A 113,586-nucleotide genomic window follows, 5' to 3' on the forward strand; every position below is an offset into this window, starting at 1 on the left:
GTTCTTCAAAGGCGAAGGCGTGCCGGCCAACAACATTCAGGCGTACATCGTGCTGAAAATGGCCGCGGTCAATGGCGCCGAAGACGCGCTGGACACCGCCGACGAAGTCGCCGAGCACATGCAGCGCGATGAACTGGAAGTGGCGACCCAGGTGCTGGGGCAGATTTTCCGCAACTACCTGCAGGAGTTGCAGAGCGCCGATGGGCGTTCGCCTTTCTCTCCCCTGCCTTGATCACGGCGATAACAGGTAGCCCTGTCGATACGCCGTGGCCCCTGCGACGTGGGCAATCGCCATACCGGCGCTTGCCATTCGGCGTATTGATCGTACATACAAAAGCCCTGCACGCTCACACGCTACCTCGGTCACACGGTCTGTAATCGGATCGATGACGTGCGCCACGATTTGTCCTGCTTCCAGGTAATCCCCCACCTGCGCGCAAAACACAATCAAGCCTCCCACCGCACTCACCACCGGCTCGACCCCCGCCAAGGGTGTTGGCGGACTCAATAACGCCGGTAGTGGAGGCGCTTGCCCCTCAACGCCTCCCTGCAAAGTCAGATAGTTGATCAACGCCTGACAATCCTGTCGCGCCAGCCCGTGGCTCACATCAGCCACGCCGCGCAACTCCACGGTCACGGCAAAACCCGGCGCCGCAAAGACCCCAGGGAAACGCGCCTGCATCCGTGCCCAGAACAAGGTGTAGCAATCGTCGAACGAATGCCCGCCCGCGTCCGGGCTCATAAAGCAGGCCCGGGCGCCCAGGTACCGCGCCAGCGGTTCCACCTGGGGCCAGGCGTCCGGTGCCAGGTACAGGTGCTGCACCGCCTCGAAATCACAATGCAGGTCCAGCACTCTGTCGGCGTCACAGGCCAGCGTTTGCAGGGCCAGGCGCAGGGAATGCAGCTGGGTCGCCGGCACCTGGCTGACAAGGGTTTGCCGCAAGGTCGCGCGGATCAGGTGCAGGTTATGCGCAGGATCATCAGTCAGAACATCCTGGACCTGATCCCCGACCTGCTGGCTGACGTCGACGAAGAAGCGATTGAAGTTCTCTCGACTGTCGTTATCGAAGCGTCCCTGCGGCACGTCCATCAGCACCTGCTCCAACCCCAGCGGATTGGCCACCGGCACCAGCACCACCTGCCAACGCAGCGCACCTTTGGCCTCCAGATCTGCCAGCCGTTGTTTGAGATGCCACAACACCAACATCCCCGGCAGCTCATCGGCGTGCAGGGACGCCTGGATGTAAACCTTGCTCGGCGCATCGGCTGGGCCGTAATGAAAACTATGAATATGCCGCGTGGTACCTGGCACAGCCGTCAACAGTTCATGTCTGCAAGTCTGCATATCGCCTCCTATCGATTCGAATCAAGAAAGCTCAGCCAGCGTCGTTCTGCCAGACGGAACAGGCAGATCAACGCGAACGTAATGCACAAGTAGAGCGCCGCGGCCAGGCCAAAGGATTGGAAGGTGAGGAAGGTTGCAGCGTTGGCATCCCGTGCGACTTTCAGGATATCCGGCACCGTTGCCGTGAACGCCAGGGTGGTGGAATGCAACATGAAGATCACTTCATTGCTGTAGTAGGGCAACGACCGGCGCAGGGCCGAGGGCATGATCAAGTGCACGTACAGCTTCCAACCGTCGAAACCCAACGACCGTGCAGCCTCGATTTCACCGCGCGGCATCGCCCGGATCGCGCCCGCGAGTATTTCCGTGGTGTAGGCCGCGGTATTGAGGGCAAACGCCAGAAGGGTGCAATTGAGCGCTTCGCGAAAAAAAGCATCCAGCAACGGTTGCTCGCGAACGGCGCCAATGCTGTAGATGCCGGTGTAGAAGATCAGCAACTGGATATACAGCGGTGTGCCGCGAAACACGTAGGTAAAGCTTTGCACCGGCCAACGCAGCCAGCGTCGGCTGGACGTCCTGGCAATGGACAGTGGCAACGCCAACAGCAGGCCCAGGCACGAAGAGACGCTAGTCAGCCACAAGGTCATGGCCAGGCCGGTGATTTGTTGGCCGTCAGAATAGATAAACGGCCGCCAATACTCCTGGATAAGCTCGATCATGATGATGATTCCTGCACACCGTCACCATACCGACGCTCCAGCCAGCGCAACGCCGCGTTTGAAACACTGCTGAGCAACAGGTAAACCAGCGCCGCCAGCAGCAGAAAAGCCAGTAATTGCTGACTGCTCTTGCCCGCCATCTGCGCCACTTTCACCAAGTCTGCCAAGCCGATGATCGACACCAACGCCGTGGCCTTGAGCAAGACCATCCAGTTATTGCCCAGCCCCGGCAGGGCAAACCGCATCATTTGCGGGAATATCACATGCACAAAACTCTGCCTGAAGGTCAGGCCAAGGGCTTTGGCAGCCTGGAACTGGCCCCGGGGCACAGCCAGCAACGCGCCGCGAAAGGTTTCGGTGAAATAGGCGCCGTAGATAAACCCCAGAGTGATCACGCCGGCGCTGAAAGGGTCGACATCGATGTAGGCCCAGCCCAATTCGCTGGTCAGACGACTCAGGCCTGTCTGCAACCCGTAGAAAATCAACAGCATCAACAACAGGTCCGGAACCCCGCGAATCAAGGTGGTATACACCTGCGCGCACAGGCGCCATGCCCTGACCCTGGACAGCTTGGCGCCTGCCCCCAGCAGGCCCAGGATCAGCCCCAGCAGCAATGACAACAGTGCCAGTTGCAGGGTGACCCAGACCCCGTGCAGTAACATCGGCAAAAAACCGCCCAGGGACGCGGCGAATTGAGTGAAGGCAGGTAGCATGATTGTGTCCTCGCTGGCCGTTGAGGGCGGTTATTGGCCGCTGAACATGTTCACTCCGGGGAAGTACTGCTCTTGCAGGCGAGCGTAGGTGCCATCGGCGTGCAGGGCAGCCAGCCCCTTATCCAACAGCGCTTTCAACGTGTGGTTGCCCTTGGCAATGCCAATGCCGCTTTTGGACGGCATCAACTCGCTGTCAATCAACGGGCCCAGCACGAACCCGACGCCTTGGGGTGAACGTAAAAATCCGCTCTGTGCTTGCTGAGCATCCTGCAGCGATGCCTGCAAACGCCCTGTCAGCAGGTCCGCGTACACTTGCTCCTGATCGGCATAAGCCACCACCTTCATACCCTGCCCGGCGAGCACTTGCCGGGCATACACTTCTTGAGTACTGCCCTGCAAATAGCCGACGGCCATGCCTGTGGAAAGCTCAGTGCCAGGGCGCATCACCATGGCGGTGGGACTGGAAAACACCTCCGAGGAAAAGTCGATGACCTTTTGCCGAGCGGCAGTGATGGTCATTGAAGCAAGGATGGCGTCGATCTTGCCGGCGTTGAGGCTGGGAATCATGCCGTCAAAGTCACTCTCGACCCATTGGCAGCGAACATTCAAATGTGCACAAATTGCATTGCCAATATCTATTTCAAAACCGGTCAAAGTGCCCGTACTGTCTTTATAAGCAAAGGGCGCATAGTTGGGATCGGCAGCGAAACGGATCACTTTATAATCGCTGGCAAACAACGATGAATTAATAAGGAGTGTGGTGAATAACATCAGGAGTATTTTTTTCATTATTGTATTCCTCGTTATTGCTTGAACAGTCGGACTGACTACACCTCGATAAATGGAATTTCCCGCCGCACTATCAGCGAGCCTTCGGGCGCATCGAACTCACGTGCGATGCGATGACCTGAATACACCGCCGCCGCAATGGTGCCCGGCGCCACACAGTCGCCGATCAGCGTCAGCGTTCGGATGCCTGCCGCCTGTAACTGTTCGGGTGAGTTGTTCAAGGCCTGATACAGCGCCTGCTCAGGCTCCCGGGAAGTGACCAGCAGCAAGGCTGCAGCTGGGATCAACCGCGTACGTTCGGTGTAGATGCAACCCGCTACCACACCCTCTGGCTTAACGCTGACCAGCGTATGGGACGGTATGATCGTGACATTCAACTGCATCAGACGACGCTGAATGCGGTGCTGCTCGAGAGTGTTATGGGTCCAGGCCGCCACGTCCGCCGCAGGGGTGACGAATATCACCTCCACACCCCGCGCCACCAGGTGTTCGGCCAGCACGCTGCCCATGTAATAGTGATCGTCATCGAACAGCAGCACCGGCGAAGTGGGCAACACCCCCGCCATCAGGTCATCAGGCGTCAGCACGGGCAGGCTCTCCAGGCCCGTTAAGGGGCAGCGCAAGGCGCGTCCCAAGCCATCCCGCCGCCAATGGGAACCCGTAGCGATGAACACATGCTCGGCGGCGAAATCCAGCACATCCTGGGCCTGCAAGGGGCTTTCCCGATAGATCTCGACTGACGGCATGCGGCTCAACGCATCCAGTCGATAGTCAATCACCCGTGCCCAACTCGCCAGCCCCGGCAGCCGGGCTTCCAACGCTACACGCCCGCCTAGGGTGCGCAGGCTGTCGACCAGGGCCACTTCCATCCCTCGCGCACCTAGGATCCGTGCACACTCAAGCCCGGATGGCCCGGCGCCGACCACCAGCGCCCGGCCGGGTTGCTGCGTACGCTTGACCGACTCGGGGTGCCAGCCACGCCGCCACTCCTCGCCCATGGTCGGGTTCTGTGTACAGCGCAGGGGCGTGCTGGTGTGGTCGCCACTGACACATACATTGCAGCCGATGCATTCGCGAATTTCCTCGGCGCGCCCCTCTTCAATCTTCTTGGGCAAGAACGGATCGGCAATCGAAGGGCGGGCCGCCCCGATCAGGTCCAGTACGCCACGGCGAACCAAAGACACCATGGTGTCCGGCGAAGTGAAGCGGCCGACGCCCACCACGGGCTTGCTGGTCAGCGCCTTGAGCCCCAGCAGGAAGGCCTCTTGGTAACCCTCCCCGGCAAAGCGCGCCGTCACGCTGTCATTGGACCAATCGGCGACATTGACGTCCCACATGTCCGGCAGGTCCGCCAGCATCGAGAAGATTTCGGCACCTTCGCCCTCGCGGCTGAGGCCGTCGGCCATTTGCTCATCCACCGCCAGGCGGACCGCTACGGCACACCGATCACCCACTGCGTCGCGAGTGTCTTCAATCAACTCGCGCAACAGGCGCACACGGTTTTTCAGCGTACCGCCGTATTCGTCGGTACGCCGGTTATTGCGTGGCGTGAGGAAATGGAACGGCACGCTCAGGTCGTGGCCGGCGTACACATAGATGATGTCGAAACCCGCCTCCCGGGCGCGCAATGCGGCGGCTCGATGCAGGGCGCGCAATTGCCGGATATCGGCATGGCTCATGGCCCGAGCCTGCACCGGGTCGTAACTGCGCACCGGGGTATTGGAAGGCGCCCAGGGAATTTCGCGACTGTAGCGGTTGGGCGCCGAGTAACCATTGAATGCCAGCTCTACCCCGGCCAACGCCCCGTGACGGTGTACCCCCTCACACATGCGCGCCAGTGCAGGAATATCGCGTTCATCCCAAAGACGCGCTTCTATATAAGGGGAGAACTCGCTCAGCGGGCTGATTTCGCATTCTTCCGTGCACACCACGCCCCAGCCGCCCTCGGCTTTCACTGCGCGCATGCGCGCCATCGCCGAGGGGTGCACGTGGCCCATGCCATTACAGTGCGGAACTTGATAAAAGCGATTGCGGGTACGCACCGGGCCAATTTGCACCGGTTCAAACAGAATGTCATAGCGAGGATCGCGCACAGGGCTACTCCCGAACAGGTCAGTTCGTTAATGACGACGTGATGGAACTTGGCGCTAATGAGTGGCGTGATTAAACGCAGTCGAACGGGGGAAACTTCGAGGTTTTCTTATTATTGGTATATTCATGATGCCCTCTCTGAATAAACAAAATTTGCTATCTTTCAAACAAAATGTCTATCCATTGAGAGGCAGTTTCGGAAACGCCCTACAAATTAATTGCAGATCACTTCTCAGGCATCGGCATCGGAAACGGCATCACATTGCTCATGCCCCGAGCCTCACTGATCTTCGGCGTCCCCAGGCGCTCGACTTCATCGATGCGCACAATCGAATGCATCGGCACAAAGCTGCGCACCACACCTTCGAACTGGGCCTTGAGCTTTTCTTCGCCCGGATCGACCACCAACTGGGTGCGCTCGCCAAAGACGAACTCTTCCACCTCCAGGAAGCCCCACAGATCACTTTGATAGATCTGCTTGGCGTACATTTCGAACACCTGGCCCTGGTTGAGGAAAATCACCTTATAGATTGGAGCTTCACGTTTGGTCATGGTGGGCGAACAACACATGGGGATATAAAAGAGGGCGCGAACTATAGCATGGCACCCGATGCACAGCGCTAGGAACCAATGGGCATGCCCCCTATAATGCGCGGTTCTTTACCACCAGTTGACGATTCCCATGGCCAAGAAGCTTTACATCGAAACCCACGGTTGCCAGATGAACGAGTACGACAGCTCGCGCATGGTCGACTTGCTGGGCGAACACCAGGCCCTGGAAGTCACTGCCCGCGCCGAAGATGCCGACGTGATCCTGCTCAATACCTGCTCGATCCGCGAGCGGGCCCAGGACCGTGTGTATTCGCAGCTGGGCCGCTGGCGCGAATTGAAACTGGCCAACCCGGACATGGTGATCGCCGTCGGCGGGTGCGTGGCCAGCCAGGAAGGCGCTGCGATCCGCGACCGCGCGCCCTATGTCGATGTGGTGTTCGGCCCGCAAACCCTGCACCGCTTGCCCGAGATGATCGACGCCGCACGCATCACCAAGCTGCCGCAGGTTGACGTGTCGTTCCCCGAAATCGAAAAATTTGATCATCTGCCCGAACCGCGCATCGATGGGCCGAGCGCCTATGTGTCGGTGATGGAAGGCTGCAGCAAGTACTGCACCTTCTGCGTGGTGCCTTACACCCGCGGCGAAGAAGTCAGCCGGCCGTTTGACGATGTGCTATCGGAAATCATCCACCTGGCTGAAAACGGCGTGCGCGAAGTGACCCTGCTGGGCCAGAACGTCAACGGCTACCGTGGCCAGACCGATGATGGCCGCCTGGCCGACCTGGCGGAATTGATCCGCGTGGTCGCCGCTGTCGATGGCATCGAGCGTATCCGCTACACCACCTCCCACCCGCTGGAGTTCTCCGACAGCCTGATCCAGGCCCACGCCGAAGTGCCAGAGCTGGTCAAGCACCTGCACTTGCCGGTGCAATCGGGTTCGGACCGCATTCTGTCGGCGATGAAGCGCAACCACACCGCGCTGGAATACAAATCCAAATTGCGCAAACTGCGCGCTGCCGTGCCGGGCATCTGCATCAGTTCGGACTTTATCGTCGGCTTCCCGGGCGAAACCGAGAAAGACTTCCAGCAGACCATGAAGCTGATCGAGGACGTCGGTTTCGACTTCTCCTACTCGTTCGTCTACAGCCAGCGCCCGGGCACCCCGGCTGCCGACCTGCTGGATGAAACCCCGGAAGCGTTGAAAAAAGAGCGTTTGAACGCGCTGCAACATCGCCTCAATCAGCAGGGCTTTGAAATCAGCCGACAAATGGTCGGTTCGATCCAGCGCATTCTGGTCACCGATTATTCGAAGAAAGACCCGGGTGAATTGCAGGGGCGTACCGAGAACAACCGAATCGTCAACTTCCGCTGCGACAATCCCACGCTGATCGGCCAGTTTGCCGATGTGCACATTGATGCGGCGCAGCCACACTCGTTGCGTGGCTCGTTGATCAACTGATCTCGCTGACCGGATGAAGATCAAAATGTGGAAGCTGGCTTGCCTGCGATAGCGATGTATCAGTGCCCTATGTGCCAACTGACCCACCGCTATCGCAGGCAAGCCAGCTCCCACAGGGGTTCTTCAGGGTTATCGAGAGTGGGGCCAAGCTATTTAAGTGCTTTCGCACACCGGCGCCTGGCGTTATTCTCTCTCTCACCTCATCAGCCAAAGGGCGGCTAAAAGCAACCTTGAACGCACCCATAGCAGAACCCCATCGCTTTATCCTCGAGCCGTTTGAGGCTCGCCGTTTCGCCAACCTGTGCGGACAGTTCGACGAGCACCTGCGCCTGATCGAACAACGCCTGAGCATCGAGATCCGCAACCGCGGCAATCAGTTCGAGCTCATTGGTGAACCTCAACACACCACGTCTGCAGAAAACCTGTTGCGCCGCCTCTACCGCGAAACCAAGGGTAGCGAGCTGTCGCCGGAGACCGTGCACCTGTACCTGCAGGAATCGGCTGTGGAAGACCTGGCCAATAACCCGGTGGCCGAAGCCAGCGTGGCCTTGCGTACCAAAAAAGGCATGATTCGCCCCCGCGGCTTGAATCAGCAGAAGTACGTCAAGGAAATCCTCGGCAACGACATCAACTTCGGCATCGGCCCGGCCGGTACCGGCAAGACCTACCTGGCGGTGGCCTGCGCTGTCGATGCCCTGGAGCGCGAGCAAGTGCGGCGCATCCTGCTGGTGCGCCCAGCGGTCGAGGCCGGCGAAAAGCTCGGTTTCCTGCCCGGCGACCTGGCCCAGAAGATCGACCCGTACCTGCGCCCGCTCTACGACGCGCTGTACGAAATGCTCGGCTTTGAATACGTGGCCAAGCTGATCGAGCGCCAGGTGATCGAGATCGCACCACTGGCCTACATGCGTGGCCGCACCTTGAACAACAGCTTCATCATCCTCGACGAAAGCCAGAACACCACCGTCGAGCAGATGAAGATGTTCCTCACCCGTATCGGTTTCGGCTCCACTGCCGTGATCACGGGCGACATCACCCAGGTCGACCTGCCCAAGGGCACCAAGTCGGGCCTGGGCCAGGTGATCGAGGTGCTCAAGGACGTGCCGGGTATCAGCTTCACGCACTTCATGCCCAAGGACGTGGTGCGCCATCCGCTGGTGCAGCGCATTGTCGAAGCCTATGAGCGTTTCGAACACCGCGACGACGCGCCCGCCAAGGACGCTCGCCACGATGCTTGAGCTCGACCTGCAGCTGGCCACCGACGCGCCCGCCCCCAGCGAAGCCCAGTTCCGCCAATGGTGTGAACTGGCTTTGCGCCAGCGCACCGCTGACTCGGAGCTGACCATTCGTCTGGTGGACGAGGCCGAAGGCCGTGAGCTGAACCGCACCTGGCGCCAGAAAGACTACGCGACCAACGTGCTGTCCTTCCCCGCCGACGTGCCCGACGAATTGCTGGATATCCCGCTGCTGGGCGACCTGGTGATCTGCGTCGCGGTGGTCGAACGCGAAGCGGCCGAACAAGGCAAGGAACTTGAGGCCCATTGGGCCCATCTAGTCATCCACGGCTGCTTGCATCTCTTGGGTTACGACCATATAGACGATGACGAAGCCGAGGAAATGGAAGCGCTGGAACGAACGTTGCTTGCAGAGCTGGGTCACCGCGACCCGTACGCAGACGACGAAAACTGATCAACACTCAACTGTCATATCAAAGGATTTAGAGTAATCGCTATGAGCGAAGACCGATCGAGCAACGGGCAGAAGTCATGGCTGGGTAAACTGACCCAGGCTTTTGCCCACGAGCCGAAAAACCGCCAGGAGCTCTTGGAGCTGCTGCGCGATGCACACCAAAACAAATTGCTGGACAGCGAAGCGCTGGCCATCGTCGAGGGCGCCATCCAGGTGGCTGACCTGCAAGTACGCGACATCATGGTCCCGCGCTCGCAGATGATCAGCATCAAGGCGACCCAGACCCCACGGGAATTCCTCCCGGCCGTGATCGACTCGGCGCATTCGCGCTACCCGGTGATCGGTGAAAGCCATGACGACGTCATGGGCGTCCTGCTGGCCAAGGACTTGCTGCCGTTGATCCTCAAGGAGAACGGCGACAGCTTCAACATCAAGGACCTGCTGCGCCCGGCCACCTTCGTGCCCGAGTCCAAGCGCCTGAATGTGCTGCTGCGCGAGTTCCGCGCCAACCACAATCACATGGCCATTGTGATTGACGAATACGGCGGCGTGGCCGGCCTGGTCACCATCGAAGACGTGCTGGAGCAGATCGTCGGCGACATCGAAGACGAGCACGACGTCGAAGAAGACAGCTACATCAAGCCGCTGCCCAGCGGTGATTTCCTGATCAAGGCGCTGACGCCGATCGAGAACTTCAACGAGTTTTTCGACAGCGAGTTCTCGGACGATGAGTTCGACACCGTCGGCGGCCTGGTGATGAGTGCGTTCGGGCATTTGCCCAAGCGTAATGAAACCACCGAGATCGGTGCGTATCGCTTCCGCATCCTCAATGCCGATAGCCGTCGTATCCATCTGATCCGTTTGACACCTATCGCCCGCTAAGGACTGACATGCGCCGTATGATCGCACCCGGCTGGCCCGGTAACTTGCTGGCCGTGGTGGCCGGCGCCATCACAACCCTGGCGCTGGCGCCGTTCGATATCTGGCCGTTGGCGCTGGTAGCGGTCGGCCTGTTCTATATCGGCCTGCGGGAGCTGACACCCCGCCAAGCCCTGGCCCGTGGCTGGTGTTTCGGCTTCGGCCTGTTTGGCGCCGGCACCAGTTGGATCTACTACAGCATCCACCACTTCGGCGGCGCTTCGGTGCTGCTGGCGGGGTTCCTGATGCTGCTGTTCACCGCCGCCATCGCCTGGTTCTTTGCCCTGCCCGCCTGGTTATGGGCACGCTGGTTGCGCCGTAACGAAGCACCACTGGCGGATGCATTGACGTTCGCCGCGTTGTGGGTCGGCCAGGAAGCCTTTCGTGGCTGGTTCCTTACCGGTTTCCCGTGGTTGTACTCCGGTTACAGTCAACTCGATGGGCCTTTGACCGGCCTCGCGCCATTGGGTGGGATGTGGCTGATTTCCTTCGCCCTCGCACTCACCGCCGCATTGCTGTGCAACCTGCCGCGTCTGCTGGCCAGCAAGCGCAATGCCTTCATCGGCGCGGGCCTGTTATTGCTGGTTGCACCTTGGGCCATTGGCCTGGCGCTCAAGCATCACGCCTGGACGTCGCCGTCTGGCGCGCCCCTGAGCGTGGCCGCGATTCAGGGCAACGTCGAGCAAAGCATGAAGTGGGACCCCGACCAGCTCAATGCACAGTTGGCGCTGTACCGCGACATGAGCCTGAGTTCCCAGCGCGTCGACCTGCTGGTCTGGCCGGAAACTGCCGTGCCGGTGCTCAAGGAGTCCGTGGAGGGCTACCTGGGCATGATGGGCAAGTTTGCCGCCGACCGGGACAGTGCGTTGATCACCGGGGTACCGATTCGCCAGGAAGTGCACCACCAGAAGCGCTATTTCAACGGCATCACCGTGGTGGGTGAAGGTGACGGCACCTACCTCAAGCAGAAACTGGTGCCGTTTGGCGAGTACGTGCCGTTGCAGGACTTGTTGCGCGGGCTGATCGCCTTTTTCGACCTGCCCATGTCCGACTTCGCCCGCGGCCCTTCTGACCAGGCCATGCTGCAGGCCAAGGGTTATCAGATTGCGCCGTTCATTTGCTATGAAGTGGTGTACCCCGAATTCGCCGCCGGCCTGTCGGCCCAGAGCGACCTGCTGCTGACCATCAGCAACGACACCTGGTTTGGCCGCTCCATCGGCCCGCTGCAGCACCTGCAAATGGCGCAGATGCGTGCCCTGGAAGCTGGCCGCTGGATGATCCGCGCCACCAACAACGGCGTGACCGGGCTGATCAATCCGTTTGGGCAGATCACCGCGCAGATCCCGCAATTCGAGCGTGGCATTCTCTATGGAGAGGTGGTGCCGATGCATAACCTCACGCCGTACCTGCAATGGCGTTCGTGGCCGTTGATCATTGTGTGCCTGGCATTGTTTGGCTGGGCTCTGCTGGCTGCACGAATGTCCAAAACGCTCTGACCTGTGGGAGCTGGCTTGCCTGCGATGGCGGTGTATCAGTGCCCTAAGTGCTCACTGACCCACCGCCATCGCAGGCAAGCCAGCTCCCACATTTTGATCTCCTGTGTTGCGCCTACCGGTAAAACAACCGATACCCCACCTGCCCCACCGCTTCATTGATCAACTGCCCGCTTTGCCACACCGCCTTGACCTCCGGCATCCAGCCACCCAGCGGTCGGCCATGGTCCACACCCAAAAAGCCCACCGGCCCCGGCACCACGGTGAAGCCGGCCTTTTCAAAACTCCACACCGAACGCGGCATGTGCCAGGCCTGGGTCACCACTACCACACGCTTGATGCCTTGAGGCAAGAGTATCTCGGCGCTCATCTGGGCGTTTTCCCAGGTAGTGCGGCTTCGCTCTTCTTTCCAGCGTACGGTGACACCGAAGTCATCCTGCATCGACACGGCCATCAGCTCGGCCTCACTGGGCGGCGTGCCGTAGTGCAAGCCACCGCTGGTCAGCACTGGCAAACCGGATGCCTTGGCCAGCCGCGCGGCAAAACGCTCACGCTCCAGGCCAATACCGGTGGGCTGGTCGCTGCCCCAGGCAATGTCACCGCGCTCGCGCCCCGAGCCCAGCACCACAATCGCGTCGGCACGCTGGGCCAAGGTGGCCCAGTCTTCCCGGGCCAAAGGTGGTTCTGTCTCCAGGACACGGGCGCCCCACTGCACCATCACTGGCAGGCTGATCAACCACATCCCGCCCAGCCCGAGGGCAAAGCACAAGCCCGCCAGGCGTGGACGGCTGCGGCGAAACCACCAGGCACACGCCAGCAACAGCAGAAAAATACCGGGCGGCAACAACAGTTGTTTAATGAAATAACGAAAAGGCATCGGGCATCTCCAAAGATGCCCGCAGCCTAGATGCATCGGGGTTTTGCAACAATCCTTACCGACAACATTTTGATAACGCTAACGGATAACGCGTGGCTCACTTGCACCGCACGGACCGGAAGTTCTCTGGCCCGCGGCCGGTCGCCAGGTCTTTGAGCCAGATGACCTTGGCCGAATGAGCGGGCGGGGAAGCCTGCCCATGGGAGGCGCGGTCGTGATTCAACGCCAGGTAGTTCTTGATCAATTCAAGTTCCGCCTGGCTCAAGCCTCGCAACTCCAGCTCCAGAGGCCGCTCATCACGCAATCGGCCTGCGGTTCTTGCGGCATCCAATGCCCGACCCAAACGGTCGATCAATCCTTCATACAACTGCGGTTTCGTTAAAGTTCGCTGCGATTCAACCATCCCCTCACCTCATTGAAGAAATACTTGCTCCCCACTAAACAGCGTAGCCCCCGTGGCTGCGCCTGCCCGGTGCCGCGACAGACGGCCCTTGCCGCGCAATCAGGGTTTCCCTCGATAGAGTGGGGTCATGTATGCTACGGCGCTTCCTGTAACTCCACTTCCCGCAGGGTTTGGGCACGGACGCGCCGCTTCTTGGTGTCGAACAACCCGGACAGTGCACCGAAGAGGATTAGGCCACCCCTATCCAGTTCAAAAGTAGCCATGCACGAACAATATCAGCCCCGTGAAATAGAAAATGCCGCCCAAACCTTCTGGGACGAGCAAAAGTCCTTTGAAGTCAGTGAACAGCCAGGCAAGGAGACTTACTACTGCCTATCGATGTTCCCTTACCCCAGCGGCAAGCTACACATGGGGCACGTGCGCAACTACACCATCGGCGACGTGATTTCGCGCTACCAGCGCATGCTCGGCAAGAACGTGTTGCAACCTATGGGTTGGGACGCCTTCGGCATGCCGGCAGAAAACGCCGCGATGAAAAACAACGTGGCGCCCGCCAAGTGGACCTACGAAAACATCGCCTACATGAAGACCCAGCTGCGCAGCCTGGGCCTGGCGGTGGACTGGTCCCGCGAGGTCACCACCTGCAAGCCGGATTACTACCGTTGGGAACAATGGCTGTTCACGCGCCTGTTCGAAAAAGGTGTGATCTACAAAAAAAGCGGCACCGTGAACTGGGACCCGATCGACCAGACCGTACTGGCCAACGAACAGGTTATCGACGGTCGCGGCTGGCGTTCCGGCGCGCTGATCGAAAAGCGCGAAATCCCGATGTACTACTTCAAGATCACCGCCTACGCGGATGAACTGTTGTCGAGCCTCGACGATCTGCCGGGCTGGCCTGAACAGGTCAAGACCATGCAGCGCAACTGGATCGGCAAATCCAAGGGCATGGAAGTGCAGTTCCCATACAACGTCGACTCCATCGGCGAAGCGGGCGCACTCAAGGTCTTCACCACCCGCCCAGACACCCTGATGGGCGCGACCTACGTCGCCGTGGCCGCCGAACACCCGCTGGCCACCCAGGCCGCACAGAACAACCCTGAGCTGCAGGCGTTCATCGCTGAATGCAAAGGCGGCAGCGTGGCCGAAGCCGACGTCGCCACCCAGGAGAAAAAAGGCCTGCCAACCGGCCTGTTCGTCGAGCACCCGCTGACCGGCGAGAAACTGCCGGTTTGGGTCGCCAACTACGTATTGATGCACTACGGCGATGGCGCCGTCATGGCCGTGCCGGCCCACGACGAGCGCGATTTCGAATTCGCTACCAAGTATAGCCTGCCGATCAAGTCGGTCGTGCGCACCAGCTCGGGCGACACCAACCCCGCTCCGTGGCAAGACGCCTACGGCGAGCACGGCACGCTGATCAACTCCGGCGAATTCGACGGCCTGGACTTCCAGGGCGCCTTCGATGCCATGGAAGTTGCCCTGATCCAGAAAAACCTCGGTGCCTCGCGCACCCAGTTCCGCCTGCGCGACTGGGGCATCAGCCGCCAGCGCTACTGGGGCTGCCCGATCCCGATCATCCACTGCCAAACCTGCGGCGACGTGCCGGTACCGGAAGACCAACTGCCGGTCGTGTTGCCAGAAGACGTGGTGCCGGATGGCGCTGGCTCGCCGTTGGCACGCATGCCTGAGTTCTACGAGTGCAGTTGCCCTAAGTGCGGCGCACCGGCCAAGCGTGAAACCGACACCATGGACACCTTCGTGGAGTCCTCGTGGTACTACGCTCGTTATGCCTCGCCGCATTATGAAGGTGGCCTGGTGGAGAAATCCGCAGCCGACCATTGGTTGCCGGTGGATCAGTACATCGGTGGCATCGAACACGCCATCCTCCACCTGCTGTATGCGCGCTTCTTCCATAAGCTGATGCGTGACGAAGGCCTGGTGAGCTCCGATGAGCCGTTCAAGAACCTGCTGACCCAGGGCATGGTGATCGCCGACACTTACTATCGTCGCGAAGCCAATGGCGCCTACACCTGGTTCAACCCGGCGGATGTCGAGCTTGAGCGTGACAGCAAGGCCAAGGTCATCAGCGCCAAATTGAAGGCCGACGGCCTGCCGGTGGAAATCGGCGGCACCGAGAAGATGGCCAAGTCCAAGAACAACGGCGTCGACCCACAATCGATGATCGATCAGTTCGGCGCCGACACCTGCCGCCTGTTCATGATGTTCGCCTCGCCGCCTGACATGAGCGCCGAATGGTCCGACTCTGGCGTTGAAGGTTCGCACCGTTTCCTCAAGCGCGTCTGGCGCCTGGCCCACGCCCATGTCAGCCAGGGCCTGCCGGGCAAGCTGGACATCGGCGCCTTGAACGACGAGCAGAAAGCCGTGCGCCGCAGCATCCACCTGGCTATCCGCCAGGCCAGCCAGGACGTCGGGCAGAACCACAAGTTCAACACCGCCATCGCCCAGGTGATGACGCTGATGAACGTGCTGGAAAAAGCCTCGCAGGCGACCGAACAAGACCGTGCGCTGATCCAGGAAGGCCTGGAAACAGTTACCCTGTTGCTCGCGCCGATCACGCCGCACATCAGCCATGAACTGTGGAGCCGCCTGGGCCACAGCGGTGCCGTCATCGATGCCGCCTGGCCGGTGCAGGATGACAGCGCCCTGGTACAGGACACGCTGCAACTGGTCATCCAGGTTAACGGTAAACTGCGTGGCCAGATCGACATGCCGGCCAGCGCCAGCCGTGAAGAGGTTGAAGCAGCTGCACGTATCAATGAGAACGTGCTGCGCTTTACCGAAGGCCTGACCATCCGCAAGGTGATCGTGGTGCCTGGCAAACTGGTCAATATCGTCGCCAGCTAAATCGGATCAGGCGCGGGGCTTGGGCCCCACGCCGAACTAAACCTTTAGGGCCCGAGAAGGCCCACCTGGTTTCAAGGGGAGCAACAAAATGATCAAACGCAATCTGCTGGTTATGGGCCTTGCCGTGCTGTTGAGCGCTTGCGGCTTCCAGCTGCGCGGCACCGGCACCAATGAGCTGTCGCTCAAGGAACTCGACGTCAGCGCCCGCAACGCCTACGGCGAAACCGTCACCCAGCTGCGCCAGACCCTGGAAAACAGCGGTGTGCACGTGTACAACGGCGCGACCTACAAACTGATCCTGACGGATGAGCGCGAAACCCAGCGCAATATCAGCTACGCGAGTGCTGGCCGTGCGTCCGACGTCGAGTTGAACACGGCGCTGATGTTCGAAATACAAGGCCGTGATCAGTTGCCGTTGATGGGTGACAAGATCCAGGTGCAGAAAGTGGTGAGCCACGATGGCAACAACCTGGTGGGTTCGGACTCCGAGACCATCCAGGTGCGCAAGGAAATGCGTCGTGAGCTGATCCAGCGCATGATGACTCGCCTGCAAATGCTCACTCCGGAAAAACTGGCTGAGCTGCAGCAAGTGGCCGACAACAAGGCCAAGGCTGATGCCGACGCCCTGAAAGCCGCGCAGGAATATGAAGACAACACGCCGAAACAGTCGCCTGTTGAAGTCCCTGTCGAGTAAGCCAGACGGGGCGCCCCTGGCGCCCCGTTCGCCCTGCCTATGAAACTTGCCCCCGCCCAACTCGCCAAACACCTGCAAGGTGGCCTTGCGCCTGTGTACATCGTCAGCGGCGACGACCCGCTACTGTGCCAGGAAGCGGCCGACGCTATCCGCACCGCCGCACGCCAGCAAGGTTTCGATGAACGCCAGGTGTTCAGTGCTGACGCCAGTTTCGACTGGGGCACGCTGCTGCAAGCTGGCGCGAGCATGTCGTTGTTTGCCGAAAAACGCCTGCTCGAACTGCGCCTGCCCTCGGGCAAGCCGGGCGATAAAGGCGCGGCGGCCCTGATGGAATACTGCTCGCGCCCCGCCGAAGACACTGTGCTGCTGGTCAGCCTGCCCAAGCTCGACGGCAGCGCGCAGAAAACCAAGTGGGGCAAGGCCCTGGTTGAAGGTCCACAGACTCAGTTCATCCAGATCTGGCCGGTGGACAGCAACCAGTTGCCGCAGTGGATTCGTCAGCGCCTGTCGCAATCAGGGCTGGCGGCGACACAGGATGCCGTGGAACTGATCGCCGCTCGGGTCGAGGGCAACCTGCTTGCCGCCGCCCAGGAGATCGAAAAGCTCAAGTTGATGGCTGAAGACGGGCAGATCACCGTCGAAACCGTGCAAGGCGCAGTGGCCGATAGCGCACGCTTTGATGTGTTCGGCCTGGTGGACGCCATCCTCAACGGCGAGCCCGCCCACGCCCTGCGCATGCTCGAAGGCCTGCGTGGCGAAGGAGTGGAACCGCCGGTGATTCTGTGGGCACTGGCCCGTGAGCTGCGGGTGCTGGCGAACATTGCCCTGCAATACAGCCAAGGCACACCGCTGGACAAATGCTTCAGCCAGGCCAGGCCGCCGGTGTGGGACAAACGCAAACCCCTGATGAGCAAAGCCCTGCAACGGCACTCGGCGCAACGCTGGGCGCAACTGTTACTGGAAGCGCAGCGCATCGACGCACAGATCAAAGGCCAGGCGGCCGGCTCGCCGTGGATGAGCCTGAGCCGCTTGTCGCTGTTGATGGCTGGCCAGCGCCTGGCGTTGCCTGCCGAATAACCACCTCTGTACAACGGCACAAAACCCTGTGGGAGCTGGCTTGCCTGCTCCCACATTGACTCTGCCCACTGCCTATTTGCGACATTTCCCACCTATCGACGGGCTTTACAGCCGGCCCACTTCGGCAGATGATTTGCACCGCTGCATTCCACCCTCAAGCGAGAGAATCCACCATGAGCAAAAAACCATCCAAGCATGGCCCCAACAAGGCCAAATCCATCATCGCCCAGCCCTTGTTCCGCAGCCGCCAGGAACGCGCCGGCAAAGGCAAAGGCAGCTACCGCCGCGAAGCCTTCCAGTCTAATAGCTGGGAGGCTTCTTACTTTCTGGCTGCCTGAAGGCAAGCGCCCCTCTGGCATGATAAGGTCTGTACCTGATTTGTAACCCCTGGACCTGTGCATGCCCTCTCGTCTTTCTCGTCATTGGCACCTGCGCCAATTGATCGCTGCCTCCAGCCTCATTCTGCTTGTCGCCTGCGCCGAAAAACCTACCGCTGCGGACGCTCAACCCCTGCCCAAGCTCCAGACGGCCCCGGCTATCGCGCCTGCCGTGGTGGCCCCGTTGGCGGTGGACAATCTCGATATCCAGCCGACCCAGACCTTTGCCGAATGGCAAGCTGGCTTCCGTGCGCAAGCGCTGCAGGCCGGGATCACTGCGGCCGTGTTCGATAACGCTTTTGCCGGCGTCACACCTGATATGGCGGTGATTCGCGCCGACCGCAGCCAACCGGAATTTTCCCGCCCAGTGTGGGAATACCTCGACGGAGCACTGTCGCCGGTGCGCGTGCGCAATGGCCAGGCACTGCTGGTCAAGTACGCCGATATTCTGCAAAGCATCGAGCAACGCTATGGCGTCGACCGCCAGGCGCTGGTCTCGGTGTGGGGCATGGAGAGCAACTTCGGCGCTTTCCAGGGCAATAACTCGGTGATCCGCTCCTTGGCCACCCTCGCCTATGAAGGACGTCGTCCGGCCTTTGCGCAAGCGCAGTTGCTGGCCGCGCTGCAGATCATCCAGCATGGCGATATTCAGGCCGACCAGATGAAAGGTTCCTGGGCCGGGGCGATGGGCCAGACCCAGTTCATCCCGACCACCTACAACACCCATGCCGTGGACTTCGACGGTGACGGTCGCCGCGATATCTGGAACAGCCCGTCCGACGCCCTCGCCTCCACCGCGCATTACCTGCAAAGCTCCGGTTGGCAGAAAGGCCAGCCGTGGGGCGTTGAAGTACAGCCGCTGCCGTCGGGCTTCGACTACAGCCTGGCCGATGGCGGCGTGCGCAAGACCGTGGCGCAATGGCTGCAACTGGGCATCCAACTGCCGCCTGGCGTGAGCCTGCCGGCCAATGTCGACCAGCTGTCCGCCGCCCTGCTGCTGCCGGCCGGCTACCGTGGCCCGGCGTTCCTGGTGCTGGATAACTTCCGCGCGATCCTCAAGTACAACAATTCGTCGTCCTATGCACTGGCGGTTGGCTTGCTGTCGGAGCGGTTTGGCGGTGGCGGTGTGATTCGGGGCAGTTGGCCAAAGGATGAGCTGCCGCTGAGCCGTTCGCAACGCATAGACCTGCAGACGGCGCTCAGCGCCAAAGGCTATGACGCGGGTAATGCCGACGGGATTATTGGCGCCAACACGCGCAAGGCGATTCGGGCTGCGCAGCAGGCACTGGGCTGGCCGGCGGATGGGTATCCGACGGTGAAGTTGCTGGAGTCGCTGCAGAACCGCTGAAGTGATCGCTCCCACGCTCTGCGTGGGAGCGCTGCCTTGGACGCTCCGCGTCCGCGGCTGAAGAGGGTGACGCAGAGCGTCACTGAAGGAATTCCCACGCAGAGCGTGGGAACGATCAGGCCTTGAACACTACATCCTGCTCCAACACCACACGCTGCTCCCCCGCATCCAGGCGCACCAAGGCGCCCATCGGCAATGTCAGGTTCGGGTCGCAATGCCCACTGCGCCAGCCTGCCAGCACTGGAATGCACAGCGGCTCAAAGGACTGCTTCAGCAGACGTGCCAACGCCCCGCTATCCACACCAGCCACATCCCCTACCAGCACACCGGCGACCTGGGCCAGCTTGCCAGCCAGGCGCAGGTGGGTCAGCAGACGGTCAATGCGATAGAGCGGTTCGTTGACGTCTTCGATAAACAGGATGATGCCGTCAGCGTCTATTTCGTAAGGCGTGCCCATGACCGCGGCGATCATCGACAAGTTACCCCCCAGCAAGCGCCCACAGGCCACACCTGGCTCGATTGTGGTCAACGGGTAGGGCATCGGGTGCGGCAGCACACTGCCGGCGCCCCGCTGGCCACGCAGCAGGCTGAACAAGGAGGATTCGGTGGGTGGCTGTTTGCCGCCGAGCAGGTCGGCGTTGAGCATCGGGCCATGGAACGTCACAAAGCCCGCATAGCGGTTGATGGCCAGATGCAAGGCGGTGATATCGCTGTAGCCCACGAACGGCTTCGGGTTGGCGCGCAGCAGGTCGAAGTCTAGGGCGTCGAGCAAACGGGGCGTGCCGTAACCGCCACGCAGGCAAAGGATGGCATCGATATCGGGGTTGGCGAAGGCGGCATGCAAATCACGCACGCGCACTTCATCGCTGCCGGCCAGGTAGCCGTCGTGCTCGTACACCCCGGGGAAAATGTGCAATTGGTAGCCACGGGCACGCATCCATTGCCCGGCTTTTTCAACATCCAGCGCGGCGGGGCCGGCGGGGGCGATCAGGCCGAAGGTGCCTTCGGGGCGCAGTGCAGGTACGGCGGCGGTCATCCATGGTTCTCCCTATATGACGCAGAACGAAATGTGGGAGCTGGCTTGCCTGCGATGCAAGCGCCTCGGTGTATCAGTGACACCGAGGTGATGCTATCGCAGGCAAGCCAGCTCCCACACAAGCCAGCATTTCACATTGATTCTGGGGGCGGCTTACGAAACCAGGCTCGCCTTGACCAGCTTGGCCTGCTCGTCGGCGTGGTACGAAGACCGCACCAACGGGCCCGAGGCCACGTTCTTGAAGCCCATCTTGTAGCCTTCCTCGGCGAACCAGGCGAAGGTGTCCGGGTGCACGAAGCGCTGCACCGGCAAGTGGCTGCGGGACGGTTGCAGGTACTGGCCCAGGGTCAGCATGTCGATGTCGTGTTCGCGCATGCGCTTCATGACTTCGATGACTTCTTCGTCGGTTTCACCCAGGCCCAGCATCAAGCCGGACTTGGTCGGGATGTGCGGCATCATCTGCTTGAATTTCTGCAGCAGGGTCAGCGACCACTGGTAGTCCGAACCCGGGCGTGCAGCCTTGTACAGGCGCGGCACGGTTTCCAGGTTGTGGTTGAACACATCCGGCGGCTCGGCAGCGGTGATGTCCAGGGCGACGTCCATCCGGCCACGGTAGTCCGGCACCAGGGTTTCGAGCATCACGTTCGGCGACAGCTTGCGGATCTCGCGGATGCAGTCGGCAAAATGCTGGGCACCACCGTCACGCAGGTCGTCGCGGTCTACCGAGGTGATCACCACATACTTGAGCTTCAGGTCGGCGATGGCGATGGCCAGGCTTTCTGGCTCGTTGACGTCCAACGGCTTCGGACGGCCGTGGCCGACGTCGCAGAACGGGCAGCGACGGGTGCAGATGTCACCCATGATCATGAACGTGGCGGTGCCGCCAGAGAAGCACTCGCCCAGGTTCGGGCAGGAGGCTTCTTCGCATACGCTGTGCAACTTGTGTTTGCGCAGCAGCGACTTGATACGGTCGACTTCCGGCGAAACCGGGATGCGCACGCGAATCCAGTCAGGTTTCTTCGGCAGTTCGGTGGTCGGGATGATCTTGACCGGGATGCGTGCAACCTTCTCGGCGCCGCGCAGCTTGACGCCGGCTTCCACCTTGGCACGCGGGGCCGGGGCTGGACGCTCAGTGATGTCCAGCGTCGGGATCATGGTTTGCACAACATCAGTAGTCATATCAATCGATTCCGCCCGTCAGGGTCGTCTGCTCTGCATAGTCGAGGTGTTTGACGAGCTGCGCGCGCAGCCGGGCACTTACCTCGGCAAATTCTATGGATGTTGCATGCTCACTCAACTGGGTCATCGCAAGCCCGGCGTAACCGCACGGGTTGATGCGCCGGAACGGCGCCAGGTCCATGTCCACATTCAAGGCCAGGCCATGAAAGGAACAACCGTGGCGAATGCGCAGCCCCAGGGAGGCGATTTTCGCGCCATCCACGTACACACCCGGTGCATCGGGCTTGGCCACGGCGGTCACGCCGTAACTGGCCAATAGCTCGATCAGGCACGTTTCCATGCGGCTGACCAGGTCGCGCACGCCAAACCCCAGCTTGCGCACGTCCAGTAGCAGGTAAGCCACCAGTTGACCGGGCCCATGGTAAGTCACTTGCCCCCCTCGGTCGACCTGCACCACCGGAATATCACCCGGCAGCAGCAAGTGCTCGGCCTTGCCGGCCTGACCCTGGGTGAAGACCGGCGGGTGTTCCACCAGCCAGATTTCATCCGGGGCCGAGGTGCCGCGCTCATTGGTAAAGCGCTGCATGGCATGCCAGACCGGCTCGTATGCCATCCGGCCGAGCTCGCGAAAGCCCAGGACTTGCGACATCACAGCACCATATGCACGAAGCCGGTGGCTCGCAGTTCGCTGTTGATGTTGTAGAGTTGGTCTTGATCGGTCGCAACGATGTGCAACTGGATCGTGGTGTACTTGCCGGTGGAGCTTTGGCGCTCGTCCACGCGGTTGTCGTTGATCGTCGCGTGCTTGCGCACGATTTCGAGAATCTTGTCCTTGCGGCCGACACCGGTATCGCTGATCACCTTGACGGGATAATCCGTCACAGGAAATTCGATCTTTGGCGCCTTTACTTCTACGTCTTTATCGGTCATGGCAGAACAGCCTCGTAAGCGCTAAGCCGTGGCGACGGGCAAAGCCCCGCGTTGGATCAACGCGGGGCTTTGCAGGTGCACACAATCAGTTGAACAAGCCGTAGAAGAATAGACGGATGCTATCCCATACGCGGCGGAAGATACCACCTTCCTCGACAGCGTCCAGCGCGATCAGGTCGGCGCTGTGCACCACCTTGTCGTCCAGCTTCACTTCGACCTTACCGATCACATCACCCTTGGCGATTGGCGCAACCAATTGCGGGTTCAGGGTCATGCTGGCGGCGAGCTTTTTCAGCTGGCCTTTAGGCATGGTCAGGGTCAGGTCGTCGGCCAGGCCGGCCTTGACTTGCGAAGTCGAGCCCTTCCACACCGGCGCGGTCGCCAGTTCAGCACCCTTCTGGTAGAAGGTCTGGGTTTCGAAGAAGCGGAAGCCGTAAGTCAGCAGTTTTTGCGTCTCGGCCGCACGGGCCTGCTCGCTGTTGGTGCCGAATACTACGGCGATCAGGCGCTGGCCATCACGTACGGCGGACGACACCATGCAGTAGCCGGCTTCGTCGGTGTGGCCGGTCTTCAGGCCATCGACGGTCTTGTCGCGCCACAGCAACAGGTTGCGGTTAGGCTGCTTGATGTTGTTCCAGAAGAATTCCTTCTGGGAGTAGATCGCGTAGTGCACCGGGTCAACGCGGATGATGGCGCGCGCCAGGATCGCCATGTCATGAGCCGACGAGTAGTGCTCCGGGTTCGGCAGGCCGGTCGGGTTCATGAAGTGGCTGTTGGTCATGCCCAACTCACCGGCGGTTTTGTTCATCATGTCGGCGAAGGCGTCTTCGCTGCCGGCGATGTGCTCGGCCAGGGCGACGCTGGCGTCGTTACCGGACTGGATGATGATGCCGTGCAGCAGGTCGCTCACGGTCACTTGCGAACCCACCTTGATGAACATCCGCGAACCACCGGTACGCCAGGCGTTTTCGCTGACAGTAACCGGGTCGTTTTCGCCGATCTGGCCGCGACGGATTTCCAGGGTCGCGATGTAGGCGGTCATCAGCTTGGTCAGGCTGGCAGGCGGCAGGCGTACATCACCGCCGTTTTCGACCAGCACGTTGCCACTGGCGGCGTCCATGAGGACCCACGACTTGGCGGCCAGTTGCGGGGAGGCCGGCACCATTTCAACCGCCCAGGCGGCCGGGGTGATGATCAGCGAGATAAGCAGGCACGTGCGTTTGGCTAAGGTGGTGATGTTCATCCGTCTCTCGAAATTGCTTATGGAAACTTGCCCTCGCGGGCAAAACTATTCAGACAGCCCGCTTCCAGACTGTCACGTGTTCGGTTGCCCGCTCACCCCTTGCCCCTGGGTTTTTATTGTTCAACGAGCCAACAACCAGGGCTCGGGCACGCAGACGCCCCCGAGCCATCAATGCGTTACTTATTCTGCGGTGACCACGCTAGGTTGCCCCAGGTTGGCCAGGCGTACGCTGTTCTGCACTTGCGCCACTTCGCTCGGCGAGCCGATCGGGCCCATGCGCACACGGTGCAACGTTTGCTGGTTACGCACGATGGAGCTGATGAAGACTGGCGCACTGACCATACCGCTGAGCTTGGACCTTAACAGTTCTGCCGCATCCGGGTTGGCGAAAGCGCCGACCTGCAGGTATTGCCCGCCCGCCATCGAGGCGCCCGGTGCCGCGTGAGGGACGACGACGGTATCCGGAGCATGTTGCGCCGGCGGCGGCGTCCACTGCTCGATCTTGCCGGTCGAGGCCGTCACTTGCGGTTGCGGGGTAGCCGGTTCGTTGAGCATCAACGGCGCCGGCTTGCCGCGCTGGGCCCAGTACTGCGCCGGGTCGATGCCTTCGACTTTCACCCGGGCGGTGCCGGTTTCGGCGTAGCCAAGCTTCTTGGCGGCGGCGTAGGACAGGTCGATGATCCGGTCCGAATAGAACGGCCCGCGGTCATTGACCCGCAGGATCACCGTGCGGTTGTTGTCCAGGTTGGTGACGCGAACATAGCTGGGCAGCGGCAGGGTCTTGTGGGCCGCGCTCATGCCATACAGGTCATACACTTCGCCGTTGGCGGTGTTCTGGCCATGGAACTTGGTGCCGTACCAGGACGCGGTGCCCGACTGCACGTAAGTCTTGGATTCCTGCAGCGGGAAGTAATTCTTGCCCAGCACGGTATAGGGGTTGGCCTTGTAGGGGCCGGTGTGCAGGGTCGGCGTGGCGTCCGGGATTTTCGACACATCCACATCCCACCACGGCGCGCCGTCTTTGTGCGCGCGGTTGATGTCCAGGCCCGGCTGGGCGCGCACGACCGCGCCGCCGGCCTTCTTGGCCGGCGCACGGTTAGGCGTGGTGGAGCAACTGGCTACCAACAAGGACAACGCGGCGAACGCCACCAGCTTGAGCGGTTTTTTGAACGGCGATACCCGCATTACTTGTTGCCCCGTGCTTGAACCAGCTCATCTGACAGCTGATGCACGGCCATGGCGTACATCACACTGCGGTTATAACGCGTGATTGCGTAGAAATTCTTCAGGCCCATCCAGTATTCAGGGCCATTTGCGCCTTCCAGGCGGAATGCCGTCACCGGCATGTCGTCGCGTGGCGCATTCTGACTCGACCAGCCCAGCGCTCGCAACTCCCCGACGGTCTTGACCGGTTCGATACCTTGGGTCAGGCCCTCGTCGGCGTGCTCGCCCGCGACATCGGCGCGGATAACCACCGGCTCGCCGCCCACCCAGCCGTGGCGCTTGAAGTAGCTGGCCACGCTGCCGATGGCATCGTCGGGGTTGCTCCAGATATTGATGTGCCCGTCACCGTCGAAATCCACCGCGTAGGCCCGAAAGCTGCTCGGCATGAACTGCGGCAAGCCCATCGCCCCGGCGTAGGAGCCCTTGAGGCTCAGCGGGTCGACCTGCTCTTCGCGGGCCAGCAACAGGAATTCGCGCAGTTCCTTGCGGAAGAATTCGGCACGGGGCGGGTAATCGAAGCCCAGGGTCGACAAGGCGTCGATCACCCGGTAGCTGCCGGTATTGCGCCCGTAAAAGGTTTCGATGCCGATGATCGAGACGATCACCTGCGCCGGCACGCCGTACTCTTGCTCGGCGCGGGCCAGTACCGCCTCGTGCTGGCGCCAGAAATCCACGCCGCGGGCGATGCGTGCATCAGTGAGGAACATCGGGCGATAGTCCTTCCACTGCTTGACGCGTTCGGCGGGCCGGGAAATGGCGTCGAGGATCGCCTGCTTTTTCTGGGCTTCGCGGAACACGCCCATCAGTTGCTCACCGGCAAAACCGTAGTCGCGGGTCAGCTCACCGACAAATTCGGCAACCTGGGGAGAGCCATCGTAGTCACCGGCCTGCGCCTCTTGCGTTGCCCCCAGCAGCCCGATCAGGCCCATCCAGGTCGCATGCCGAGTCGCCCAGCCGCGCATTACTTGCATTGACATCTTCACCTTATTCAAACCTGTGCGATCCACTTGCGATGCGTATGAATCGACATCAAAACCCCAAACGCTGACAGCAATGTCACCAGCGAAGTTCCGCCGTAGCTAATGAATGGCAACGGCACCCCAACCACCGGCAGCAGGCCACTGACCATACCGATGTTGACGAAAACGTAAACAAAAAAAGTCATGGTCAGGCTGCCGGCGAGCAATTTGCCGAACAGCGTCTGCGCCTGGGCCGTGATCACCAGGCCGCGACCAATCAACAGCAGATAGATCAGCAACAATGCGCAAATGCCCACCAGGCCGAACTCTTCGCCCATCACCGCGATGATGAAGTCGGTATGGCTCTCGGGCAAGAAGTCCAGGTGAGACTGGGTGCCCAGCAACCACCCCTTGCCAAATACCCCGCCGGAACCGATGGCCGCCTTGGATTGGATGATGTTCCAGCCGGTGCCCAGCGGGTCGCTCTCCGGGTCGAGGAACGTCAGGATCCGTTGCTTCTGGTAGTCGTGCATAAAGAAGAACCACATGGCCACCGCCACGGGCACGGCGGCGGCCAGCACGCTGAGGATCCAGCGCCAGCGCAATCCGCCCATGAACAGTACGAACGCGCCACCGGCGAGGATCAGCAACGAGGTGCCAAGGTCCGGCTGGCGCACGATCAGCACAAAGGGTACGCCAATCAGGATCAGGCTGATCGCCACGTGCTTGAGCTGCGGCGGCAAGGTGCGCTTGGACAGGTACCAGGCAATAGTGGCCGGCATCAGGATCTTCATGAATTCCGACGGCTGGAAGCGAATCACCCCGGGGATGTTGATCCAGCGTGTGGCCCCCATGGCGTTGTGGCCCATGACGTCCACCACCACCAGCAGCAACACGCCGGCGACATACCCCAAGGGCACCCAGCGTGCCATGAAGCGCGGCTCCAACTGGGCGATCACCACCATCGACAGCAGGCCCAGGCCAAACGAGGACGCCTGCTTGATCAGCAAGTCCCAGTTCTTGCCGCTGGCCGAATACAGTACAAAAAGGCTGCCGGCCGCCAGGGTCAGCAGCAGGATCAGCAAGGGGCCATCAATGTGCATGCGTTGCAGCAACGTCGCACGGCGACGCATCACATCTTCGCTGGAGAGGATGCGGTCAAAATTACTCTTCACGGGCCGTAACCTCGGGGCTTGAAGGGGGGCCGCCATACTCGGGCTTGAGCCGGCCATCGTCGGCCAGCAGCCAGGCGTCCATCACCTGGCGTACCACTGGGGCCGCGACGCCGGAGCCGGACTCGCCGTTCTCGACCATCACTGCCACCACGATTTTCGGGTCTTCCGCCGGCGCAAAGCCGACAAACAAGGCGTGGTCGCGGTGGCGCTCCTGCACCTTGGAGCGGTCATACTTTTCGCCCTGCTTGATTGCGACCACCTGGGCCGTACCACTCTTGCCGGCAATGCGGTACTGCGCGCCGACCGCCGCCTTGCGCGCGGTGCCGCGAGCGCCGTGCATCACCTGCTGCATGCCGTGGTTGACCTTGGTCCAGTCGGACGGGTCACGCAGCACGATGTCCGGAATCGGGTTGTCGTCCACCGGCTTTTCGCCTTCGATGGTCCTGGCCAGATGCGGTCGGTTCCACACGCCTTTGTTCGCCACCAGCGCCGTGGCCTGGGCCAGTTGCAGCGGAGTGGCTTGCATATAGCCCTGGCCGATACCGAGGATCAGGGTTTCGCCAGGGAACCACGCCTGGCGGCGGGTCGCACGCTTCCACTCCCGCGATGGCATCAGGCCAGGGGATTCTTCGAACATGTCCAAGGAGACTTTCTGACCGAGGCCGAACTTGCCCATGTAGGCAGATAGCCGATCAATCCCCAGCTTGTGGGCCAGGTCGTAAAAATAGGTGTCGTTGGAGCGCATAATCGCGGTGTCCAAATCGACATAGCCGTCACCGGAGCGGTTCCAGTTACGATACTTGTGGTCGTAGTTGGGCAGCATGTAGTAGCCAGGGTCGTACACCCGGCTTGAGGCCGTGACCACGCCAGCATCCAGGCCGGCAATCGCCACCGCCGGCTTGATGGTCGAGCCCGGTGGGTACAGGCCGCGCAACACACGGTTGAACAGTGGCCGGTCGATGGAGTCACGCAGCTCGGCGTAGGCCTTGAAGCTGATGCCCGTCACAAACGGGTTGGGGTCGAAGCTGGGCTGGCTGACCATCGCCAGCACTTCGCCAGTCTTCGGGTCCAGCGCCACTACGGCACCTCGCCGACCGCCCAAGGCCATCTCGGCAGCTTCCTGCAACTTGATGTCCAGGCTCAGGACAATATCCTTGCCCGGTACCGGATCGGTGCGCTTGAGCACGCGCAATACGCGGCCACGCGCATTGGTCTCGACTTCCTCGTTACCTACCTGGCCATGCAACTCGGCCTCGTAGAAACGCTCGATGCCGGTTTTGCCGATATGGTGGGTGCCGCTGTAGTTGATCGGGTCGAGGGTTTTCAGCTCTTTCTCGTTGATCCGCCCCATGTAGCCAACGGAGTGGGCAAAGTGCGGCCCTTGCGGGTAATGCCGCACCAACTGCGCCACCACTTCCACACCCGGCAGGCGGAACTGGTTCACCGCAATCCGGGCGATCTGCTCTTCGGTCAGCTCGAACAGGATCGGCACCGGCTCGAACGGCCGGCGCCCCTGCCGCATGCGCTTCTCGAAGACGGCCCGGTCTTCCGGCGTCAGTTGCAGCACCTCGACGATGACATCAAGGACCTGCTTCCAATCGCCGGAGCGTTCACGGGTCATGCTCAGGCTGAAGCTGGGCCGGTTATCGGCAACCACTACGCCATTGCGGTCGAAGATCAGCCCACGGGTCGGCGGAATCGGCTGCACATGCACCCGGTTGTTTTCCGACAGTGTGGAGTGATAGTCGTACTGGATCACCTGGAGGAAATACAGCCGCGCAATCAGCACGCACATCAGCACCACCACCAAGACAGCACCGAACACCACCCGCGCGCGTACCAGACGTGCGTCTTTCTCGTGGTCCTTGATGCGGATCGGTTGGGTCATCGGGGGCGGCGCAGACTATTTGTGGTAAGGGTGCCCGGACAGGACTGTCCAGGCGCGATACAGCTGTTCACCGATCAGAATCCTTACCAACGGGTGCGGCAACGTCAGCGCCGACAGCGACCAGCGCTGATCGGCCCGCGCACAGACTTCCGGCGCCAGCCCTTCCGGGCCGCCGACCATGAAATTGACCGTGCGCGAATCCAGGCGCCAGCGATCCAGTTCCACCGCCAGTTGCTCGGTGCTCCAGGGCTTGCCGTGCACTTCAAGGGTGACGATGCGCTCATTGGGGCCGACCTTGGCCAGCATGGCTTCGCCTTCCTGACGGATAAAGCGCGCCACGTCGGCGTTCTTGCCCCGGGTATTGAGCGGTATTTCCACCAGCTCAAGCGACAGCTCAGCGGGCAGACGCTTGGCATATTCGTGCCAGCCTTCTTCCACCCACTTGGGCATGCGTGAACCGACAGCGATCAGACGCAGGCGCACAGCCGTTCCTTATTCCTGGTCTTTGTTGAGCTTGTCGAAGTGCGCGTGGCCCACTTCCGGGCTGTGGTGCTTGCCATCGGCAGCACGGCTCTGCTCGGCGCCTTTCCACAGACGCTCCAGGTCGTAGAACTGGCGAGCGTTGGAGGTCATCATGTGAACGATCACATCGTCCATGTCCAGCAGCACCCAGTCGCTGTCGCCCTTGCCTTCTTCACCCAGTGGCTTGACGCCCTGGGCTTTGACGGCTTCGCGAACCTTGTCCAGCATCGCGCCGATCTGGCGGTTGGAGGTACCGGTAGCGATGATCATGAAGTCGGTGATGCTCTGCTTGTCGCGCACGTCCAGCACCTGGATGTCCTGGGCTTTAACGTCTTCCAGGGCAGCCACGGCGACTTTCACCAGCTCTTCGCCAGCCAGTTCCGGGCCAACATGGGCTTCAACCGGCAGCGGCGCGCTTTTGAAGGTGCCTTTGCGCTTAACTTTGCTTACGTCTTTGTTCGTCATATAAAACTCGTTTTGCTCGTATGTTCGGGCGCTTGCTGCACGGTTCGTGCGTTCAAGCGCGCCTTTTCAGTTCGACGCACGGTAAAGCCCGTGCGCATCGATGTAGGCCAGGACCGCGTCAGGCACCAGGAAACGTACCGACTTCCCGCTGGCCAGCAGTTGACGGATCTGGGTGGCGGACACCGCAAGCGGGGTCTGCCAGACGAATGCAATATTCCCGTTCGGCCCGGTCAGGGCCAAGGGGTCACTTACCGACCGCGCGGCCAGCAGGTTGCGCAAGGCATCCGGCGGTTCGCTGTCGGCATCCGGGCGTTGCAAAACCAGGATGTGGCAATGCTGGAGGAGTTCCTCCCAGCGGTGCCAAGAGGGCAGGCCGCAAAATGCGTCCCAGCCCAAAAGCAGAAACAGTGGGTCATCTGCGGCCAATTCGGCGCGCATCAGCTCCAGGGTGTCGATAGTGTAGGACGGTTTATCGCGCTTGAGTTCGCGATCGTCCACCACCAGCGGCGATATACCTTCTACGGCAACACGCACCATTTCCAGGCGTTGTTCTGCGGCCACCTGCGGCGTGTCGCGATGGGGCGGCCGAAAATTGGGCAGCAGGCGCAGCTCATCCAGCGCAAGGGCATCCGCAACTTCCAGGGCACTGCGCAAATGGCCGATGTGCACGGGGTCGAAAGTACCGCCGAGCAGCCCGATGCGTTTAGTCATCAAGTGCGCACATGACCGTCGCCAAACACCACGTACTTCTCGCTGGTCAGCCCTTCGAGGCCCACCGGGCCGCGTGCGTGGAGCTTGTCGGTGGAAATACCGATCTCCGCCCCCAGGCCGTACTCGAAGCCGTCGGCAAAACGCGTCGAGGCGTTGACCATCACCGAAGCGGAATCCACTTCGTTGAGGAAACGCCGGGCATCGCTGAAATGCTCTGAAACGATGGCGTCGGTGTGCTTGGAGCCATAGGTATTGATGTGTTCGATGGCCTGGTCCAGGTCGTCGACGATGCGGATCGACAGGATCGGGGCCGTGTACTCGGTGTACCAGTCCTGCTCGGTCGCCTCGATGACGTCCGCGCCCAGCAGCGCACGGGTGCGCTCGCAACCGCGCAGTTCTACCGACTTGTCACGGTAGATGGCGGCCAGCGGCGGCAGCACGCGCTCGGCAATGCCGACGTGCACCAGCAGGGTTTCCATGGTGTTGCACGGCGCGTAGCGGTGAGTCTTGGCGTTGTCGGCAATGCGGATCGCCTTGTCGAGGTCGGCGGCGATGTCGATGAACACATGGCAGACGCCGTCCAGGTGCTTGATAACTGGCACCTTGGCATCGCGGCTGACGCGCTCGATCAGGCTCTTGCCACCACGAGGCACAATCACGTCGACGAATTCCGGCATGGTAATCAGCGCGCCCACGGCAGCACGGTCGGTGGTTTCCACCACTTGCACCACTTCGGCTGGCAACTCGGCCACGGCCAAGCCCTGCTGGATGCAGGCGGCGATGGCGCGGTTGGAGTTGATCGCCTCGGAACCGCCACGCAGGATGGTAGCGTTGCCTGACTTGAGGCACAGGCTCGCGGCGTCGATGGTCACGTTCGGGCGCGACTCATAGATAATGCCGATCACGCCCAGGGGCACGCGCATCTTGCCCACCTGGATGCCGGACGGCAGGTAACGCATGTCGCGAATTTCACCGATGGGGTCAGGCAGCTTGGCCACCTGACGCAGGCCTTCGATCATGTCGTCGATACGTACCGGGGTCAGCGCCAGGCGGTCCAGCAAGGCTGGCTCCAGGCCATTAGCGCGCCCATTGGCCAGGTCCAGTTCGTTGGCGGCGGTCAGCTCGGAGCGCGAAGCATCCAGAGCATCGGCAGCCGCCAGCAGCGCACGGTTCTTCTGCGCGGTGCTCGCACGGGCGATCAACCGCGAGGCCTGCCGGGCAGCGCGACCCAGGCGGGTCATGTAGTCAAGAACGGACTCAGTCATGGTCAGGGAGTCTTGGCAAAGAGGAAAGCGGCAGATTATAGCTGTGACGCCGCCCGACTGACAGCGGTGAGGGGCGGATGGTCGAAATGAACTGTAAAAACCCCAGGTTCAGGCGTAATTAAGCTGAGAGTTGTTATGATTCGGTCACATTTAGCCGTATCAACCCTTGACCGCCATGCCCGATTTTTCGCCCCAACTTCCCGCCAGCCCCCTGCCCGATAGCTTCTTCGACCGCGATGCCCAACTGCTTGCGCGCGAATTACTCGGAAAAGTCATTCGTCATCGTGTGGGCGATCTCTGGCTTTCGGCGCGAATTATTGAAACCGAAGCCTATTACGTGGCCGAAAAAGGCAGCCACGCCTCACTCGGCTACACAGAAAAGCGTAAGGCTTTGTTTCTGGATGGTGGCCATATCTACATGTACTACGCCCGTGGCGGTGATTCGTTGAACTTCAGCGCTCACGGCCCGGGCAATGCCGTGCTGATCAAATCGGCCTATCCCTGGGTCGACGACATTTCCGGCGCGGCGAGCCTGGCGCAGATGCTGTTGAACAACCCCAACCCCGATGGCAGCCCACGCCCCTCGCAGAAACTCTGTGCGGGCCAGACGCTGCTGTGCAAGGCCCTGGGCCTGAAAGTGCCGATGTGGGACGCCAAGCGCTTCGATCAGGAACTGCTGTATGTCGAAGACGTGGGCCAGGTGCCCACGCAGATTATCCAGACCACACGCCTGGGCATCCCCAGTGGGCGCGATGAACACTTGATGTACCGCTTCGTCGATGCTGGCTATGCGCCTTATTGCACGCGGAACCCGCTGCGTCGGGGCCAGGTCGAAGGCCGAGATTATTTTTTGATTTAACGCGCGACACATCCCATGTGGGAGCTGGCTTGCCTGCGATAGCAGTGGGCCAGGCAACTTCAATGCTGGCCATGCCGCAGCCATCGCAGGCAAGCCAGCTCCCACAGTTGAATTTCACCGCCTCAAATTCTGTTTTGTATGCATGGAGTGGATTGTATGGGCCAATGGCTCGATAGCATCACCGGCTGGTTGACCCTCAACCCACAATGGCTGGCAGCGGCGGTGTTTATTGTCGCGTGTGTGGAGTGTCTGGCGATTGCCGGGTTGATCGTGCCAGGCACGGTATTGCTGTTTGCAATCGCTGCGCTGGCTGGCAGCGGTGCGCTGTCGCTGAGTGAAACCCTGCTGCTGGGCTTCCTCGGTGGCTTATTGGGCGACGGCGTTTCCTATTACCTGGGCCGCCATTTCCATCAGAACATCCGGCGCCTGCCCGGCCTGCGCCAGCATCCTGAATGGATGAACGGCGCAGAAACCTACTTCCACAAGTACGGAATCGCCAGCCTGTTGGTCGGGCGTTTCATCGGCCCATTGCGTCCCATGCTGCCCATGGTCGCCGGCATGTGCGACATGCCCTTCCCGCGCTTTGCCGTTGTGAGCATCATTGCCGCAGCGGGTTGGACCGTGGCCTATCTGCTGCCGGGCTGGGCTGCCGGCGCCGCGTTCCGCCTGCCGTTGCCGGAAGGCTTCTGGCCGGAAGCGGCGATTATCGCGGCGTGCCTGGCGGTGCTGCTGGGGCTGAGTTTGAACAGCAGTTGGCGCGGGCATCGGCGCGCCACCTTGTGGATCGGTTGCGCCAGCCTGGTGTTGTTGATCGCGTTGTTTATCGGCTACCCCCATCTCAATGACTTCGACCAGGGCCTGAGCGCACTGGTGCAGGAACATCGCAGCCCGTGGCTGGACGAAGTGATGGTACGGGTCACCCAACTGGGCGAGTTCAAGAAGATGTTTTTCGCCAGCGCGGTGTTCACTGGCCTGTTGCTGTTGGCACGGCAGTGGCGCCACGCGGTGTTTGTCGGCGCCACTCTCGCTGGCGCGGCAGTGATCAACACTGGCACCAAGCTGTTTTTCGCCCGTGGCCGCCCGGAAATCCTCACAGACCCGCTGACCAGCTTCAGCATGCCCAGTGGCCATGCCTCCGGTGCCTTTGCCTTCTTCCTGGCGCTCGCGGTATTGGCCGGTCGCGGTCAACCCACGCGGCTGCGCCTGACCTGGATGCTGCTGGGCTGCATTCCGGCGGCGTTCATTGCTTTGTCACGGGTGTACCTGGGCGCCCACTGGCCGACGGACATCCTGGCCGGCACGTTGCTGGCGATGACCGTGTGTGCGTTCAGCCTGACGGCCATCCAGTACCGCAGCCCATTGCCAGCCATGTCGCAAAAAGCCTGGTGGCTGGTGCTGCCCGCCGTGGTGGCCGTGCTCGGTTTTATCGCCTTTACCGGCACGCCCCACGCCCTGCTCAGGTACGCCTACTGACCCTTGGCCGGGCCGATCCAGTCCACGGAGGCGCTGCGCCGTTCAACGCAACGTTCGCGGCGCTCCAGTAACATCTCATCAGCCACTTCGGCGGCGCGCTCGGCAATGTACTCCGCGCCCCGCGTGGCTTGCTGCTGGAGTAATTGCGTGGTCACGCTGACAAAATAAGCGTCCCACGCCACTTGTTCCGAGGGTGTCAGCCGAATCATGGTTCTCTCCGATCATTGTTGTGTGATCGGAAAATAGTGCAGGCGACACCGTGGAGACGACCGAGCAAAGTCTGAAAGCGCTGTCAGGCAAATCCGAACCTCAGGTGAACAGCTCGCCCTGCAGTTCATCGAGCAACATCTGGATCGCATCCAGCCGTTGCTGTGGGTCGTCCAGTTGCAGCAAGTCGATCTTGTCGGCTTCGGTAAACGGCAACAGATAGGCCAATTGATTGCCCAGGGCTTGCTGGCCTTCGGCGTGGCCGCCCATGTCCAGCGAGGCCACCATCGGGTGCTCGGCCAGGGCCTCAAGCAACGCCAGCAAGTCGGCGTCCTCTTCGCCCAGCGGCGCGTCGGGCAACTCTTGCAACCATTGCACTTGGGCCACCAGCAATTGGTCCTTCTGCACGTCGGCCTCACGCACGCGGAATCGACGGCCACCTTCGACGCGAATGCCCAGCAGGCCGTTATCCTGCTGCTTGAAGTCACGAATCAGCGCTTCACAACCGACAAGCGCATAGCCGTCAGGGGCCGCGCCCACCTCTGAGCCATCCAGGATGCACACCACACCAAAGCCTTCGCCCTTTTTCATGCAACGGCCGATCATGTCCAGGTAGCGCGCCTCAAATATCTGCAAGTCGAGGATGCAGCCCGGGAACAGCACAGTGTTGAGGGGGAATAGCGCCAGACTCATAACGGCTTCCTTAAACCTGGGTTAAACAATGACCGACACCGCCAACGGTAGGAACACCGCCGTGGCCACGCCCATCAAACTCATGGCCAGCGCCGCGAAGGCGCCGCATTCTTCGCTTTCCTGCAGGGCCACCGAAGTGCCGACGGCGTGGGCGGTCATGCCCAAAGCCATGCCGCGCGCTTCGGGGCTGCGCACTCCCAGCCGTGACAAGAGCGCTGGGCCGATCATCGCGCCGACCACCCCAGTGATCAACACGAACACCGCCGCCAAGGCCGCTACGCCGCCGATCTGCTCGGCCACCAGCATGGCAATCGGCGAGGTCACCGACTTGGGCGCCATGGTCATCAGCACCCGGTGTTCAGCCCCGAACCACCACCCCAACGCCACACAAAGACCAGTGGCCAATACCCCGCCTACCACCAGCGTAGTAAAAATCGGCCAGAACAATTGGCGAATCCGTCGCAGGTTCAGATAAAGCGGCACCGCCAGGGCCACGGTCGCAGGCCCCAGCAGGATGCCCATGATCTCGGTGCTCTCGCGGTATTCGGCGTAGCTCAGCCCGCAGGTGAGCAGCACGCCGATCACCAGCAACATCGACACCAGCACCGGCTGCAGGAAGATCCAGCGGGTTTTCTCGAACCCCGCCAGCACCAGCTGATAGGCGCCCAGGGTGATACCGATACCGAACAACGGGTGATGAATGACCGCCGTCCAGGCGCCCTGCCAGTCGAGGATCATTGGTCCTTCTCCTTGCGCTTGACCATCTGCTGCATCAGCACGCCGACAAAGCCCATGGCAACCACCAGCGACAGCACCAACGCCCCGACGATGGCCCAAAAATCCGCCACAATGTCCTTGGCGTACACCATTACCCCCACGGCCGGCGGCACCAGCAGCAGCGGCAGGTAACGCAACAGGCTGCCGGCAGCCAGGCTCAGGGGCTCGCCGACTTCACCGCGCCAGACCAGAAAGCCCAGCATCAGCAACAAGCCGATGATTGGCCCAGGCAGCACCGGCACCAGCAAATGATTGATCGCGGTGCCGATCAGTTGAAACAGCACCAGCCAGGTCAGGCCACGTAACAGCATCCCGCTCTCTCCCCCTCAAATCCCGCGCGCATTATAAGCACGCCCGCCCTATGCTCCGGCATTCGCCAAAAGCATGTTGGGTTGACCGGGCTGATTGCCCGTGATGATCTACAGTGGTTCTCTGCAACCAAAAAAAACGCCCCTTATCAACGGGCACATAAGTGATGAACCAAGGAGAGACGCAATGCCCTATGTACCCGTAGCGCAGCTCAAAGATTACGTCGGCAAGGAACTGGGACGTTCCGAATGGCTCACCATCGACCAGGCACGTATCAACCTCTTCGCGGAAGCCACCGGCGATCATCAGTTCATCCACGTCGACCCGATCAAGGCGGCGCAAACCCCGTTCGGCAGCACCATTGCCCATGGGTTCCTGTCGCTGTCGCTGATGCCCAAGTTGATGGAAGACATCCTGATCATGCCCGAAGGCTTGAAAATGGCCGTCAACTACGGCCTGGACAGCGTGCGCTTTATCCAGCCGGTGAAGGTGAACTCCAAGGTGCGCCTGAACGTCACCCTCACTGACGTCACCGAGAAAAAGCCGGGCCAATGGCTGTTCAAGGCGACGGCCACCCTGGAAATCGAAGGCCAGGAGAAGCCGGCCTACATTGCCGAGTCGCTGTCACTCTGCTTCGTATAATCACCACACCTTCCTCTGTAGGAGCGAGCTTGCTGAATAAATGCGGTGCCTGTGAGTTTTTCGCGGGCAAGCCCGCTCCTACAGGTGGTAGATCCTGCGCATAGACCACTAGGTTCGGCACCCCGGCTACGGCATACTCGGCGCTCAATTATCCGGATCCCGCTATGCGCCCACTCGCTCCCCTTGCCCTTGCCCTGTTGCTCACCGCTTGCGGAGACGGCGAATCGCTGTTGCCGCCCGATGCGCGCCTGCCCGATGGCGGCCGCTACCGTGGCGATGTGGTCAACGGTTTGCTGCAAGGCCAAGGCCGTGTGGACTACCCCAATGGCAGTTGGTACGCCGGCCAGTTCGACAAAGGCCAGTGGCACGGCCAGGGCGAATGGCATGGCAGCAATGGCGAAGTCTATAAAGGCGAATTCAAGCAGGGCCTGTTTGATGGCCAGGGCAGCCTGACCACGTCGGGCAGCAGCTACGTGGGCGGCTTCAAGAATGGTCGACGCAACGGCGAAGGCACCCTCAAAGAGGGGCAGATGACCTATCGCGGCGAATTCCAGGACGACCAGTATTCAGGCCTCGGCCGCCTGGAACTGGCCGACGGCAGCCAGTATCAGGGCCAGTTCGCCCACGGCAAGCCCAATGGCGAAGGCCAGCGCAATGACGACAGCGGCAACCAGTTCAGCGGCCGCTTTGTCGATGGCCAACTGGAAGGCAATGGCACCTTTAATAGCGCCGAGGGCGATATCTATGTCGGCCAATTCAAGCAGAACCAGCTCAACGGTAAAGGCCGCTACGAGAACGCCGACGGCGATGTATGGATCGGCCAGTTCAAGGAGGGCGCGCTGACCGGCAAAGGCGAACTGATCGGGGTTGATGGCAGCCACTACGTCGGCCAGTTCAGTGACTGGCGCTTTACCGGCGAAGGGCGTCTGAACCTCACTGATGGCAGTTTCTATATCGGTGGCTTTGACAGTGACAACTATCAAGGCCGTGGCACCCTGGTCCTCACCGACGGCACCGTGCAGTCCGGCACCTGGGTCAATGGCCTGCGCGTACGCGACGCCGAGGGCAAGCTGCTGCCCGACCCACTGGAGACCGGCATACTGGCCCAAGGCCGCTTGCTTGATGACGCCCTGGCGACCGTGCCCGCGTCCACCCCGGCGGTGGAGCTGTACACCCTGGTGCTGGCCGGTGACGGCAAACAAAGCGTGTTCCTGCGCGAAGCCGATTACGTCAGCAACCTGCTCGCCACCCGCTTCGGCGCGCGCGGGCAAGTGCGCCTGGTCAACCACCGCGACCATATCGCCGACCGCCCCCTGGCCACCCGCGAAAGCCTGCGCCGCTCGGTACAAACCCTGGCCGAACGGACCGGGCCGGAAGACCTGGTGTTCATTTACCTGACCAGCCATGGCACCCATGAGCATGAGCTGGTGCTTGACCAACCGCGCATGGAACTGGCCGACCTGCCCGCCGACGAGCTGGCCGCCGTGCTCGCACCGCTGAAAAACCGCGACAAGGTCATCGTGATCTCCGCATGTTATTCCGGCGGCTTCATACCGGCGCTCAAAGATGAGCGCACCCTGATCATGACCGCCTCCCGCGCGGACCGCGTGTCGTTCGGCTGCTCGGAAGAAGCAGACTTCACCTACTTCGGTGATGCGCTTTTCGCACAGGCTTTCAACCAAACGGATGATTTGCAACACGCCTTCAAACTGGCACAACTGCACGTGGCCGAACGCGAACAGGCGGACAATTTCGAAGCCTCCGAACCGCAGATCTGGGCGCCTAAGGGCGTGATCGCCCATTGGCAATTATTACGTAAACAGCAGGCACGAAAGGCGCTCGAAAGCGTCTCAATGAATAGCAAGGAAGCCAAAGGCAACTAAGCTGTAACGTGTAACAAGGGGGAAACACCATGTACCTGACACCGCAGCATATCTTGCTGGCCGGGGCCTCCGGCCTCACTGGCGAACACCTGCTCGACCGCCTGCTCAACGAACCTACCGTGACCCGCGTGCTGGCACCCAGCCGCAAACCATTGGCTGAACATCCACGCCTGGAAAACCCGGTAGGCGACCCGGCGGTGTTCCTGCCGCAACTGAGCGGCCGCGTGGATATTGCCTTCTGCTGCCTGGGCACCACGATTAAAAAGGCCGGCTCGGAAGCGGCGTTCCGTGCGGTCGACCTGGACATGGTAGTGGCCTTCGCCAAACGCGCACGGGAACTGGGCGCGCGGCATCTGATCGTGATCAGTGCGATTGGCGCCGACCCGAAATCCTCGGTGTTCTACAACCGGGTCAAAGGGGAAATGGAACTGGCGCTCCGAGCGCAAGACTGGCCGCAGTTGACCATCGTACGTCCCTCGCTGCTGCTGGGTGAGCGACTGGAACCGCGCCTTGCCGAACAGTTGGCCGGCCCGCTGTCACGGCTTATCCCGGGCAAGTACCACGGTATTGAAGTCTGCGAACTGGCCCGCGCCATGTGGCGCCTGGCGCTGGAAGAACAGGATGGCGTGCGGGTGGTGGAGTCGGACGAGTTGCGCAAACTCGGCAAGTGATGATGCAGGGCTGGTACTGATCGTTCCCACGCTCTGCGTGGTAACGCCGGTTATGACGCTCTGCGTCATGCTTGGGACGCGGAGCGTCCCCGACTGCATTCCCACGCGGAGCGTGGGAACGATCCACCCAGGTAGCCCTTATCTTACAGCCCGCCCGTGGCGTTGAAGCCAACCCCCAGCACCGTCAGCACCGACAGTGGCAACAACAAGGTATCGAGCAACGCACTGGCCGGCAGGTCGAGATGGGGAGAGCTCGGGGCCTCGGCACCAAAGCGATCCTTGGCGCAACAACCGCCATTGATCGCATACAGGTCCAGGCGCGTGCCCGCATACACCACCGGGGCGCCCGGTTGCGCCGCGTCCAGCGTGCGCGCGGTGGCACAGCCGGTGAGTTGCAGCGCCATCAAGAGCAGCAGTGCTTTATTCATCGCCGCCCAAGTGGTGCTCACCCCAACGTGGCAGCATGTCCTGGGGAATGTTCAACAGGTTGAGAATGCGCGCCACCACAAAGTCCACCAGGTCATCGATGGTCTGTGGCTGGTGATAGAAGCCTGGCGACGCGGGCAGGATGGTCACGCCCATGTTCGACAACTTGAGCATGTGCTCCAGGTGAATGCTCGAATACGGCGCTTCGCGCGGCACCAGGATCAATTGGCGGCGCTCCTTTAAGGTCACGTCCGCCGCCCGTTCGATCAGGTTGTTGCAGGCGCCCGTGGCAATCGCCGACAAGGTGCCGGTGGAACAAGGCACCACCACCATCGCCGCTGGCGCACCGGAGCCTGAAGCCACCGGCGACATCCAGTCCTCTTTGCCATAGACCTTGATCTGCCCCGCCGCCGCACCGGTGTACTCGGTAAGGAACGCCTGCATCGTCTGCACCTTGGACGGCAGCGCGACATCGGTCTCGGTCGCCAGCACCAACTGCGCCGCCTTGGAGATCAGAAAATGCACCTCACGGTCTTCACGTACCAGGCAATCGAGCAGGCGCAGGCCATAGGGCGCACCGGATGCGCCGGTCATCGCCAGGGTAATGCGTTCCGGCCCGCTCATTTCAGTGCCTCGGCCAGCTTGCCGTGCAGGCCGCCGAAGCCGCCGTTGCTCATGACCACCACGTGGGTGCCGGCCTGGGCCAAGGACTTCACATGCTCAATGATGCCTTCCAACGAATCGCAGACTGTGGAGGGCACGGTGCATAGCGCAGCAATCGCGGGCAAATCCCAGCCAAGGTTGGCCGGTGCATACCACACCACCTGGTCGGCATCGTTGACGCTCTCGGGCAGGCCATCACGGTGCGCGCCCAGCTTCATGGAGTTGGAACGCGGCTCGACGATGGCAATGATCTGCGCATCGCCGACGCGCTTGCGCAGACCATCCAGGGTGGTGGCAATTGCGGTCGGGTGGTGGGCAAAGTCGTCGTAGATGGTAATTCCATTTACTTCAGCGACTTTCTCCATGCGCCGCTTCACACTCTTGAACGCGCTCAAGGCGGCAATGCCCATGGCTGGTACCACGCCAACATGCCGAGCGGCAGCCAGGCTCACCAAAGCGTTGGCCACGTTGTGTTGGCCGGTCATGCCCCAATCGACGATGCCTTGGGGTTGGCCTTCGAACAGCACTTCAAACCGTGAACCATCTTCGCTGAGCAACCTGGCCTGCCACTGCCCACCCGCGCCGGTGGTTTGCACCGGGGTCCAGCAGCCCATGTCGATCACACGCTGCAACGCAGGCTCGGTGGTGGGATGAATGACCAGGCCTTCGCTGGGAATGGTGCGCACTAAGTGGTGGAACTGCCGCTCAATCGCCGGCAGATCGGGGAAGATATCCGCGTGATCAAACTCAAGGTTATTCAGGATCGCCGTGCGTGGGCGGTAATGGACGAACTTGGAGCGCTTGTCGAAAAAGGCGCTGTCGTACTCATCGGCCTCGATCACAAAAAACGGTGTCTCACCCAGGCGCGCCGATACCGAGAAGTTCTGCGGCACGCCGCCAATCAGGAACCCCGGGCTCATGCCCGCATGCTCCAGCACCCAGGCGAGCATGCTGCTGGTGGTGGTCTTGCCGTGAGTGCCTGCCACTGCCAGGACCCAACGGCCTTGCAGCACATGGTCGGCCAGCCACTGGGGGCCGGAGACGTAAGGCAAGCCTTTGTTCAGTACGTATTCCACCGCCGGATTGCCGCGCGACATGGCGTTGCCGATCACGACCAGGTCCGGCACCGGGTCGAATTGCGCGGGGTCGTAACCTTGGGTCAGCTCAATCCCTTGCGCCTGTAGCTGCGTGCTCATGGGGGGATAAACATTGGCATCGGAGCCAGTTACATGATGGCCCAGCTCCTTGGCCAGAACCGCCATCGAACCCATGAACGTACCGCAGATACCCAGAATATGAATGTGCATAGTCGACCTCGTAAACATCGAGGCAGGTTAGCGTAGGGTGGGAAAGTTCGCACGCTTTAGCTGAGCGCGAAACGCCCGCCGGTAGGATCCGGCGGGCAAAAAGGCTGCCTTAAACGGAGGCCTCGGTTTTTTTGGCTTCCGCGTCTTTCAGGGTAATGATCCGGTCAGCCGCCTTTTCCAAGGCGCGATAACGGCGCTCTATCACGCCTAAGCGGCCCCCCGTGCCTGGGCCGGTTTCTGGTTCGAGGTGAGGTTTGAAAATAATGCCGTTATCCTCGGCCACTTGCTTCATATGGGTTTCCGAAATGCTCAGTAACTGCTCAAGGTTATCCAAGCGTGCCCCCCGCTCCTTTGGCCAGGCGTCGCCCATGGCAAGCCGGTCTTCAGTATTTCCCGACGCCAGCGTGATGATGACATTGGCAAATTCCAGCACCACTTTTTCTACCCGGTCCAGATGGCGCGTGGCCGAAGGCGTTGGCGTATCCGATGTGGTTGGCGCGGCTACTTGCGGTGTAGACGCGGGATCGGGCTTTGCAGTACCAGGCAAATGCGGCGGCGGCAATGGCGACGGTACATACTGGCCCTTGATCGCCTCTCCCGCGGCCACGGACCCGGCGTATGCGCCCACATTGATCGGCGCGCTGACGATGCCATTGACGCCCGCGTTGATGAACGCGTCCTTGATCGTCTTGCCTGTTGAAGGTGAGGTGGAAATAACCCCTGCCTTGACCAGCCTGTCGGCATCCAAAAGCCGCTGGGTGACATCGGCCACACTGATCTTGGGCGGTTCCACCGGCTTTACGGAGACAACCCCGCCACTGGTGGGCGTTTGAGGCCCCCTGGTCACTACGCCCTTGAGTTTATCCAAGGCCGACTGGCTTGAACTGGCTGCGGTCGAGCTGGTACCAGGGTTATTTCCACCCAGTGCGTTCTGCAGCCTGGTGGCAGTGGGATTGACCGGGGCGGGCGGCACCCTGGTCGATGGACCGGGGGACACGGACGCAGGCGACGGCACCTTGATCGATGGCGTGGGAGACACGGGCGCCGTGGGCCGGGTTGCGCCTCCAAATGGGAACCGCCGTCCGAAGAAGGAGATTCCACGCTTGTTGCGTACCTTCGGCGCTTGGTCGGCCTCCTGAGCAGAAGGCGGCGTGTCATGGTCAGGCTGAGGGGGGTCCATCGGTTCGCCCCAGCCCGTTATCGAGTGTTGCGGTGGGGAGGTGGGCGTAACATCAAGTTGAACAGGGAGTTGTGGCACAGGAGTCGTTATTGGACTTGTAATATTCATGTGTTGTCACCCTAGAAGTTTCAAACAGCGGTGTTTAAGGGCAATTAATGCTCTGCCCTTATTCCATCAGTGCTTAAAACAACGTGCCACGTTCCGGGACGACGTGAACGGGTAGAGCGATAAAAAACCTTAAATGACGTGGGACAAAAACGAGTCGTCCGCAATAACGGAGTTATTCCGACAACTGTCGCGCGCCCTAATGCATGGCGCCCCGTGAAATACCATGTTTGCGTAACTTGCGATACAGCGTATTGCGACTGACGCCCAACTGTTCCGCCACATGGCTCATATGCCAGCGCTGCTGCGCCAACGCATCGAGTAATGCCTGGCGCTCGGCGCTCTCCAGTGGCAAAGCGTACGGCGCATCCGCCCTTGCCCCTTGCGGCCGCGCCTGGCGAATCAGCGCCGGCAAGTCTTCAAGACCGACTCGCCCGCCCTCACAGAGTGCCACCACCGTGCGCAACACAGTACGCATCTGCCGCAGGTTGCCGGGCCAGTGGAATGCCAACAAGGCCTGGCGCGTCGACTCGTCGAGCATCACCTGCTCGGTGCCTGCTTCCTGCGCCAAGAGGAAATCCAACAGTTGCGACTTGTCACTGCGCTCGCGCAACGGCGGGAGGGCGACTTCCAAGCCGTTCAAGCGGTAATACAGGTCTTCACGAAAGCTGCCATCGGCCACCCGTTCCAGCAAATTGCGGTGCGTGGCGCTGATGATGCGCACGTTCACGGCTTGGGGTTCGCCGCCGATAGGCACCACCAGGCGATCCTCCAGCACCCTTAACAGGCGGGTTTGTAACGCCAGGGGCATGTCGCCGATTTCGTCGAGAAACAGCGTGCCACCATCGGCCTGTTGCAGCTTGCCGCGCATGCCTTCTTTAAGGGCGCCGGTGAAACTGCCGGCGCGATAGCCAAACAGTTCGCTCTCGATCAGGTTTTCTGGAATCGCCGCACAGTTCAGCGCGATAAAGGCCTTGTCGCCCCGCTGGCTGCCCTGATGCACGGCCTTGGCGAAGGCTTCTTTACCGCAGCCGGTTTCGCCGTTGATCAGCAAGGGCACATCGCGCTCGAACACTCGCGAGGCCTTGCGCAGCTCATTTTGCAACGCCGGGTCGCCCAGGCAGATACCCAATGGGCGTGACGCCTGTGGCTTGATGATAGGGGCCGGCGCACTGCGCGGCTGGCCTCGCAGCGCTGCGAATAAAGGCCGACCATCGCGGGTGCGCAGCGGCCAACTGGCCGTGGCATTTGCGCTGGCCCGCCCCAGCAACTGATCCAGGGAGCAGTCGAAAAACGCTTCCACCGGCTGGCCCACCAAGCCGCCGCGCAACTGCCCCAACAGGTTCAGGGCGCTCTGGTTGACCGCACAAATGTGCCCTTCGCCATCAAACGCCAGCAAGCCTTCGCTGAATAACCCGACCGACTCGGCCTGCAGGTGAAAACGCAACAGCCAGTGGTGTTCGAAGTGGCGCAGGAAGTAGCAACTTTCGATCATCTTGGCCGACAGGTTCACCAGCGCCATGGTGTGGAACTGGCTTTGGCGCGACACGGCTTCGCGGGCCGAGGACACATCCAGCACCGCCAGCAATTCACCATGAGGATCGAACACCGGGCTGGCCGAACAGGTCAGCCCGGTATGACGGCCGCGAAAATGCTCGTCACGGTGGATCGTCAACGACTGCCGCTCTACCAGGCAGGTGCCGATGCCGTTAGTGCCTTCGCAGGCTTCGCTCCAGTCAGCGCCCAACCATAAGCCGGCGCGCTCGAAAATCTTGCGCTCCGACGGCGCGGTGACACAGTTGAGGATCACCCCGCGCGCATCGGTGAGCAGCACCGCATGGCCGGCGCCGGAAAGTTGCTGGTGCAGGCTATTCATCTCGCTGCCGGCGATGTGCAGCACCTGGCGCAGGCGTTCGCGACTTTCCAGCAGGCGCCCGTGTTCAAGCACGGTAGGCGCGATGGTCAGCGCCGGGTCGAGGTGGTAGTCCTCCACGCAGCGCAGCCAGGAGCGGGCGATGGACGGGTCGCTGCCCGGCCCCTGGGAAAGCTCTTGGCCACGGGTGACGGTCAGGACTTGCTGGGCATGGCGGCTGAAATGATCGTTATGCATGTTCTTATTATTCTCCCTGCGTGAGAACGCCCAGCATCCCCCAGCCATTGGGCCTTTGCAATCCCGGCCCGACCCACCGGTCACAGGCTGTACCGCTTATGGCACAAACTGTCACCACGCCTGTACCACACCTGTCACGGCACCGCCTTGCGACAAAGCCCAACCCATTGATTTTGCTGGCCCGCACAGCAGTGGCCCAACCTTTGCTCTACGCTTTATAACGCGCTTGCCGCGCTGTACTCCAATAAACATAAAAGCAGGAGATGCTCACCATGCGTTATGCACACCCCGGTACTGAAGGCGCCATCGTTTCGTTCAAGGCCAAATACGGCAACTACATCGGCGGCGAATTCGTGGCGCCAGTCGATGGCAACTATTTCTCCAACACCTCGCCGGTCAACGGCAAGCCGATAGCCGACTTCCCGCGTTCCACCGCCAAAGACATCGACAAGGCGCTGGACGCCGCCCACGCCGCCGCGGACGCCTGGGGCAAAACCTCGGCCCAGGACCGTTCGCTGGTGCTGCTGAAAATCGCCGACCGCATCGAGCAAAACCTCGAACTGCTGGCCATCACCGAAACCTGGGACAACGGCAAGGCCGTGCGTGAAACCCTTAACGCCGACATCCCCCTGGCTGCCGACCACTTCCGCTACTTCGCCGGCTGCATCCGCGCCCAGGAAGGCAGCAGCGCCGAAATCAATGAACTCACCGCCGCCTACCACTTCCACGAGCCGCTGGGCGTGGTCGGCCAGATCATCCCGTGGAACTTCCCGCTGCTGATGGCGGCCTGGAAACTCGCCCCAGCCCTGGCCGCCGGTAACTGCGTGGTGCTCAAGCCCGCCGAGCAAACGCCGCTGGGCATCAGCGTGCTGATGGAGCTGATCGGCGACCTGCTGCCACCGGGCGTGCTGAACGTGGTGCACGGTTTCGGCAAGGAAGCCGGCGAAGCCCTTGCCACCAGCAAGCGCATCGCCAAGATCGCCTTCACCGGCTCAACGCCTGTGGGCTCGCACATCATGCATGCGGCGGCCGAGAACATCATTCCGTCTACGGTGGAGTTGGGCGGCAAGTCGCCGAACATCTTCTTCGCCGACATCATGAAAGCGGAACCTGCATTTATCGAAAAAGCCGCCGAAGGCCTGGTGCTGGCGTTCTTCAACCAGGGCGAAGTGTGCACCTGCCCTTCCCGTGCTCTGGTGGAAGAGTCGATCTACGACGACTTCATGAAAGTGGTGATGAAAAAGGTCGAGTCGATCAAGCGTGGCGACCCGCTGGATACCGACACCATGGTCGGCGCCCAAGCGTCCGAGCAGCAGTTCGACAAGATCCTGTCTTACCTGGAAATCGCCAAGGGCGAAGGCGCGCAATTGCTCACGGGCGGCAAGGTGGAGAAGCTCACCGGCGACCTGGCCACCGGTTATTACATCCAGCCGACCCTGCTCAAGGGCACCAACGACATGCGCGTATTCCAGGAAGAAATCTTCGGCCCGGTGGTGAGCATCACCACTTTCAAGGATGAAGCCGAAGCCCTGGCGATTGCCAACGACACCGAGTTCGGCCTGGGCGCTGGCCTGTGGACCCGCGATATCAACCGCGCCTACCGCATGGGCCGGGCGATCAAGGCTGGCCGCGTGTGGACCAACTGCTACCACCTGTACCCGGCGCATGCCGCGTTTGGCGGTTACAAGAAGTCTGGCGTGGGCCGTGAAACCCACAAAATGATGTTGGATCACTACCAGCAGACCAAGAACTTGCTGGTGAGCTACGACATTAATCCGTTGGGCTTTTTCTAACTCAGCCTTATAGCAAGCAACCAGTTCCCAACTTGAAATGCAATCAAGTGTGGGAGCTGGCTTGCCTGCGATAACGATGTATCAGCCAAATAAGGGGTAGCAGACAGGCCGCTATCGCAGGCAAGCCAGCTCCCACATTTGATATCACACGCAATTGCTACCTCGTTCGGCACACAGACGCCGAGTCAAAAACAATAAGAATGGAAGGTACTTCCCATGCCTAGCGAACCCACTGGTTCTTCTGTCGACTTCGAAAAAGTCGGCACCGATTATTTTCAACAACGCGAACTGAAAAAAGGCGCCGCCGGCTGGGTACTACTGGTTGGCCTTGGCGTCGCTTATGTTATTTCCGGCGATTACGCCGGCTGGAACTTCGGCCTGGCCCAGGGCGGCTGGGGTGGCATGTTCCTCGCCACCTTGCTGATGGCCACCATGTACCTGTGCATGTGCTTTTCCCTGGCCGAGTTGTCGTCCATGATCCCCACTGCTGGCGGTGGCTACGGTTTTGCCCGCAGCGCTTTTGGCCCTTGGGGCGGGTTCCTCACCGGTACTGCCATCCTTATCGAATACGCCATCGCGCCCGCCGCCATCGCGGTGTTTATCGGCGCCTATTGCGAGTCGTTGTTCGGCATTGGCGGCTGGATGATCTACCTGGCGTTCTACATCATCTTTATCGGCATCCACATCTTTGGTGTGGGCGAAGCCTTGAAGCTGATGTTCGTGATCACCGCCGTCGCCGCGATTGCCCTGGGCGTGTTCCTGGTGTCGATGGTGCCGCACTTCAACGTCGCCAACCTGCTGGATATACCCGTGACCGAGGCCAAGGGCGCCAGCAGCTTCCTGCCGTTCGGCTACGTCGGCGTGTGGGCCGCGATCCCTTATGCCATCTGGTTTTTCCTGGCGGTGGAAGGCGTGCCGCTGGCCGCTGAAGAAACCAAGAACCCCAAGCGCGACCTGCCGCGCGGGCTGATCGGCGCGATTGTGGTGCTGACCAGTTTTGCCCTGTTGATCCTGGTGATCGCGCCGGGCGGTGCGGGCACTTATGCGCTGATCAAATCCGGCAACCCGCTGGTTGAAGCCTTGGCGTTGTCTTACGGCGGTTCCACCTGGATGGGGAGCTTCGTCAACCTGGTCGGCCTGGCCGGTTTGATCGCGAGCTTTTTCTCGATTATCTACGCCTATTCGCGGCAGATCTTTGCCTTGTCCCGTGCCGGTTACCTGCCGCGCAAATTGTCCGAGACCAACAAGAGCAAGGCGCCAGTATTGGCGCTGGTGATCCCCGGGATTATCGGTTTTGGCCTGTCGCTGACCGGCCAGGGTGACTTGCTGATCCTGGTGGCGGTGTTTGGCGCCACGATTTCCTACGTGTTGATGATGGCCGCCCACATCACCCTGCGCATCCGTCGCCCTAAAATGGAGCGGCCATACCGCACACCCGGTGGCATCTTCACCTCAGGCGTGGCACTGGTGCTGGCTTGCGTGGCCGTGGTGGCGGGCTTTCTGGTGGACCCGCGCGTGGTGATTGGCGCGGCGACCATCTATGGAGTATTAATTGCTTACTTTGCTTTCTACAGCCGGCATCACTTGGTAGCAGGCACGCCGGAAGAGGAATTCGCGGCGATCCAGGCCGCAGAGGCCGCCCTGCACTAACTGCCGAAAACCTCGACGCGGCGCCTTGCCCACAGCAGGCGCGCGTCATCAAGGAGACACTGTATGGCAAGCTTTTCCCACGCGGTGGGTGCTCAAACCTACCGCTTCGACAGCCTCAAGGACGTGATGGCCAAGGCCAGCCCGGCACGCTCCGGGGACTTCCTCGCCGGTGTCGCCGCGCAGAATGACGGCGAACGTGTGGCGGCGCAGATGGCGCTGGCAAATATCCCGCTCAAGCACTTCCTGCAGGAAGCATTGATTCCTTATGAAAGCGATGAAGTCACCCGGCTGATCATCGACACCCACGATAAACAGGCGTTTGCAGCGGTCAGCCACCTCACTGTCGGCGGCCTGCGCGACTGGCTGCTCAGCGATGCGGCCGATGAACATACCCTACGCGCCTTGGCGCCAGGGCTGACACCGGAAATGGCCGCGGCTGTGTCCAAGATCATGCGCGTGCAAGACCTGGTGCTGGTGGCGCAGAAGATCCGCGTGGTCACCCAGTTTCGCGGCACCCTGGGCCTGCGCGGGCGCTTGTCCACGCGCTTGCAGCCCAACCACCCCACCGATGAACCGGCCGGCATCGCGGCGAGCATCCTCGACGGCCTGCTGTACGGCAACGGCGACGCCATGATCGGCATTAACCCGGCCACCGACAGCATCGCCTCGATCTGCGCCATGCTTGAAATGCTCGACGCGATCATTCAGCGCTACGACATCCCCACCCAGGCCTGTGTGCTGACCCACGTCACCACCTCCATCGAAGCGATCAACCGCGGCGTACCGCTGGACCTGGTGTTTCAGTCAATTGCCGGTACCGAAGCGGCCAATGCCAGTTTCGGGATCAACCTGAACGTGCTGCAGGAAGGTTACGACGCGGGCTTGAGCCTCAAGCGCGGCACCCTGGGCCAGAACCTGATGTACTTCGAAACCGGCCAGGGCAGCGCTTTGTCGGCCAATGCGCACTTTGGCGTCGATCAGCAAACCTGTGAAACCCGTGCCTACGCCGTGGCCCGGCACTTCAAGCCGTTTCTGGTGAACACGGTGGTCGGTTTTATCGGCCCGGAGTACCTCTACAACGGCAAGCAGATTATCCGCGCCGGCCTGGAAGACCACTTCTGCGGCAAACTGCTCGGCGTGCCCATGGGTTGCGACATCTGCTACACCAACCACGCCGAAGCCGACCAGGACGACATGGACACCCTGCTGACCCTGCTCGGCGTGGCCGGCATCAACTTCATCATGGGCATCCCCGGCTCCGACGACATCATGCTCAACTACCAGACCACCTCGTTTCACGACGCCCTGTACGCCCGGCAAACATTGGGTTTAAAACCGGCGCCGGAGTTCGAGCAGTGGCTGGCGAAAATGGGCATCTTCACGCAGGCTGATGGCAAGGTGCATTTTGGCAATAGCTTGCCACCGGCCTTTCGTCACGCCTTGGCGCAATTGGGATGAAGGAGCCGACTGTGCAACCAGAATTGCCTGACAACCCGTGGCTGGAACTGCGCCGCCTCACCCCGGCGCGTATTGCCCTGGGCCGCACCGGCACCAGCCTTCCCACCAGCGCCCAACTGGACTTCCAGTTTGCCCACGCCCAGGCGCGGGACGCGGTGCATTTGCCGTTCGATCACACCGGCCTCAGCCGCCAATTGGCCGAACGTGGCCGAGACAGCCTGTTGCTGCACAGCGCCGCCACAGACCGGCACATGTACCTGCAACGCCCGGACCTGGGGCGACGCTTGAGCGATGAGTCGGCGCAAACATTGCGCGACTATGCTTCGGCCCAGCCCGGCGGGGTGGACTTGGCCATCGTAGTAGCCGATGGCCTGTCGGCATTGGCGGTGCATAAACACACAGCGCCGTTTCTGGCGCGCCTGGAAGAACAGCCCCACGCCGAAGGCTGGTCCTTGTCACCGGTGATCCTGGTAGAGCAAGGCCGCGTGGCGGTAGCCGATGAAATCGGGCAGCTACTGGGCGCCAAGATGGTGGTGATCCTGATCGGCGAACGGCCGGGGCTCAGCTCGCCGGACAGCCTGGGCCTGTATTTCACCTACAACCCCAAGGTCGGCCTCACCGATGCCTATCGCAACTGCATCTCCAACGTGCGGCTGGAAGGCCTGAGTTATGGCATGGCGGCCCATCGCCTGCTGTACTTGATGCGCGAGGCGTGTCGCCGGCAGTTGTCGGGGGTTAATCTCAAGGATGAGGCACAGGTTCAGACCCTCGAATCGGACGACCCGGACCTGATGAAGGGCAATTTCCTGCTCAGCCCGCCCGATGACTGATAGCGGCAAGATTGCGCTTTTTGGCGTCATTAGGCAGCATCGAGTCACGGCCGCTCGTGTGGTCATACCCCATTTGGAAGTTGAGGCCTGGCATGCGGATTACTCAAGCGACCCTGGAACACCTGGACCTGTTGACCCCGTTGTTCGTCAAATACCGCGAGTTCTACGGGGCCCTGCCGTTCCCGGACTCGTCACGGGCCTTTTTGGAAAAGCGCCTGCGGCGCAAGGAGTCGGTGATCTACCTGGCCCTGGCCGACGATGATGACAAGCGGCTGCTGGGGTTTTGCCAGCTCTATCCGAGCTTTTCCTCACTGTCTCTCAAGCGGGTATGGATCCTCAACGACATCTATGTGGCCGAGGATGCGCGCCGGCAACTGGTGGCCGACAACCTGATGCGCACGGCCAAGAAAATGGCCAAGGACACCCACGCGGTACGGTTGCGGGTATCGACCAGCAGCGATAACGACGTGGCGCAGAAGACTTATGAGTCGATTGGGTTTCGCGAAGACACCGAATTCAAAAACTACGTGTTGCCGATCAACGAAGACTGAAAACCGGTAAGCCAAACACCGCAATATCCTTGTGGGAGCTGGCTTGCCTGCGATGGCGGAGTGTCAGCGAGCACTTCTCATACTGACCCACCGCTATCGCAGACAAGCCAGCTCCCACATTGGGTCCGGCGACTGGCTTGAAGCCCAACCCCTTCACAATTTCGCGACACTCCCCGCTACAAAAGCCACACGCTTTTCACCTCTCAATCCGTATAATGCCGACCTTTCAGGGTTGTAAGAACCGCGACAATTACTTGTAGCCTTATTGCCTGAGCTTCCGCACAAGCCCGCTGAGCCGGGCTATTCACACAGGTGCCATCCATGGATTTCAACCCGCTCGACCTTATCCTGCATCTCGACGTTTACCTCGACATGCTGGTAACCAACTACGGTCCGTGGATCTACGCCATTCTGTTCCTGGTGATTTTTTGCGAAACCGGCCTGGTGGTCATGCCCTTCCTGCCAGGCGACTCCTTGCTGTTTATCGCCGGTGCCGTCGCGGCCGGCGGCGGTATGGACCCAGTCCTGCTGGCCGGCCTGCTGATGCTGGCGGCCATCCTCGGCGACAGCACCAACTATGTGATCGGACGAACGGCGGGCGAGCGCTTGTTCAGCAACCCGAACTCCAAGATCTTCCGCCGCGACTACCTGCAAAAGACCCACGACTTCTACGACAAGCACGGCGGCAAGACCGTGACGCTGGCGCGCTTCCTGCCGATCCTGCGTACCTTCGCGCCGTTCGTCGCGGGCGTGGCCAAGATGCCGTATCCACGCTTCTTCGGCTTCAGCGTACTGGGCACCATCCTGTGGGTCGGCGGCCTGGTGACCTTGGGTTACTTCTTCGGCAACGTGCCTTTTATCAAGAAGAACCTGTCGCTGCTGGTGGTGTTCATCATTCTGCTGTCCCTGGTGCCGATGATTATTGGCGTAGTGCGCAGCCGCTTTGGCCGCACGTCCTCCGAAGCCAACCCGCACTGATTGCCCGTGTGGTCCTTCAGCGCCTGGCGTCGCCGGCGCCTGCTGGCCAAGCACCCGATTGCCGATGACATCTGGCAACGGGTGCGCCACCACCTGACCTTCCTCGACGGCATCACGCCGGAGCAAGATCAGTGGCTACGCGAAGCCTGCGTGGTGTTCCTCAGCGAAAAACACCTCACCGCCCTGCCTGGCGTCGAACTGCACCAGGAACAACGCCTGCTGCTCGCCGCCCAGGCGCAACTGCCGCTGATGAACCTGGGCGACCTCGACTGGTACCAAGGCTTTCATGAGATCGTGCTGTACCCCGACGACTTCCTCAGCCCACAACGCCATCGCGATGCCAGCGGCGTCGAACACGAGTGGGACGGCGAACACAGCGGCGAAGCCTGGCAACAGGGCCCGGTGATCCTCGCCTGGCCCGGCGTGCTCGCCAGCGGCCAATGGGAAGGCTACAACCTGGTCATCCACGAACTGGCGCACAAGCTGGACATGCTCAACGGCGACGCCAACGGCCTGCCACCGCTGCACCACGACATGCGCGTGCAAGACTGGGCCAGCGTCATGCAAGGCGCCTTCGATGACCTCAATCGCCAGCTGGACGCCAACCCGGACGCCGAGACCGAGATAGACCCTTACGCGGCGGAAAACCCGGCGGAATTCTTTGCCGTCACCAGTGAATATTTCTTCAGCGCCCCGGATTTACTGGTCAATAGTTATCCAGAGGTGTACGCCCAACTCAGCCGCTTTTATCGCCAGGATCCCCTGGCCCGCCTGACCCAACTGCAAGCCAGCGACCCGCGCTACTCACCACAGGGCGAATGACCGTACGACGCTTGGCGCATGGCATCGGCGTCAGAATATGCCTATAATCGCCGCCACTTTTAGGCCAATCCGGCCATGTCATATGGCCAACTAACGGGGGCAACGCCCAATGAGCTACAGCAAGATTCCGGCTGGCAAAGACCTGCCGAACGACATCTACGTCGCCATCGAAATTCCGGCCAACCACGCGCCGATCAAATACGAAATCGACAAAGACAGCGACTGCCTGTTCGTTGACCGTTTCATGGCCACCCCGATGTTCTACCCGGCCAACTACGGTTTTATCCCTAACACCCTGGCTGACGACGGTGACCCCCTCGACGTGCTGGTCGTGACCCCTTACCCGGTTACCCCAGGCTCGGTTATCCGCGCCCGTCCAGTCGGCATCCTGAACATGACCGACGACGGCGGCGGCGATGCCAAAGTCATCGCCGTGCCACACGACAAGCTGTCCCAGCTGTACGTGGACGTGAAGGAATACACCGACCTGCCGCCACTGCTGCTGGAACAGATCAAGCACTTCTTCGAGAACTACAAAGACCTCGAAAAGGGCAAATGGGTGAAAATCGACGGTTGGGGCAACGCAGACGCCGCCCGCGCCGAGATCATGAAGTCGGTTGCCGCCTACAAAGGCTGAGACCCGCGCCTCAGTGCCACGGCAACTAAAAAGCCCCGTTAATTCGGGGCTTTTTTATGGGCCGGATTAAACATCAAGTTCAATGTTTATCTGCAGCGTTTAACTAAGTTGCACACCTGAAAGATCCAGCCACAACTAAGCCAAATCCTACAACTGCAAATCAACGCATGGTTTATTTGATTAGACTTTCCGGCCAGTAAACTCTGCGTTTATGAATACATCAGGTGATCGTTTAAAAGCGCTACTACGGGAAGTTCATCTTTCCGCCTCCGACTTCGCCAAGAACCGCGGCGTCACGCCTCAGCACGTGAACAACTGGTTCAAACGCGGCGTCCCCATGGGCCGACTCAACGAGATCGCAGAATTGCTGTGCGTCTCAAGTCGCTGGTTAAGCGACGGCAAAGGCCCCAAACACCCGCCCGCCAACTACCTGTTGGAAGGCCCCACCGCAAGGATTGCAACCACCCGCGAAGACATAGGCAAATACCTCACAGGCCCCGCCTGCCGCCCGGAAAAAACCGACGTGGAGATCCCTCTCCACCCCACCTTCACCTCAACCGAACGCATCCGCGTCTCCCTGCACTGCCTGGAAGCCCTGAGCGTCAACCCCGACCGCGCGATAGGCGCCTACATGGTCGACAACAGCATGATCGACATCATCCAACAAGGCGCCACCCTCGCTATCGACCGAGGCCGCACCCAAATCATCGACGGTGAAATCTACGCCGTCGAACACGACGGCATGCTGCGCATCAAATACCTCTACAACCGCCCTGGCGGCGGCCTGCGCATGCGCAGCCACAACGCCAGCGAACACCCAGACGAATACCTCAACCACGAGGAACGCTTCGAACAAAGCTTCAAGATCGTCGGCTGGGTATTCTGGTGGTCCACCCTCAACAACCGCCGCCCACCGGTCCCCCTGGATGAACACCTACTGGGCTGGGAAGGCTCTAAATCGGAACCGGAGGTGGGCAACTGAAGTGAATGTGGGTATCATGCGCCGCACATTTGACAGGGGTCGCTTTTAGCTGATTCCCTGCCGGCGAAGCGGAGGAGTTCCCGCGGATGCCCCTACTATTCAGCCTGACGCAATGTGGGCTGAGCGATTTGAAGGCTGGTGAGGTTTGTCAAAAACAAGCTGAGGCAGTCCCCGAGAAGCCGGCCACAAGCCGGCTTTTTAATTGTCCGAAATAATCCTACCCCATCCAAGAATCTTACTGATAGCGTAGCTATTCCGGGAGTTTCAAGCATTCCCCTGTCCGATGGCGTTCAAAGCCATTCGACCTCATCCGACGATGAAGTGGGGGGACAGGTGGGGGGACAAAACGGGCGACAGGGGAAATCCAATGGGTAAACTGAATCCGAAACAAGTCGAAAATCTGACCGAACCCGGCACCTATGAAGATGGTGATGGGCTTCGCTTGGTCGTCAAATCTACCGGGCGTAAATCCTGGCTGCTTCGCTTCCAGCTGGCGGGCCGTCGCAGAGAGATGGGCCTAGGCTCATTCCCTGAGGTGAGTCTCAAGAAAGCCAGACAAGACGCCAGCGCTAAACGCAGCCAACTAAGTGATGGCATTGATCCCCTGATAGCCAGAGATATAGAGCGCGCCGCTCAACGGGAAGCCCAGCGTGCAAGTGAAGCCAAGCAACTAAAATTCGAGACGCTCGCAAAGCAATACCGTGATGCTCACGGCGCGGCGTGGTCGGAAAAGTGGCGTAAAGGGTGGCTGCGGAAGCTGGAGCTGTATGCGTTTGATCACATAGGCAAGCTTTCAGCCGAAGACATAGGTACTCCCGAAGTACTTAAGATATTGCAACCCATCTGGGCCACCAAGACCAGAACGGCTGACGAGGTACGTGGACAAATAGAACAAGTCCTGGACGCAGCCAAGGCACGTAACCTGCGACAAGGTGAGAACCCTGCTCGCTGGCGCGGGCACTTAGACAATCTGTTGAGCCGCTCTGAAAAGAGGAAGGCTCGGAAGCGTGAGCACTTCGAAGCAATGCGCTGGCAGGAAGTGCCGGAACTGATGGTAAAGCTTAGGGTAAACGCCACACCTCCGTCTTGGGCCGCTCAACTGCTGATCATGACCAGCGCACGCGCCCACATGATTAGGTTCGCTCGTTGGGATGAGTTTGATTTGGAAGCATGCACTTGGTCACTGCCAGATGAGCGAATGAAGATGCGAGTAGCTTTCGTAATCCCGCTTGCCGAAGAAGTGGTAAAGCTTGTGAAGAGTATTCTGCGAGACGAAGGAAGTCCCTTTCTGTTCCCAGGCCAAGGCAAGACAGGGGTGATGCATGCAAATGCTATCAGAACCCTCCTGCACGACATGGGGTACGAGCACATCACTCGCCATGGCTTTCGATCTTCATTTCGTGATTGGGCTGGCGAATGCACACACTACCCACGTGAAGTCTGTGAAATGGCGCTGGCTCACGATGAGAGGGATCAAACAGAAGGGGCTTACTCGCGTTCAGACTTTCTAGAAAAACGCCGTGCTCTAATGGCGGACTGGGCTGTTTTTTTATCCTTACCATAGCCTACAATTCATAAATGAGCCTCCACACAATGAAAGACAATAAAACTCTCACCGAACTTCTAAATTCTCTATATTCGAAAAATAAACCTTTAAAGAAAAAAAGTAAAAATCTTCTCCCTCACCCAATAGAGGCAAAAGAAGAAAAACTAAACAACTTACTAAATCACACACACCTAATACTCAGAGCGACCCTGAAAAAAAACTGGCCAAAGGAATTAAACAGCCACATAGACCAGAGCATATCAAGGTTTTTAGAAACCCCAAAAATCACATGGAAGGACATTCTAAGCTGCTGGACAAACACATACGACGAAGAAAAAAGAAGCAAAATTAAATTGTATTTTTTCTACGCAAAAGTTTATTATCTAAGCGCAAAACTACAAGTAGAACAAAATAATACAGAGAAAGCATTTATCTATATATCGCATGCATCCTACTTACTAGGATTCCTTGATGGTTACAAGAATCATATTGACGAAGAAAAGTTTAGGCGCGAACGCGCAACTGAAGGCGGAAACCGGAAGGAATCAAAAATATCAAAAATAAGAGATCACTTCTCTCTACTGCTGAAAAACCCACCGAAAAATGGATGGGGCACCGAATCTGAAACCATTGAAGCAATTTATACCAGCATGAAATTTCAAAGTTACCTCTCAGAAATCCAAGCACAAGAAACGATTAAAGACCTAAAGAACTTCATAACCGAAGAGCTCATTCACAACACCTGCAATCAGGAAACATACAAGGCACTACGTAAAAAGCGACGCTAAATTAGGGGCATATAAAAAAGCCAGAGTACTACGACCCTGGCCTTATAAATTTTATTTGAAAAATACAGTCTCAAAGCTTTCTCGGCAGAAGAGAAAAGACCACTAGCTAAAATAAGTACCCCCTCCTTGAAAAATCCACCACCAACGTACTTCCTTGTTCAGAATAAGAAATTTCGCCTAGAGAAATAAGCTCGTCCAGCGCTGCATCAAGACGTATCTTACTTCTCAATCTTCGCGGCCCATACTGAAGAATACTATTCTTCCTCACATTTTCAAAGCCATCCTCACGATATTTGTCAAACCACGCGCGCAATTCATAAACATCTAAATCTATTTCCCTCGGAGGGACAAATAACCGATAAAACTCATCGGAACACCAAAGACAAAAGTCGATTGCGAAATTCAACGTCTCAATCGATATATCACTATCAAACCCCTCAAAGACATGTAACAACGCCGCTACCCGTGCAATATTATCCGCCAATTTTGAGGCATGATCCCCCGCGGCATAAAATCTGCCACCTTCCCTGATCTCTGACTCGATATCATTAAACACCTGAAGCCATCTCTCGCAAGCCGCAGGAGCAAATGAAATTATCTTACGTTTTTGATTAGGGGAATGCAAAAGCCCTAAATTATAAGAAAGTAATTCCTTTAATCGACCTGCATAATTGTTAATATGATCCCATGAAATTGTTGCACCGCTCAAAACCCTTGTCCCCTGAGTTGACTCAGGAAAACACACCAAAAAGCGCGCCCACAGCCCAGACCCACGAGACTTCTCACCATGGGAATCAATATACGACTTAAAAGCGCTAGGCTGCGTCATAAATGAAACAGTCAATCTAGCCCCATGAAGCTCATAGCTTTCCGCCGTTTTACGATCCACCACCACTGGATCACCGCTCCACATTGCGTTCTGCTTAGATAAATCGTTAAACGCCCGCCCCTTCAAACCACCTTCACTTGAAATAATACCTGCCGTTGGAATGTTTTGATAAAGCCCGCAAAACAGCGCCTCCGAAGTTGAGTCCTCATAAATCATTTTGCACTGCCTTGGTCTAACCGGACGAACCAAAGCATTCGCTATTAACTCTTGCTCAACTAGCTCAGTACACTCACCTCTACTTGATGCCTTTTCAACTCGTTTTAACAGCTCTTTGTTTTTAGCGAGCCAAATCTTATCCCTCACTTCCCACTCTCCTAGCTGCGCCCTCCACACAACATCTTGTGTTTTTTGAAACTCACGAACAGGCTCTAAGAAAACGTTTTCTGAAGACGACTTACGCTCACCTGAACTAGCTATCGCCAGCATCAATAATGACAGCGGTACACACTGCCCAATAGGCTTGCGCACATCAAACCTCCCCTGAGCCGCTACTGAGATAGCAGTCAAAGCCCCAAAAAATATTAACGGCCTTGGAGACTGTATATTTCTTTCAACCTCGTCAATTGCTGAATTAAGGAGGGGAAACTGCAAACTTGCTGGAAACTTGCTATTAATTGGGGGAAGGCCTTTACCCTTTGACTCAAACATTTCGCCCCCCTCCGCCCCCTGGGACAACTGAAAGCCTCGATTCAATCCATCGGCATATATCAGACTCCAACCAACCAATTGCCCCCCTGCCAGTTACACTCGAAAGTCTTATTGGCAAAGGAAATTCCTGATCATGCCTTGGAGACCTGGGATTCATCCAATCATATATCGTAGAGCGCGCCACTCCCAAACGACCAATTACCTGCTTAATTCGCAGTACCGCCTCCCTCGCATCAGACGTAGCAATCGCTGTTCTTTCATCTTCCCTTTCCATTTCACCCTCTCGTTACGCTCTGAATACACAGGGGAAATGTTATTAGGCCGCGCTCACAACCGAACCGCCCGCGCTTATAAAATTTAATAAAATTGTTAGCGCCAATATTGACTTTTACGAAAACAACTTAAATAGACCCACAACCTACCGCAAAAGGCTCCACGTGGATGATTCCTGGGCGAGGATGCAGTGACCGGAAGTCAGCGAGAAATTTCCAAGCACACATCTTGACTTATCGTAATAACGATTTTTAGAAATCGTGAGTTTGGCGCATACATTGGTAAAATAGCGGCTATTTTGGCTACGGATAGCCAAAATAGCCGCTATTTAGAGTAGATAGCTTGGAGAGATGGGGCGTCGCGCGCTCTAAGGCTTCAATTCGTATGCCGATGCTTGGTCTAACCTGAGCACTTCAATTCGAAAAGAATTCAGCCACACATAATCGCAGTGACATCACCCCCAAGGAGGTTCGCCCCATGTCATTGCAGTGCCCTCGCTGTCATTCCCCCAAAGTCGCTTCTTTTCATCACGCCATGAAAGTCGGCGCGGCCATCGGCACCGTGGGTGGTGCTGTGCGCGGCGTTAGTGCTGCGCTTGCTGGAGGCCAAGCAGGCGCGCTTATTGGCGCCATCGCCGGCCCTGTAGGTATCACCCTCGGTTCGGTATCGGGTGCCATCCTCGGCGGGTTGGCCGGTGGTGTCGCCGGCTGTGCTCTCGGCGCCCAACTGGGTGAGTCGCTCGATCGCCACGTCCTGGCCCACAACCTCTGCTTGCTATGTGGCCACCACTTCAACCTCCCGACCTAACCAAGTCAACCTCCCCTCTATTTATTTCGTCCGGACGGTGCTGCGCTCTGCGTGGCGCTTTATGCCGGCTTGCACCTAAAGGAATTAAAACAATGGCTCATCTCGTCGAAACTATGGCCTACGCTGGCGAAACTCCCTGGCATGGCCTGGGCAATCAGCTCACTCAGAAGCAACCCATCGAAGTTTGGCAACGCGAAGCTGGGATGGACTGGGCGATCCAAGAAAGCCCCGTACACTTCAAATCGGGTGCCGTCGGCCACATCGGCGCTATACATTCTTTTCCGGAGCAGAAGGTGCTCTACCGCTCCGATACTAAAGCACCGCTGTCGGTGGTCTCCCAGCGTTACCACACCGTGCAGCCGCGTGAGGTGCTGGAGTTTTATCGTGACCTCACCGAGGTCTCCGGCTACGAGCTGGAGACTGCGGGGGTACTCAAAGGCGGGCGCAAGTTCTGGGCACTTGCGCGCACCGGACAAGGCGCTGCACTGAAAGGAAACGATCAGGTCAACGGCTACCTGCTGCTGGCCACGTCCTGCGACGGCACCCTGGCCACCACGGCAACACCCACCACCGTGCGCGTGGTCTGCAACAACACCCTGACGATAGCCCTGGACGGCTCATCTCGTGCAATCAAGGTGCCGCACAGTACCCGCTTCGATCCGAAGGCAGTGAAGAAGCAACTCGGCATAGCCGTCTCCGGCTGGGACGAGTTCATGTATCGCATGCGCCATCTCGCTGAACGCAAGGTCCAGTGGCATGAGGCTCTTGGATATTTCATGTCGGTGTTGTGTGAGGTAAATCCGAGCAATCAACTACCAGAGCAACTACCCAACGAACGCGCCCTACGAAAGGTGCAAGAGCTGTATGAAGGCCGTGGTCGGGGCAGCCAGCTCGAATCGGCACGCGGAACCGCCTGGGGCTTGCTCAATGCGGTGACCGAGTACGTCGATCACGAGCGCCGCGCACGTAGCAATGAGTACCGCATGGACTCAGCGTGGTTTGGTCAGGGTTCGCAAATCAAGCAACGCGCCCTGGATGCAGCGCTGCGTCTCGCAGCTTAACCCTTCTCGTCAATCGCCACGCCCGGTCAGCCTTGTGCTGGTCGGGCGTATTTATGCCTGCAAGGTGAACACGATGAAAGCAACCTCATTGAATAGTAGTACCCCGAAGCTCCGCCCTGCCCTTCGCCTGGTCAGCACCAAGGAACTGCCGCGCGAGGACTGGCTTGAAGTGCGTAAACAAGGCATCGGTAGTTCCGACGCAGGCGCTGCGGTTGGGCTCAACCCGTACAAGTCGCAGTTGGAGCTGTGGCTTGAAAAGACTGGTCGCGATGCCACGCTACCGAAAATAGATCCTCATGATGAAGAGAGTCCAGCCTATTGGGGCAATGTGCTGGAACCCATCGTCGCTTGGCACTACAGCAAGCGCACCGGTAAAAAAGTGCGGCGGATTAACGCCGTGCTGCAGCATCCGAACCCCGAACTGCCCTGGATGCTGGCCAACATCGACCGCGAGGTAATTGGCGGAGACGACGTGCAGATCCTCGAATGCAAGACCGCCGGCATAAACGGGGCACGTCTCTGGAAGGAAGGCGTGCCCGAGTATGTCCAACTTCAAGTGATGCACCAGCTCGCCGTCACTGGCAAGCAAGCCGCGGATGTGGCGGTACTGCTGGGCGGTCAGCACCTGGAGATTCATCGCATCGAGCGTGACGAGCAAATGATCGCTCGCCTGATCGAACTGGAGCGCAAGTTCTGGACCTACGTGGAAACCGATACCCCGCCACCGGCCGACGGTAGCGCATCGGCTGAAGCAGCTTTGCGCTGCTTGTACCCAGAAGACAACGGCCAGACCGTCGACTTCAGCAGTCGCGCCGGTTTAGCAGAGGCCTACCTGGAACTTAAGGCCGTTCGCCAGTCCATTGGCGAGAAGGAAACGCGCGAGGCCCAGCTCAAGCAGATACTACTGCAGGCCATGGGCGAGGCCACCCGAGCGGAGTTTTCCAGCGGTTACATCAGCTGGAAAAAATCCAAGGACAGTGCCGTACTCGATGTCCAACGCCTATTGCAAGAGAAACCCTACCTACAAGTTCGCTACACCAAAACCAAGGAAGGCAGTCGCCGCTTCCTGATCAACTGACTCCGCTATTACCTCCCCTTGGCCAGTCCATGCAGTTCGCGCTGCGTGGCCGGCCTTTTTTCATTTCCAGGAGAACCATCATGTTGAAAGGCTTAGCCCTGACACCCCCTGCGCTCGGACGCATCTCCATCGGCAAAGTCATCGAGAAAAACGGTAAACGCCTGCCGGAGAAAGATGATCAATTCACCATCACGTCCCAGGTGCAAAGCCGGGACGGCTGGCTACTACACCCACTCAATGACGAACTACGCCAGAGCAAGGAAGACAAGCTGCGCAGCATCCCGGTGCGCCTGCTGTTCAACGAACCAGATCTGAACTTCCGTGCCGACTACACCCTGTTCGATCGCCAGTCTGGACGACCGCTGTGTGTCGGCAATGGCGAGGCCTGTAAACGTGTCACGCAGGACGGTATGCAATCACTCCCCTGCCCCTCGCCGGATGCTTGTTCATTAGCCAAAGGCGGAGCTTGCAAGCCCTATGGCAGGTTGAATGTGCTGATCGGTGATGACGATCCGCTAGGCAGTTTCGTGTTCCGCACTACTGGTTTCAACAGCATCCGCACCCTGGCCGCTCGGCTGCATTACTTCCAGGCCATCTCGGGTAACCGGTTGGCCTGCCTACCGCTGGAATTGCGTCTGCGTGGCAAGTCGACACGACAGAGCCATGGCACACCGATTTTCTACGTCGACCTGACCGTGCGCGGCGGCATGAACATCGCAGAGATGCTGCAGTCTGCCAACGAACTTGAGACCCAACGGCAATCAGCGGGATTTGATCAGGTAGCGCTGGATGAGGCGGCTCGACGAGGCTTTAGCAACGGCGCTTTTGAGGACAGCGAGGAAGACAGCAGTGCTGTGATTGAAGAGTTCTTTTCGAGCCCGGATGCAATTGCCACCACGGAACGATGCAAAGCACTACAAACCAACTCCAACGCTCTGGCCGACAAGCTCGAAGCGCTCGCCACGCAAACCCATTGACCTGACACCTGCCTGACTTCAGGAAGACTTTGGAGACCCGAAATGGCCCTACTACGATTTCTGCTTTGCCTGTTTGCGTTCGTTGGCGCGTTGGCGGCAGCCGGCACGTTGGTCGTAAGCATTATGTTGATGTTGCGCTTCCCGCCACTGCTGGTCGCCGTGCTGTTGGCGTGCTGGATTCTGAATCGCCCGCTCAAGGTGTTGAGCGCATCGATCCAGAGCAATCCCAGCAAAAACACTGCCACCTAACGGTGGCCAAACAGCGCATAGCCACACTCACCCATTAGGAGAATGAACGATGATCAGCCAGTGTTTGATCTGCGACTGCCAAGCCGTCCTCACCCTGGAGGCCGCAAGGGGCATCGCCTTGCTGATCGGCCTCGCCGATGGAGCAGTACGGGGAGCTCAGAACACGCATGAGAGCCTTCAGGATCGTCCCGGATACTACTCACTACTGAATGGGCTGGCCGCTATTGTTCCCGCCTACCCATCAGCGCTGCGAGTTGCTGACGATGTCGGAAAGTATCAGTTCGCGGGGTTCGATTGCTTATGCCCGCGTTGCGGCGCGCTCTTCGACAAGGAGGCAGCGGAGCTAGTGCCTCCGCCGCCGTGAAACAGCTACTCAGCTACGAACGAGACGCTTAACAAGCCCTTCCACCATGCCCATGACGAGCGTACGGTCGCTCATGTCCAGCGTCGACAGCAGATCGTAAAGCCGGCACGCCTGATCTTCCGGACGTGAACTTCCCTCGGTCAGCCAGTCGGCTGTCTCACAGCCAAAAATGCCCGCTAACTCCACCAATCGCTCGACGTTGGGCATCACGATCCCGCGCTCGATACGCGACACCGCCTCACTGCCAATCCCAAGCCTCTCGGCGACCTGCTCCTGACTCAGCTTGCAACGAACACGCTGGCGAGCAATTGCTTGGCCCACCAGCTTCGCCAATTGCTTCGATTCGGTTTTTGACATGCCACCCTCCACTTCAACCTGGATAGTTGGCGATCAACCTAGTGACATGAAGGACCTCTCAAACCGAGACTCACCCCTAAAGGTTGATATGCGACTTTTTTCTCTAATCGACAACCTCTTGCAGGGAGCTCAGAAAAACCATGATCGTCGTAACCGGCCTGAATGAAGCGCAGATTGAAGGCCTCGTGAAAAGCAATGCGTCTTTCGAGATCAATGGCCTCAGGGGCAATTTCATGGCAAGTATCAAACTTGTCGAAACCAAGATTGAAAGCCAGGGACTGAAGTGTCGAGTCAGAAGCGACGTAAAAAGTGCTGCGGTAAAAGGCGGCGCACTCGGTGCTGTATTCAGCGTCCTATCCATACCTGCAACGCTGACCGTGGTAACGCTCGGGGCCGTCGCAAGCGTGGGGCACAGTCTAGTTACCTACAACCCTGATTACGAAATCCTCAAGGACTACGTAAATCAGCGGCTCAAGGTCACCTACAAGAAATAATCTCACTCATTCCCACAATTACCAACAGCGTAACCCTATTGTTTTGCAGGGCTCGTTTGCCTCTTCACCGGTCGTTAATTTCGCACGAAGCAACAAACTGGAGAGAACCCATGAAACGGATAATCAGCATCCTGCTGCTCATCTTTTGCGCCAACGCCAACGCCGTGGTGGACCATTACGCCTGGGGTGCTATCGCCTTCCCAGACGAGACTTCAACCAATGGCCTCCCCGAAGCGATCCCATGTATTGCAAAGAAAGCTTTCAATGGTCAACCCATGCTGAAATGCACGTGGATGGAAACCACCCGCGATGTGCTCATCTGGGATGCCCAGCGCAAACAGGACGTGCGCTATGTCAACCAGGTAAGTGGCCAGTGCCTGCGCGGCAAGTGCCGTATAAGCAATGCGATGGTGGGTGAATGGAACCAAGATGTTTTGTTCACATTATCAATCTGGTACCGCATCGGCACCAGCACCGACGGCAAGCCGGTGGCCTACCGTGTCGATACCTCTCATCAGGTGTCGTATGCCGAAGCCGGTTCTATCCTGTACCAGTTCTACCTAGATATTAGCGTCCCTGATAACCAACTTGCTTCCACTTTCGACAAGCGCTATGAGGGTGGTTATGCCGCCTGGCAAGCTCAAAAGGGAAATGCCCAGGAAGCAGCTCAGTCACCTTCCAGCTCGGCCCAGTCCGAATGGCCCGACGTCAAGACCGCCTGGTGCAACCCACGTATGGATGACGATTGCTACATCAACAGCAAAAAAGTCCCTATTGCCGAACTGGGCAAATGGTTGCCGGACATCAGCGAATCGAATGCCGACCAGCTAGGCGGCCACTGTGAAACCATCCTCTGCTTCGACAATGATGACCATCCGATGGGCTACCTGTTGCAATAACAGTCCTGAGCACAGCAGCACGGTCGATGTAATAGGGGGCGCAGGCCCCCTATTGATTCTCGTTCTATCTTTTTTCGACCTCAGCCGATTCCAATAGGTAGGTACTCGACCAAGTCCGCCTAGCAGCTACAAAATATTGCGCCGTTGCCCTTCGGTAAACGGGGCCAGGCTCCAGTCGCCCATTGGCGTAATTACCGCCAGTGTGTTGAGACTCTGTATTGCCAAACTGTTTTGGCGCTGATGCGTCGTTGATCCGGACTGCCGGAACTCATTGTCCCGCCCGAATACCCAGCAAACGATAGTCCTGGGAGTGGAGAAGCTGCAGTTGGATCAATCAAAATCAGCCGCCCGGTCAAAAATGCATCACCGCCAACAGTTCGGTGAAGAACTAGCAAAAATCTCCCAGTCCTCGGCGCGCTATCAGTGGTTCAAAGTTGACTAGAAAGTGCTGGTCGAAGTCGACTGGTCGGCCGAATCGATCAGCGACGGGCCGTTCGACTATCCTTGCCAGAGCCTTGTCAGGGAACAGTTTGTTCACCTCGGTTTGATCAAGATGACGTTCAAGGTTCTGGTCGTATCTGCTGCCCCAGACATAACCATCAGCCTGCGGCCGCACGAACGGTACAGCCACTCACGGCCGCGCCGACCACACTGCTGAAAATCCGCGGATTGGCGAACAGCTGAAAAAATTTGAGCCCCCGGATGTGCGCCGAATACAGATCGGCCACGACGAGATGCGTTACGAGATAGTGAAATCCACTATCTACCTACTGCGCCTGTGGCAAACCCGCGAGGATCGATAGGTTTGCGCTGGGCCAGGCGGAACACGTCAACCTGGCGGGCTTAGCCTCCAGGACGCGGAGGGCTTTTCAGCGTTTTTTCCGTCGGCTACGTCCGTTACTCACCAGATCGGCAACGTATAACTGATGATCAATCGATTTTCATCTTGATCGTTGCCAAAGTTGGTCGAGCGTACGGTCGCATTACGCCATTTCACCCCAACGTTCTTCAGCGGTCCTCCCTGCACGACATAACCAATGTCGGTATCGCGTTCCCATTCCTTGCCCTCGGGACGGTTGCTGCCCAAGTCAACGTTGGAGCCGTTGAGGTAGCGGGTCATGAAGGTTAGACCGGGTATGCCAATGGCCGCGAAGTTGTAGTCGTAGCGCGCTTGCCAGGACCGCTCATCCTTGCTGGCGAAGTCGCTGATCTGCACAAAGTTCAACAGGAACGGGTCGGTACCATTGATGTAGGCGAAACCTGTGTTGCCGCGCATAGCTTGATAACCAAGGCCGAAGGCGTGACTGCCAAGGCTGTAGGTGAACATCGCGCCAAACGCATTGTTATCGACGTTACTGCCGCCATCGTCTTTAGAACGGGCGAAGCGCAGATCCGACTTCAATGACTGGCCGGTGGTCACCGGCAATATGTAGGTTAGGTTGACCATGTGCTGGTCGTAGAAATTGTCGAGATGGCCGTAAGCGTAGCCGGTGGTGAGGTTGCCGGTCCACTTGTAGTTCAGGCTGGCGAAATCGAAGCTGTCGCTGTCCACCCGCCGACTGATGATGCCCTTGGCGCCGGTGCGGGTGATGCTCATGTCTTCATAGTCTGAGGAGTCGCGCTGGTTAACCTGCGTCAGCCGCCCGGCATCCACGGTCAAGCCATCGATTTCCAGCGAGGTCAATTGAACGCCTTCGAAGGTTTGTGGCAGCAGCCGTGAATCGTTGGCCAATACCGTCGGCAGTTTGGGCAGCAGCGTGCCGAGCTTAAGCGTGCTTTTCGAGGTGCGCAGTTTCGCCGTCAAACCCATTTCACCATATTCGTCCTGGGCTCCTTTGCGTGTGTCGCTGTGGCGTTTGAGCAGGCCAGAGCCGGCGCGATCAGGACTGGAGTCGAGCTTGACCCCCAGCAGGCCGATGGCATCGAAACCGACACCGATCAAACCCTCGGTATAGCCCGACTCATAACGCAGCAGGAAACCTTGCGCCCATTCTTCTTGTTTGGATTGCGCTGCGTTGTACTGGCGAAAATCCCGGTTGAAATAAAAGTTACGCAGTTCCAGGCTGGCTTTGCTGTCCTTGATAAAGTCAGCAGCGGCGGGAGTCGAGAGGCTGATGACACCACCCGCGAGCAATAGTCGGGCGGCGAGTATTCGAGTGTTGCATTCCATGTTGGAGCCCTCAGTTTTTATTTTTTTAGTTGTGGATCTCACACAGGGCGATGAGGCCCTGGGGTCGGTTGATGAAACAGATGCGAAGTTTTCCGAATAGCCGCGACTAAAGAAGCCAGCTCGCGCGGGCATGTATGTATGTCGTCGGTCCTTCAATGGATTGGATACCGTAACGGTATTCTTCTACGGCCTCGTGGGCGCTCGACTCGGACTCACGCTGCGCTCATGCACACGGATCTGGCTGATGTCATAGCGCCTGGACTGGTCATCACGACGTTTCAGATCAATTGATGTAGTTTTGGTACGGTTTCGAACAAGTCCGCCACCAGGCCGTAATCAGCCACCTGGAAGATCGGCGCTTCTTCGTCCTTATTGATCGCAACGATCACTTTGGAGTCTTTCATGCCGGCCAGGTGCTGGATTGCGCCGGAGATACCGACCGCGATGTACAGCTGTGGAGCAACGATCTTGCCGGTCTGACCGACCTGCATGTCGTTGGGAACAAAACCTGCGTCGACCGCAGCGCGGGAAGCGCCAACAGCCGCGCCCAGCTTGTCGGCCAGGGCGTACAAGTGTTTGAAGTTGTCGCCGTTCTGCATGCCGCGACCGCCGGAAACGACGATCTTGGCCGCGGTCAGCTCAGGACGATCGGACTCGGCCAGCTGTTCGCCAACAAAGGAAGAAATGCCCGCATTGTGAGCAGCTGCAATTGCTTCGACAGCAGCCGAACCACCTTCAGCTGCGACGGCGTCAAAGCCGGTGCTACGTACGGTGATTACTTTGACGGCAGCGTTCGATTGCACGGTGGCGATGGAGTTACCGGCGTAGATTGGACGTTTGAAGATGTCAGCCGATTCAACCGAAATGATTTCGGAGATCTGGTCGACGTCCAGCAGCGCAGCAACGCGCGGCAGGATGTTTTTGCCGTTGGAAGTCGCGGCAGCCAGGATGTGGCTGTAACCAGCGCCCAACTCTGCAACCAGAGGAGCGACGTTTTCCGGCAGTTGGTGCGCGTAGGCGCCGTTGTCGGCCACCAGCACTTTAGCTACGCCTGCGATTTTCGCGGCGGCTTCAGGCACGGCGCCAACGTTCTGGCCAGTGACCAGGACGTGGATGTCGCCACCAATTTTCGCAGCGGCAGCCACGGTGTTCAGGGTGGCCGGGGCCACTACCTTGTTGTCGTGTTCTGCGATTACCAAGATAGTCATGATTAGATTACCTTCGCTTCGTTTTTCAGTTTCTCGACCAGTTCAGCCACCGACTTGACCTTGATACCCGCGCTGCGTGCAGCCGGCGCTTCGACTTTCACGGTCTTGTTGGTGGAGGCGGTGGAAACGCCCAAAGCGTCCGGAGTCAGCACTTCGAGAGGCTTCTTCTTGGCTTTCATGATGTTAGGCAGGGACGCGTAGCGCGGCTCGTTCAAACGCAGGTCGGTGGTGACGATGGCTGGCAGCTTCAGGGAAACTGTCTGCGCGCCGCCGTCGACTTCGCGAGTCACGGCAACGGTGTCGCCGGACACTTCGACTTTGGACGCGAAGGTGCCCTGACCGTAGCCGCTCAATGCAGCGAGCATCTGGCCAGTCTGGTTGTTGTCGCCGTCGATGGCTTGTTTGCCAAGGATCACCAGCTGAGGCTGTTCCTTGTCGACAACCGCTTTCAACAGTTTGGCCACGGCCAGGGAAGTCAGATCTTCAGCGGATTCGACGAGGATGGCGCGGTCGGCACCCAGAGCCAGCGCGGTGCGCAGCTGCTCTTGAGCGGTGGACGGGCCGACGGAGACGACGACGATTTCAGTCGCAACGCGCCCTTCTTTTATAGAGAGTTCTTTCAAGCGTACGGCTTCTTCCACTGCGATTTCGCAGAACGGGTTCATCGACATCTTGACATTGGCAAGATCGACGCCGGAATTGTCCGCCTTGACGCGAACTTTCACGTTGTAGTCGACCACCCGTTTGATGGCTACGAGGACTTTCATGACAGGCTCCAATGGTGAAAATTGACCCGACAGCTCAGGTGGCGTGCGAGGTCATGCATATCAGCGTTCGCCAAGTTGCTCGATGACGCCGCGTGCCTTCAACTCGGCCAGGCGTTCATCGTCCAGGCCCAACTGACGCTTGAGAACTTCATCCGTATGTTCACCCAGCATCGGGGCCGGGCGCAGATACTCCACCGGCGTGCCCGACAACTTGATGGGGCTGCCCACCGTCACGAAATCTGCCTTCAGCGGATGGGGGATGTTCACCAGCATATTGCGCGCTTTCACCTGCGGCTCATCCAGTGCCTGGGCAATGCTGTTGATCACCCCTATCGGCACGCCCTGCGGGTGAATACGTCGCACCCATTCATCGGCGGTGGCGCCGAGAAAATGCTGCGCAAGAATCTCGATGACTGCCTCCCGATTCGTCACTCTGTCCGCATTGCGCGCAAAGCGAGGGTCTAAAGGAAGGTCCGTCAGACCGATAGCCTCGCAGAGTCCAACGAACTGGGAGTCATTACCGCAGGCGATAACGAAATCCTGATCACTGGCGCGGAATACCTGATACGGCACGATGTTGGCGTGGGCATTACCGTAGCGGCCTGGGGCTTTACCGGAAGACAGGTAGTTCTGACTCTGGTTGCACAGTGTGGCGACCTGAACGTCGAGCAGCGCCATATCGATGTATTGACCCACGCCGCTTTTCTCGCGGCTGAGCAATGCAGCCTGAATGGCGACCGTCGAGTAGAGCCCTGTCATCAGGTCGGAGAACGCCACGCCAACTTTCTGCGGCCCGCCACCGGGTAGGTCATCACGTTCCCCGGTGATGCTCATCAGCCCGCCGATGCCTTGGATGATGAAGTCATAACCCGGCTCTGCAGCTCGCGGCCCGGTCTGCCCGAAGCCAGTCACCGAGCAATACACCAACCGCGGATTGAGCTGAGACAAGGAGGCATAATCCAGTCCGTATTTCGCTAAAGACCCCGCCTTGTAGTTTTCGATCAGCACATCACAGTCGGTGGCCAACGCGCGTACCAGCTCCTGGCCTTCGGCGCTCGCCAGGTTCAGCGCCACCGATAACTTGCCACGGTTGGTCGATTGGTAATAGGAGGCTTCACGTGTGGTCTCATCGTTTTGACCCTTCATCCATGGCGGCCCCCAACCACGGGTATCGTCACCCGCACCCGGTCGTTCAACCTTGATGACTTCGGCTCCCAGGTCGGCCAGGGTCTGGCCACACCAAGGACCGGCCAGCACACGGCTCAAGTCGAGCACGCGGTATCCAGTCAAAGCACCCATTTCATACCACCTTTTTTGCGCGCATTCAGACGCGCTCGATAACCATCGCCAGCCCTTGGCCGACGCCGATACATAGACTGACCACCGCGTAACGTTTGCCACTTAGCTGCAACGCCCGTGCGGTGCTCAGTGCCAATCGCGCACCCGAAGCGCCCAGCGGATGCCCTACGGCAATGGCACCGCCATGGGGGTTCACGCGAGGATCGTCGAAAGCAAGGCCAAGTCCTTTAAGACAGCCCAGAACCTGACTGGCAAAAGCTTCATTGATTTCGATGATGTCCATATCCGCCAAGCTCAGTCCGGCTCGCGCCAACGCCTTATGAATCGCCTCTACCGGACCGACGCCCATGATGCGAGGCGCCACACCAACGGCCGCTGCAGACAGGATTCGCACCATAGGTACCAGCCCATGGCGTTCGCCAGCGGCAGAGGAGCCAATCAGCAAAGCAGCGGCACCATCATTCACACCAGAAGCGTTGCCCGCAGTCACCACGCCGCCTTCGAGCAAAGGCTGCAAGCGAGTCAGTGCCGCGAAATCCGATTGCGGACGCGGGTGTTCGTCCTGTTCAATCACGTTGGGCGGAGTCTTTCGGCCGGTGGGTACGCTCACCGCAAGTAGTTCGTCAGCGAAGAAGCCAGCCTTGCGCGCTGCTTCGTACCGCGCTTGCGAGCCTGCGGCAAAAATATCGGCCTGTGTTCGGTCGATACCGTACTCATGGGCCACGTTGTCTCCCGTCTGAGGCATGCTGTCATTGCCAAATTCGGAGACGATTTTCGGGTTGGGAAAGCGCGCGCCGATGGTACTGTCGAAGACCGTCAAATCACGGCTGTAGGCGGCTTCAGCCTTGGCCATGACAAAGGGGGCGCGAGACATGCTTTCCACCCCGCCAGCGATGAAAAGTTCGCCTTCCTTGCAGGTCACCGCGCGGGCTGCGTCGATCACGGCGGCCAGACCACTGGCACACAATCGATTGACTGTCTGCCCCGGCACCGTCACTGGCAAACCGGCGAGCAGCGCCGCGTGGCGGGCGATATTGCGACTGTCCTCACCTGCCTGGTTGGTATTGCCGAGGATCACGTCCTCGATAGCGTCACCAGGGATGGCATATCGCGCAAGCAGTTCTCGAATCACATGAGCCGCAAGATCATCGGGGCGCACCGGTGCGAGTGCACCACCGTGACGACCGAAGGGAGTACGCAGCCCTGCGAAGATGTAGGCGTCGAGCATAAAAGTATCCTAGGCGTTAAGGTCAGGTCAGGTCAGTGTCGGCTCGGTGTGGCACAGCGATAGGCCGAGGGTCGCGCGTCGACGCAGCCAAGGGCTCGGCCGGTAACGCGGATCGCCGGTCAGTTCGGTCATGCGCTCCAGGATGGTCAGCAGGCGTTTGCTGCCAACGCTGTTACCCCAGGCCAACGGCCCCTTTGGATAACCCAGCCCTCGGCGAACACCTTCATCCAGGTCATCAACGCTGGCGATGCGCTGTTGGACGATATCGCCGGCCAGGTTGACGATCATGGCCAGCACACGCTGAGCGACGAAGCCGACACTGTCGTTGATCACGCTGACTCCGACGCCATCGCGAGCGAACACTGCATGTGCGGCATTTCGCATGTCGACTCGGGTGGCCGGGTTTAGCATCAACGTGCGGTAGCGAGCGCTGTCGAGCAGCGGGTCGATGCATACCGTGCGCGTCGGGTCGGTGGCAAAGCGTACCGCAGCGCTGGTGGCATCCAGGCCATAGGGCGCCAGCAGGCAGAGTGCTTCGCTGGACGGCGTGGCGTCCTGCTCTACCTGCGCGCCCAACTGCTCCAGCAACGCCATCAGGCTGACACGATCGGTCTCGTTCTCGGCCCCCAGCCACACCGGCGGTAGGGTCTCCATGATCGGCACTGCCTGCGCCGGGGGCGCATCGACCATTTGGCCATTGGCATACCGGTAAAAGCCTCGCCCGACCTTACGCCCGACGTATCCGGCCTCAAGCATCTGCCGAGTCAATGCGGCCGGGCGATAGCGAGGCTCCTGGTAAAACTGGTTATAGATCGACTCGATCACCGGGTGCGAGACATCCAGGGCCGTCAGGTCGAACAGCTCCAGCGGGCCCATGCGAAACCCCAGGCCTTCGCGCAGGATGCGGTCGATTTCGGCAGGCTCGGCCACGCCTTCCTTGAGTATTTGCAGGGCTTCGGTGCTATAGGCGCGTCCCGCATGGTTGATGATGAACCCCGGCGTATCCTTGGCCCGAATACCCCGGTGGCCCATGCGCGCCGCCAACGTCTGCAGGCGATCACCGACTAGCGGATCACTGGCCAGGCCGTCGATGACTTCGACGACTTTCATCAGTGGTACCGGGTTAAAGAAATGGAACCCCGCGACTCGCTCAGGACGACGACACTCCCGGGCGATGCTGGTCACGGACAGCGACGAGGTATTGGTGGCCAGAATGCAATCGTCAGCGACGACAGCTTCAAGCTGGGCGAGCAACGCCTGCTTGGCATCGAGGCGCTCAATAATGGCTTCGACGACCAGGTCGACCTCCTTGAGCTCGGTCAACGCGGTCGCTACCTGCAGGCGATCAAGTGTGGCCTGTGCATCTGCGCCGAGGATCTTGCCCCTGCTCGCCAGCTTGCCCAACGTCTGTTCAAGGTTATCGCGAGCAGCCTGGGCGGCGCCTTCGCGGTTATCGAACAACAGCACCTGGATACCGGCCTGGGCTGCAATCTGGGCAATGCCGGTGCCCATGATGCCAGCCCCCACCACAGCCATACGGTTGATCTCGCGTGTCATGCTTCACTCTCCCGAGAAGGTGGCTTTGCGTTTTTCAAGGAAGGCATTGGCGCCCTCTTTCTGGTCCCTGGAATCGAACAGCAACTGAAACGCCTTGCGCTCCAACGCCAGGGCGCTGTCCAGGGGCAAGTCAGCGCCGAGCAGCAGCACCTCCTTGATCTGCGCCACAGCCAGCGGCGGCAAGGCGGCTATTTCAGCGGCCAGCTCGAGGGCGCGCGGCACTGTGCGCTCGTCACTCACCACCTCGCTGACCATGCCCATGGCCAGCGCTTCGGGGGCCGGGACCAGACATCCCGTGAGGGCGATACGCATCGCCTGGAATTTGCCGACGGCGCGAATCAACCGCTGGGTGCCACCGGCGCCCGGCATCAGGCCCAACTTGACCTCCGGCTGGCCAAAGCGTGCCGACTGCCCTGCAACGATGATGTCGCAGTGCATCGCCAGTTCGCAGCCGCCGCCCAGGGCAAAACCGTTCACCGCGGCGATCACAGGTTTAGGGCAACGAGAAATGGCCTCCCACAGGTACTCCGTGTGGCGGCGATACATCTCGATAGGGCTGGCCTCGGCGAACTCGCGGATATCGGCACCGGCGACAAAGCACTGTTCACCACCGGTGAGAACGATCGCACGCACCCGTTCATTGCCAGCCAGGGCGCGAAAGATTTCTGCCAACTGTTCGCGCACGGCGCTGTTGAGCGCGTTCTTGACCTCGGGCCGCTGGATCCGTACGACAGCGACGGCGTCATCGCGAATGTGCAGAGTCACTACAGCGTTGGGCTGGGAGTCCATACCTACCTCTTATTATGTTTCGCTATACGAAACTGAATACCGTAATAATGATTAATCATAGAGACGCTTATAAATCCCTGTAAACAGGCAAACTGATAAATATTGTTTAATCCTTTAAATACAGGGTCTTACTAAATAACTATAAATGAGTTGGTTTTTTTTAAAGCAGCGAATACAATTTCGCCAGGCGAAACTGTATTTTATTTTCTTGCATTTCTCGAAAGCGAGGTTCTACCATGGGTCGCAACAAGGCAGATCACCAGGCCGTGGACCAGTCGAAAGGAACGGATGAAATCGGCTTGCTGAAGATGGGCATGCTCGATCCCGCCAGCGCGCTGAGCGATGACGAAAGCACTGGCCAGTTCGTGACGGCGTTGGCCCGCGGGCTTGAGCTGATGCGCTGTTTCACGCCGCGGGACAATGTGCTCGGCAATCAGGACCTGGCGCGGATGACCGGGCTGCCCAAACCGACCGTGACGCGGCTGACCAATACGCTGATGCGGCTGGGCTGCCTCAAGCGTGAAGTACATTCAGGCAAGTATCAGCTGGACGTCGGCGTATTGGGTTTCGGTTACGCCATGTTGTCGAACCTGGCGATTCGCACAGTGGCCCATCCGTTGATGGAGGATTTGGCCAATCACGCTCAGGCGGCCGTCGCGATGGCCGCCCGCGATCGACTGCAGATGGTGTACCTGGATGTGGTCCAGGGTCAGGGCAACATGACCATGCGCCGGCAGATCGGCAGCTACTTGCCGCTGGCACAGAGTTCGGTGGGCCGGGCGTGCCTGGCGGCGATGCCGGAAACCGAGCGGGAATTTCTGCTCGACCACATTCGCCAGCGTGAAACGGAGCAATGGCCAGCCATCCGCAAGGGCCTGGACAGAGCGTTCAGGGATTACGCCGACTACGGCTTCTGCCTGTCAGTCGGTGAGTGGCACCGCGACGTCAACTCCGTCGCAGTGCCGTTGCTGCACCCGCAGTACGGGTTGCTGACCTTCAACTGCGGTGGACCGAGCTTTCAGCTACCCCGTGAGCAGCTCGTGGACGATATCGGGCCTCGCCTGATCAACATGGTCAATAACATTGGCGCCGCTGCTCGCTGACGCACGGAGTAACGGCGCCCTAAAAAACCGGCTCGCTTGCGAGCCTTGGGAGCGCACATGATCCGTGATACCGAAACCCTGCAGATACTGCTGGATTCCCTTCGTCAGTTCGTCAGCGAAGTACTGATTCCCCGTGAGAACGAGGTGGCCGAGACCGACAACATCCCGGACGACATCGTCGTGCACTTGCAAGAGATGGGGCTGTTCGGCCTGACCCTGCCGGAAGAGTTCGGCGGCATGGGCGTGACCATGGAAGAAGAGGTCAAGATCGCCTTCGAACTGGGGCGTACCTCCCCGGCCTTTCGTTCTTACATCGGGACCAACAACGGCATCGGCTCTATCGGCATTCTGCTCGATGGCAGCCCGGAGCAGAAAGCCAGGTACCTGCCCAAGCTGGCCAGCGGCGAGCTGCTCAGTGCCTTCTGCCTGACCGAACCTGACTCAGGGTCTGATGCCGCCTCGCTCAAAACCACGGCCGTGCGTGACGGCGACAGCTATACCCTCAACGGCACCAAGCGCTTCATCACCAATGCGCCCCACGCCAACATCTTCACCGTGATGGCGCGCACCAATCCGAACATCAAGGGTGCCGGTGGCATCAGTGCGTTCATCGTCGAGCGTGACACGGTCGGGATTTCCCTGGGTAAACCCGATCACAAGATGGGCCACAAAGGCGCTCACACCTGCGACGTGATCTTTGAAAATGCCCGCGTTCCCGCCAGCCAACTGATCGGTGGCGTTGAAGGCGTGGGTTTTAAAACCGCCATGAAAGTCCTGGATAAAGGTCGCCTGCATATTGCCGCCCTGAGCGTCGGCGCCGCCGAGCGCATGTTGGCCGATTCACTGCAATATGCGATTGAGCGCAAACAATTCGGCAAGCCGATTGCCGAGTTCCAGCTGATCCAGGCGATGCTTGCCGACAGCAAGGCGGAAATCTATGCAGCCCGCTGCATGGTCCTGGATGCCGCACGCCAGCGTGACGACGGACTTAACGTCAGCACGCAAGCCTCCTGCGCCAAGATGTTCGCCACTGAAATGTGCGGACGGGTTGCCGACCGTTGCGTGCAGATCCACGGTGGCGCCGGTTACGTCAGCGAATACGCGATCGAGCGCTTCTATCGGGACGTCCGTCTGTTCCGCATCTACGAGGGTACCACTCAGATCCAGCAGATCGTCATCGCCCGCAACATGATTCGCGACGCACAAGGCTGACCCCTCAAACCTTCAAATACGCGTTAAAGCCCCCCCTTCCCTATAAATACAATAAGGAAACGTTATGGAAGCTTCTGCTCATGTCGGCGCAAGTGCGCAGGCCAAGACAAACACTTGGGTGCTGGTATTTATCTTCTGCTTTCTAGGACTTTTGATCGACGGTGCCGATCTGATGTTTCTTTCCTACAGCCTCAGTAGCTTGAAAGCCGAATTCGGTCTGAGCAACATAGAGGCCGGCAGCCTGGGAAGCTTTACCCTGGCTGGAATGGCGATCGGGGGCATTTACGGTGGCTGGGCCTGCGATCGTTTCGGTCGAGTGAAAACGGTAGTCTGGAGTATCATACTTTTTTCAGTTGGCACGGCAGTGCTCGGCATGACGCATAACTATTGGCAATTCGCGATCACCCGTTTTGTGGCCTCGCTAGGGATCGGTGCACTGTATGTGGCTTGCAATACGCTGATGTCTGAATACGTACCCACTCGCTACCGCACAACTGTACTCGGCACGCTGCAAGCAGGTTGGTCAGTAGGTTATATCGTTGCGACGCTACTGGCGGGCTGGATCCTACCGATCCATGGCTGGCGCTGGCTATTCTACATTGCCATTATCCCGGTGATTTTGGCCGTAGTGATGCAACGCTTTGTCCCAGAACCACAAGCGTGGATCAACGCTCAGGCTGAGCGTGCCAAGCAAAAAATCGATGGCATCACGAAAGTAGCGAGCAAAAAAAGCGATAGTAAGTACAAACTTATTTTTAGCGACCCACAGGCTCGCCGCATGTTCATTTTTTGGGCTTTGACTGCTGGTTTTCTACAATTCGGCTATTACGGTGTCAACAATTGGATGCCAACCTACCTGGAAAGCGAACTGGGCATGAACCTCAAGTCCATGACGGCCTACATGGTTGGTACCTACACCGCCATGATCCTCGGTAAAATACTCGCAGGTCTGGCGGCTGACCGTCTTGGGCGCCGCGCCGTCTTCGCCTTTGGAGCATTGGGAACGGCACTCTTCCTGCCGGTGATCGTGTTATTTCAAAGCCCGGAAAATATCCTGTGGATGCTGGTGGTATTTGGCTTCTTGTACGGTATTCCATACGGTGTAAACGCCACGTACATGACTGAAAGTTTCGAGGCAAAATTCCGAGGATCTGCTGTAGGCGGTGCTTACAATATCGGGCGCCTGGGCGCAGCGATTGCTCCGGCAGCAATTGGATTTCTCGCCTCTCACGGCTCGATTGGCTTGGGTTTTCTGGTCATGGGCGCAGCCTATTTTATCTGCGGCGTGATCCCGGCGTTGTTTATCAGAGATAAGCAGTTCGACCCGCAAAAGCAATAGCGCTTTGTAATTCCGGGAGGCCTAGCGGTTCGCCGCCTCGCCTCTTTGCCTCGTGGCGGTGGAAACCTACGCGGCCTGGCACCATTGACTCACTCTGACGCCATCGGTTACCTGCTAATGCTGACGCTCGCTATGGACGTACTGCGGGCCCAGTCGCGTGCCATCTTGGTGAATAACTGGACGGCTGGTGACTGATTATTGCGGGCATGGATCATCGACAATGCCGTCGTCACATCACACCCTTCAATGCACCGAAACACCACGTCGGGCGGCATGAAAGTACGCGTCGATGCGGGCACGATTGCAACGCCAAAACCGGCCGCCACCATGCTGATCACGATCGACATCTGCGACGAAATGACTTCGACCCGCGGAACAAAGCCCGCAGCAGCGCAAGCCTTCATCGTTGTGTCATAGAAACCGATACCTTCCTTGCGGTGCACGCTGATGAGCGTGTCATCCTGCAAATCTTCCAGGCGCACGCGAGCCATTGCGGCGCAGCGATGATTGCTGCGCAGTGCCACCATCAACGGTTCGCGCAATACATCAAACAACGCCACCCCCTCGGGCAATGCAATGGGTGGACGAATAAACCCAACATCACACAGCCCCTTGGTCACAGCATCGATCTGTTCCTCCATATCCATCTGGTGCAGGACCAACTCGACGTGGGGCCTTTGCTGTCGATACAGGTACACGATACCGGGCAATGCACCTGACAACGCGGCCGAGGCGAGATAGGCGATCACCACCCGACCTGACCGGCCTTGAGCCACCTCTACGATGGCCGAATTGGCAGCATCGGCCTGACGTAGCATGGCAACCGCCTGGGCATAGAACACCTTGCCGACTTCCGTCAACTCCAAATGGCGTCGGCTACGCGACAATAGGCTGGCGCCCACGCGCTCTTCCAGTGCGCGCACTTGTTGGCTAAGTGCTGGTTGCGAAATGCCGCAGCGCTCGGCGGCCTTGGCGTAGTGCAACTCTTCGGCCAGCGCCAAAAAATAGCGGTAGTGGCGTAATTCAATTTCCATCACAAATAACCCATTTATCAACGGCTCTATAGACAGCCATTCCACCTAATTGTGATCCAGGTCGATACTGCCAGACATCATAAGACTAGCTTATAGAATCAAAACTTACGGTTGATTGATGTTATCAACTGCATTCCTGAAGATGAAGTCCTGCAAAGCGACGTGTTCAGGAGGCAATGCTGTGATTAACAAATATGTGGAGTCCCACACCGCAGCCATAGAGAACCTCAAAGATGGTTGTTGCGTGATGATCGGCGGCTTTGGCAGCGCTGGTTTGCCGACAGGGCTGCTTGAAGCAGTGCTCGACCAAGGTGCTCGGGATCTGGTGGTGATCTCGAATAACGCTGGCTACGACCGTGAAGGGGTGGCGATGCTGATCGCTGCCGGCCTTGTACGCAAGCTGATTTGCTCCTACCCCTTGACTGCGGGTGCGACCGTCTTCCGCAACGCCTACCGCGACAAGAAGATTGAATTGGAGCTGGTTCCGCAAGGCACCCTCGCGGAGCGGATACGTTGCGGGGGAGCCGGCCTCGGAGGCTTTCTAAGTCCAATCGGCATCGGAACCATGTTGGCCGACGGAAAAACCATTCACCGTGTCGGCGACGAAGACTACTTGATTGAGTTGCCCCTGCGAGCCGACTTCGCACTGCTGCGCGCGCGCGCGGCTGACCGTTACGGCAACTTGATCTATCACCTGACAGGCCGGAACTTCAATCCCCTCATGGCGACCGCCGCCGATCTGGTGGCCGTGGAGGTGGACGAGTTCTTGGAATTGGGGACAGTTGACCCGCAAGCCGTGGTCACACCCGGCATTTTCATCGACCGTGTTGTATTGGCCAATAAATCGGCAACTCAGGAGTACTTATGAACCCCGTTCTCAACCTTGAAAACGGGGTGACGCCGTGGACCCGTGAGCAGATCGCCGCACATGCCGCACAACACATACCGGATGGCGCCTACGTCAACCTGGGAATCGGTTTACCCACACTGGTCGGCAACCTGATGGCACCTGAGCGTGAAATTTTCCTCCACAGTGAAAATGGCATCTTGCATTTCGGCGCTCGCCCACCCGCTAACGAGGCCGACCCTTGCCTGATCAACGCCAGCAAGCAGCCCATTTCACTGCTGCCAGGCTCGGCCATTTTCGACTCGGCACTCAGTTTCGCAATGATGCGCGGCGGTCATCTTGATCTAGCGATTCTAGGCGCTTACGAAGTTGCTGAAAACGGTGATCTGGCTAATTGGACCCGGCTTGATCCTGGGACGCCTCCGGCCGTTGGCGGGGCCATGGAACTCGCCTTTGGCGCCAAGCAGGTATGGGTATTGATGGAGCACACCACCCAGGGTCGCCCTCGTCTATTGCGACGTTGCAACTTACCACTGACAGCTGCGGGTGTTGTGACGCGTATCTACACCAATTTGGCCGTGCTGGACGTCACCCAAGCCGGCCTACAAGTCAAGGCCATGGCGCCCGGCGTCACGTTCGACTACCTGCAGAGCCGTACCGAAGCCAACCTGCTGGCCTGACACCCACTACCACACGACGCTTAATCAGGAGACCTCATGTTATCAACCAACTTCACCCGAACCTTCGGGGTCATGCACCCCATCATCCAGGGCGGCATGCAATGGATTGCCCGCGCCGAGCTGGTGGCCGCCGTTGCCAACAGTGGCGCTCTGGGTTTTCTCAGCGCTCTGACGCAGCCCAGCCCAGATGATCTGCATGCGGAGATCGAGCGCTGTCGCCAGATGACGACTCAGCCGTTTGGCGTCAACCTGACCTTCCTGCCGGCGATCCGGCCGATCCCCTACGACGAGTACATCGACGTCATCATCCGCAGCGGCATCAAGATTGTCGAAACTGCAGGCAACAATCCGGTCGCCTATATGGACCGCTTCAAGACAGCCGGGATCAAGGTCATCCATAAATGCACATCGGTGCGGCACGCGCTCAAGGCCGAGCAGATCGGCGTCGATGCAGTCTCGATCGACGGCTTCGAGTGCGCCGGCCACCCGGGCGAGGATGACATTCCCGGCTTGGTACTCATCCCTCGTGCGGCCGACTCAATCAAAATCCCTCTGATCGCTTCGGGTGGTTTTGCCGACGCCCGCGGCCTGGTGGCAGCCCTGGCATTGGGCGCCGACGGCATCATCATGGGCACACGCTTCATGGCCACCCAAGAGGCGCCGGCTCACCCCGACATCAAGCGTCGTCTGGTCGAGGCTGACGAGCGCCAGACCGAGCTGGTTCTGCGCAGTTTCAATAATACTTGGCGCGTGCACAAAAATGCACTGACCGAACAGGTAATCAGTCTCGAAAAGCAGACGGGTACGCAGTTCCCGGATGTGGCGCCGTTGGTGGCCGGCACGCGTGGCCGCGCGGTCTACAGCAGCGGTGACTGGGACAACGGGGTATGGAGCGTCGGCATGGCCCAGGGTCTGGTTTACGACATCCCCACCGTCGAGCAATTGGTCTCGCGCATTGTCGGCGACGCGGGAGACTTGATTGCCAACCGGCTGGCTAGCCTGCGGACTGCCTGACCTTAGTCCGCCAGCCATCCTATTAAAACAATTAGAGGACGCAATCATGGCATTGGTAAAAGCCCAAATTGACACCTTAGCGCCTACGCAAGACAGGAAATAGATGCTGGTGTTCGGGTTTGCCTTTCTCGGTCTGATGGTCGATGGCGCCGACCTGATGTTTTTGTCGTACAGCCTGTCGAGCCTGACGAAAGAGTTCCAACTGACCAGTCTTGAAGCAGGCATGCTCGGCAGCATTACGCTGGTCGGAATGGCGATCGGTGGCATTTTCGGCGGTTGGGCTGCTGACCGCTATGGCCGGGTGCGGACTGTGGTCTGGACCATCGTCGTCTTCTCGGTCGGTACTGCCGCGCTCGGCATGACCCACAGCTACACCGAGTTTGCGGTATTCCACTTCATTGCTGCACTAGGCCTGGGTGCCGAATACGTGGTCTGCAACACGCTGCTGGCCGAGTATGTACCGACTAAGCGGCGCAGTACTGCCTTGTGCGCACTCCAGGAGACGTGGTGGCCACACTACTGAGCGGCTGGATCCTGCCGACCTACGGCTGGCGCTGGTTGTTCTACATCGCAATCATGCCAGTGTTAATGGCCGTAGTGATGCGCCGCGTTATTCCTGAACCACCTGCCTGGGTCGCTGGGCAGGCAAAAAGCGATGGTCAAAAGCACAGCGTCAGTCAGGAAAAACCTGAAAGCGCGATCAAGCTGATCTTCGGCAATCCGAAGCATCGCCGTATGTTCATTCTATGGTCGCTGACCGCCAGCTTTCTGCAGTTCGGCTACTACGGATCCAACAACTGGATGCCGACCTACCTGGAAAAAGAACTGCACATGAGCTTCAAGGCGATGACCCTCTACATGGTCGGCACCTATGTCGCCATGATCCTCGGCAAGGTGGTCGCCGGCTGGCTGGCCGACAAGTTCGGGCGGCGCGTGATGTACTCCTTCGGCGCGCTTGGCACTGCGCTGTTCCTGCCACTGATTGTGTTCTACCAATCGCCAGAAAACATTGCCTACCTGCTGATCTTCTTTGGCTTCCTGTACGGCATCCCTTATGGCGTGAACGCCACCTATATGACCGAGAGCTTCGAGACCAAGATTCGCGGCTCGGCCGTGGGCGGTGCCTACAACATTGGTCGCGTAGGTGCTGCGATTGCACCGGCCGGTATCGGCTATCTCGCCACCGGCGGCTCAATCGGCATGGGTTTCCTGGCGATGGGTGTTGCCTATCTGTTCTGCGGCCTGATCCCGGCGCTGTTCATTAAAGAGAAGCAATATGACCCGATGCACTGATGCCGGGCCCGCACGGCCCTCCTCTGACCAGCAACCTTCATCTTTAGCAGTCGGCCCCGTTCGAACCTGCGGAGAACACTCGATGAGCAATGCACAGATGCAATCGGCCAGCAACGCAGTCACTCTGGATCAATGCGGTAGTGTGCTAGTCGTCACGATGTCCGTGCGCAGCTTGACAGTTACATCCAGCAATCGGCGGCGACCTGCGCCGTAGCACTCAAAGGCGAAGTGAACGATGTTGCACTGCATCGGCTCTTTGCCAAGGCGATAAATCTGCATACCGCGCTGGAATACTCGGCGGCAGGCTCGACGGTCATGAAACACTCAATGGGCAGTTTTCAGGTCTGCACCGCAGCGACGTTTGCGCAATTGGCTGCGGCCCAGTCGCTGCAGGTAAAGCTTTCAAAAGCATCGCGAGTTGGCGGACTCGAACTGACGGGTGAATCGCAGGCATTGCTGGAAGCTATCGCCGTCAATCCATCAGCCATGCACATGGCTGTCGCATCACTGAACGAACGTGTCAAAGTGGCTTACTCGCGGGAAGCGCTCACCGTAGAACAGTTGCCCACGTCCAGGCTAATTTTGCTCGACCGGCTGAGCGTATTGCTCGAATCGCTACACCAGTCATTGGTACAATGGGAGTCGCTCGCTCATGGGAAGGCACGTGCGTTGCCATTGGCTTTTCACATCGATTCAGTCGCGCTGTACACAATGGTTTGCGAACGTTTCTTACCGTACTGCGGCAGCGTTGTTCTGCATTGTTACCGGCTGGTCGTCCGGTCCTGGTTTCGTGACGATCGTGAGTGTGATGTGCTCACTGTTTGCCACCCGGGCGGACCCCGTGGCGGGCGGTATCGGCTTCATGTCGGGCGCGGCTTGCGCGGCCGTCGCTGCGGCGCTGTGCAATTTCGTGCTGCTGCCTGCTGTATCCGACTTTGCCATGCTGGCGGTCATTACAGGCGGATTCATGTTTGCCGCAGGACTGGCAATGCGTCATCCACGTACCGCTGCGCCGGGGGCCAGTTTCGCGATTATTTTCTGGAGTCTGTCCCACCGCAAAACACATCGCAGATGTTCGACGCTGCCGGTTTCTTCAATGGTGTGCTGATACTGCTGCTCGGCATCGCATGCGGCACGTTGATTTTCGCCCTGATCTTCCCCTCCAACCTCCTTGCAACCCGATATCGGCTGCATCGCGCCGTCCGCAGGGATTTTAGGCGTATTGGCCGCCATCCGAACAGATGGTCTTTCAGGGGGTGGCAGACCCGGACCGCGGACCGTCTGGGCCGCCAACTAGCGACCGCCAACGGCGACATCGATACCCAGGCCGAACGTGAACTCCGAGGGCTCTTGGGCGCCTGGACGATAGGCTATGCCACCATTGCGTTACATTATCTCGCCGAAGATTTTCACCCGGTACGTCGGCCTGTGGTTGTCATCCTGGGGCGGCTCACCAACGCCGATTCATTGCGCCTGGCCACCGCAGCCCGTTCCAGTGCACGCAGTTTCACCTGGCAATCTCGTGGCGCCAATGAACGCAAACGCCAGGACCTGTTGCGCGCGGCAATTCTATCGTTATCCATTACCGAGGCAGCGACAGAACACGAAGATTTTCTGGGTGAGTGATCGCTTGAAGTATTGATATCACGTTTAGGCGCCGATCCTGCAAAAGGCCTGAAGGAGGCTCGACAAAAAAGCAGTGATAGATGTCGTTTACTGCGAGATGGCATTGACCCCTTACAAGCTCGTGACAACGAACGAGCTGTGCAACTCACTACTGAACAGCAACGAAAAAGCAAATCAATCAACTTCCAAGACGTGTCAGTCGATTAATTAGAGGCCCATCGTCCCGGCTGGGAAAACGTAAACCATTCCCAGCAATGGACAAACACACTGGCGACTTATGCCGCCCCCCATTATCGGTGACCTCGCAACAAACCAGATCACCACCGAGCATATTCTCGAAATTTTCAAACCCATCTGTGCCAGCAAAGCCGAAACTGCTAGCCGGGTACGCAATCGACTCGAATTGGTTCTCGATGCAGCTAAAGCACGCGGGTTGCGCGATGGTGAAAATCCAGCACGCTGGCGTGGACACCTGGACAAAGTGCTACCTTCAACATCCAAGACGAAACGGACTCAAAATCATCCCGCATTGCCCTACTTAGTGTTGTCTCGTTTTATGCGAGCGCTTGACCGTGTCGAAGGACAATCCGCTTGCGCACTCAAAATGACCATTCTCACGGCGTGTCGAACCAGCGAAGTCCTTGCCGCCCGCTGGAGTGAAATCGACTTGAAAGCCAAGCTATGGCTTATTCCCGCAGAGCGCATGAAAGCTGGCAAAACTCATACCGTCCCGTTCAGCGAAGCACTCGTAACATTGTTAAACGGGTGCCCCGATTCAACGATAGCTCGCTTCTATTTCCGGGTACACGCACGGGTAAGCCGATCATCAATATGGCCATGCTCATGACATTGCAACGCATGGATCAGAGGGATTTGGAAGATGGCGGTAAAGGTTGGCGTAACAACAATGACCGAATCATTACCGCGCATGGGTTTCGCAGCACATTCCGAGATTGGGCCGCAGAGAAAACCGACTACGCACTCGAGGTTTGCGAAATGTCTCTGGCTCATGTGGTCGCGAGCGGAGCAGAAGCTGCTTATTGGCGCAGTGATTTGCTAGAAAAACGCCGTAGCTTGATGGCTGACTGGGCCACCTTCGTGAGTTTAAAGTATGAAATTCAGTACTAAGCAATAGCTAGACGGGGAGCGAGGCTGCGATAAAGGCTGCGGTTGCCGTCAAGGGAAGGCCGCGAAATGGTCAGCACTAGCGCGAAGACAATGAGCTTCACCAGACGACTTCCACTCTGACTTCTTAGAGAAACGCAGAGCAGTAATGGAAGACTGGGCAGCATTCTGCTCGAATACGCAGATCGCACCATTAAAAGGCGCATAAATACGAGTAAAACTCTCCCAACGACTGGATCGTCCGCAGTCAAGCGAGCTTGAAGAGTATCTCGAAAACCCGGGGCGATTCAGCTAGATGCGTTTTTTTTTGATTTCAAACCCTTGCGCCGGGCAATAGAATACTTATTGAACATTTCGTAAAAATCCGTAACATTGCCCGCCATGATACTCGAACAGTGAATCGCCCCGGGTTTTCTAGACACTCTCCAGGCTCGCTGCGTAACGCTTTTCAAACTCTACCGGTGACAGCTGATTGTTGAAACTGTGGCGTCGTTTTGGGTTGTAAAACATCTCGATGTAATCGAACACATCATCCCGAGCATCCTGGCGTGTAGTGTAGATTTTACGCTTGATCCGTTCCCGCTTTAGCAACTGGAAAAAGCTCTCCGCTACAGCGTTGTCGTGGCAGTTACCTCGACGACTCATGCTGGCTATCAGGTTGTTAGCTTTCAAGAAGCTTCGCCAGTCTGAGCTGCTGTACTGACTTCCTTGATCTGAGTGGATCATCACCTCTTGCTTCGGCTTACGTCTCCAAACCGCCATCAGCAGTGCATCAATGGCTACGTCGCTGGTCATCTGCGACTTCATTGACCAACCAATGATCTGGCGTGAAAACAGATCGAGCACCACGGCCAAATACAGCCAGCCTTCATATGTTCGGATGTAGGTAATGTCTGTGACCCAGACTTTGTTGGGTTCTCTGACATCGAATTGGCGCTTCAGTAAGTTCGGTGAGGCAACGGCTGGTTTACCGCCATATTTTCCCGGCCTCCGTCGATACCCAGTCTGAGAACGTAAACCTTCAAGGCGCATCAACCTAGCCACCCGGTGACGGCCACAGCTCTCACCGACCTCTCGCAGGTCATCATGGATCTTGCGATAGCCATAAACGCCACCGCTTTCCAGCCAGGAGTGTTTGATCAATCCAAGCAGTCGCTGATCGTCCTTGCCTCGCGCAGATTTTGGTTCTGATAGCCACGCGTAGTAGCCGCTGGGATGAACCTTGAGCGTCAGGCAAAGCCGTCGAATCGCGTAGTGACCCGCTTGCTGCTTAATAAAGGCGTACTTCAGCCGCACTCCTTGGCAAAGTACGCGGCGGCCTTTTTTAAGATGTCTCGCTCCTCCGTCACCCGTTTCAGCTCGGCACGTAAACGACGAACCTCTGCGCTCTGATCATTCTCCTCAACGCGCTGTTCCTGGGGCTTGGTGTAGCGCTTAACCCAGGCATAGAGGCTGTGCACGGACACACCCAATCGTGCAGCCACCTCCGAGACAGGAAGCTGCTTTTCGGTCACTTGCTTGACCGCCTGGATTTTGAATTCTTCGGGATAACGCTGGTTGCTCATGGCACCTCCTAATGGGCCTCATTTTAAGGCTTGGAGGTGTCTACGAAACTAGGGGCGATTCACAGCTCAAAGCCCTGGGCAATGACACTCGCATGCAAATGATGGAGTGGCTCAAAGACCCTCTCAGTAATTTCCCACCTCAGGATCATGGCGATCCTGCCATAGGGGTGTGCGTAACCCATTTGCAGCACAAGGCACGGCTTTCACCTTCTACCGCGTCTGCACACTTAGCTATCTTACAACGTGCAGGCTTCGTGCTAACCACACGCATCGGAAAATGGACTTATTACCGACGCAACGAGGAGGCGATTGATGACTTTGCGGCTAGGCTGACCAGCGATTTGTAATTTTTAACCTTTCATTTCGTTATTTCGCGTAATTAGAAAACACAAGGAAACCCCTATGAGCAGCAAAACAATCTTCGTCCAACCCGGTGGCGGCTATGAAAAGGTTGTGGTTGGCAGCAGCGAAGCCCGAGCCGCAGCCCATGGCGAAATCACCGTGCGCCTGCACGCCAACTCGCTTAACTACCACGACTTCGCGGTAGTCAGCGGTATGTGGGGCCCTAGCGAAAAACGCATCCCCATGGCCGATGGTGCAGGCGAAGTCATTGCTGTCGGCCCAGATGTCACTGAATTCAAGGTGGGTGACTCGGTCGTCAGTACCTTCTTCCCGGAGTGGATCAGCGGCGCACCACTGGTTGAAGGCTTTGTTAGCGTGCCAGGTGATGGCATTGACGGCTACGCTCGTGAGCAAGTGACTGCCCAAGCCACATCGTTCACCCTCGCGCCGACCGGATACAGCCACGCTGAAGCGTCGACGCTCACCACCGCCGGCCTTACTGCATGGCGCGCTCTGATGGCCGATGACTCACTCAAGCCGGGCGACACCGTGCTCGTTCAAGGCACTGGTGGCGTTTCAATTTTTGCCCTGCAGTTCGCTAAAATGGCCGGTGCTACCGTCATTGCTACCTCTTCAAGCGACGAAAAACTTGAACGTCTGAAAGCACTAGGCGCTGATCATGTGATCAATTATCGCAAAGACCTTAACTGGGGCGAAACTGCACGCGCTCTAACGGGGGGCCGCGGTATTGATCACATCATAGAAGTCGGCGGCCCTGCGACGCTTGAGCAATCGATGATTGCAGTTCGGGTTGCTGGTCACATCTCCGTCATCGGGATACTGAGTGGCGTAAGCGGTGCAATGAATTTTGTACCGGCACTGATCAAGCAAGTGCGCCTGCAGGGTGTGTTGGTAGGCAGCCGCAGCCAGCAGCAAGACATGGTCCGAGCCATCAACGTTAACGGTATACGCCCGATTATTGATCGTCATTTCCCTATGAGCGAGATTGTAGAAGCGTTCAAGTATCAGGAAACCAACCAGCATTTCGGCAAAATTTGCCTGGATATCTAAGCGCGCATGAATGGGCAAGATCCGTATGCCCTCCTCAAAGTCGTGTCGAGGTGGCTGCCGACGCAGCGCGAGACGGATTTGCCCATTGCTGTCTGTCGCAACCGGCAGCATTGGGTCGACTCACCCATGCTGTGCTCCGAGGCAATCAGCTAAGAAGCAGTCATTCTAAGTGTCATGAAAACGATTCGATTTAGCCCCTCTAGTCAAAGCAGAATCATTAGGGCTACAACAATTTTGTCATGCAGTTATTGGGTTGAAGAATAGACAATCGCAGGCATTCTCACAGAGCCATGGTCGCTCTCTGCCGGTCATGGTTCACGCAACGTGATGGTGAAATCCGAGGCAAATGCTTGGTCAGGTCGAATGCAAATGGCTGGGCAAGCCTGTGCAATTACCCACTGTTCCAGTCCACAGATCCGGATAATCCGCCCAGCAGCCGTTCCGACTCAAACCACAGTGCAGGCAGCGCGCTATTTTTCGTCAAATTTGATGCGTACAGTTCGTTGTCCAAAACTATGGCGAGCCGCTTGGTTCACGATGGATGTCAAAACTCGTTCCCAGCCTAAGCAATGCTGTAGCAAAATCAGCTCGGTTCAAGAAGAGCTGCAATTTGCTCCCCTCCAACGAGCATCATAGATCTTTCTTCCTAACGCGGCGGCGATCATCGCACCGACATAATGCTGCGCATCAAATGAAGTGATGGCTGGCTCACGAACTGCGATTACCAAAATTTCGTTGAGGGCTTGCTCAAAACCCAAAGTAGACGACTGGTCTAATTGTTGATATGGTACATCCATGAATACGATGACAACCACCGATGTACGGCAACACATCCTCGACACTGCTCAAAACATCATCGTCGGGCGAGGATTCACAGCTGTTGGTTTGAGCGAAATCCTTCTATCTGCGAATGTGCCAAAAGGTTCGTTCTATCATTACTTCAATTCCAAGGAAGCCTTTGGCGAGGCGCTCTTGGAGAGCTATTTCAGTGACTACATGGTGCAATTGGAAACGCTATGAACCGTCCAAGTGTATCAGCAGCACAACGCTTGCTGGCCTACTGGGCTACCTGGATTGAAACCCAATCAGCCTGTTATCCCGAGGGGAAATGCTTGGCAGTGAAGCTTGCAGCGGAAGTCAGTGATCTATCGGAGCCAATGCGCATGGTGGTCCAGGATGGCATGGAAGGAGTAATTACTCGTCTAGCCAATGCGGTGAGTGACGCTGTAAACGATGGATCTCTGCCGGGCGGTACTGACACCCGTGGCTTGGCGACCATGCTGTACCAACTTTGGCTCGGAGCCAGTCTAAGGGCCAAGGTCACGCGTGATCAGATGCCTTTGCAGGCGGCCTTCGAGACTACTTCTCTGTTACTCAGTCAGATATCCGACCGATGAGATTTTCAATGTAAAAAATTTACTCAAAAAATATACGACTGGTCTATTTAATCGGAGTTAAAGCAATGTTTAATTTTGACTTCTACAACCCTACGCGAATTGTCTTCGGCAACGAAACCATCAGCCGCCTGGATGAACTGGTTCCGGCTGCGGCCCGCATCCTGCTGCTCTATGGTGGCCAGAGCGCTCGTGCAAACGGTACGCTCCGCGAAGTCCGTGACGCATTAGGCTCTCGGGAAGTGCAAGAATTCGGGGGTATAGAACCAAACCCCAGCTATGAAACGCTAATCAAGGCTGTTGATCAGGTTCGCACCCATCGCTTGGATTTTCTCCTGGCTGTCGGTGGAGGTTCGGTCATCGATGGCACCAAGTTCGTTGCCGCTGCTGTTGGCTACGAGGGTGATGCTTGGGACATTCTGGAAACGCGGGGTGCAAGTATTCGACGAGCGCTGCCATTTGGCACCGTTCTGACCCTACCGGCAACTGGCTCGGAGATGAACAATGGAGGCGTGGTTACTCGCCGGGCGACACAAGACAAGCTGCCGTTTCGAAGCGCTTACATGTTTCCACAATTCTCGATTCTCGATCCCACCAAAACCCAAACCCTCCCCACCCGTCAACTCGCAAACGGCGTTGTCGATGCGTTCGTGCATGTCATTGAGCAGTACCTGACCTACCCAATCGATGCGCGCGTCCAAGATCGTTTTGCCGAAGGTCTTTTACAAACGCTGATCGAAATTGGCCCACTTGTACTGAAAGAGTCCGCGGACTACAACACGCGTGCCAACCTCATGTGGACGGCCACTTTGGCGCTCAATGGCCTGATCGGAGCGGGCGTACCACAGGACTGGTCCACCCACATGATCGGCCATGAGCTCACCGCACTGTACGGCATCGATCACGCACGGACCCTGGCCATCGTGCTTCCTGCGAACCTAGAGATTCGTCGTGAAGCCAAGCACGCGAAGCTGCTGCAGTACGCCGAGAGGGTTTGGCAGATCAGCCAAGGGGACGAAGAACAACGGATTGACACGGCCATACAACAGACCCGGATGTTCTTCGAGAGCCTGGGCTTACCGACGCACTTATCCGCCTACAAGCTCGGCACTGACGCTATAGACGCGCTAATAAACCAGCTCGACACACACCACCTCACCGCACTCGGCGAACACAAAAACGTCAGTTTAGACGTCAGCCGCCGTGTGCTTGAAGCGAGCCTATAAGCCAACTTCCCGCACTGCTTATCCACACAGGCAGCGCATTACAAAACATCCACAAGCACGCACAACTGCAAGGTATACGACATGAAGATTCTCCTCGTTCTGACTTCCCACGACCAGCTTGGTGACACTGGCGAGAAGACCGGTTTCTGGCTCGAAGAGCTGGCCGCGCCTTACTACGCCTTCATCGACGCTGGCGTGCAAGTGACCCTAGCATCGCCGAAAGGCGGCCAACCACCCATCGACCCGAAGAGCAATGAGCCCGACTTCCAGACAGACGCCACCCGTCGCTTTGAGACCGATTCAGTCGCCACTCACGCGCTGACCAACACCGAGAAACTGAGCGACGTGATCAGTTCCGAGTTTGATGCGGTGTTCTACCCTGGCGGCCATGGTCCGCTGTGGGATCTTGCGGAGAACACCTTTTCTATCTCTCTGATCGAGCAATCAATCCAATCCGGCAAACCTGTCGGAGCGGTTTGTCACGCACCAGCGGTTTTGCGCCATGTCAAGTGTGTAGATGGCAAACCTCTGGTTGCAGGCAAGAAAGTAACCGGTTTCAGCAATAGCGAGGAGGCTGCGGTGGGTCTAACTCAAATCGTGCCTTTCCTGGTAGAGGATATGCTCAAGGCAAATGGTGGGCGCTATACCAAGGGTGCTGACTGGAGCGTTCATGTCGAAGTCGATGGGTTGCTCGTAACTGGCCAGAACCCAGCTTCCTCTGAAGCTACGGCTCATTCGCTGCTCAAACTGTTGGCCTGAGACTACGTCAATGTCCGCCTACGTAGTCTTCACACGTGAACACACCACAGACGAGGCTGAGTTGAAACTCTATGCCCGTAAAGCACCGGCGGCACGCCAGGGTCGGAACCTCACACCATTGGCCTTCTACGGCCAACTGGAGGTGCTCGAAGGCGGACCGATTGAGGGCGCAGTCATTCTTCAATTTCCGGACATAGCAGCAGCTCGAGAGTGGTACTCCAGCCCCGCCTACCAAGAGGCACTGCAACATCGTCTTAAAGGTGCGGTTTACCGAGTATTCCTGATTGATGGCATCAATCATTAGTAAATGCACCAAAATATTCCCGCAGTTTAGGTTCTGTCTACTTACCAGTCTCATTAACAAATCAAATTTACTTAAATTACTGGCCTGAATTCAACACATAAGTGCAACGCTCACCCCTGTATGCACTTCGTACGGCGTCTTCCAGCCCAAGCGCTTGCGCGGGCGTAGATTGATCCTCGCTACTGTCCGATTGACGGCTTCGACGGTCAGCTTGCTGAAGTCGCTGCCCTTGGGGAAATACTGGCGGAGCAGACCGTTGGTGTTTTCATTGGTGCCACGTTGCCAGGATGAATAGGGGTCTGCAAAAAAGACCTGGCACTGGCTCCGTAGCGCGATGCGTTCATGCCCGGCAAACTCCCTTCCGTTATCCAGCGTCAGCGTGTGAGCGGCATGGCCCTGAAGCATCAGATTGATCGCCCGCGTTACCTGCCGGCGCGTTCTGCGCTTGACCGGATAGGCGCTCAGATAGCCGCTTTTGCGATCAACCAGGGTCACCAGGTTACCGCCCAGTCCATGTACCGTATCGCCCTCCCAGTCCCCCAGGCGCTCGCGGCTTTCGACCTCGGCTGGGCGTTCACTGATTGACACGCGATTACGCAGCTGCCCGCGCCGATCGTGGCTTCCATAGCGTTTCCGGTAGCGCTTTCGGCGATGTCGCAGATAGGTATAAAGCTCACCACCGGCGCGCTGTTCGGCGGCAATGAACCGATAAATCCACTCATGGCTGACCGCCCGGCTTGGCTGCTCCTGCTTCAACCGCTGGGCGATCTGCTCCGGACTCATGCCATGCTTGAGCCACACCGGGAGATGATGGCTGAGCCATGTCGCCGGCTTGCAAAACTTGCGCGCACCCGCTCGACGAGCATCACTTTCATGGGCCGCAGAAACAGCCTTGTAGATATTCTGGGTGCTGTTGCGGCGAACCTCGCGACTGATCGTCGAGGGATGCACGCCGACCCGCTTTGCAATGCTCGCCTGGCTCTCTGCGGCGCTCAAGCCAGCCTCAATCTGGTAACGTTGTCCCTGAGTCAGCTGCCGGTAATGCGTAGTCATCTGCGCTTGAATCCTTCGGTGTGAGAGCCTGGATTCTACCGGTGGCTGGCTCTCTGCCTCTCGTTTCAAGCGTTGCGCTTATTCTATGAATTCAGGCTGGAGAAACAGCATGGCATACGCATCCGTTAATCCCTATACAGGTGAAGTTCTAAAAAGTTTTCCAGATGCAACAGATATTCAGATTGAACAGGCTCTTGAGGCGTCTCACAACGCATTTCTTGTCTGGAAGAATTGCTCAATCGCAGAGCGTGGGGCCGTCCTTCAGCGAGCTGCCGACCTGCTGCGCGCGCGAGCAAACGACTATGCCCGGTTGCTAACACTGGAAATGGGCAAGATCACTGCCGAAGCATTAGGTGAAGTAGAAATCTCAGCAAGTATCTTTGAGTATTACGTTAAACATGCAGAAGCGTTGTTAACTCCGCAGAAGCTGCCGGTAGCCGACCCAGCCGAGGGTGAAGCAATCTTGGTCCATGAGCCGTTGGGCACTATCCTGGCCATTGAACCATGGAACTTTCCTTACTATCAAATTGCTCGCATTCTCGCACCGCAGTTGGCAGCGGGTAATACCGTGCTGCTCAAACATGCTTCAAACGTACCGCAATGTGCCGAAGCTTTCGAACAACTACTGCTTGATGCTGGTCTACCTGTTGGCGCATTCAGCAACATGTACGCAACTCGCCAGCAAATCGAGACAATCCTCAACGACTCTCGAGTACACGGTGTGGCACTGACCGGTTCCGAAGGCGCAGGTGCCATAATCGCCTCCCAGGCTGGCAAGGCACTGAAGAAATCTACATTGGAACTGGGGGGGGCAGATGCCTTCATAGTTCTGCGCGACGCTGAACTGAAAAAGACCGTGAAGTGGGCTGTTGTAGGCCGTCACTGGAATGCTGGACAGGTGTGCATATCATCCAAACGCATGATTGTAGTGGAAGAAGTCTACGACGAGTTCCTGCGCCTTTATGCCGAAGGTGTAGCACAACTGAAGGCCGGCGACCCGTTCGATCCGGAAACAAATCTAGCCCCCCTGTCATCTCAAACTGCCGCCGACGAAATCCGCGCGAAGATTCGTGAAGCAGTCAACTACGGTGCTACGGCCACCGAGGTTGGGCCCAAGGTACCAAGCAAGGGTGCATTTGTTCAACCGACCATTCTGACCAACCTGACGCCTGATAACCCTGCCTACTACTGGGAGTTCTTCGGTCCGGTCTCGATGATCCTACGAGCTAAAAACGAAGAAGACGCGATAGTTATCGCCAACGACTCTCCGTTCGGGCTCGGTGGTTCGGTATTCACCGCAGACGGACAGCATGGTGTTGAGGTTGCTAAGCGCATCGAGACAGGCATGGTGTTCGTCAATCACCCAACGTCATCGAAAGCCGACCTACCTTTCGGCGGAATCAAAAGATCTGGTTACGGTCGCGAGCTGATTGGTTTGGGAATCAAGGAATTCGTCAACCACAAGCTGATTAACGTCATGGATATCGACGCGCCGTTCTAACTTACATCTTCACCTCAACGCAAACAGGCCTCAGTGCTTTTATGCAGCAGCCCCCCCTCCTTGATGAAGAGATCGGGGGGGGGGCTGGACTACGTAGCAAAGCCTGGCGCGCAGCACAGCGCGCTCCCCGCCGATCCAGAAGCAGGCTGAAAAGGTGCGGCGATAGGAATGCCTGCGCGAATACACAACTACATATTGACATATATCAATATCTAAAATAATCTCAACCAAACCCATCGCACTTACCTCAGGAGGTAACCCATGCAAAATTCCAGTGATACCCATCCGAGCTACCTTCCCGACAACAGCTACGGCCTGTTTATCGACAACCAGTGGGTGGCGGCCGAAAACGGTGAAACCCTCGACATTATCAACCCCGCCAACGGAAAAATTCTCACCAACATCCCAAACGCCACAGCTGCCGACGTCGACCGCGCGGTGCAGGCCGCAAAACGCGCCTTCGTGACCTGGCGTACCACCTCGCCAGCGGAACGCGCCAATGCGTTGCTGAAGATCGCCGACCTGCTGGAAGCCGATGCCGATCGGTTCGCCGTTCTGGAAACCCTTGATGTAGGCAAACCCATTCGTGAAAGTCGCTCCGTCGACATCCCACTGGCGATTGATCACTTCCGCTACTTCGCCGGCGCAATCCGCAGCCAATCGGATGAGGCGGTCATGTTGGATGAGCAAACACTCAGCATCGCTCTCAGTGAACCCCTCGGCGTCGTGGGCCAAGTGATTCCGTGGAACTTCCCGCTTCTTATGGCCGCCTGGAAGATCGCTCCAGCCATCGCGGCGGGTAACACCGTAGTCATCAAACCTTCTGAGCTAACCCCGGTAACCATCCTTGAACTGGCGAAGATCTTCGCCAAGGTACTTCCGGCCGGCGTGGTCAACATCGTCACAGGCTTAGGCACCTCAGTTGGCCAGGCGCTACTGGATCATCCAGACCTGCGCAAGCTTGCCTTCACTGGCTCGACGCGTGTCGGCGAACTCGTCGCCAATGCGGCAGCGAAGAAAATCATTCCTGCCACCCTTGAACTGGGCGGCAAGTCAGCCAACATCGTTTTCCCCGATGCGAACTGGGACAAGGCCGTGGAAGGCGCAGTCCTCGCCATCCTGTGGAACCAAGGCCAAGTCTGCGAATCCGGCGCACGGCTGTTCGTTCACGAGTCCATCTACGAGCAATTCCTGGCTGAGCTCAAGCATAAGTTCGAAGCTGTGCGTGTGGGTGACCCATTGAACCCAGACACCATGATGGGCGCACAGGTCAGCAAGACCCAGATGGAACGGATCCTCGGCTACGTTGATATCGCCAAACAGGAAGGTGCCGAGGTACTGATCGGCGGCGGTCGCCTTACAGGTGCCGATTACGATGCCGGCTTCTTCATCCAGCCAACGATTCTGGTCGGTGTGCGCAACGATATGCGCGTCGCCTACGAGGAAATTTTCGGCCCTGTTCTGTGCGTCATTCCTTTCAAGGATGAAGCGGAGGTCATTGCCATGGCCAACGACTCCGAGTACGGCCTAGCGGGCGCAGTCTGGACCCAAGACATCAACCGGGCGTTACGTGTGGCACGCGCGGTGGAAACCGGACGTATGTGGGTAAATACCTACCATGAGATCCCTGCCCACGCCCCCTTTGGTGGCTATAAGAAATCTGGCCTAGGACGGGAAACTCACAAGTCAATGCTGGAAGCCTACAGCCAGAAGAAGAACATCTACGTCAGCCTCAACGAAGCACCGCTCGGGCTCTTCTGACCTCGCTGATCCATGTTTTTTTGACCTATAACATCGAATATTTTAGATATGCAGGTAAACGAAATGACACAATCAGAACTTTTTAAAACCACTCAGCTGGGCCCATACACCCTCAAGAACCGTATCGTTCTGCCGCCACTGACGCGTTCGCGCAGCTCCCAACCCGGCAATATTGCGAACGACCTAATGGCCACATATTACCGTCAGCGCAGCGGTGCTGGCTTCATGGTGACCGAGGGCACACAGATCGAACCCCGAGGACAGGGTTATGCCTGGACACCCGGCATTCATAGCCCAGAACAGATACAAGGCTGGCGTAAGGTCACCGACGCTGTTCACGCCGAAGGGGGGGTGATCTTTGCTCAACTTTGGCATGTAGGCCGCGTGTCACACACATCGCTGCAACCCGGTGGTGAAGCGCCCGTCGCGCCATCAGCCATCCGCGCGGACAACGTCAAGGTGTTCATCGAAACTGGACCCGGCACGGGTGCACTGGCCGACCCATCGACCCCACGAGCCCTGTCCACCAAGGAGGTAAAGGAACTGGTTGAGCTCTACGCCCAAGCAGCCCGAAATGCTTTGGACGCAGGTTTTGACGGGGTGGAGCTTCATTGCGCGAACGGGTACCTGGTAAACCAGTTCATTTCGGCCCATACCAACCAGCGTGATGATGAATATGGCGGTTCGCTGCAGAACCGTCTTCGCTTCCTGCGCGAAATCACCCTGGCCGTTGCTGGTGTCGTCGGCAAGGAGCGCATGGGCGTTCGCTTCGCCCCGCTGTTCGCGACCACAGACGAAGACCGCGTATACCTTGGCCTGGTCGAAGAAGATCCTCACCAAACCTACATCGAGGCAGTGAAGATCCTCGAGGAAGTGGGCATTGCCTACCTGTCGCTCGCCGAAGCCGATTGGGAAAACGCACCCGAGCTGCCTGAGACGTTCCGGGAAGATGTTCGTAAGACCTTCAGCGGCAAGATTCTCTATGCCGGCAAGTACACCGCTGAACGAGGAAATCGCGTGATAAAAGCTGGCTGGGGCGACCTGATCGCTTTTGGTCGCCCCTTCATTGCGAACCCCGACCTGCCCGCTCGTATCGCCAACAACTGGCCGCTTAACCCAGTTGATCCAAGCAGCATGTACGGCGGTACCGATAAGGGCTACACCGACTACCCGACTTACAAATCCTAAACGCTCAATGCCACGCCCCATAACTCAGGGGCGTGGCTCAGCGTTTGCTGACCGAGGAAGTTAAGCATGTACCAACCGAGCACGATCCCCTACCAAGAGCATAGGGGATTCAAACGAACCTTCAGGCAGGGTCATCTAAGCCTTGGGCTGTTCTTTCCCCTAGAGGCTTTCGAAGGTGATACACCGAGCATGCTAGATCAGGTCGCGCTGGCCAAACGTGCAGAGGCACTTGGTTTTTCGGCGCTCTGGTTTCGCGACGTCCCACTCAGGGACCCTAGCTTCGGCGATGTCGGCCAGGTTTTCGACCCTTGGGTGTATCTGGGCTACATGGCAGCCCATACAACAGAAATCGCACTAGGTACCGCCTCCATCGCCCTTACTTTGCGTAATCCCTTGCACACGGCAAAGGCCGCAGCGAGCATTGATCAGTTGAGCGGAGGTCGCTTGCTCCTGGGAGTAGCCTCTGGCGATCGTCCCGTGGAGTTTCCCGCATTCAGCATTGATCCAGAAAAGCGTGGCGAGACCTTTCAAGAAAACTTCAATGTGATACGCCAAGCCCATCGAACACACTTCGAGCCCATTCGCTGGAGTGGCGGCGAGTTAGTGGGGGCCGACCTCGTTCCCAAACCTACGACTCGGGAAATACCGCTATTCGTAACCGGACACAGCCGCCAGCCGCTCGATTGGATCGCACGTGAAAGCCATGGATGGATCAACTATCCACGTCCGCCAAAAATACAGCGACTGATCGTGGAGGATTGGCGACAGGAAATAGTTAAACAGTGTGGCACTATCTACAAGCCGTTCTTGCAATCGCTTTATATCGACCTGGACGAACACCCGTCCACGCCGCCCTCGCATATCCATCTAGGATTTCGACTAGGACGTAACCACCTTCGGGCCTTGCTGGATACACTTCAGGAAATCGGTGTAGATCACGTCATCCTGAACCTCAAGTATGGTAAACGCCCCGCAGCAGAGGTTATCGAGGAACTTGGCAAGCATATCGTCCCGCAATTCGGCGTCCAGGCTTCTGATAGTGCTGCCTGACAGAGCAACAATACTTCAGCCAGGAGCGGCCAGTCCTTGCAACAGACGGCGGGCGCAGAGGTCACGTCAATACCTTCCATTTTTCTGCGCAAACCCGGAAGATATCTAAATATCGCAAAAAACAGGTATCAAAATTCCATGACCATTGACGTCAACGAAGCACTGAAAGCATTGGCAAACCCGATGCGCCTTGCCATCCTCAATTGGCTCAAGGATCCCAGGACAATCTTTCCAGAGCAGGAGGTCGACCCAGAAACGGTAGGCGTGTGCGTCAGTATCATCCAAGAGCGCACGGGCCTCTCGCAGTCCACCACATCGCTTTATCTCGCAGCTCTGCAGCGCGCGCAATTGGTGACATCGCAGCGGATCGGCCCCTGGACCTACTACAAACGCCACGACGAAAATATCGATGCCTTTTTCAAAGCGCTGCAAGAAAAAATCTAAGGCTGAAGAAACCTTGTATTTCTGGCTGATTTCAGTGCTTGCCGATTTCAAAAACAGCAATCTGACCAAGTAACGATCAACTAACCCGTTCATTTATGAGTTTTTAGCCGCAGCGAGCATTTGGTAGCGGGCATACTCTGCATTACGCCCCCATCTCGCCTGGGGTGATCAGCAAATACCGGCCAGCCAGGACATGTGCAGGTTCGACAGATCGAACAACTTGACCTGTGGCGCGGCGTTCTTCACTACCCAGTGGAAACGCACTTTGGTTTCGCCAAACTGCCACTTAATCACTCTGAAACCGGAGCGGTATACGCAAAATACTGCACATTCCAGAGAGAAGCGCGAAGCCTCCTAGTGGTTTTTTACGGCCGGCCCTCTTCTTCAGGGGGCAGCATAGGATTTTTTCAACATGACAGAACCGCACCGCAAGCCTGAATATGTCGGCCTAGTTCTCGCCGCCGGCTCCGGGCAACGCTTCGGCAGCGACAAACGCCTTGCCCAGCTGGCAGACGGCAGCAGCCTTTTGCGCGCGACGTTGTTGCGCGCGAAAGAAGCCTTCAGCGATGTTCGAGTCGTATTAAAGGCTGAGGATGATGCACAGGCCTTGGCTATTCCGCATGACATTCATCTGGTACGTGCGGCCCACGCCAAACAGGGCATGGGCTCAAGCCTGGCCGCCGGCATCCAGAGCCTGGCAAATACGCAGGCCACTGCGGTGGCGGTGCTGCTCGGGGATATGCCGTGGATTACTCTCGCAACGCTGTTGCAGTTGCGCGCGCATGCGCACGCTGAACATATTGTTGTCGCTTACTGCGATGGCCAGTGCGGACACCCCGTGTTGTTCGGCCGGCGCTTTTGGCCGGAGTTGATGCAACTGCAAGGGGAGAATGGGGCCAAGGCTTTAATCGCCACCCATGCGCAACAGGTGATAGAAGTGACGCTTGCTGACAGGGGCATCCTGCTGGACGTCGACAAGCCGGCCGACCTTAGCCACCCACCGATTTCATAATCAGGGCACTGCCGGTAAAAGTGGCGTCTTGTTTGTCCTGCAGCGCACGACTGAGCAACCCTTTCAGTTGCGGCTGCGCCTGCTCAGTCGGCAGATCCAACAGCGCGCCCATAAAATGTCCGCGATTGGATGATAGGCATCCGTATAACCAGCCCGTAGACGACAACCGCAGACGACTGCAGCTCCGGCAAAAGGGCGCGCTTTCGTTGGCAATAATACCGAACGCCCCGCGCTCGCCCACGCTATAACGCAGCGCAGTGGCATCTAGCGCTGCCTCGGTTTGTGTGAAGACATAACACTCGCCGATAAGCTCCAGCAGCTCGCGCTGGCCGACGAACTGGGTACGAAAAGCCTCTGCATGCTGGGCCAGATGGCCCATGCGCATCAGCTCGATAAAGCGCAATTCGTAGCCCTGCTCCAGGCAGAACGCCAACATGGGCATGACCTGGTCGAGGTTGCTGCCACGCATCGGCACCATATTGATTTTGATGCTCATACCAGATCGACGCGCCAGCTCAATGCCGTTAAGCACAGTCTGCAGATCGCCGCCCTTTGCGATCTTGCGGAAGGCGCGCGGGTCAAGTGTGTCGAGGGACACATTGACCCGCTGGATGCCCGCGCTGCGCAATAACGGCAACTTGCCGGCCAGCAATTGTCCATTAGTGGTCAGGCTGATGTCCTGCAACGCTAGCGCACCGATGCCCTGCAGAAAAGGCTCCAGCCGATCACTCAGCAGCGGCTCACCGCCGGTAATGCGCAGCGCGTCGATACCGGCGACATCCCTGAGCAGTTCGACGGCGCGCAGCATCGACGCGGCCGTCAGCTCATCACGCGCGGCCACCAAGCGGCGGCCATCGGCCACACAGTAGGTGCAGGCGTAATTGCAGGCAGCCGTGAGGCTCAGGCGAAGTTTGCGGAAACGCCGACCCTGTCGATCGACGATCACCCTGCCATGTCCGTGTCGAAGCCAGTGGCTGACTCGCCATCCTCAGCCAACGCCTCCAGCACATAAACCTGACGATCGCTCAGCAGCTCGCCAAGGGCATTGGCCATGGTCGTGTAATGGTGCATCTGCCGATGAAGCGCTATCGCCTCATGGCTTGCCCAGCGCTCGACGAAGACAAACCGTCCGACCTGTTCAATGCACCGACTCAGGACGTAAGACAGGCAACCGTCTTCGGCCCGCGAGGGATGCACGCAAGCTCGCAGAATCTGCTCGACCTGCTGCTCTTTGCCGCCTTTGGCGGTCAGTATCGCTACAACGCGTATGGCTTGATTCATGCTGATAGGTTCCTCGGTTGATCAGTCGTCAAGGCTGCACGGCGAACCGCCGATAAGCCTCTGCAGCAAAAGCGATTTCGGTTTCGGTCTCGCTAGCGATCAGCACTGGGTCGCTATCATGGATACTCGCGGACCTGAAACGCAGGCTGCCACCATTGCGGCCATTGAGCACCGCCTGAATTTCCGCCAGCATCGCCATAGCCACGCTTTCCGGAGTGTCGCCGCCCAGGTCCAGGCCAATCGGATAATGCAAACACGCCAGCCCCGGCAACTCGCCCTGCTGCTCGTGGATACCGGCCAGCAGGCGCTCGGTGCGCTCACGCGGGCCCAACTGCCCTACATAACAGGGCTCACTGTGCAACACTCCCTGCAGCCAGTGCGCGTCTTGCACCAAGCTGTGAGTCATCACCGCCACCGCTGCGCCGCGTACAAGTTCACGGTAGGCGAAAGGTTGCTCAACATCGCCAACCAGCACCTGGTCAGCGTCGGGAAAACGCTCTGCTCGGGCAAAGTGTGACCGCCCATCGATGATTGTCACATGCCAGCCCAAGAGCTTGGCCATGCGCACCAGCGGCTGGGCATCATGGCCCGCACCAAACACTACCAAACGCCGCACGGGCGGCAGGTACTCCATAAGCACTTCAATCTTGCCGGTGCCATTCGGGTAAAGATATCGGGATGACTTTCCACGCACCAAGGTCTGTTGGAGATCAATCCTGATCTGCTCAGCCAGCGCCGACTGCAGCAACTCGCCCTCGGCGCTTTGTCCTGACACTAATAACAGGCGATCACCTAACCGGTGTGAACCATCAGCCGAGCTGGCGATCACCGTGGCGATGGCCGCCGGTTGCTGGGTGTCGCGAACGCCAAGCAACGCAGTAATCAACGCGCAAGGTCCACTGGCAGGCAGCCGCTCGAACAATACGTGAACCTTACCGTTGCAGCCCAGCCCGAAACTCAGCGCTTCCTCACTGCCCTCATCCGCCTCGGAGGTGCTGTAGCTACGCAGTGCAGGCCCAGCTTCAGTTAACCACCAGGCTTTTCTGGCGACTTCCGCCTCCAGGCAGCCACCACTGATGGTCCCCTCGGGCCTGCCGAAGCGCGAGACTAGCATCCGCGCTCCTGGTCGCCGATACGCAGAGCCGTCGACTTTTACCACGGTCGCAAGCACCGCTTCTCGGCCAGCATTGCGCTCCGCCAGGAGTACATCCAGCAGTGGAATCAGACCAGACATGAGGCACCTCGGCTCAATGAAGGGACTCAGTACGGCGCTTGGCCACAGCTTGCTCCGATACCTGCGCACCAGTCTCGCCAAAGCGTTTCAGTACGAAGCTGCTCAGCGCAGCCAATTCCTGGTCGGAGTAAATGGTCCCGAACGACGGCATGCGTCGATCTACCCGAGTGTCGGTCGAACCATGCCCATTTAGCAGGACGCCCAGCAAGTTACTGGCGGCAGGATCGTTGACCGTCTTTAGACCCCGTAGCATGGCCGTCTGACTCTGGTTTCCGGTCCCGTCCCAGCGGTGACAACTAGAACAGGCTTCGGCGAACAGTTTGTTGCCAAGGGCATTGTCGCCCCCCTGCGGTGCAAGCTTAGCCTTCTGGGGACGAGCCACACCTTCGCTGCGCGCCGGTGAGTCCTTGAGATAAACGGCGATCGCGTGACGATCGGCGTCGGTCAGATGGCTCAGACTGTGCTCCACCACCTCCGCCATCGGCCCGGTGGACAACCCGAATCCTGGCGCTGCGCCGTCTTTCAAGTAACGCGCCAGCACGTCCGTGGGCCAGGCACCGACGCCATTTATCGGGTCAGAGCTGATGTTGTAAGCGTTCCAACCCTGTATCAGGTTACCGGCAAGCGAACGGTCTTTGCTGACAGCTTGGAACAGGTTCCGAGGCGAATGGCACTCACCACAGTGGCCAGGACCTTCCACTAGGTATTTGCCTCGATTCCACTCGCTAGAGTGCTGGGCCTCGGTTTGAAATTGCTTGTCGTCCAGGAACAGCATATTCCAGAAAAACATCCCCCAACGCTGATTGAACGGGAAGTTCAGCTGGTTCTCTTGAGCCACCTGCTCGATTGGCTCCAGGCTATCGAGATAGCTTTTGATGGCCAGGATGTCGTCACGCGACATCTTGCTGTAGGACGTATAAGGGAATGCTGGATAGTAGTGTTTGCCATCGCGCCCCACGCCGGTTCGCAGCGCGCTAACGAACTCATCATCAGTCCAGGCTCCGATGCCAGTTTGCTTATCTGGAGTGATATTGGGCGAAAAAAGCGAGCCGAATGGCAGCTTAAATTCGACACCACCGGTGAAGGGTTTACCACCGGGCACGGTATGGCAAGCCACGCAATTTGCAGCGCGCGCAAGATACTCGCCCCTGGCAAGTAAGTCCTCCTGCGCATACGCAAACTGCGCCACCAGGAATCCGCTAGCGAGCAATAGCCAACTTGTTATCAAATTCACGAGTAACTCCTCAAACCGGATAATAGCCAGCACGGCTAAGTGGTAACCGACGAATGCGCGTACCGGAAGCAGCGTAGAGAGCGTTAACCAAAGCTGGACCGATCAGCGCAGTACCGGCTTCCCCGACTCCGCCCGGTGCTTCCAGGCTAGGCAGCAGGTGCACCTCAACTGCTGGCGCCTCACTTATGCGCAGCTGCCGATAGTTGTGGAAGTTGGTCTGCTGAACCTGACCGTTCTCGATAAGAATTTCGTTGAACAACGAAGCAGACAGACCGAATAATGTCCCACCTTCAACCTGCGCCAAGACCGACGTCGGGTTAGTCGCGAAGCCGCAGTCCACAACACTGATCAAGCGTTTAATGCGCAAGCCAAATTCACCCTGCATCTCAAGCTCAACGAGAGTTGCTACATAGCTGCCAAACACCGAACTTACTGCCACACCCCGACCCTGCCCAGCAGGTAAAGACTGGTACCAGTCACTCTTCTCAGCAAGTAAGCGCAGCACCGCCTGGGCACGTGGCTGGTCCGCCAACAGCTCCAAACGGTAGACCACCGGGTCGGCCTTGGCATTGTGCGCCAGCTCATCAATAAAACACTCCAGGGCATAGGTCCCCCGCAGAGGGCCCACGCCTCGCCACCAGGACACGGGCACGACACTCGGCTCCTGGCGGATATAGCGAACCTGCAAATGCGGCAGGCGGTAGATGGGTTCCACCGCGACTTCAACGGCATCGGCATCCACGCCGCTGGGAGGCAAGCTGCCGGCATAGCGGGCGAGAATCGAGGCACCAGCGATACGGTGTTCCCAGCCCAGCGGACGCCCCTGCTTATCGAGGGCGGCTTGCATACGATCGGCATAGAGCGGCCGATACAGGTCGTGGGTCATGTCCTCCTCACGGCTCCAGACCAGCTTGATCGGGTAATCGACCTGACGCGCGATGGCCACTGCTTGGGTGATGAAGTCGAACTCCAGACGCCGGCCAAATGCCCCACCGATCAATTGATTGTGCACCTGGATTTTTTCCAAGGGCAGCCCGGTGACTTGGGCGGCCGTCTGTTGGGCGAAGACCGGCACTTGGGTGCCCACCCATAGCTCGCACGCATCTTTACGCACATGGGCCACGCAGCTCATGGGCTCAAGCGGCGAATGCGACAACAGCGCTTGCTCGTAAACGGCCTCGAACTGGCTGGAAGATCCCTGTTTGGCTTGCTCAATATCGCCTGTGCGCTTAGCGACCACGCCATCACGGCTACTTGCGGCTAGCAGCTCCTGGTCCAGTTGCTTTGATCCGATAGTAGCGTTCGACCCAAGTTCCCACTCGATCTTTAACGCTTTGATGGCCTGCTGGCAGGCCCAAAAGTTACTTGCGGTAACGGCCACGGCATTGTCCAAACGCACGATGTCGCGAACCCCTAACACCCGTCGCGCCTCAGTTTCATCAACCGAACGCAGCCGTCCGCCATACACCGGACAGGTGATGCTGGAGGCCACCAGCATCCCGGGGATTTGCAGGTCAATGGTAAAACGCGCCTTGCCGTTGACCTTCGCGGGCGTGTCCAGGCGTTGCGCGGGAGTGCCCAACAGCTTGAACTGCTCGGGGGTTTTCAGCGGCACCGCGTCGGGCAACGGCAGCGTCGCAGCGGCCTCGACCAAATCGCCGTAGTCAGCCTGCAGGCCTTTGGGGCCAAACACCTGGCCATTCTGCGCATGACACAGGCTCGGCGCGACGCGCCATTGCAGCGCTGCCGCCTGAATCAACAGAATGCGCGCTGTAGCGCCCGCCCGACGCAGCGGCTCCCAGGTGTAACGGGTAGAGGTCGAGCCACCAGTGGCCTGAAACTGAAGCAAGGTATCGGTATACAGTGCGGAGTTCGGTGGGGCCTCCTGGATTACTACCTTATCCAAATCGACCTCAAGCTCCTCCGCCACCATCATTGCTATACCAGTTTGCGCGCCCTGACCCATTTCAATCTTCGGCGAGATCACCGTGACCACGCCATCTGGGCCCACCCGCACAAAGGCCCCGAACCCCTCAGCGGAGCGATCACCCAGCCGGCCTAAGGCAGCAGCCTCGGAGGCAGCGCTTTTGGACACCAACGGCGGTAGCCAGGTACTCAACACCAAGCCGCCGACCGCGATACCGCTGCCTTGCAAGAGACGGCGACGGGACATATCAACATTCATTTCGATTGTCTTCTTCATCTCACGCCTCCTCTACACGGCCAACACTGTGGATGGCTGTGCGAATACGGGTGTAGGTGGCGCAGCGACAAAGATTGCCTGCCATTGCAGCATCAATCGCCTGATCGTCTGGCGCGGGCTGGCTCTGCAGCAGAGCAGTGGCCGCCATGATCTGCCCTGACTGACAGTAACCGCATTGCACCACCTCATGCGCCAGCCAAGCCTGTTGAACGGCTTGACCGACAGCAGTCTCACCGATGGCTTCAATGGTGGTGATTGAGCGGCCCGTCAAAGCAGCAACAGGGGTCACGCACGAACGTATCGGCTGACCATCAAGATGCACGGTGCAAACGCCACACTGAGCAATACCACAGCCGTATTTTGTCCCGGTGAGGCCAAGCACATCGCGTAAGACCCAAAGCAGAGGCATATCCTGCGGCACGTCGACTTGGTGCGACTGTCCATTGATGATTAGCGTTTGCATCTTCATTCCTCAGACTAGTATTTTTAATGCTGACAACCTTAGTTATCGCTTTAATCATGTGGGTGCGGTATGGGAAACAGGCCAAAACAGCCTCATACGTTCACGAATTAATCCGCCTTAAACGGGCAACCAACCACCCGGCCAGCGGAAAGGAGACAAGCTGGGTGATTGGTACCAATACCAGCACCTCCACCAATACCATTACTGGGAAACTCAAATCACGGGTCAGCGGGGCTAATATACTCAGCACCAACAAAAGCGTTGGGTAAAGCCCCAAGCAGCCAACCAGTACACGCCAGAACGCGGCGTTTATTTGATGCGAGCGCTTACTGCGTGCGTGCATAATCCCCCCACAGGCATTACTTGTACTTAGTGGCCTGGATCTTTTTAAATAAAAAAGCCCTACCAGCAAGGAGCTTGAGCTGGCAGAGCAAAAAACACTGTCATTCCAACAACAGGCAATCAGTCTTCACTTACCCGAACCACTAGCTTGCCAAAATTACGCCCCTCTAGCAGGCCGATAAAGGCCTTAGGCGCCTCCTCTAGACCACTCACCAATTCTTCACGATACTTAATCCGGCCCTGCGCAAACCAGCTTGACATATCGTTAAAGAATTCGTCGTAGCGGTGCGCGTAATCATCAAAAATAATGAAGCCTTGGACTTTAATACGCTTACGCAGAATAGCCCCCATCAAGGCAGGCGAGCGATCTGGCCCGTCGGGTAAAGCGGTATCGTTGTAGTGCGCAATAATTCCGCAGACCGGCACTCGGGCCTTGGCATTGAGCAGCGGCAGCACAGCATCGAAGACTTTTCCACCGACATTCTCGAAGTAAATGTCGATACCCGACGGGCAGGCCTTGGCCAGTTGCTCGGCGAAGTCCGGCGCTCGATGATCGAGGCAGGCGTCGAAACCTAGCACCTCGACAGCATGCCGGCACTTTTCCGCCCCTCCGGCCACACCGACCACGTGACAGCCCTTGATCTTGCCGATTTGCCCGACAGTCGCACCGACCGGCCCGGTAGCAGCCGCCACCACCAGCGTTTCACCCGCCTGCGGCCGACCAATATCCAGTAAGCCCATGTATGCGGTGAAGCCTGGCATTCCAAATATGCCCAATGCATAAGACGGCTGCGCTGGCGAATCGCCCAAAGGGGTCAGGTCGCTGCCATCAGACAGCGCATAGTCCTGCCAACCACTAAAAGACAGCACCCAGTCATTCACTTTATAGGCATGATGCTTTGAGGCAACCACACGACATACAGTGCCCCCCACCATTACTCCGCCCACTTCGACAGGAGGGGCATAGGACGGCGCATCACTCATGCGACCACGCATGTAAGGGTCTAGCGATAGATAGATAGTACGCAGAAGTACCTGCCCCTCTGCGGGTTCAGGAATTGGACCTTGTTCAATAAGAAAATTCGCTTCGACAGGCGCACCATGTGGACGCGATGCCAGAACAACGCTTCGATTGATTTGCTTTGATTGAGACATCTTCACACTCCTTGGATGGCGGGGAAAAACAACCGCATCAACGGAAAAATTAGACCAGTCTGCTATTTTTCACATAAAAAAGCCACCCTACCGAGGCGGGAGGGTGGGCGATCTCGTAATCACGCCTCCTCAGGGACCAGCATCATCAGAGTAGTAGCCATGGCATTTTCTAGCGACCGACTGTTACGGTGCAGCTTGCTCAGCAGGCTTGCACCAAGCCAAAGCTGGTATAGCGCCAAGGCCGTTCGGTAAGCATCACCTTGCGGCAAAGAACCGTCTAGTTGACCCTGCTCAAGACAGCCAGAAATACGTTCAATTATCTGATCTGTTCCGTCACGGAGAGTGAGGCGCATAACCTCCGAAAGATCTGCAACCTCAGCGCTCAGTTTAACTACAAGACACTTTTGCTCATCGCAGGGCTTACAATAGCTTTCAAGCCATTTCTGCCAATATCCCATAAGCCGCTCACGGGCTGTATTGCCGGTAGCGGCAAATCGTTCATCCATGTTCGCCAGATAATTGCGAAAGTAATCCTCGAGCAAGCACTGCCCGTACTGCTCCTTGGATTTGAAGTAATGATAGAACGAACCTTTTGGCACACTTGCGGCTTGCAGAATCTCGTTAAGCCCAACACCCGTGAACCCCTTAACCACCATCATTCGGTGACCCGTATCGAGCAAATGTTGGCGCGTATCATCGTAACGTGGTTTCATCAGTGCAAGCTACCATAAAATAGACCAGTCGTCTATGTGAGTTTTTTGCTCCAGAGATTGTAGCAATTGTTGATGGCCGCCGCAGGTCTAAACACCAACCCACGCTCGGCATCCTCATAGCGCCGCAGTACACGCAAAGAACCAATCCTAAGCCTCCCAAAGCTCCTTGGATTTCTGTGGGCGCACTCCTCTCTCGCTAGAAGACAAGCATCGAGATGCAGATCTCAAAGGACTCGGAGCGGACCGTAAGTGCTATCGGAGCATTCAGCCCACCAGAATAGTAGACTGGTCGCATATTGACAGATACAATTTCTTGCCTACTCGTTGCGAGTCCGCAAATTACCTATCGATAGCCTCAGACAATGCACATTTCCCTTACCGAGATCACTCAGAAGGCGTAAAAATGATGATAAAACTTCACCACCTCAATGACTCCAGGTCGTTTCGTATTCTGTGGCTGCTGGAAGAAATAGGCCAACCATATGAAATTATTCGGTATCAGCGTGATAAAAAAACACATCTAGCCCCCGAGACACTGAGGGGCATTCACCCCCTAGGCAAATCTCCAGTTATCGAGCTTGATGGAAAAATAATTGCGGAGTCAGGCGCGATCGCAGAAATCCTGATAAAAAAATTTGCACCTCATTTAGCACCAACAGAAAGCTCTGCAGAATACCTTGACTACTTACAATGGATCCATTTCTCAGAAAGCTCGGCAATGCTTCCGTTCTTACTGAAAATATTTAATGAGTTTGAAACACAATCTGGAACCGAACTAAAATTCCTTAACAACTACGCCGAAGCTGAATTCAATAAAGTTTTTTCCTATCTAAACAACCACTTGAATAACAAAAAGTTTTTAATCGAGGAGAGACTCACAGGAGCAGACTTCATGCTAGGATTTGTGGTAAAAGGCGCGCTCAACCTGCTCAAATCCAAGAGCGAATTTCCACATATTGAAAACTACATTAAAAACCTTGAAAACCAGAAAAGTTACAAGCTAGCGCTGAATATAGACGCGAAGCGAGTTTAGCTTTTTAACAAATAGCTGTGGCAGACTCTCAAACTGCCATGGCTCTCACCATCATGAAGCTAAGACCACCAAAGCTGACATCCTTCAAGTGACGGAACACTGGAGTGATGATCAACCTGCTTAAAAGCTTGTCAGTAACCGGGCTTAAAAATTTACTCGGCTAACGATGAATACGGCTGTTACGTCAGAGCCAGACCGGGCGTCGCTTCGCAGCTACACAATAGCAAGCACAGGCTTACATGTTGGAGCTTATTGAAAAATGACCCAAGAAAGATTTATGTTTTTGTGCCCCAGTAGCAGTGGATAAGCTTGGCAGTAGTATCCCCACTGAAGTCGCATCGACACCCACTGCAGGTAGGCATGCGATTCAGAGCGACGTATATAACGAGCCTACAGAAGCGACCGGTAAAGTAATGTTGAATAAGTTCTAACACCCTTTCCAATGATCAATAGCCAGTTCAGTTTTGTGAAAACACGCTTCCCTAGCCTGGCAAAGGACACGGCACATCTGGCGACGCGATTTGCAATGTCGAATCTGTGGATGGCATTCCGACATTTAGCGAGCGATACAGGAGAGGTGTGCCTGTAATATAGGGAATAGCCGCCGTGAGGCTCTCACGGCGGCTAATAAAGATAGGAATGAGTGAGTGATCTGAGCGTTTTGGATCAAATCGGCACTTTCAAAATTGGAGGCAGCCGAATTTTACAAAAAAATATGGCTACCTCAGACCACCCCTAGCCGGGCCTTCCAAACATCGCAGAGCCTTTTTTTATTCTCGAGCTCCCTACTAAAAAAGCAACAGATAACACTTTAAGCATCGAGCACTGCAAATACTTCTCCAGCAGACTGAATCGCCGCTAGTGCAGCAGGAACTCCGGCAGCTATACCTATTTGGATAATTGTGTCAATAATTTCCTGACGCGAAACACCGGCACGCAAGGCTGAGCCAATTCGCAGTTTCAGAATGGGAGCAGCAGTTGCTCCTAGCGCAACACATCCAGCTACCATAATGAGTTCTCTGGTACGCAGATCTAACGAACTCTGCCCATAGACATCGGCAAATTCCCACTCCATAACAAATCGGCCTATAGCAGGAGCAAGGTCCTTTAGCCCGTCCAAGAATTCACTAGAACGCAGCCCAGTGATCTCCTCAAACGCCGCCTGGCCAGCAAGGAAACGCTGATCGTTGACTGATACAGTTTCGGGGGCTTTAGCCATTACAGAAATCCTCCTAATTGATTTGAAATGCGCTTCAGTTTGTCCTCAACGCGAATAATTACCGGATGGTAATTATAGGGCAAAAAATCAACCGATCAACAGTTATTTACCAATCAGTAATTAGTGAGCGTGGTGCGACATTTCACTGCAAAGCGTCCCACCTTGTTTACCAAGCGATTGTCTATCGTTATGCTGAAAGCATGATCAGATCACCACAATCGAAACGCAAATGTGCCCCCACCGAGACGATCGACGACTCCTCGAGGCCAACGCCAAACAAACGCAAACGCATGCCCCCCCAAGAGCGTGAGAGGGAGATTATTGAAGAGGCGGTACGCTTTTTCGCCGAGGTCGGATTCGAAGGTACCCTACGCGAGTTAGCCGAACGCCTTGGAATCACACACCAGAACCTGTTTCGTTATTTCGCAACGAAAGAGGCGTTGATAGATAGAGTGTACCAAGAGGTCTACCTTAGCCGCTGGCAACCTGAATGGGAGGCAATGCTAAAGCAGCCTGGAAAGACCTTGGAAGCGCGATTAATCGACTTTTACAAGGCATATTTGCCTGCGATCTTTCGATATGACTGGGTTAGGATTTTTATTTTTGCAGGACTCAAGGGCGTCGACATCAGTCAACGTTATCTTTCCCTAATCCAGACCAAAGTGATCGAACCAGTGGCGATGGAATTACGTGAGCTTTCCTGCGAAAAGCCGCCCGGTGAGACCTTATCGTCGGCTGAGCTTGAAGTTGCATGGGGATTACATGGTGAATTATTTTATCTTGCCCAACGTCGCTGGGTATATGACATGACAGTTCCGGAAGATCTGGATCGCTTTATCGAAATATCTATCATTCGCTTCCTGCATGGAGCACCTGCTGCCATGCAGGCATTGACGCGCGACGGAGCTAACTAAAAGTTGCGACGCCAGCTCACACGATTAAATCGTCCCGCTCACGCGCACCGCCAATCACTCCGACGGCTCCTATAACAGTACCGTCGCAAAGCAACTGTATTCGCCAAGAATATATCGCAACTGCCCCCCTCCCCGTGCGAACTATTTATAGCGAAGAGCAGTCCGTCTGACTGAATATATCGAGCCAGATCTAAAGGGCTAATACCGAACTCACCAATCCGGATATGCGCGATTAAATCCCCTCCAGCGTCCTCCACCGCAATCCTCATCGGCTGACTGATTCGCTCAGTCTTAAATTGCGCCGTCGCAATAGACTAAAGGGCATTATTCAGACTCAACATCAATGAAGTCCTTTGAGTATGGATACCATTAAATATCATACACTCTGGCGGGAGTGCTAATAAGATGGTACTCAAGCGTGGCGGACATTAGAACTGGGATGTCCCGATCCGTAGGGCATCATAAATGCCGCCAACACTGCACCTATTAATGTAACCACAGCGATCGCTGCCAAGGTATCGGCATGCGCCAAAATCTGAGATTGAAGCCGCACATTACTAGCTAGTAGATGCAATGCCTGTTCCGTCGCCTGATCACTGCCGCTGGACCGCATACTGACTGCCGAGATAAGGGCATCCAGCCTCGCTGAAACAGCGGCCGAGGATGTGCTCACATGATCCATAAGTACATTAGATCGGGTTTGCTCACGTACTCGATCCAAAGTGCTAACCCAAGCCAAACCCGCCGTACCGCAGATACTGCGCATAACATTGAATGCCATAGCAGCATGCAATCCCTCGCGCGGCAAAAGATCGCCAACATACAAATACAGCAGTGGCAACAAGATCAGGGGCAGCCCTAAGCCCTGCAATATCTGCCCAATGCGCAACTCACCGCCCTCCCATGAGCCGTCGATGTTCAAGCTGTCATGCAGAGCACCCGTGGCGACCAATACGCCCCCCAATACAAGTAAACGACGGGGACCTCCCAACCATTTCCTATCCAAGCACACTACCGCGCCCGCAAAACTAATCAATTGCGGCCAGCCTGCATCCCACAGCACCGCTCCCAATTCGCGCGGATGATAGCTGTGTATCTGTATAAGGAATTGGGGAATCACATAGCTGCAACCTGTCACGGCGACACTGAAAGGCAAAATTCCCAAAATGCCCAGTACTATATTGCGTCTCGACAGCAGTTCTACATTTAGCAGGCGATCATGCCTCACTCTGACCACGTGATATATAAATCCGCATATGGCAACCGTACCGGCGAATAGCAACACTCTAATTGGGGTTGCCTGTAACCAATCAAGCCGATTACCCTGATCGAAAGCACAGGCGAGCATGCCAAGCCCGCCAACGAACAGGAGCATTCCAAACCGATCCATAT

The 113,586-nt window shown here is 58.1% G+C and carries 111 protein-coding genes and 5 pseudogenes (2 of these 116 running past the window's edge); 61 read left to right on the forward strand and 55 right to left on the reverse strand.

Translation table 11 applies throughout. The features are described from left to right. Window positions 1-232: the final stretch of a tetratricopeptide repeat protein gene (locus tag AB4P90_RS25435; protein ID WP_014720065.1), read on the forward strand. 323 nt of this gene lie to the left of the window's left edge; only the last 232 of its 555 coding nucleotides appear in the window; its start codon lies beyond the left edge, outside the window; its stop codon occupies window positions 230-232. On the opposite strand, the gene AB4P90_RS25440 is transcribed toward AB4P90_RS25435, so the two are convergent. From AB4P90_RS25440 to AB4P90_RS25465, 6 genes are all read right to left on the reverse strand, one after another. Beyond that, window positions 233-1,345 (reverse strand): succinylglutamate desuccinylase/aspartoacylase family protein, encoded by a 1,113-nt coding sequence (locus tag AB4P90_RS25440; protein WP_019818060.1) that lies wholly within the window; start codon window positions 1,343-1,345, stop codon window positions 233-235. It abuts the gene before it with no gap. Window positions 1,346-1,353: 8 nt separating this feature from the next. Beyond that, window positions 1,354-2,064 carry an ABC transporter permease gene (locus AB4P90_RS25445; protein WP_038451623.1) on the reverse strand — a complete coding sequence of 237 codons (711 nt, stop codon included), beginning with the start codon at window positions 2,062-2,064 and terminating at the stop codon, window positions 1,354-1,356. Continuing rightward, window positions 2,061-2,777 carry an ABC transporter permease gene (locus AB4P90_RS25450; RefSeq protein WP_014720068.1) on the reverse strand — a complete coding sequence of 239 codons (717 nt, stop codon included), beginning with the start codon at window positions 2,775-2,777 and terminating at the stop codon, window positions 2,061-2,063. The genes AB4P90_RS25445 and AB4P90_RS25450 overlap by 4 nt, the downstream gene beginning before the upstream one ends. Before the next feature lie 30 nt (window positions 2,778-2,807). Beyond that, a complete protein-coding gene (locus AB4P90_RS25455) occupies window positions 2,808-3,566 on the reverse strand; it encodes a transporter substrate-binding domain-containing protein (protein WP_019818062.1) in 759 nt (252 codons plus the stop codon). Between the two features lie 38 nt (window positions 3,567-3,604). After that, entirely contained in the window at window positions 3,605-5,659 is a 2,055-nt protein-coding gene (locus AB4P90_RS25460; RefSeq protein ID WP_014720070.1) for an NAD(P)-binding protein, read from the reverse strand. A gap of 223 nt (window positions 5,660-5,882) precedes the next feature. After that, window positions 5,883-6,209, reverse strand: a complete 327-nt coding sequence (locus AB4P90_RS25465) for a DUF1820 family protein (RefSeq protein ID WP_003215457.1) — start codon at window positions 6,207-6,209, stop codon at window positions 5,883-5,885. A 130-nt stretch (window positions 6,210-6,339) separates the two neighbouring features. Here AB4P90_RS25465 and miaB point away from each other — a divergent pair, with 130 nt between their 5' ends. From miaB to lnt, 5 genes are all read left to right on the forward strand, one after another. Continuing rightward, window positions 6,340-7,668 carry a tRNA (N6-isopentenyl adenosine(37)-C2)-methylthiotransferase MiaB gene (gene miaB, locus AB4P90_RS25470; protein WP_014720071.1) on the forward strand — a complete coding sequence of 443 codons (1,329 nt, stop codon included), beginning with the start codon at window positions 6,340-6,342 and terminating at the stop codon, window positions 7,666-7,668. A gap of 230 nt (window positions 7,669-7,898) precedes the next feature. Further along, a complete protein-coding gene (locus AB4P90_RS25475) occupies window positions 7,899-8,903 on the forward strand; it encodes a PhoH family protein (protein WP_019818064.1) in 1,005 nt (334 codons plus the stop codon). Next, the gene (gene ybeY, locus AB4P90_RS25480) at window positions 8,896-9,354 is read left to right on the forward strand and encodes an rRNA maturation RNase YbeY (protein ID WP_020301949.1); all 459 of its coding nucleotides are present in this window, start codon (window positions 8,896-8,898) and stop codon (window positions 9,352-9,354) included. The genes AB4P90_RS25475 and ybeY overlap by 8 nt, the downstream gene beginning before the upstream one ends. A 42-nt stretch (window positions 9,355-9,396) precedes the next feature. Further along, complete coding sequence (locus tag AB4P90_RS25485) at window positions 9,397-10,236, forward strand: HlyC/CorC family transporter (RefSeq protein WP_003194444.1); 840 nt, start codon at window positions 9,397-9,399, stop codon at window positions 10,234-10,236. Window positions 10,237-10,244: 8 nt separating this feature from the next. Next, complete coding sequence (gene lnt, locus AB4P90_RS25490) at window positions 10,245-11,768, forward strand: apolipoprotein N-acyltransferase (RefSeq protein WP_395605466.1); 1,524 nt, start codon at window positions 10,245-10,247, stop codon at window positions 11,766-11,768. A 112-nt stretch (window positions 11,769-11,880) separates the two neighbouring features. Here the strand turns inward: lnt and AB4P90_RS25495 are convergent, their stop codons facing one another. Together AB4P90_RS25495 and AB4P90_RS25500 are read right to left on the reverse strand one after the other, a co-directional pair. Continuing rightward, window positions 11,881-12,642: a YdcF family protein gene (locus AB4P90_RS25495; RefSeq protein WP_020301950.1), complete on the reverse strand. Its 762-nt coding sequence runs from the start codon at window positions 12,640-12,642 to the stop codon at window positions 11,881-11,883. 97 nt (window positions 12,643-12,739) lie between these two features. Next, a complete protein-coding gene (locus AB4P90_RS25500) occupies window positions 12,740-13,045 on the reverse strand; it encodes a hypothetical protein (protein WP_020301951.1) in 306 nt (101 codons plus the stop codon). Window positions 13,046-13,306: 261 nt separating this feature from the next. On the opposite strand from AB4P90_RS25500, the gene leuS reads away from it, so the two are divergent. The 5 genes from leuS (at window position 13,307) to AB4P90_RS25525 (ending at window position 19,409) form a co-directional block, all read left to right on the forward strand. Next, window positions 13,307-15,913: a leucine--tRNA ligase gene (gene leuS / locus AB4P90_RS25505; RefSeq protein WP_032904148.1), complete on the forward strand. Its 2,607-nt coding sequence runs from the start codon at window positions 13,307-13,309 to the stop codon at window positions 15,911-15,913. A gap of 88 nt (window positions 15,914-16,001) precedes the next feature. Beyond that, a complete protein-coding gene (lptE, locus tag AB4P90_RS25510; RefSeq protein ID WP_014720078.1) occupies window positions 16,002-16,607 on the forward strand; it encodes an LPS assembly lipoprotein LptE in 606 nt (201 codons plus the stop codon). Window positions 16,608-16,646: 39 nt separating this feature from the next. Continuing rightward, window positions 16,647-17,684 (forward strand): DNA polymerase III subunit delta, encoded by a 1,038-nt coding sequence (holA, locus tag AB4P90_RS25515; RefSeq protein WP_003194456.1) that lies wholly within the window; start codon window positions 16,647-16,649, stop codon window positions 17,682-17,684. Between the two features lie 173 nt (window positions 17,685-17,857). Then, entirely contained in the window at window positions 17,858-18,022 is a 165-nt protein-coding gene (gene arfA, locus AB4P90_RS25520; RefSeq protein WP_003176285.1) for an alternative ribosome rescue factor ArfA, read from the forward strand. A gap of 61 nt (window positions 18,023-18,083) precedes the next feature. Beyond that, window positions 18,084-19,409, forward strand: coding sequence for a lytic murein transglycosylase (locus AB4P90_RS25525; protein WP_003194458.1), 1,326 nt, complete (start codon window positions 18,084-18,086; stop codon window positions 19,407-19,409). A gap of 115 nt (window positions 19,410-19,524) precedes the next feature. Here the strand turns inward: AB4P90_RS25525 and AB4P90_RS25530 are convergent, their stop codons facing one another. The 13 genes from AB4P90_RS25530 to AB4P90_RS25590 all read right to left on the reverse strand — a co-directional run bounded on the left by AB4P90_RS25530 (window position 19,525) and on the right by AB4P90_RS25590 (window position 32,006). Then, window positions 19,525-20,445 (reverse strand): LD-carboxypeptidase, encoded by a 921-nt coding sequence (locus tag AB4P90_RS25530; RefSeq protein ID WP_020301953.1) that lies wholly within the window; start codon window positions 20,443-20,445, stop codon window positions 19,525-19,527. A 153-nt stretch (window positions 20,446-20,598) separates the two neighbouring features. Continuing rightward, complete coding sequence (gene lipA / locus AB4P90_RS25535) at window positions 20,599-21,600, reverse strand: lipoyl synthase (protein ID WP_161793230.1); 1,002 nt, start codon at window positions 21,598-21,600, stop codon at window positions 20,599-20,601. A gap of 25 nt (window positions 21,601-21,625) precedes the next feature. Beyond that, window positions 21,626-22,273, reverse strand: a complete 648-nt coding sequence (gene lipB, locus AB4P90_RS25540) for a lipoyl(octanoyl) transferase LipB (RefSeq protein WP_014720082.1) — start codon at window positions 22,271-22,273, stop codon at window positions 21,626-21,628. Beyond that, a complete protein-coding gene (locus AB4P90_RS25545; protein WP_005791752.1) occupies window positions 22,273-22,554 on the reverse strand; it encodes a DUF493 domain-containing protein in 282 nt (93 codons plus the stop codon). Before AB4P90_RS25545 ends, lipB begins: the two co-directional genes overlap by 1 nt. Window positions 22,555-22,639: 85 nt before the next feature. Then, window positions 22,640-23,797 carry a D-alanyl-D-alanine carboxypeptidase family protein gene (locus AB4P90_RS25550; RefSeq protein ID WP_014720083.1) on the reverse strand — a complete coding sequence of 386 codons (1,158 nt, stop codon included), beginning with the start codon at window positions 23,795-23,797 and terminating at the stop codon, window positions 22,640-22,642. Window positions 23,798-23,977: 180 nt separating this feature from the next. Further along, entirely contained in the window at window positions 23,978-24,982 is a 1,005-nt protein-coding gene (locus AB4P90_RS25555; RefSeq protein ID WP_014720084.1) for a septal ring lytic transglycosylase RlpA family protein, read from the reverse strand. Next, on the reverse strand, window positions 24,982-25,992 hold the full coding sequence (gene mltB / locus AB4P90_RS25560) for a lytic murein transglycosylase B (RefSeq protein WP_020301955.1): 1,011 nt from the start codon (window positions 25,990-25,992) through the stop codon (window positions 24,982-24,984). Before mltB ends, AB4P90_RS25555 begins: the two co-directional genes overlap by 1 nt. 17 nt (window positions 25,993-26,009) lie before the next feature. Then, on the reverse strand, window positions 26,010-27,113 hold the full coding sequence (gene rodA / locus AB4P90_RS25565) for a rod shape-determining protein RodA (RefSeq protein ID WP_044268991.1): 1,104 nt from the start codon (window positions 27,111-27,113) through the stop codon (window positions 26,010-26,012). A 31-nt stretch (window positions 27,114-27,144) separates the two neighbouring features. Further along, window positions 27,145-29,043 (reverse strand): penicillin-binding protein 2, encoded by a 1,899-nt coding sequence (gene mrdA, locus AB4P90_RS25570; RefSeq protein WP_014720086.1) that lies wholly within the window; start codon window positions 29,041-29,043, stop codon window positions 27,145-27,147. A gap of 15 nt (window positions 29,044-29,058) precedes the next feature. Continuing rightward, window positions 29,059-29,526 carry a 23S rRNA (pseudouridine(1915)-N(3))-methyltransferase RlmH gene (rlmH, locus tag AB4P90_RS25575; RefSeq protein WP_003176297.1) on the reverse strand — a complete coding sequence of 156 codons (468 nt, stop codon included), beginning with the start codon at window positions 29,524-29,526 and terminating at the stop codon, window positions 29,059-29,061. Window positions 29,527-29,535: 9 nt separating this feature from the next. Beyond that, the gene (gene rsfS, locus AB4P90_RS25580) at window positions 29,536-30,030 is read right to left on the reverse strand and encodes a ribosome silencing factor (protein WP_003176298.1); all 495 of its coding nucleotides are present in this window, start codon (window positions 30,028-30,030) and stop codon (window positions 29,536-29,538) included. 66 nt (window positions 30,031-30,096) lie between these two features. Then, window positions 30,097-30,741 (reverse strand): nicotinate-nucleotide adenylyltransferase, encoded by a 645-nt coding sequence (gene nadD / locus AB4P90_RS25585; protein ID WP_003194480.1) that lies wholly within the window; start codon window positions 30,739-30,741, stop codon window positions 30,097-30,099. Next, a complete protein-coding gene (locus tag AB4P90_RS25590; RefSeq protein WP_014720087.1) occupies window positions 30,741-32,006 on the reverse strand; it encodes a glutamate-5-semialdehyde dehydrogenase in 1,266 nt (421 codons plus the stop codon). Before AB4P90_RS25590 ends, nadD begins: the two co-directional genes overlap by 1 nt. A 175-nt stretch (window positions 32,007-32,181) precedes the next feature. Between AB4P90_RS25590 and AB4P90_RS25595 the strand changes: the two genes are divergently transcribed. Continuing rightward, entirely contained in the window at window positions 32,182-32,865 is a 684-nt protein-coding gene (locus tag AB4P90_RS25595) for a DNA-3-methyladenine glycosylase (RefSeq protein WP_056791930.1), read from the forward strand. A gap of 156 nt (window positions 32,866-33,021) precedes the next feature. After that, window positions 33,022-34,338, forward strand: coding sequence for a bifunctional DedA family/phosphatase PAP2 family protein (locus tag AB4P90_RS25600; RefSeq protein ID WP_395605467.1), 1,317 nt, complete (start codon window positions 33,022-33,024; stop codon window positions 34,336-34,338). Here the strand turns inward: AB4P90_RS25600 and AB4P90_RS25605 are convergent. The 4 genes from AB4P90_RS25605 to AB4P90_RS25620 form a co-directional block, all read right to left on the reverse strand. Continuing rightward, a complete protein-coding gene (locus tag AB4P90_RS25605; RefSeq protein WP_019818751.1) occupies window positions 34,332-34,547 on the reverse strand; it encodes a hypothetical protein in 216 nt (71 codons plus the stop codon). The genes AB4P90_RS25600 and AB4P90_RS25605 overlap by 7 nt on opposite strands. Before the next feature lie 100 nt (window positions 34,548-34,647). After that, entirely contained in the window at window positions 34,648-35,238 is a 591-nt protein-coding gene (locus tag AB4P90_RS25610; protein ID WP_019818753.1) for an LON peptidase substrate-binding domain-containing protein, read from the reverse strand. Window positions 35,239-35,259: 21 nt separating this feature from the next. Next, a complete protein-coding gene (locus tag AB4P90_RS25615; protein ID WP_014720092.1) occupies window positions 35,260-35,976 on the reverse strand; it encodes an LrgB family protein in 717 nt (238 codons plus the stop codon). Then, window positions 35,973-36,326: a CidA/LrgA family protein gene (locus AB4P90_RS25620; protein WP_014720093.1), complete on the reverse strand. Its 354-nt coding sequence runs from the start codon at window positions 36,324-36,326 to the stop codon at window positions 35,973-35,975. Before AB4P90_RS25620 ends, AB4P90_RS25615 begins: the two co-directional genes overlap by 4 nt. 184 nt (window positions 36,327-36,510) lie before the next feature. Here AB4P90_RS25620 and AB4P90_RS25625 point away from each other — a divergent pair, with 184 nt between their 5' ends. From AB4P90_RS25625 to AB4P90_RS25635, 3 genes are all read left to right on the forward strand, one after another. After that, a complete protein-coding gene (locus AB4P90_RS25625; protein ID WP_014720094.1) occupies window positions 36,511-36,966 on the forward strand; it encodes a MaoC family dehydratase in 456 nt (151 codons plus the stop codon). 164 nt (window positions 36,967-37,130) lie between these two features. After that, window positions 37,131-38,849 carry a C13 family peptidase gene (locus tag AB4P90_RS25630; protein WP_019818759.1) on the forward strand — a complete coding sequence of 573 codons (1,719 nt, stop codon included), beginning with the start codon at window positions 37,131-37,133 and terminating at the stop codon, window positions 38,847-38,849. 29 nt (window positions 38,850-38,878) lie between these two features. Beyond that, complete coding sequence (locus tag AB4P90_RS25635) at window positions 38,879-39,520, forward strand: oxidoreductase (protein WP_014720096.1); 642 nt, start codon at window positions 38,879-38,881, stop codon at window positions 39,518-39,520. Window positions 39,521-39,663: 143 nt separating this feature from the next. Here the strand turns inward: AB4P90_RS25635 and AB4P90_RS25640 are convergent, their stop codons facing one another. From AB4P90_RS25640 to AB4P90_RS25655, 4 genes are all read right to left on the reverse strand, one after another. Continuing rightward, complete coding sequence (locus tag AB4P90_RS25640; RefSeq protein WP_122301361.1) at window positions 39,664-39,948, reverse strand: YceK/YidQ family lipoprotein; 285 nt, start codon at window positions 39,946-39,948, stop codon at window positions 39,664-39,666. Next, window positions 39,941-40,570 carry a flavin prenyltransferase UbiX gene (gene ubiX, locus AB4P90_RS25645; RefSeq protein ID WP_003194503.1) on the reverse strand — a complete coding sequence of 210 codons (630 nt, stop codon included), beginning with the start codon at window positions 40,568-40,570 and terminating at the stop codon, window positions 39,941-39,943. The genes AB4P90_RS25640 and ubiX overlap by 8 nt, the downstream gene beginning before the upstream one ends. Then, entirely contained in the window at window positions 40,567-41,916 is a 1,350-nt protein-coding gene (gene mpl, locus AB4P90_RS25650) for a UDP-N-acetylmuramate:L-alanyl-gamma-D-glutamyl-meso-diaminopimelate ligase (protein WP_020301976.1), read from the reverse strand. The genes ubiX and mpl overlap by 4 nt, the downstream gene beginning before the upstream one ends. A gap of 109 nt (window positions 41,917-42,025) precedes the next feature. After that, a complete protein-coding gene (locus tag AB4P90_RS25655; protein ID WP_234451985.1) occupies window positions 42,026-42,784 on the reverse strand; it encodes a hypothetical protein in 759 nt (252 codons plus the stop codon). Between AB4P90_RS25655 and AB4P90_RS25660 the strand changes: the two genes are divergently transcribed. Further along, the gene (locus tag AB4P90_RS25660; protein WP_177480889.1) at window positions 42,771-43,055 is read left to right on the forward strand and encodes a hypothetical protein; all 285 of its coding nucleotides are present in this window, start codon (window positions 42,771-42,773) and stop codon (window positions 43,053-43,055) included. The two genes, AB4P90_RS25655 and AB4P90_RS25660, sit on opposite strands and share 14 nt — an antisense overlap. 345 nt (window positions 43,056-43,400) lie before the next feature. Here the strand turns inward: AB4P90_RS25660 and AB4P90_RS25665 are convergent, their stop codons facing one another. Further along, window positions 43,401-45,311 (reverse strand): sigma-54-dependent Fis family transcriptional regulator, encoded by a 1,911-nt coding sequence (locus tag AB4P90_RS25665; RefSeq protein WP_014720101.1) that lies wholly within the window; start codon window positions 45,309-45,311, stop codon window positions 43,401-43,403. Window positions 45,312-45,583: 272 nt separating this feature from the next. Here AB4P90_RS25665 and AB4P90_RS25670 point away from each other — a divergent pair, with 272 nt between their 5' ends. The 11 genes from AB4P90_RS25670 (at window position 45,584) to AB4P90_RS25720 (ending at window position 57,346) form a co-directional block, all read left to right on the forward strand. Beyond that, window positions 45,584-47,104 (forward strand): aldehyde dehydrogenase family protein, encoded by a 1,521-nt coding sequence (locus AB4P90_RS25670; RefSeq protein ID WP_005791797.1) that lies wholly within the window; start codon window positions 45,584-45,586, stop codon window positions 47,102-47,104. 216 nt (window positions 47,105-47,320) lie between these two features. Next, on the forward strand, window positions 47,321-48,754 hold the full coding sequence (eat, locus tag AB4P90_RS25675) for an ethanolamine permease (RefSeq protein WP_395605468.1): 1,434 nt from the start codon (window positions 47,321-47,323) through the stop codon (window positions 48,752-48,754). Between the two features lie 63 nt (window positions 48,755-48,817). Further along, window positions 48,818-50,212 carry an ethanolamine ammonia-lyase subunit EutB gene (locus AB4P90_RS25680; RefSeq protein WP_395605469.1) on the forward strand — a complete coding sequence of 465 codons (1,395 nt, stop codon included), beginning with the start codon at window positions 48,818-48,820 and terminating at the stop codon, window positions 50,210-50,212. Beyond that, the gene (gene eutC, locus AB4P90_RS25685; protein WP_395605470.1) at window positions 50,209-51,042 is read left to right on the forward strand and encodes an ethanolamine ammonia-lyase subunit EutC; all 834 of its coding nucleotides are present in this window, start codon (window positions 50,209-50,211) and stop codon (window positions 51,040-51,042) included. The genes AB4P90_RS25680 and eutC overlap by 4 nt, the downstream gene beginning before the upstream one ends. 92 nt (window positions 51,043-51,134) lie before the next feature. Beyond that, entirely contained in the window at window positions 51,135-51,593 is a 459-nt protein-coding gene (locus AB4P90_RS25690) for an N-acetyltransferase (protein ID WP_014720105.1), read from the forward strand. Between the two features lie 321 nt (window positions 51,594-51,914). After that, the gene (locus AB4P90_RS25695) at window positions 51,915-52,571 is read left to right on the forward strand and encodes a DedA family protein (RefSeq protein WP_003194521.1); all 657 of its coding nucleotides are present in this window, start codon (window positions 51,915-51,917) and stop codon (window positions 52,569-52,571) included. A gap of 6 nt (window positions 52,572-52,577) precedes the next feature. After that, window positions 52,578-53,393 carry a zinc-dependent peptidase gene (locus AB4P90_RS25700; protein ID WP_395605471.1) on the forward strand — a complete coding sequence of 272 codons (816 nt, stop codon included), beginning with the start codon at window positions 52,578-52,580 and terminating at the stop codon, window positions 53,391-53,393. 109 nt (window positions 53,394-53,502) lie between these two features. Then, the gene (gene ppa, locus AB4P90_RS25705; protein ID WP_003176323.1) at window positions 53,503-54,030 is read left to right on the forward strand and encodes an inorganic diphosphatase; all 528 of its coding nucleotides are present in this window, start codon (window positions 53,503-53,505) and stop codon (window positions 54,028-54,030) included. A 211-nt stretch (window positions 54,031-54,241) separates the two neighbouring features. Then, window positions 54,242-55,012: a helix-turn-helix transcriptional regulator gene (locus AB4P90_RS25710; RefSeq protein ID WP_395605472.1), complete on the forward strand. Its 771-nt coding sequence runs from the start codon at window positions 54,242-54,244 to the stop codon at window positions 55,010-55,012. 367 nt (window positions 55,013-55,379) lie between these two features. Next, window positions 55,380-56,576: an integrase arm-type DNA-binding domain-containing protein gene (locus tag AB4P90_RS25715; protein WP_042946344.1), complete on the forward strand. Its 1,197-nt coding sequence runs from the start codon at window positions 55,380-55,382 to the stop codon at window positions 56,574-56,576. Between the two features lie 29 nt (window positions 56,577-56,605). Continuing rightward, entirely contained in the window at window positions 56,606-57,346 is a 741-nt protein-coding gene (locus AB4P90_RS25720) for a hypothetical protein (RefSeq protein ID WP_130926023.1), read from the forward strand. A 106-nt stretch (window positions 57,347-57,452) separates the two neighbouring features. Here AB4P90_RS25720 and AB4P90_RS25725 read toward each other — a convergent pair whose 3' ends face one another. Beyond that, a complete protein-coding gene (locus AB4P90_RS25725; RefSeq protein ID WP_081480317.1) occupies window positions 57,453-58,883 on the reverse strand; it encodes a YfjI family protein in 1,431 nt (476 codons plus the stop codon). Then, on the reverse strand, window positions 58,876-59,157 hold the full coding sequence (locus AB4P90_RS25730) for an AlpA family transcriptional regulator (protein WP_081480316.1): 282 nt from the start codon (window positions 59,155-59,157) through the stop codon (window positions 58,876-58,878). Before AB4P90_RS25730 ends, AB4P90_RS25725 begins: the two co-directional genes overlap by 8 nt. A gap of 476 nt (window positions 59,158-59,633) precedes the next feature. On the opposite strand from AB4P90_RS25730, the gene AB4P90_RS25735 reads away from it, so the two are divergent. From AB4P90_RS25735 to AB4P90_RS25755, 5 genes are all read left to right on the forward strand, one after another. Further along, the gene (locus AB4P90_RS25735) at window positions 59,634-59,963 is read left to right on the forward strand and encodes a hypothetical protein (RefSeq protein WP_081480315.1); all 330 of its coding nucleotides are present in this window, start codon (window positions 59,634-59,636) and stop codon (window positions 59,961-59,963) included. 92 nt (window positions 59,964-60,055) lie between these two features. Beyond that, a complete protein-coding gene (locus AB4P90_RS25740) occupies window positions 60,056-61,024 on the forward strand; it encodes a DUF932 domain-containing protein (protein WP_010562428.1) in 969 nt (322 codons plus the stop codon). A 73-nt stretch (window positions 61,025-61,097) separates the two neighbouring features. Beyond that, complete coding sequence (locus tag AB4P90_RS25745; protein ID WP_010562427.1) at window positions 61,098-62,102, forward strand: YqaJ viral recombinase family protein; 1,005 nt, start codon at window positions 61,098-61,100, stop codon at window positions 62,100-62,102. 80 nt (window positions 62,103-62,182) lie between these two features. Then, window positions 62,183-63,079 carry a hypothetical protein gene (locus AB4P90_RS25750; protein WP_010562426.1) on the forward strand — a complete coding sequence of 299 codons (897 nt, stop codon included), beginning with the start codon at window positions 62,183-62,185 and terminating at the stop codon, window positions 63,077-63,079. Between the two features lie 42 nt (window positions 63,080-63,121). Beyond that, window positions 63,122-63,328, forward strand: a complete 207-nt coding sequence (locus AB4P90_RS25755) for a hypothetical protein (protein WP_010562425.1) — start codon at window positions 63,122-63,124, stop codon at window positions 63,326-63,328. A gap of 373 nt (window positions 63,329-63,701) precedes the next feature. Here the strand turns inward: AB4P90_RS25755 and AB4P90_RS25760 are convergent, their stop codons facing one another. Continuing rightward, window positions 63,702-64,049, reverse strand: coding sequence for a helix-turn-helix domain-containing protein (locus AB4P90_RS25760; RefSeq protein WP_010562423.1), 348 nt, complete (start codon window positions 64,047-64,049; stop codon window positions 63,702-63,704). A gap of 140 nt (window positions 64,050-64,189) precedes the next feature. Between AB4P90_RS25760 and AB4P90_RS25765 the strand changes: the two genes are divergently transcribed. From AB4P90_RS25765 to AB4P90_RS25775, 3 genes and pseudogenes are all read left to right on the forward strand, one after another. Beyond that, window positions 64,190-64,543, forward strand: a complete 354-nt coding sequence (locus AB4P90_RS25765; RefSeq protein WP_010562422.1) for a hypothetical protein — start codon at window positions 64,190-64,192, stop codon at window positions 64,541-64,543. Between the two features lie 110 nt (window positions 64,544-64,653). Beyond that, a complete protein-coding gene (locus tag AB4P90_RS25770; protein ID WP_010562421.1) occupies window positions 64,654-65,442 on the forward strand; it encodes a hypothetical protein in 789 nt (262 codons plus the stop codon). 576 nt (window positions 65,443-66,018) lie between these two features. After that, window positions 66,019-66,245: pseudogene (locus tag AB4P90_RS25775) on the forward strand (type II toxin-antitoxin system RelE/ParE family toxin). 98 nt (window positions 66,246-66,343) lie between these two features. On the opposite strand, the gene AB4P90_RS25780 reads toward AB4P90_RS25775, so the two are convergent. From AB4P90_RS25780 to AB4P90_RS25810, 7 genes are all read right to left on the reverse strand, one after another. Continuing rightward, a complete protein-coding gene (locus AB4P90_RS25780; protein ID WP_010562420.1) occupies window positions 66,344-67,612 on the reverse strand; it encodes an OprD family porin in 1,269 nt (422 codons plus the stop codon). A gap of 278 nt (window positions 67,613-67,890) precedes the next feature. Further along, window positions 67,891-68,820, reverse strand: coding sequence for an electron transfer flavoprotein subunit alpha/FixB family protein (locus tag AB4P90_RS25785; RefSeq protein ID WP_010562419.1), 930 nt, complete (start codon window positions 68,818-68,820; stop codon window positions 67,891-67,893). A gap of 2 nt (window positions 68,821-68,822) precedes the next feature. Then, complete coding sequence (locus tag AB4P90_RS25790) at window positions 68,823-69,587, reverse strand: electron transfer flavoprotein subunit beta/FixA family protein (protein WP_010562418.1); 765 nt, start codon at window positions 69,585-69,587, stop codon at window positions 68,823-68,825. A gap of 60 nt (window positions 69,588-69,647) precedes the next feature. After that, window positions 69,648-70,886, reverse strand: a complete 1,239-nt coding sequence (locus tag AB4P90_RS25795; RefSeq protein ID WP_010562417.1) for a CaiB/BaiF CoA-transferase family protein — start codon at window positions 70,884-70,886, stop codon at window positions 69,648-69,650. Between the two features lie 25 nt (window positions 70,887-70,911). Beyond that, the gene (locus tag AB4P90_RS25800; protein WP_010562416.1) at window positions 70,912-72,114 is read right to left on the reverse strand and encodes a 3-oxoadipyl-CoA thiolase; all 1,203 of its coding nucleotides are present in this window, start codon (window positions 72,112-72,114) and stop codon (window positions 70,912-70,914) included. Window positions 72,115-72,141: 27 nt separating this feature from the next. Beyond that, window positions 72,142-73,671, reverse strand: coding sequence for a 3-hydroxyacyl-CoA dehydrogenase (locus tag AB4P90_RS25805; protein WP_010562415.1), 1,530 nt, complete (start codon window positions 73,669-73,671; stop codon window positions 72,142-72,144). Between the two features lie 3 nt (window positions 73,672-73,674). After that, the gene (locus tag AB4P90_RS25810) at window positions 73,675-74,460 is read right to left on the reverse strand and encodes an enoyl-CoA hydratase (RefSeq protein WP_010562414.1); all 786 of its coding nucleotides are present in this window, start codon (window positions 74,458-74,460) and stop codon (window positions 73,675-73,677) included. Between the two features lie 236 nt (window positions 74,461-74,696). Between AB4P90_RS25810 and AB4P90_RS25815 the strand changes: the two genes are divergently transcribed. From AB4P90_RS25815 to AB4P90_RS25825, 3 genes are all read left to right on the forward strand, one after another. Beyond that, entirely contained in the window at window positions 74,697-75,563 is an 867-nt protein-coding gene (locus AB4P90_RS25815; RefSeq protein WP_010562413.1) for an IclR family transcriptional regulator, read from the forward strand. Between the two features lie 57 nt (window positions 75,564-75,620). Then, window positions 75,621-76,775, forward strand: coding sequence for an acyl-CoA dehydrogenase family protein (locus AB4P90_RS25820; protein ID WP_010562412.1), 1,155 nt, complete (start codon window positions 75,621-75,623; stop codon window positions 76,773-76,775). Between the two features lie 64 nt (window positions 76,776-76,839). Beyond that, a complete protein-coding gene (locus tag AB4P90_RS25825) occupies window positions 76,840-78,114 on the forward strand; it encodes an MFS transporter (RefSeq protein ID WP_010562411.1) in 1,275 nt (424 codons plus the stop codon). A gap of 107 nt (window positions 78,115-78,221) precedes the next feature. Here AB4P90_RS25825 and AB4P90_RS25830 read toward each other — a convergent pair whose 3' ends face one another. Beyond that, window positions 78,222-79,148: a LysR family transcriptional regulator gene (locus AB4P90_RS25830; RefSeq protein WP_010562410.1), complete on the reverse strand. Its 927-nt coding sequence runs from the start codon at window positions 79,146-79,148 to the stop codon at window positions 78,222-78,224. Between the two features lie 181 nt (window positions 79,149-79,329). Between AB4P90_RS25830 and AB4P90_RS25835 the strand changes: the two genes are divergently transcribed. The 7 genes and pseudogenes from AB4P90_RS25835 to AB4P90_RS25865 all read left to right on the forward strand — a co-directional run bounded on the left by AB4P90_RS25835 (window position 79,330) and on the right by AB4P90_RS25865 (window position 85,736). After that, a complete protein-coding gene (locus tag AB4P90_RS25835) occupies window positions 79,330-80,016 on the forward strand; it encodes a CoA transferase subunit A (protein WP_010562409.1) in 687 nt (228 codons plus the stop codon). Next, on the forward strand, window positions 80,013-80,675 hold the full coding sequence (locus AB4P90_RS25840) for a 3-oxoacid CoA-transferase subunit B (RefSeq protein ID WP_010562408.1): 663 nt from the start codon (window positions 80,013-80,015) through the stop codon (window positions 80,673-80,675). The genes AB4P90_RS25835 and AB4P90_RS25840 overlap by 4 nt, the downstream gene beginning before the upstream one ends. Before the next feature lie 36 nt (window positions 80,676-80,711). After that, complete coding sequence (locus AB4P90_RS25845; protein ID WP_221732857.1) at window positions 80,712-81,689, forward strand: nitronate monooxygenase family protein; 978 nt, start codon at window positions 80,712-80,714, stop codon at window positions 81,687-81,689. A 103-nt stretch (window positions 81,690-81,792) separates the two neighbouring features. Beyond that, window positions 81,793-82,982: pseudogene (locus AB4P90_RS25850) on the forward strand (MFS transporter). 652 nt (window positions 82,983-83,634) lie between these two features. After that, window positions 83,635-84,608: pseudogene (locus tag AB4P90_RS25855) on the forward strand (FUSC family protein). A gap of 277 nt (window positions 84,609-84,885) precedes the next feature. Then, on the forward strand, window positions 84,886-85,455 hold the full coding sequence (locus AB4P90_RS25860; protein ID WP_395605473.1) for a tyrosine-type recombinase/integrase: 570 nt from the start codon (window positions 84,886-84,888) through the stop codon (window positions 85,453-85,455). After that, entirely contained in the window at window positions 85,452-85,736 is a 285-nt protein-coding gene (locus tag AB4P90_RS25865; RefSeq protein WP_373419523.1) for an integrase, read from the forward strand. Before AB4P90_RS25860 ends, AB4P90_RS25865 begins: the two co-directional genes overlap by 4 nt. Before the next feature lie 411 nt (window positions 85,737-86,147). On the opposite strand, the gene AB4P90_RS25870 is transcribed toward AB4P90_RS25865, so the two are convergent. Beyond that, a protein-coding gene (locus tag AB4P90_RS25870; protein ID WP_395605474.1) for an IS3 family transposase occupies window positions 86,148-87,298 on the reverse strand; the annotation gives its coding sequence in 2 pieces (ribosomal slippage) (window positions 86,148-87,064 and window positions 87,064-87,298; 1,152 coding nt in all). A gap of 11 nt (window positions 87,299-87,309) precedes the next feature. Between AB4P90_RS25870 and AB4P90_RS25875 the strand changes: the two genes are divergently transcribed. Both AB4P90_RS25875 and AB4P90_RS25880 read left to right on the forward strand, forming a co-directional pair. Further along, entirely contained in the window at window positions 87,310-87,645 is a 336-nt protein-coding gene (locus AB4P90_RS25875; RefSeq protein WP_395605475.1) for an ArsR/SmtB family transcription factor, read from the forward strand. Window positions 87,646-87,700: 55 nt separating this feature from the next. Continuing rightward, complete coding sequence (locus AB4P90_RS25880; RefSeq protein ID WP_010562400.1) at window positions 87,701-88,711, forward strand: NAD(P)-dependent alcohol dehydrogenase; 1,011 nt, start codon at window positions 87,701-87,703, stop codon at window positions 88,709-88,711. Between the two features lie 593 nt (window positions 88,712-89,304). Here the strand turns inward: AB4P90_RS25880 and AB4P90_RS25885 are convergent. Next, complete coding sequence (locus AB4P90_RS25885) at window positions 89,305-89,508, reverse strand: hypothetical protein (protein ID WP_130926025.1); 204 nt, start codon at window positions 89,506-89,508, stop codon at window positions 89,305-89,307. 7 nt (window positions 89,509-89,515) lie between these two features. Here AB4P90_RS25885 and AB4P90_RS25890 point away from each other — a divergent pair. The 4 genes and pseudogenes from AB4P90_RS25890 to AB4P90_RS25905 all read left to right on the forward strand — a co-directional run bounded on the left by AB4P90_RS25890 (window position 89,516) and on the right by AB4P90_RS25905 (window position 92,394). Beyond that, window positions 89,516-90,108: pseudogene (locus tag AB4P90_RS25890) on the forward strand (TetR/AcrR family transcriptional regulator). Window positions 90,109-90,173: 65 nt separating this feature from the next. Continuing rightward, a complete protein-coding gene (locus AB4P90_RS25895) occupies window positions 90,174-91,331 on the forward strand; it encodes an iron-containing alcohol dehydrogenase (protein WP_236202542.1) in 1,158 nt (385 codons plus the stop codon). 81 nt (window positions 91,332-91,412) lie between these two features. Then, window positions 91,413-92,090, forward strand: a complete 678-nt coding sequence (locus tag AB4P90_RS25900; RefSeq protein ID WP_010562396.1) for a type 1 glutamine amidotransferase domain-containing protein — start codon at window positions 91,413-91,415, stop codon at window positions 92,088-92,090. A gap of 10 nt (window positions 92,091-92,100) precedes the next feature. After that, window positions 92,101-92,394, forward strand: a complete 294-nt coding sequence (locus AB4P90_RS25905; RefSeq protein WP_010562395.1) for a DUF1330 domain-containing protein — start codon at window positions 92,101-92,103, stop codon at window positions 92,392-92,394. Window positions 92,395-92,484: 90 nt separating this feature from the next. Here AB4P90_RS25905 and AB4P90_RS25910 read toward each other — a convergent pair whose 3' ends face one another. After that, window positions 92,485-93,447, reverse strand: coding sequence for an IS30-like element ISPpu17 family transposase (locus tag AB4P90_RS25910; RefSeq protein ID WP_004577240.1), 963 nt, complete (start codon window positions 93,445-93,447; stop codon window positions 92,485-92,487). Window positions 93,448-93,556: 109 nt separating this feature from the next. On the opposite strand from AB4P90_RS25910, the gene AB4P90_RS25915 reads away from it, so the two are divergent. The 5 genes from AB4P90_RS25915 (at window position 93,557) to AB4P90_RS25935 (ending at window position 99,391) form a co-directional block, all read left to right on the forward strand. After that, on the forward strand, window positions 93,557-94,948 hold the full coding sequence (locus AB4P90_RS25915; RefSeq protein WP_010562394.1) for an NAD-dependent succinate-semialdehyde dehydrogenase: 1,392 nt from the start codon (window positions 93,557-93,559) through the stop codon (window positions 94,946-94,948). A gap of 261 nt (window positions 94,949-95,209) precedes the next feature. Further along, window positions 95,210-96,709, forward strand: a complete 1,500-nt coding sequence (locus AB4P90_RS25920; RefSeq protein WP_010562393.1) for an aldehyde dehydrogenase family protein — start codon at window positions 95,210-95,212, stop codon at window positions 96,707-96,709. A 63-nt stretch (window positions 96,710-96,772) separates the two neighbouring features. Continuing rightward, window positions 96,773-97,897 (forward strand): alkene reductase, encoded by a 1,125-nt coding sequence (locus tag AB4P90_RS25925; RefSeq protein ID WP_010562392.1) that lies wholly within the window; start codon window positions 96,773-96,775, stop codon window positions 97,895-97,897. A gap of 66 nt (window positions 97,898-97,963) precedes the next feature. Continuing rightward, on the forward strand, window positions 97,964-98,947 hold the full coding sequence (locus AB4P90_RS25930) for an LLM class oxidoreductase (protein ID WP_010562391.1): 984 nt from the start codon (window positions 97,964-97,966) through the stop codon (window positions 98,945-98,947). Window positions 98,948-99,085: 138 nt separating this feature from the next. After that, window positions 99,086-99,391, forward strand: a complete 306-nt coding sequence (locus tag AB4P90_RS25935) for a helix-turn-helix transcriptional regulator (protein ID WP_010562390.1) — start codon at window positions 99,086-99,088, stop codon at window positions 99,389-99,391. Between the two features lie 168 nt (window positions 99,392-99,559). Here AB4P90_RS25935 and AB4P90_RS25940 read toward each other — a convergent pair whose 3' ends face one another. Then, window positions 99,560-99,685, reverse strand: a complete 126-nt coding sequence (locus AB4P90_RS25940) for a hypothetical protein (protein WP_010562389.1) — start codon at window positions 99,683-99,685, stop codon at window positions 99,560-99,562. Window positions 99,686-99,803: 118 nt separating this feature from the next. On the opposite strand from AB4P90_RS25940, the gene AB4P90_RS25945 reads away from it, so the two are divergent. Beyond that, window positions 99,804-100,403 (forward strand): NTP transferase domain-containing protein, encoded by a 600-nt coding sequence (locus AB4P90_RS25945; RefSeq protein WP_010562388.1) that lies wholly within the window; start codon window positions 99,804-99,806, stop codon window positions 100,401-100,403. On the opposite strand, the gene AB4P90_RS25950 is transcribed toward AB4P90_RS25945, so the two are convergent. The 8 genes from AB4P90_RS25950 to AB4P90_RS25985 all read right to left on the reverse strand — a co-directional run bounded on the left by AB4P90_RS25950 (window position 100,381) and on the right by AB4P90_RS25985 (window position 109,028). Further along, on the reverse strand, window positions 100,381-101,349 hold the full coding sequence (locus AB4P90_RS25950) for a GTP 3',8-cyclase MoaA (protein WP_010562387.1): 969 nt from the start codon (window positions 101,347-101,349) through the stop codon (window positions 100,381-100,383). The two genes, AB4P90_RS25945 and AB4P90_RS25950, sit on opposite strands and share 23 nt — an antisense overlap. After that, complete coding sequence (locus tag AB4P90_RS25955; protein ID WP_010562386.1) at window positions 101,346-101,684, reverse strand: putative quinol monooxygenase; 339 nt, start codon at window positions 101,682-101,684, stop codon at window positions 101,346-101,348. Before AB4P90_RS25955 ends, AB4P90_RS25950 begins: the two co-directional genes overlap by 4 nt. Window positions 101,685-101,712: 28 nt before the next feature. Then, complete coding sequence (locus AB4P90_RS25960; protein WP_042946283.1) at window positions 101,713-102,918, reverse strand: XdhC family protein; 1,206 nt, start codon at window positions 102,916-102,918, stop codon at window positions 101,713-101,715. Window positions 102,919-102,931: 13 nt separating this feature from the next. Then, a complete protein-coding gene (locus AB4P90_RS25965) occupies window positions 102,932-104,152 on the reverse strand; it encodes a cytochrome c (protein WP_010562384.1) in 1,221 nt (406 codons plus the stop codon). A gap of 10 nt (window positions 104,153-104,162) precedes the next feature. Further along, a complete protein-coding gene (locus AB4P90_RS25970) occupies window positions 104,163-106,355 on the reverse strand; it encodes a molybdopterin cofactor-binding domain-containing protein (protein ID WP_010562383.1) in 2,193 nt (730 codons plus the stop codon). A 1-nt stretch (window position 106,356) separates the two neighbouring features. Next, on the reverse strand, window positions 106,357-106,818 hold the full coding sequence (locus AB4P90_RS25975) for a (2Fe-2S)-binding protein (RefSeq protein ID WP_010562382.1): 462 nt from the start codon (window positions 106,816-106,818) through the stop codon (window positions 106,357-106,359). 462 nt (window positions 106,819-107,280) lie between these two features. Then, window positions 107,281-108,315 (reverse strand): NADP-dependent oxidoreductase, encoded by a 1,035-nt coding sequence (locus tag AB4P90_RS25980; protein ID WP_010562380.1) that lies wholly within the window; start codon window positions 108,313-108,315, stop codon window positions 107,281-107,283. Between the two features lie 119 nt (window positions 108,316-108,434). Further along, on the reverse strand, window positions 108,435-109,028 hold the full coding sequence (locus AB4P90_RS25985) for a TetR/AcrR family transcriptional regulator (protein WP_010562379.1): 594 nt from the start codon (window positions 109,026-109,028) through the stop codon (window positions 108,435-108,437). 406 nt (window positions 109,029-109,434) lie between these two features. Between AB4P90_RS25985 and AB4P90_RS25990 the strand changes: the two genes are divergently transcribed. Both AB4P90_RS25990 and AB4P90_RS25995 read left to right on the forward strand, forming a co-directional pair. After that, entirely contained in the window at window positions 109,435-110,061 is a 627-nt protein-coding gene (locus AB4P90_RS25990; RefSeq protein WP_042946338.1) for a glutathione S-transferase family protein, read from the forward strand. A 433-nt stretch (window positions 110,062-110,494) separates the two neighbouring features. Continuing rightward, window positions 110,495-110,650, forward strand: a pseudogene (locus AB4P90_RS25995) (IS5/IS1182 family transposase); the annotation flags it as partial. Window positions 110,651-110,872: 222 nt separating this feature from the next. Here AB4P90_RS25995 and AB4P90_RS26000 read toward each other — a convergent pair. Next, window positions 110,873-111,280, reverse strand: a complete 408-nt coding sequence (locus AB4P90_RS26000) for a carboxymuconolactone decarboxylase family protein (RefSeq protein WP_010562376.1) — start codon at window positions 111,278-111,280, stop codon at window positions 110,873-110,875. A gap of 290 nt (window positions 111,281-111,570) precedes the next feature. Here AB4P90_RS26000 and AB4P90_RS26005 point away from each other — a divergent pair, with 290 nt between their 5' ends. Next, window positions 111,571-112,194, forward strand: a complete 624-nt coding sequence (locus tag AB4P90_RS26005) for a TetR/AcrR family transcriptional regulator (RefSeq protein ID WP_010562375.1) — start codon at window positions 111,571-111,573, stop codon at window positions 112,192-112,194. 412 nt (window positions 112,195-112,606) lie between these two features. Here AB4P90_RS26005 and AB4P90_RS26010 read toward each other — a convergent pair whose 3' ends face one another. After that, a protein-coding gene (locus AB4P90_RS26010) for an MFS transporter (RefSeq protein WP_130926026.1) crosses the window boundary here: on the reverse strand, window positions 112,607-113,586 show its 3' portion. Its footprint extends 661 nt past the window's final position; only the last 980 of its 1,641 coding nucleotides appear in the window; its start codon lies off the right edge, out of view; its stop codon occupies window positions 112,607-112,609.

This window comes from Pseudomonas sp. B16120 (assembly GCF_044218845.1).
Lineage (GTDB): Bacteria > Pseudomonadota > Gammaproteobacteria > Pseudomonadales > Pseudomonadaceae > Aquipseudomonas > Aquipseudomonas paracarnis.

Coding starts and splice junctions, on each gene's coding strand:
- AB4P90_RS25440 (WP_019818060.1), bottom strand. CDS start 1,345: ATGCAGACTTGCAGACATGAACTGTTGACGGCTGTGCCAGGTACCACG.
- AB4P90_RS25445 (WP_038451623.1), bottom strand. CDS start 2,064: ATGATCGAGCTTATCCAGGAGTATTGGCGGCCGTTTATCTATTCTGAC.
- AB4P90_RS25450 (WP_014720068.1), bottom strand. CDS start 2,777: ATGCTACCTGCCTTCACTCAATTCGCCGCGTCCCTGGGCGGTTTTTTG.
- AB4P90_RS25455 (WP_019818062.1), bottom strand. CDS start 3,566: ATGAAAAAAATACTCCTGATGTTATTCACCACACTCCTTATTAATTCA.
- AB4P90_RS25465 (WP_003215457.1), bottom strand. CDS start 6,209: ATGACCAAACGTGAAGCTCCAATCTATAAGGTGATTTTCCTCAACCAG.
- miaB (WP_014720071.1), top strand. CDS start 6,340: ATGGCCAAGAAGCTTTACATCGAAACCCACGGTTGCCAGATGAACGAG.
- ybeY (WP_020301949.1), top strand. CDS start 8,896: ATGCTTGAGCTCGACCTGCAGCTGGCCACCGACGCGCCCGCCCCCAGC.
- AB4P90_RS25485 (WP_003194444.1), top strand. CDS start 9,397: ATGAGCGAAGACCGATCGAGCAACGGGCAGAAGTCATGGCTGGGTAAA.
- lnt (WP_395605466.1), top strand. CDS start 10,245: ATGCGCCGTATGATCGCACCCGGCTGGCCCGGTAACTTGCTGGCCGTG.
- AB4P90_RS25495 (WP_020301950.1), bottom strand. CDS start 12,642: ATGCCTTTTCGTTATTTCATTAAACAACTGTTGTTGCCGCCCGGTATT.
- AB4P90_RS25500 (WP_020301951.1), bottom strand. CDS start 13,045: ATGGTTGAATCGCAGCGAACTTTAACGAAACCGCAGTTGTATGAAGGA.
- leuS (WP_032904148.1), top strand. CDS start 13,307: ATGCACGAACAATATCAGCCCCGTGAAATAGAAAATGCCGCCCAAACC.
- lptE (WP_014720078.1), top strand. CDS start 16,002: ATGATCAAACGCAATCTGCTGGTTATGGGCCTTGCCGTGCTGTTGAGC.
- holA (WP_003194456.1), top strand. CDS start 16,647: ATGAAACTTGCCCCCGCCCAACTCGCCAAACACCTGCAAGGTGGCCTT.
- arfA (WP_003176285.1), top strand. CDS start 17,858: ATGAGCAAAAAACCATCCAAGCATGGCCCCAACAAGGCCAAATCCATC.
- AB4P90_RS25525 (WP_003194458.1), top strand. CDS start 18,084: ATGCCCTCTCGTCTTTCTCGTCATTGGCACCTGCGCCAATTGATCGCT.
- AB4P90_RS25530 (WP_020301953.1), bottom strand. CDS start 20,445: ATGACCGCCGCCGTACCTGCACTGCGCCCCGAAGGCACCTTCGGCCTG.
- lipA (WP_161793230.1), bottom strand. CDS start 21,600: ATGATCCCGACGCTGGACATCACTGAGCGTCCAGCCCCGGCCCCGCGT.
- lipB (WP_014720082.1), bottom strand. CDS start 22,273: ATGTCGCAAGTCCTGGGCTTTCGCGAGCTCGGCCGGATGGCATACGAG.
- AB4P90_RS25545 (WP_005791752.1), bottom strand. CDS start 22,554: ATGACCGATAAAGACGTAGAAGTAAAGGCGCCAAAGATCGAATTTCCT.
- AB4P90_RS25550 (WP_014720083.1), bottom strand. CDS start 23,797: ATGAACATCACCACCTTAGCCAAACGCACGTGCCTGCTTATCTCGCTG.
- AB4P90_RS25555 (WP_014720084.1), bottom strand. CDS start 24,982: ATGCGGGTATCGCCGTTCAAAAAACCGCTCAAGCTGGTGGCGTTCGCC.
- mltB (WP_020301955.1), bottom strand. CDS start 25,992: ATGCAAGTAATGCGCGGCTGGGCGACTCGGCATGCGACCTGGATGGGC.
- rodA (WP_044268991.1), bottom strand. CDS start 27,113: ATGCGTCGCCGTGCGACGTTGCTGCAACGCATGCACATTGATGGCCCC.
- mrdA (WP_014720086.1), bottom strand. CDS start 29,043: ATGACCCAACCGATCCGCATCAAGGACCACGAGAAAGACGCACGTCTG.
- rsfS (WP_003176298.1), bottom strand. CDS start 30,030: ATGACGAACAAAGACGTAAGCAAAGTTAAGCGCAAAGGCACCTTCAAA.
- nadD (WP_003194480.1), bottom strand. CDS start 30,741: ATGACTAAACGCATCGGGCTGCTCGGCGGTACTTTCGACCCCGTGCAC.
- AB4P90_RS25590 (WP_014720087.1), bottom strand. CDS start 32,006: ATGACTGAGTCCGTTCTTGACTACATGACCCGCCTGGGTCGCGCTGCC.
- AB4P90_RS25595 (WP_056791930.1), top strand. CDS start 32,182: ATGCCCGATTTTTCGCCCCAACTTCCCGCCAGCCCCCTGCCCGATAGC.
- AB4P90_RS25600 (WP_395605467.1), top strand. CDS start 33,022: ATGGGCCAATGGCTCGATAGCATCACCGGCTGGTTGACCCTCAACCCA.
- AB4P90_RS25605 (WP_019818751.1), bottom strand. CDS start 34,547: ATGATTCGGCTGACACCCTCGGAACAAGTGGCGTGGGACGCTTATTTT.
- AB4P90_RS25610 (WP_019818753.1), bottom strand. CDS start 35,238: ATGAGTCTGGCGCTATTCCCCCTCAACACTGTGCTGTTCCCGGGCTGC.
- AB4P90_RS25615 (WP_014720092.1), bottom strand. CDS start 35,976: ATGATCCTCGACTGGCAGGGCGCCTGGACGGCGGTCATTCATCACCCG.
- AB4P90_RS25620 (WP_014720093.1), bottom strand. CDS start 36,326: ATGCTGTTACGTGGCCTGACCTGGCTGGTGCTGTTTCAACTGATCGGC.
- AB4P90_RS25625 (WP_014720094.1), top strand. CDS start 36,511: ATGCCCTATGTACCCGTAGCGCAGCTCAAAGATTACGTCGGCAAGGAA.
- AB4P90_RS25630 (WP_019818759.1), top strand. CDS start 37,131: ATGCGCCCACTCGCTCCCCTTGCCCTTGCCCTGTTGCTCACCGCTTGC.
- AB4P90_RS25635 (WP_014720096.1), top strand. CDS start 38,879: ATGTACCTGACACCGCAGCATATCTTGCTGGCCGGGGCCTCCGGCCTC.
- AB4P90_RS25640 (WP_122301361.1), bottom strand. CDS start 39,948: ATGAATAAAGCACTGCTGCTCTTGATGGCGCTGCAACTCACCGGCTGT.
- ubiX (WP_003194503.1), bottom strand. CDS start 40,570: ATGAGCGGGCCGGAACGCATTACCCTGGCGATGACCGGCGCATCCGGT.
- mpl (WP_020301976.1), bottom strand. CDS start 41,916: ATGCACATTCATATTCTGGGTATCTGCGGTACGTTCATGGGTTCGATG.
- AB4P90_RS25665 (WP_014720101.1), bottom strand. CDS start 45,311: ATGCATAACGATCATTTCAGCCGCCATGCCCAGCAAGTCCTGACCGTC.
- AB4P90_RS25670 (WP_005791797.1), top strand. CDS start 45,584: ATGCGTTATGCACACCCCGGTACTGAAGGCGCCATCGTTTCGTTCAAG.
- eat (WP_395605468.1), top strand. CDS start 47,321: ATGCCTAGCGAACCCACTGGTTCTTCTGTCGACTTCGAAAAAGTCGGC.
- AB4P90_RS25680 (WP_395605469.1), top strand. CDS start 48,818: ATGGCAAGCTTTTCCCACGCGGTGGGTGCTCAAACCTACCGCTTCGAC.
- eutC (WP_395605470.1), top strand. CDS start 50,209: ATGAAGGAGCCGACTGTGCAACCAGAATTGCCTGACAACCCGTGGCTG.
- AB4P90_RS25690 (WP_014720105.1), top strand. CDS start 51,135: ATGCGGATTACTCAAGCGACCCTGGAACACCTGGACCTGTTGACCCCG.
- AB4P90_RS25695 (WP_003194521.1), top strand. CDS start 51,915: ATGGATTTCAACCCGCTCGACCTTATCCTGCATCTCGACGTTTACCTC.
- ppa (WP_003176323.1), top strand. CDS start 53,503: ATGAGCTACAGCAAGATTCCGGCTGGCAAAGACCTGCCGAACGACATC.
- AB4P90_RS25710 (WP_395605472.1), top strand. CDS start 54,242: ATGAATACATCAGGTGATCGTTTAAAAGCGCTACTACGGGAAGTTCAT.
- AB4P90_RS25715 (WP_042946344.1), top strand. CDS start 55,380: ATGGGTAAACTGAATCCGAAACAAGTCGAAAATCTGACCGAACCCGGC.
- AB4P90_RS25720 (WP_130926023.1), top strand. CDS start 56,606: ATGAAAGACAATAAAACTCTCACCGAACTTCTAAATTCTCTATATTCG.
- AB4P90_RS25725 (WP_081480317.1), bottom strand. CDS start 58,883: ATGTTTGAGTCAAAGGGTAAAGGCCTTCCCCCAATTAATAGCAAGTTT.
- AB4P90_RS25730 (WP_081480316.1), bottom strand. CDS start 59,157: ATGGAAAGGGAAGATGAAAGAACAGCGATTGCTACGTCTGATGCGAGG.
- AB4P90_RS25735 (WP_081480315.1), top strand. CDS start 59,634: ATGTCATTGCAGTGCCCTCGCTGTCATTCCCCCAAAGTCGCTTCTTTT.
- AB4P90_RS25740 (WP_010562428.1), top strand. CDS start 60,056: ATGGCTCATCTCGTCGAAACTATGGCCTACGCTGGCGAAACTCCCTGG.
- AB4P90_RS25745 (WP_010562427.1), top strand. CDS start 61,098: ATGAAAGCAACCTCATTGAATAGTAGTACCCCGAAGCTCCGCCCTGCC.
- AB4P90_RS25750 (WP_010562426.1), top strand. CDS start 62,183: ATGTTGAAAGGCTTAGCCCTGACACCCCCTGCGCTCGGACGCATCTCC.
- AB4P90_RS25755 (WP_010562425.1), top strand. CDS start 63,122: ATGGCCCTACTACGATTTCTGCTTTGCCTGTTTGCGTTCGTTGGCGCG.
- AB4P90_RS25760 (WP_010562423.1), bottom strand. CDS start 64,049: ATGTCAAAAACCGAATCGAAGCAATTGGCGAAGCTGGTGGGCCAAGCA.
- AB4P90_RS25765 (WP_010562422.1), top strand. CDS start 64,190: ATGATCGTCGTAACCGGCCTGAATGAAGCGCAGATTGAAGGCCTCGTG.
- AB4P90_RS25770 (WP_010562421.1), top strand. CDS start 64,654: ATGAAACGGATAATCAGCATCCTGCTGCTCATCTTTTGCGCCAACGCC.
- AB4P90_RS25780 (WP_010562420.1), bottom strand. CDS start 67,612: ATGGAATGCAACACTCGAATACTCGCCGCCCGACTATTGCTCGCGGGT.
- AB4P90_RS25785 (WP_010562419.1), bottom strand. CDS start 68,820: ATGACTATCTTGGTAATCGCAGAACACGACAACAAGGTAGTGGCCCCG.
- AB4P90_RS25790 (WP_010562418.1), bottom strand. CDS start 69,587: ATGAAAGTCCTCGTAGCCATCAAACGGGTGGTCGACTACAACGTGAAA.
- AB4P90_RS25795 (WP_010562417.1), bottom strand. CDS start 70,886: ATGGGTGCTTTGACTGGATACCGCGTGCTCGACTTGAGCCGTGTGCTG.
- AB4P90_RS25800 (WP_010562416.1), bottom strand. CDS start 72,114: ATGCTCGACGCCTACATCTTCGCAGGGCTGCGTACTCCCTTCGGTCGT.
- AB4P90_RS25805 (WP_010562415.1), bottom strand. CDS start 73,671: ATGACACGCGAGATCAACCGTATGGCTGTGGTGGGGGCTGGCATCATG.
- AB4P90_RS25810 (WP_010562414.1), bottom strand. CDS start 74,460: ATGGACTCCCAGCCCAACGCTGTAGTGACTCTGCACATTCGCGATGAC.
- AB4P90_RS25815 (WP_010562413.1), top strand. CDS start 74,697: ATGGGTCGCAACAAGGCAGATCACCAGGCCGTGGACCAGTCGAAAGGA.
- AB4P90_RS25820 (WP_010562412.1), top strand. CDS start 75,621: ATGATCCGTGATACCGAAACCCTGCAGATACTGCTGGATTCCCTTCGT.
- AB4P90_RS25825 (WP_010562411.1), top strand. CDS start 76,840: ATGGAAGCTTCTGCTCATGTCGGCGCAAGTGCGCAGGCCAAGACAAAC.
- AB4P90_RS25830 (WP_010562410.1), bottom strand. CDS start 79,148: ATGGAAATTGAATTACGCCACTACCGCTATTTTTTGGCGCTGGCCGAA.
- AB4P90_RS25840 (WP_010562408.1), top strand. CDS start 80,013: ATGAACCCCGTTCTCAACCTTGAAAACGGGGTGACGCCGTGGACCCGT.
- AB4P90_RS25845 (WP_221732857.1), top strand. CDS start 80,712: ATGTTATCAACCAACTTCACCCGAACCTTCGGGGTCATGCACCCCATC.
- AB4P90_RS25860 (WP_395605473.1), top strand. CDS start 84,886: ATGCCGCCCCCCATTATCGGTGACCTCGCAACAAACCAGATCACCACC.
- AB4P90_RS25865 (WP_373419523.1), top strand. CDS start 85,452: ATGACATTGCAACGCATGGATCAGAGGGATTTGGAAGATGGCGGTAAA.
- AB4P90_RS25875 (WP_395605475.1), top strand. CDS start 87,310: ATGGGCCTCATTTTAAGGCTTGGAGGTGTCTACGAAACTAGGGGCGAT.
- AB4P90_RS25880 (WP_010562400.1), top strand. CDS start 87,701: ATGAGCAGCAAAACAATCTTCGTCCAACCCGGTGGCGGCTATGAAAAG.
- AB4P90_RS25885 (WP_130926025.1), bottom strand. CDS start 89,508: ATGGATGTACCATATCAACAATTAGACCAGTCGTCTACTTTGGGTTTT.
- AB4P90_RS25895 (WP_236202542.1), top strand. CDS start 90,174: ATGTTTAATTTTGACTTCTACAACCCTACGCGAATTGTCTTCGGCAAC.
- AB4P90_RS25900 (WP_010562396.1), top strand. CDS start 91,413: ATGAAGATTCTCCTCGTTCTGACTTCCCACGACCAGCTTGGTGACACT.
- AB4P90_RS25905 (WP_010562395.1), top strand. CDS start 92,101: ATGTCCGCCTACGTAGTCTTCACACGTGAACACACCACAGACGAGGCT.
- AB4P90_RS25910 (WP_004577240.1), bottom strand. CDS start 93,447: ATGACTACGCATTACCGGCAGCTGACTCAGGGACAACGTTACCAGATT.
- AB4P90_RS25915 (WP_010562394.1), top strand. CDS start 93,557: ATGGCATACGCATCCGTTAATCCCTATACAGGTGAAGTTCTAAAAAGT.
- AB4P90_RS25920 (WP_010562393.1), top strand. CDS start 95,210: ATGCAAAATTCCAGTGATACCCATCCGAGCTACCTTCCCGACAACAGC.
- AB4P90_RS25925 (WP_010562392.1), top strand. CDS start 96,773: ATGACACAATCAGAACTTTTTAAAACCACTCAGCTGGGCCCATACACC.
- AB4P90_RS25930 (WP_010562391.1), top strand. CDS start 97,964: ATGTACCAACCGAGCACGATCCCCTACCAAGAGCATAGGGGATTCAAA.
- AB4P90_RS25935 (WP_010562390.1), top strand. CDS start 99,086: ATGACCATTGACGTCAACGAAGCACTGAAAGCATTGGCAAACCCGATG.
- AB4P90_RS25945 (WP_010562388.1), top strand. CDS start 99,804: ATGACAGAACCGCACCGCAAGCCTGAATATGTCGGCCTAGTTCTCGCC.
- AB4P90_RS25955 (WP_010562386.1), bottom strand. CDS start 101,684: ATGAATCAAGCCATACGCGTTGTAGCGATACTGACCGCCAAAGGCGGC.
- AB4P90_RS25960 (WP_042946283.1), bottom strand. CDS start 102,918: ATGTCTGGTCTGATTCCACTGCTGGATGTACTCCTGGCGGAGCGCAAT.
- AB4P90_RS25970 (WP_010562383.1), bottom strand. CDS start 106,355: ATGAAGAAGACAATCGAAATGAATGTTGATATGTCCCGTCGCCGTCTC.
- AB4P90_RS25975 (WP_010562382.1), bottom strand. CDS start 106,818: ATGCAAACGCTAATCATCAATGGACAGTCGCACCAAGTCGACGTGCCG.
- AB4P90_RS25980 (WP_010562380.1), bottom strand. CDS start 108,315: ATGTCTCAATCAAAGCAAATCAATCGAAGCGTTGTTCTGGCATCGCGT.
- AB4P90_RS25985 (WP_010562379.1), bottom strand. CDS start 109,028: ATGAAACCACGTTACGATGATACGCGCCAACATTTGCTCGATACGGGT.
- AB4P90_RS25990 (WP_042946338.1), top strand. CDS start 109,435: ATGATAAAACTTCACCACCTCAATGACTCCAGGTCGTTTCGTATTCTG.
- AB4P90_RS26000 (WP_010562376.1), bottom strand. CDS start 111,280: ATGGCTAAAGCCCCCGAAACTGTATCAGTCAACGATCAGCGTTTCCTT.
- AB4P90_RS26005 (WP_010562375.1), top strand. CDS start 111,571: ATGCCCCCCCAAGAGCGTGAGAGGGAGATTATTGAAGAGGCGGTACGC.